At 57.2% G+C, this 88,157-nt stretch carries 82 protein-coding genes, 1 tRNA gene and 4 pseudogenes (1 of these 87 cut by a window edge); 47 read left to right on the top strand and 40 right to left on the bottom strand.

What is annotated here, in order from left to right:
• The first annotated feature begins 77 nt into the window (after positions 1-77).
• From NL64_RS16650 to NL64_RS16635, 4 genes are all read left to right on the top strand, one after another.
• Positions 78-1,454, top strand: a complete 1,377-nt coding sequence (locus NL64_RS16650; RefSeq protein WP_034149154.1) for an L-serine ammonia-lyase — start codon at positions 78-80, stop codon at positions 1,452-1,454.
• Between the two features lie 39 nt (positions 1,455-1,493).
• Positions 1,494-2,618, top strand: coding sequence for a glycine cleavage system aminomethyltransferase GcvT (gene gcvT / locus NL64_RS16645; RefSeq protein ID WP_034149153.1), 1,125 nt, complete (start codon positions 1,494-1,496; stop codon positions 2,616-2,618).
• A 403-nt stretch (positions 2,619-3,021) separates the two neighbouring features.
• Positions 3,022-3,234, top strand: coding sequence for a cold-shock protein (locus NL64_RS16640; RefSeq protein WP_003175786.1), 213 nt, complete (start codon positions 3,022-3,024; stop codon positions 3,232-3,234).
• A gap of 94 nt (positions 3,235-3,328) precedes the next feature.
• Positions 3,329-3,817: an RDD family protein gene (locus tag NL64_RS16635; protein WP_034149152.1), complete on the top strand. Its 489-nt coding sequence runs from the start codon at positions 3,329-3,331 to the stop codon at positions 3,815-3,817.
• A gap of 75 nt (positions 3,818-3,892) precedes the next feature.
• On the opposite strand, the gene nadA is transcribed toward NL64_RS16635, so the two are convergent.
• Complete coding sequence (nadA, locus tag NL64_RS16630) at positions 3,893-4,951, bottom strand: quinolinate synthase NadA (protein WP_034149151.1); 1,059 nt, start codon at positions 4,949-4,951, stop codon at positions 3,893-3,895.
• A gap of 80 nt (positions 4,952-5,031) precedes the next feature.
• Between nadA and NL64_RS30485 the strand changes: the two genes are divergently transcribed.
• Positions 5,032-5,205: a hypothetical protein gene (locus tag NL64_RS30485; RefSeq protein WP_216594575.1), complete on the top strand. Its 174-nt coding sequence runs from the start codon at positions 5,032-5,034 to the stop codon at positions 5,203-5,205.
• A 13-nt stretch (positions 5,206-5,218) separates the two neighbouring features.
• Here the strand turns inward: NL64_RS30485 and NL64_RS16625 are convergent.
• From NL64_RS16625 to NL64_RS16540, 18 genes are all read right to left on the bottom strand, one after another.
• Positions 5,219-5,294 (bottom strand) — tRNA-Lys (locus tag NL64_RS16625).
• Between the two features lie 63 nt (positions 5,295-5,357).
• Positions 5,358-6,050, bottom strand: a complete 693-nt coding sequence (queC, locus tag NL64_RS16620; protein ID WP_034149150.1) for a 7-cyano-7-deazaguanine synthase QueC — start codon at positions 6,048-6,050, stop codon at positions 5,358-5,360.
• A gap of 1 nt (position 6,051) precedes the next feature.
• Positions 6,052-6,699, bottom strand: a complete 648-nt coding sequence (gene queE / locus NL64_RS16615; RefSeq protein WP_034149149.1) for a 7-carboxy-7-deazaguanine synthase QueE — start codon at positions 6,697-6,699, stop codon at positions 6,052-6,054.
• Between the two features lie 167 nt (positions 6,700-6,866).
• Entirely contained in the window at positions 6,867-7,703 is an 837-nt protein-coding gene (gene ybgF, locus NL64_RS16610; RefSeq protein WP_034149148.1) for a tol-pal system protein YbgF, read from the bottom strand.
• A 6-nt stretch (positions 7,704-7,709) separates the two neighbouring features.
• Positions 7,710-8,207, bottom strand: a complete 498-nt coding sequence (gene pal / locus NL64_RS16605) for a peptidoglycan-associated lipoprotein Pal (RefSeq protein ID WP_003178634.1) — start codon at positions 8,205-8,207, stop codon at positions 7,710-7,712.
• 52 nt (positions 8,208-8,259) lie between these two features.
• Positions 8,260-9,540: a Tol-Pal system beta propeller repeat protein TolB gene (gene tolB, locus NL64_RS16600; protein WP_172668681.1), complete on the bottom strand. Its 1,281-nt coding sequence runs from the start codon at positions 9,538-9,540 to the stop codon at positions 8,260-8,262.
• A 17-nt stretch (positions 9,541-9,557) separates the two neighbouring features.
• Positions 9,558-10,637: a cell envelope integrity protein TolA gene (tolA, locus tag NL64_RS16595; protein ID WP_034149146.1), complete on the bottom strand. Its 1,080-nt coding sequence runs from the start codon at positions 10,635-10,637 to the stop codon at positions 9,558-9,560.
• Positions 10,637-11,089 carry a protein TolR gene (gene tolR / locus NL64_RS16590; RefSeq protein WP_162279067.1) on the bottom strand — a complete coding sequence of 151 codons (453 nt, stop codon included), beginning with the start codon at positions 11,087-11,089 and terminating at the stop codon, positions 10,637-10,639. Before tolR ends, tolA begins: the two co-directional genes overlap by 1 nt.
• A 24-nt stretch (positions 11,090-11,113) precedes the next feature.
• On the bottom strand, positions 11,114-11,809 hold the full coding sequence (gene tolQ, locus NL64_RS16585) for a protein TolQ (protein ID WP_034149144.1): 696 nt from the start codon (positions 11,807-11,809) through the stop codon (positions 11,114-11,116).
• Positions 11,799-12,266, bottom strand: a complete 468-nt coding sequence (ybgC, locus tag NL64_RS16580; RefSeq protein ID WP_034149143.1) for a tol-pal system-associated acyl-CoA thioesterase — start codon at positions 12,264-12,266, stop codon at positions 11,799-11,801. Before ybgC ends, tolQ begins: the two co-directional genes overlap by 11 nt.
• Before the next feature lie 127 nt (positions 12,267-12,393).
• A complete protein-coding gene (ruvB, locus tag NL64_RS16575) occupies positions 12,394-13,455 on the bottom strand; it encodes a Holliday junction branch migration DNA helicase RuvB (protein WP_034149142.1) in 1,062 nt (353 codons plus the stop codon).
• Positions 13,456-14,064 (bottom strand): Holliday junction branch migration protein RuvA, encoded by a 609-nt coding sequence (gene ruvA / locus NL64_RS16570; RefSeq protein ID WP_034149141.1) that lies wholly within the window; start codon positions 14,062-14,064, stop codon positions 13,456-13,458.
• A gap of 114 nt (positions 14,065-14,178) precedes the next feature.
• Entirely contained in the window at positions 14,179-14,703 is a 525-nt protein-coding gene (gene ruvC, locus NL64_RS16565; protein WP_034149140.1) for a crossover junction endodeoxyribonuclease RuvC, read from the bottom strand.
• A gap of 156 nt (positions 14,704-14,859) precedes the next feature.
• Entirely contained in the window at positions 14,860-15,606 is a 747-nt protein-coding gene (locus NL64_RS16560; protein ID WP_034149139.1) for a YebC/PmpR family DNA-binding transcriptional regulator, read from the bottom strand.
• A 128-nt stretch (positions 15,607-15,734) separates the two neighbouring features.
• Positions 15,735-17,510 (bottom strand): aspartate--tRNA ligase, encoded by a 1,776-nt coding sequence (aspS, locus tag NL64_RS16555; RefSeq protein ID WP_034149138.1) that lies wholly within the window; start codon positions 17,508-17,510, stop codon positions 15,735-15,737.
• Positions 17,511-17,621: 111 nt separating this feature from the next.
• Entirely contained in the window at positions 17,622-17,843 is a 222-nt protein-coding gene (locus NL64_RS16550; RefSeq protein WP_007977333.1) for an FmdB family zinc ribbon protein, read from the bottom strand.
• A 135-nt stretch (positions 17,844-17,978) separates the two neighbouring features.
• Positions 17,979-18,317 carry a ribbon-helix-helix domain-containing protein gene (locus tag NL64_RS16545; RefSeq protein WP_034149137.1) on the bottom strand — a complete coding sequence of 113 codons (339 nt, stop codon included), beginning with the start codon at positions 18,315-18,317 and terminating at the stop codon, positions 17,979-17,981.
• 265 nt (positions 18,318-18,582) lie between these two features.
• Complete coding sequence (locus NL64_RS16540; RefSeq protein WP_034149136.1) at positions 18,583-19,053, bottom strand: Dps family protein; 471 nt, start codon at positions 19,051-19,053, stop codon at positions 18,583-18,585.
• Positions 19,054-19,364: 311 nt separating this feature from the next.
• Here NL64_RS16540 and NL64_RS30895 point away from each other — a divergent pair, with 311 nt between their 5' ends.
• Entirely contained in the window at positions 19,365-19,967 is a 603-nt protein-coding gene (locus NL64_RS30895; protein WP_034149135.1) for a cold-shock protein, read from the top strand.
• A gap of 60 nt (positions 19,968-20,027) precedes the next feature.
• Here NL64_RS30895 and NL64_RS16530 read toward each other — a convergent pair whose 3' ends face one another.
• Positions 20,028-20,234 carry a SlyX family protein gene (locus NL64_RS16530; RefSeq protein WP_034149134.1) on the bottom strand — a complete coding sequence of 69 codons (207 nt, stop codon included), beginning with the start codon at positions 20,232-20,234 and terminating at the stop codon, positions 20,028-20,030.
• A gap of 3 nt (positions 20,235-20,237) precedes the next feature.
• Positions 20,238-20,663, bottom strand: a complete 426-nt coding sequence (locus tag NL64_RS16525; RefSeq protein ID WP_034149133.1) for an HIT domain-containing protein — start codon at positions 20,661-20,663, stop codon at positions 20,238-20,240.
• A 916-nt stretch (positions 20,664-21,579) separates the two neighbouring features.
• Between NL64_RS16525 and NL64_RS16520 the strand changes: the two genes are divergently transcribed.
• Positions 21,580-22,920, top strand: coding sequence for an OprD family porin (locus NL64_RS16520; protein ID WP_034149132.1), 1,341 nt, complete (start codon positions 21,580-21,582; stop codon positions 22,918-22,920).
• Between the two features lie 219 nt (positions 22,921-23,139).
• Here the strand turns inward: NL64_RS16520 and NL64_RS16515 are convergent, their stop codons facing one another.
• The gene (locus tag NL64_RS16515) at positions 23,140-23,982 is read right to left on the bottom strand and encodes a mechanosensitive ion channel family protein (protein WP_034149131.1); all 843 of its coding nucleotides are present in this window, start codon (positions 23,980-23,982) and stop codon (positions 23,140-23,142) included.
• A gap of 134 nt (positions 23,983-24,116) precedes the next feature.
• Entirely contained in the window at positions 24,117-24,602 is a 486-nt protein-coding gene (locus NL64_RS16510) for a YajQ family cyclic di-GMP-binding protein (protein ID WP_018926510.1), read from the bottom strand.
• Between the two features lie 134 nt (positions 24,603-24,736).
• On the opposite strand from NL64_RS16510, the gene NL64_RS16505 reads away from it, so the two are divergent.
• From NL64_RS16505 to NL64_RS16495, 3 genes are read left to right on the top strand one after another with little or no spacing between them, the layout of a single operon-like run.
• Positions 24,737-25,654, top strand: a complete 918-nt coding sequence (locus NL64_RS16505; protein WP_034149130.1) for a putative 2-dehydropantoate 2-reductase — start codon at positions 24,737-24,739, stop codon at positions 25,652-25,654.
• A gap of 45 nt (positions 25,655-25,699) precedes the next feature.
• Entirely contained in the window at positions 25,700-27,736 is a 2,037-nt protein-coding gene (locus NL64_RS16500; protein ID WP_034149129.1) for a sensor histidine kinase, read from the top strand.
• Between the two features lie 2 nt (positions 27,737-27,738).
• Positions 27,739-28,320: a cob(I)yrinic acid a,c-diamide adenosyltransferase gene (locus NL64_RS16495; protein WP_034149128.1), complete on the top strand. Its 582-nt coding sequence runs from the start codon at positions 27,739-27,741 to the stop codon at positions 28,318-28,320.
• 115 nt (positions 28,321-28,435) lie between these two features.
• Here the strand turns inward: NL64_RS16495 and NL64_RS16490 are convergent, their stop codons facing one another.
• From NL64_RS16490 to secA, 4 genes are all read right to left on the bottom strand, one after another.
• Positions 28,436-29,386 carry a Nudix family hydrolase gene (locus tag NL64_RS16490; RefSeq protein ID WP_034149127.1) on the bottom strand — a complete coding sequence of 317 codons (951 nt, stop codon included), beginning with the start codon at positions 29,384-29,386 and terminating at the stop codon, positions 28,436-28,438.
• Positions 29,383-30,015 (bottom strand): glutathione S-transferase family protein, encoded by a 633-nt coding sequence (locus tag NL64_RS16485; RefSeq protein WP_034149126.1) that lies wholly within the window; start codon positions 30,013-30,015, stop codon positions 29,383-29,385. Before NL64_RS16485 ends, NL64_RS16490 begins: the two co-directional genes overlap by 4 nt.
• Before the next feature lie 160 nt (positions 30,016-30,175).
• Positions 30,176-31,393 (bottom strand): bifunctional glutamate N-acetyltransferase/amino-acid acetyltransferase ArgJ, encoded by a 1,218-nt coding sequence (argJ, locus tag NL64_RS16480; RefSeq protein ID WP_034149125.1) that lies wholly within the window; start codon positions 31,391-31,393, stop codon positions 30,176-30,178.
• 121 nt (positions 31,394-31,514) lie between these two features.
• Positions 31,515-34,250, bottom strand: a complete 2,736-nt coding sequence (secA, locus tag NL64_RS16475; RefSeq protein WP_034149124.1) for a preprotein translocase subunit SecA — start codon at positions 34,248-34,250, stop codon at positions 31,515-31,517.
• Between the two features lie 308 nt (positions 34,251-34,558).
• Between secA and NL64_RS16470 the strand changes: the two genes are divergently transcribed.
• A complete protein-coding gene (locus NL64_RS16470) occupies positions 34,559-35,014 on the top strand; it encodes a DUF721 domain-containing protein (protein ID WP_034149123.1) in 456 nt (151 codons plus the stop codon).
• Positions 35,015-35,087: 73 nt separating this feature from the next.
• Here the strand turns inward: NL64_RS16470 and NL64_RS16465 are convergent, their stop codons facing one another.
• Positions 35,088-36,569, bottom strand: a complete 1,482-nt coding sequence (locus NL64_RS16465; protein ID WP_034149239.1) for a helicase HerA-like domain-containing protein — start codon at positions 36,567-36,569, stop codon at positions 35,088-35,090.
• Between the two features lie 169 nt (positions 36,570-36,738).
• Between NL64_RS16465 and NL64_RS31140 the strand changes: the two are divergent.
• The 5 genes and pseudogenes from NL64_RS31140 to NL64_RS16445 form a co-directional block, all read left to right on the top strand.
• Positions 36,739-37,770, top strand: a pseudogene (locus NL64_RS31140) (HAMP domain-containing protein); the annotation flags it as partial.
• 93 nt (positions 37,771-37,863) lie between these two features.
• A complete protein-coding gene (locus NL64_RS31135) occupies positions 37,864-38,628 on the top strand; it encodes a methyl-accepting chemotaxis protein (protein WP_437176923.1) in 765 nt (254 codons plus the stop codon).
• Between the two features lie 242 nt (positions 38,629-38,870).
• On the top strand, positions 38,871-39,992 hold the full coding sequence (locus NL64_RS16455; RefSeq protein ID WP_034149121.1) for a glycosyltransferase family 4 protein: 1,122 nt from the start codon (positions 38,871-38,873) through the stop codon (positions 39,990-39,992).
• On the top strand, positions 39,985-40,761 hold the full coding sequence (locus tag NL64_RS16450; protein ID WP_034149120.1) for a DUF2334 domain-containing protein: 777 nt from the start codon (positions 39,985-39,987) through the stop codon (positions 40,759-40,761). The genes NL64_RS16455 and NL64_RS16450 overlap by 8 nt, the downstream gene beginning before the upstream one ends.
• Complete coding sequence (locus NL64_RS16445) at positions 40,758-41,753, top strand: lysylphosphatidylglycerol synthase transmembrane domain-containing protein (RefSeq protein ID WP_034149119.1); 996 nt, start codon at positions 40,758-40,760, stop codon at positions 41,751-41,753. Before NL64_RS16450 ends, NL64_RS16445 begins: the two co-directional genes overlap by 4 nt.
• Before the next feature lie 86 nt (positions 41,754-41,839).
• Here NL64_RS16445 and NL64_RS16440 read toward each other — a convergent pair whose 3' ends face one another.
• Together NL64_RS16440 and purU are read right to left on the bottom strand one after the other, a co-directional pair.
• On the bottom strand, positions 41,840-42,022 hold the full coding sequence (locus tag NL64_RS16440) for a hypothetical protein (RefSeq protein ID WP_034149118.1): 183 nt from the start codon (positions 42,020-42,022) through the stop codon (positions 41,840-41,842).
• A gap of 88 nt (positions 42,023-42,110) precedes the next feature.
• Positions 42,111-42,959 carry a formyltetrahydrofolate deformylase gene (gene purU, locus NL64_RS16435; protein ID WP_034149117.1) on the bottom strand — a complete coding sequence of 283 codons (849 nt, stop codon included), beginning with the start codon at positions 42,957-42,959 and terminating at the stop codon, positions 42,111-42,113.
• A gap of 337 nt (positions 42,960-43,296) precedes the next feature.
• Between purU and mvaT the strand changes: the two genes are divergently transcribed.
• Positions 43,297-43,674, top strand: a complete 378-nt coding sequence (gene mvaT / locus NL64_RS16430; protein WP_034149116.1) for a histone-like nucleoid-structuring protein MvaT — start codon at positions 43,297-43,299, stop codon at positions 43,672-43,674.
• 98 nt (positions 43,675-43,772) lie between these two features.
• Here mvaT and sbcB read toward each other — a convergent pair whose 3' ends face one another.
• On the bottom strand, positions 43,773-45,203 hold the full coding sequence (gene sbcB / locus NL64_RS16425; RefSeq protein WP_034149115.1) for an exodeoxyribonuclease I: 1,431 nt from the start codon (positions 45,201-45,203) through the stop codon (positions 43,773-43,775).
• A gap of 184 nt (positions 45,204-45,387) precedes the next feature.
• On the opposite strand from sbcB, the gene NL64_RS16420 reads away from it, so the two are divergent.
• From NL64_RS16420 to NL64_RS16380, 8 genes are all read left to right on the top strand, one after another.
• A complete protein-coding gene (locus NL64_RS16420) occupies positions 45,388-46,113 on the top strand; it encodes an RDD family protein (protein ID WP_034149114.1) in 726 nt (241 codons plus the stop codon).
• On the top strand, positions 46,110-47,087 hold the full coding sequence (locus tag NL64_RS16415) for a stage II sporulation protein M (protein ID WP_034149113.1): 978 nt from the start codon (positions 46,110-46,112) through the stop codon (positions 47,085-47,087). The genes NL64_RS16420 and NL64_RS16415 overlap by 4 nt, the downstream gene beginning before the upstream one ends.
• Positions 47,074-48,618 carry a DUF4129 domain-containing protein gene (locus NL64_RS16410; RefSeq protein WP_034149112.1) on the top strand — a complete coding sequence of 515 codons (1,545 nt, stop codon included), beginning with the start codon at positions 47,074-47,076 and terminating at the stop codon, positions 48,616-48,618. Before NL64_RS16415 ends, NL64_RS16410 begins: the two co-directional genes overlap by 14 nt.
• Positions 48,615-49,781 (top strand): DUF4350 domain-containing protein, encoded by a 1,167-nt coding sequence (locus NL64_RS16405; protein WP_034149111.1) that lies wholly within the window; start codon positions 48,615-48,617, stop codon positions 49,779-49,781. The genes NL64_RS16410 and NL64_RS16405 overlap by 4 nt, the downstream gene beginning before the upstream one ends.
• An 855-nt stretch (positions 49,782-50,636) precedes the next feature.
• Positions 50,637-51,785, top strand: coding sequence for a tyrosine-type recombinase/integrase (locus tag NL64_RS16395; RefSeq protein ID WP_034149109.1), 1,149 nt, complete (start codon positions 50,637-50,639; stop codon positions 51,783-51,785).
• The gene (locus NL64_RS16390) at positions 51,785-53,464 is read left to right on the top strand and encodes a hypothetical protein (RefSeq protein WP_034149108.1); all 1,680 of its coding nucleotides are present in this window, start codon (positions 51,785-51,787) and stop codon (positions 53,462-53,464) included. The genes NL64_RS16395 and NL64_RS16390 overlap by 1 nt, the downstream gene beginning before the upstream one ends.
• The gene (locus NL64_RS16385; RefSeq protein ID WP_034149107.1) at positions 53,461-55,356 is read left to right on the top strand and encodes an integrase; all 1,896 of its coding nucleotides are present in this window, start codon (positions 53,461-53,463) and stop codon (positions 55,354-55,356) included. Before NL64_RS16390 ends, NL64_RS16385 begins: the two co-directional genes overlap by 4 nt.
• The gene (locus tag NL64_RS16380; protein ID WP_034149106.1) at positions 55,353-55,781 is read left to right on the top strand and encodes a hypothetical protein; all 429 of its coding nucleotides are present in this window, start codon (positions 55,353-55,355) and stop codon (positions 55,779-55,781) included. Before NL64_RS16385 ends, NL64_RS16380 begins: the two co-directional genes overlap by 4 nt.
• A gap of 486 nt (positions 55,782-56,267) precedes the next feature.
• Here NL64_RS16380 and NL64_RS16375 read toward each other — a convergent pair whose 3' ends face one another.
• The gene (locus NL64_RS16375; RefSeq protein ID WP_034149105.1) at positions 56,268-56,726 is read right to left on the bottom strand and encodes a hypothetical protein; all 459 of its coding nucleotides are present in this window, start codon (positions 56,724-56,726) and stop codon (positions 56,268-56,270) included.
• 88 nt (positions 56,727-56,814) lie between these two features.
• Between NL64_RS16375 and NL64_RS16370 the strand changes: the two genes are divergently transcribed.
• Positions 56,815-57,087 carry a helix-turn-helix domain-containing protein gene (locus tag NL64_RS16370; RefSeq protein WP_034149104.1) on the top strand — a complete coding sequence of 91 codons (273 nt, stop codon included), beginning with the start codon at positions 56,815-56,817 and terminating at the stop codon, positions 57,085-57,087.
• 783 nt (positions 57,088-57,870) lie between these two features.
• A complete protein-coding gene (locus NL64_RS16365) occupies positions 57,871-59,295 on the top strand; it encodes a DUF6161 domain-containing protein (protein ID WP_034149103.1) in 1,425 nt (474 codons plus the stop codon).
• 110 nt (positions 59,296-59,405) lie between these two features.
• Here NL64_RS16365 and NL64_RS29670 read toward each other — a convergent pair.
• A pseudogene (locus tag NL64_RS29670) lies at positions 59,406-59,626 on the bottom strand (IS30 family transposase); the annotation flags it as partial.
• Positions 59,627-59,798: 172 nt separating this feature from the next.
• The gene (locus NL64_RS16360; RefSeq protein WP_034149102.1) at positions 59,799-60,194 is read right to left on the bottom strand and encodes a cupin domain-containing protein; all 396 of its coding nucleotides are present in this window, start codon (positions 60,192-60,194) and stop codon (positions 59,799-59,801) included.
• A gap of 128 nt (positions 60,195-60,322) precedes the next feature.
• On the opposite strand from NL64_RS16360, the gene NL64_RS16355 reads away from it, so the two are divergent.
• Complete coding sequence (locus NL64_RS16355) at positions 60,323-60,910, top strand: TetR/AcrR family transcriptional regulator (RefSeq protein WP_052321258.1); 588 nt, start codon at positions 60,323-60,325, stop codon at positions 60,908-60,910.
• Here the strand turns inward: NL64_RS16355 and NL64_RS16350 are convergent.
• Positions 60,907-61,482 carry a TetR/AcrR family transcriptional regulator gene (locus NL64_RS16350; protein WP_034149100.1) on the bottom strand — a complete coding sequence of 192 codons (576 nt, stop codon included), beginning with the start codon at positions 61,480-61,482 and terminating at the stop codon, positions 60,907-60,909. The genes NL64_RS16355 and NL64_RS16350 overlap by 4 nt on opposite strands.
• 172 nt (positions 61,483-61,654) lie before the next feature.
• Between NL64_RS16350 and NL64_RS16345 the strand changes: the two genes are divergently transcribed.
• From NL64_RS16345 to NL64_RS16315, 7 genes are read left to right on the top strand one after another with little or no spacing between them, the layout of a single operon-like run.
• On the top strand, positions 61,655-62,452 hold the full coding sequence (locus NL64_RS16345) for a crotonase/enoyl-CoA hydratase family protein (protein WP_034149099.1): 798 nt from the start codon (positions 61,655-61,657) through the stop codon (positions 62,450-62,452).
• Between the two features lie 21 nt (positions 62,453-62,473).
• Entirely contained in the window at positions 62,474-64,249 is a 1,776-nt protein-coding gene (locus NL64_RS16340) for an acyl-CoA dehydrogenase family protein (RefSeq protein ID WP_052321257.1), read from the top strand.
• Positions 64,250-64,261: 12 nt separating this feature from the next.
• The gene (locus NL64_RS16335; protein WP_034149098.1) at positions 64,262-65,941 is read left to right on the top strand and encodes an AMP-binding protein; all 1,680 of its coding nucleotides are present in this window, start codon (positions 64,262-64,264) and stop codon (positions 65,939-65,941) included.
• Complete coding sequence (locus NL64_RS16330; protein ID WP_052321256.1) at positions 65,938-66,852, top strand: alpha/beta hydrolase family protein; 915 nt, start codon at positions 65,938-65,940, stop codon at positions 66,850-66,852. Before NL64_RS16335 ends, NL64_RS16330 begins: the two co-directional genes overlap by 4 nt.
• Before the next feature lie 4 nt (positions 66,853-66,856).
• Positions 66,857-67,591 carry a nitroreductase family protein gene (locus NL64_RS16325; RefSeq protein ID WP_034149097.1) on the top strand — a complete coding sequence of 245 codons (735 nt, stop codon included), beginning with the start codon at positions 66,857-66,859 and terminating at the stop codon, positions 67,589-67,591.
• A gap of 35 nt (positions 67,592-67,626) precedes the next feature.
• Positions 67,627-68,460 (top strand): enoyl-CoA hydratase/isomerase family protein, encoded by an 834-nt coding sequence (locus tag NL64_RS16320; RefSeq protein ID WP_034149096.1) that lies wholly within the window; start codon positions 67,627-67,629, stop codon positions 68,458-68,460.
• Positions 68,393-68,908 carry a hypothetical protein gene (locus NL64_RS16315; protein ID WP_155292763.1) on the top strand — a complete coding sequence of 172 codons (516 nt, stop codon included), beginning with the start codon at positions 68,393-68,395 and terminating at the stop codon, positions 68,906-68,908. The genes NL64_RS16320 and NL64_RS16315 overlap by 68 nt, the downstream gene beginning before the upstream one ends.
• 46 nt (positions 68,909-68,954) lie before the next feature.
• Here NL64_RS16315 and NL64_RS16310 read toward each other — a convergent pair whose 3' ends face one another.
• Positions 68,955-69,851, bottom strand: coding sequence for a LysR family transcriptional regulator (locus tag NL64_RS16310; RefSeq protein ID WP_034149094.1), 897 nt, complete (start codon positions 69,849-69,851; stop codon positions 68,955-68,957).
• A gap of 98 nt (positions 69,852-69,949) precedes the next feature.
• Between NL64_RS16310 and NL64_RS16305 the strand changes: the two genes are divergently transcribed.
• Together NL64_RS16305 and NL64_RS31130 are read left to right on the top strand one after the other, a co-directional pair.
• Complete coding sequence (locus tag NL64_RS16305; RefSeq protein WP_034149093.1) at positions 69,950-70,819, top strand: aldo/keto reductase family oxidoreductase; 870 nt, start codon at positions 69,950-69,952, stop codon at positions 70,817-70,819.
• 47 nt (positions 70,820-70,866) lie between these two features.
• Positions 70,867-70,944 (top strand): annotated as a pseudogene (locus tag NL64_RS31130) (hypothetical protein); the annotation flags it as partial.
• Positions 70,945-71,331: 387 nt separating this feature from the next.
• Here the strand turns inward: NL64_RS31130 and NL64_RS16295 are convergent.
• Positions 71,332-73,032, bottom strand: a complete 1,701-nt coding sequence (locus NL64_RS16295; protein ID WP_034149091.1) for an aspartate:alanine exchanger family transporter — start codon at positions 73,030-73,032, stop codon at positions 71,332-71,334.
• 300 nt (positions 73,033-73,332) lie between these two features.
• Here NL64_RS16295 and speF point away from each other — a divergent pair, with 300 nt between their 5' ends.
• The 5 genes from speF (at position 73,333) to cax (ending at position 81,672) form a co-directional block, all read left to right on the top strand.
• Positions 73,333-75,516 (top strand): ornithine decarboxylase SpeF, encoded by a 2,184-nt coding sequence (gene speF, locus NL64_RS16290; protein WP_034149090.1) that lies wholly within the window; start codon positions 73,333-73,335, stop codon positions 75,514-75,516.
• Positions 75,517-75,550: 34 nt separating this feature from the next.
• Positions 75,551-77,851, top strand: coding sequence for an Orn/Lys/Arg decarboxylase N-terminal domain-containing protein (locus tag NL64_RS16285; protein ID WP_052321255.1), 2,301 nt, complete (start codon positions 75,551-75,553; stop codon positions 77,849-77,851).
• Positions 77,852-77,928: 77 nt separating this feature from the next.
• Complete coding sequence (gene potE, locus NL64_RS16280; RefSeq protein ID WP_034149089.1) at positions 77,929-79,269, top strand: putrescine-ornithine antiporter; 1,341 nt, start codon at positions 77,929-77,931, stop codon at positions 79,267-79,269.
• Positions 79,270-79,317: 48 nt separating this feature from the next.
• Complete coding sequence (locus NL64_RS16275; protein ID WP_034149088.1) at positions 79,318-80,223, top strand: amino acid ABC transporter substrate-binding protein; 906 nt, start codon at positions 79,318-79,320, stop codon at positions 80,221-80,223.
• Positions 80,224-80,598: 375 nt separating this feature from the next.
• Positions 80,599-81,672, top strand: a complete 1,074-nt coding sequence (cax, locus tag NL64_RS16270) for a calcium/proton exchanger (RefSeq protein ID WP_034149087.1) — start codon at positions 80,599-80,601, stop codon at positions 81,670-81,672.
• A 185-nt stretch (positions 81,673-81,857) separates the two neighbouring features.
• Here cax and NL64_RS16265 read toward each other — a convergent pair whose 3' ends face one another.
• Positions 81,858-82,067, bottom strand: coding sequence for a hypothetical protein (locus tag NL64_RS16265; protein WP_034149086.1), 210 nt, complete (start codon positions 82,065-82,067; stop codon positions 81,858-81,860).
• A gap of 457 nt (positions 82,068-82,524) precedes the next feature.
• On the opposite strand from NL64_RS16265, the gene NL64_RS16260 reads away from it, so the two are divergent.
• Positions 82,525-82,854, top strand: coding sequence for an antibiotic biosynthesis monooxygenase family protein (locus tag NL64_RS16260; protein ID WP_034149085.1), 330 nt, complete (start codon positions 82,525-82,527; stop codon positions 82,852-82,854).
• Positions 82,855-82,981: 127 nt separating this feature from the next.
• Complete coding sequence (locus NL64_RS16255; protein ID WP_034149084.1) at positions 82,982-83,602, top strand: tyrosine-type recombinase/integrase; 621 nt, start codon at positions 82,982-82,984, stop codon at positions 83,600-83,602.
• Positions 83,603-83,720: 118 nt separating this feature from the next.
• Here the strand turns inward: NL64_RS16255 and NL64_RS30590 are convergent, their stop codons facing one another.
• Positions 83,721-83,939: a hypothetical protein gene (locus tag NL64_RS30590; protein ID WP_034149083.1), complete on the bottom strand. Its 219-nt coding sequence runs from the start codon at positions 83,937-83,939 to the stop codon at positions 83,721-83,723.
• Between the two features lie 182 nt (positions 83,940-84,121).
• Positions 84,122-84,937, bottom strand: a complete 816-nt coding sequence (gene dapF, locus NL64_RS29665; protein ID WP_080757999.1) for a diaminopimelate epimerase — start codon at positions 84,935-84,937, stop codon at positions 84,122-84,124.
• 235 nt (positions 84,938-85,172) lie between these two features.
• On the opposite strand from dapF, the pseudogene NL64_RS16245 reads away from it, so the two are divergent.
• The 3 genes and pseudogenes from NL64_RS16245 to NL64_RS16235 all read left to right on the top strand — a co-directional run.
• Positions 85,173-85,391: pseudogene (locus NL64_RS16245) on the top strand (hypothetical protein); the annotation flags it as partial.
• A gap of 559 nt (positions 85,392-85,950) precedes the next feature.
• Positions 85,951-86,952 carry an AAA family ATPase gene (locus tag NL64_RS16240; RefSeq protein ID WP_034149234.1) on the top strand — a complete coding sequence of 334 codons (1,002 nt, stop codon included), beginning with the start codon at positions 85,951-85,953 and terminating at the stop codon, positions 86,950-86,952.
• Between the two features lie 172 nt (positions 86,953-87,124).
• On the top strand, positions 87,125-88,157 hold the 5' portion of the coding sequence (locus NL64_RS16235) for a DUF58 domain-containing protein (protein ID WP_034149082.1). Its footprint extends 299 nt past the window's final position; only the first 1,033 of its 1,332 coding nucleotides appear in the window; it begins with the start codon at positions 87,125-87,127; its stop codon lies beyond the right edge, outside the window.

Here is an 88,157-nt window from a genome sequence, read left to right as displayed (position 1 = left end):
GCAAGCCAGCTCCTACAGGACCGCATTCAGTCAAAAGATTCTCGCCAATTCCTATAACAAGAAACCGGAGAACAACCATGTCGTTAAGCGTGTTCGACCTGTTCAAGATTGGCATCGGCCCCTCCAGCTCTCACACCGTCGGCCCGATGCGCGCCGCCGCGCGTTTCGCCGAAGGTTTGCGCCGTGAAGGACTGCTGACCGCCACTACCTGCGTCAAAGTCGAGCTCTACGGCTCGCTCGGCGCCACCGGCAAGGGCCACGGCAGCGACAAGGCTGTGCTGCTCGGCCTCGAAGGCGAACACCCGGACACCGTGGACACCGAAACCGTCGCCGCCCGTCTGCAAGAGATTCGCGGTAACGGACGTTTGAACCTGCTCGGCGAACACAGCATTGCGTTCAACGAGAAAGAACACCTGGCGATGATTCGCAAACCGTTGGCCTATCACCCCAACGGTATGATCTTCCGCGCGTTCGACGCGGCAGGCCTGCAAATTCGCAGCCGCGAGTATTACTCGGTCGGCGGCGGGTTTGTCGTCGATGAAGACGCTGCCGGCGCCGACCGCATCGTCGAAGACGCCACGCCCCTGACCTTTCCGTTCAAAAGCGCCAAGGACCTGCTCGCTCACTGCACCACCTATGGCCTGTCCATCAGCCAGGTGATGCTGACCAACGAAAGTGCCTGGCGCCCGGAAGCGGAAACCCGCGCCGGCCTGTTGAAAATCTGGCAAGTCATGCAGGACTGCGTCGCCGCCGGCTGCCGCAACGAAGGCATTCTGCCGGGTGGTTTGAAGGTCAAACGCCGCGCTGCCGCGTTGCATCGCCAGTTGTGCAGCAACCCGGAATCGTCCTTGCGCGACCCGCTGTCGGTGCTCGACTGGGTGAACCTGTACGCCCTGGCCGTCAACGAAGAAAACGCCAACGGTGGACGCGTGGTGACTGCACCCACCAACGGTGCGGCCGGGATCATTCCAGCGGTGATGCATTACTACATGCGCTTTATCCCCGGCGCGAACGATGACGGCGTGGTGCGCTTTCTGCTGACCGCTGCAGCCATCGGGATTTTGTACAAGGAAAACGCCTCGATTTCCGGCGCCGAAGTCGGCTGTCAGGGTGAAGTTGGCGTGGCCTGCTCCATGGCCGCCGGCGCCTTGTGCGAAGTGCTTGGCGGCACTGTGCAGCAAGTGGAAAACGCTGCGGAAATCGGCATGGAACACAACCTCGGTCTGACCTGCGACCCGATAGGCGGGCTGGTGCAAGTCCCTTGCATCGAGCGCAACGCCATGGGCTCGGTCAAGGCCATCAACGCGGTACGCATGGCCATGCGGGGCGACGGGCACCATTTCGTCTCGCTCGACAAGGTCATCCGCACCATGCGCCAGACCGGCGCCGACATGAAAAGCAAATACAAGGAAACCGCCCGTGGCGGTTTGGCGGTCAACATTATCGAGTGCTGATGCGCTCACCTGCATCTGCATCATTTTCAGGAGCTGAATATGTCCACCGAACAACTGTTGAAAACCCCGTTGCACGCCCTGCACATCGAACTTGGCGCGCGCATGGTGCCGTTCGCCGGCTACGACATGCCGGTGCAATACCCATTGGGCGTGATGAAAGAACACCAGCACACCCGTGACCAGGCCGGACTGTTCGATGTCTCGCACATGGGCCAGATCCGCCTGACCGGCGCCAATGCCGCTAAGGCCCTGGAAACGCTGGTACCGGTAGACATCATCGATCTGCCGGTGGGCATGCAGCGCTATGCGATGTTCACCAACGAAACCGGCGGCATCCTCGACGACCTGATGGTCGCCAACCTGGGTAACGACGAACTGTTCCTGGTGGTCAACGCCGCCTGCAAGGACCAGGATCTGGCACACCTGCGCAAATACATTGGCGACCAGTGCACCATTGAGCCGCTGTTCGAAGAGCGCGCATTGCTCGCCCTGCAAGGCCCGGCGGCGGTCACGGTACTGGCCCGTCTGGCGCCAGAAGTGGCGAAGATGACCTTCATGCAGTTCGCTCGAGTGAAGTTGCTGGGTGTGGACTGTTTTGTCAGCCGCTCGGGCTACACCGGTGAAGACGGTTACGAAATTTCCGTACCGGCCGCCAGCGCCGAAGCCCTGGCCCGTGCCCTGCTGGCCGAACCGGAAGTGGAAGCCATCGGCCTTGGCGCACGCGACTCCCTGCGCCTGGAAGCCGGCCTCTGCCTGTACGGCCACGACATGAACACCGACACCACACCCATCGAAGCCAGCCTGTTGTGGGCCATCTCCAAGCCACGTCGTGCCGACGGCGCGCGTGCCGGTGGCTTCCCTGGCGCAGAAACCGTATTCGCTCACCAACAGGGTGGCGTCAGCCGCAAACGTGTCGGCCTGTTGCCGCAGGAACGCACCCCGGTGCGCGAAGGCGCAGAGATCGTCAACGACGCTGGCGAGATCATCGGCACCGTCTGCAGCGGCGGTTTCGGCCCGACCTTGGGCGGACCTCTGGCCATGGGTTACCTCGACAGCGCTTATATCGCTATCGATACACCGGTTTGGGCAATTGTTCGTGGGAAAAAGGTGCCTTTGCTTGTAAGCAAAATGCCATTTGTTCCACAACGCTACTATCGTGGCTGATTGACTGTTCCTATAAGTAACGCGGTTGCGTTAACAGTGCACTAATGTGTAACGCAACCGCCATAAAATAGTGCATCGTTTGGCTCTAAGCTTCGATTATGAACTTTGCTTATAACGTTCGAAAACATTTGAACAAGTCTATCGAATAAGCTGCTACCCAAGCCTGAAAAACTGCCACCAACCTAAGCAAATCCGGGCCTGCGCAGGGGCTTGTTTTTTCTCCCGTAGTTGGCGTAGAGTTTGTTCACTGTGTTTGCATGGGTCGCTTGGAATCGTGACCTGGGCAGTAGCCTACAAGTTAGCTACATCCCGTTCGACGTCTTCTTACTCTCCTGCAACCAGCCCCAGTACTCTTTCATGAGAAAGAGACTGTCATTAATTTTAGCGTCAAAGGAAATAAGAAATGTCCCAACGTCAGAGCGGTACCGTCAAGTGGTTTAACGACGAGAAAGGTTTTGGTTTTATCACTCCAGAAAGCGGTCCGGATCTGTTCGTGCATTTCCGCGCTATTCAGGGCAACGGTTTCAAGAGCCTGAAAGAAGGCCAGAAAGTGACTTTCGTTGCTGTGCAAGGCCAGAAAGGCATGCAGGCTGACGAAGTACAAGCAGAAGCCTAATCTTCTGTAACGAAAAAGCCCCTGATGCTGACATCAGGGGCTTTTTTGTGCGCGTAAATCCGTAAAATGGCTTCTTTTTCGCCCAGAGGCTGCCATGTCGAAACACCTGCTCAAACCCCAGGGCGACTTCCCCGCCGTTGGCCTGGCTCGTCGCCTGGCAGCGATGTTTTATGATTTCTTGCTGTGCACCGCCCTGCTGATCGTCACCAGCGGCATCTACAAGATGATCCAGATGGCGATCATCGGCGAAGACAAAATGCGCGCCCTCACTGAAGCTGGCGCACTCGACGGTGATCCGCTGCTCTCGACGGTTTTGCTGTTCGTGCTCTTCGGCTTCTTCGCCAAGTTCTGGACCCACACGGGTCAGACGTTGGGCATGCAGGTCTGGGGCGTTCGCGTGCAGAACGCCGATGGTTCATCCATCAGCCTGTGGCAAGCGTTGCTGCGCTTTGTGGTATCGATCGCATCGCTGCTGTGCGTTGGCCTCGGGTTCGCCTGGGCACTGCTCGACAAGCAGAAGCGCAGCTGGCATGACATGTATTCCAATACCCAGCTAGTACGCATTCCAAAGAAACAAAAATAACGCCCATAAAAAAGATCGCAGCCTTCACCAGCTCCTGTAGGAGCTGCCGAAGGCTGCGATCTTTCGATCTTGCCCTTAAGCGTTGCCAGCCAACTTCATCCGCGCAGCCTGAGTAAAGTCCAGCATCCGCTTCAGCGGCCGAATGGCCTGCGGAATCAACGCCGGATCAACAAAGATCTCGTTCGTCCCCTCCTTCAAGCTCTTCAGCGTGCGCTCAAGGGTGTTCATCGCCATCCACGGGCAATGCGCGCAACTGCGGCATGCCGCGCCGTTACCGGCCGTTGGCGCTTCAATAAACACCTTGTCCGGACACAACTGCTGCATCTTGTAGAAGATGCCACGATCAGTGGCGACGATCAGGGTTTTGTTCGGCAGGCTCTGTGCCGCCGCGATCAATTGACTGGTAGAACCAACGGCGTCCGCCAACTCGATCACCGATGTCGGCGACTCCGGGTGCACCAGAATCGCCGCATCCGGATACAGCGCCTTCATGTCCTCAAGCTGCTTGGACTTGAACTCTTCGTGAACGATGCAGGCACCGTCCCACAGCAACATGTCGGCACCGGTCTGGCGCTGAATGTAGGTGCCCAAATGCTTGTCCGGGCCCCAGATGATGGTCTCGCCGTTATCCATCAGGCTTTCGACAATCTCCAGCGCACAGCTGGAAGTCACGACCCAGTCGGCCCGGGCTTTGACCGCCGCGGAGGTGTTGGCGTAAACCACCACCGTTCGCTCCGGGTGCTGATCGCAGAACGCGGAGAACTCATCAACCGGGCAACCCAGGTCCAGCGAGCAGGTCGCTTCCAGGGTCGGCATCAGGATGCGTTTTTCGGGGTTGAGGATTTTGGCCGTCTCGCCCATGAATTTCACCCCGGCGACCACCACGGTCTTGGCCGGATGAGCGTTGCCGAAACGGGCCATCTCCAGCGAATCGGAAACACAGCCACCGGTTTCTTCGGCCAGAGCCTGAATGATCGGATCGCAATAGAAGTGGGCAACCAGCACCGCGTCCTGAGCCTTGAGCTCCGCAGCGATAGCAGCACGGTAATAGGCCTCTTCGTCGGCGGTCAGCGGCTTGGGCTGCTTGGCGTCGAGGTGGGCTTGAACCAGAAGGCGTTCGGAAATTTGCGTCATGTTCGCAAGACCTGCAAGCGCATTCGCGCGAAAGTCGAGTATACACCCGGCTCCGGACCCTACAGGGTACCGCCGGGAAAGTGAGTATTCATCAGGCACGGACAGCGTTGAAGCTGGGCAAGGCTACAGAATATCCAGTGGATGCAAAAGATGATTCTGACCTGCGTTACGCGGTGCAGCTTCGGGACAGCACTAAATCGCAGGCAAAAAAAAATCCGGAAATCCTCACTTTCGTGGGCCTTCCAGACTTTTAAAACTGCTTGAAAATGGTGGGTCGTGTGGGATTCGAACCTACGACCAATTGGTTAAAAGCCAACTGCTCTACCAACTGAGCTAACGACCCGCTGTGTGGTGGCGCGTATAATACTGATTTTTAAGGACTATTCAACACCTATTTTGAAATAAATCAAAAATAAGGTGTTGGGTCGCTGATTCCGGCTGCCGCGAAGCCTTCCGCACGCAGTCGGCAGCTGTCGCATTTGCCGCACGCACGGCCGTTGTCGTCGGCCTGATAGCAGGAAACGGTGAGGCCGTAGTCCACGCCAAGCTTCACGCCGGCCTGAACGATTTGCGCCTTGCTGAGGTTTTGCAGTGGCGCCTGAATCCGGAAACCATTCCCTTCCACACCAGCCTTGGTCGCCAGATTGGCCATGCGTTCAAAGGACTCAATGAACTCGGGTCGGCAGTCCGGGTAACCGGAGTAATCCACCGCATTGACGCCGATAAAGATGTCACGCGCGCCAAGCACTTCAGCCCAGCCCAATGCCAGGGACAGAAACACCGTATTACGCGCAGGCACGTAAGTCACCGGAATGCCCTCACCCAACTCTTCCGGAATATCGATGCTGCTGTCGGTTAATGCCGAGCCGCCCATGCCGTTCAGGTTGAGACCGATCACCTTGTGCTCAACCACTCCCAAATCGCGGGCAACACGTTCGGCGGCGTACAGCTCAGCGTGCGAACGCTGACCGTAGTCGAAACTCATGGTGTAGCAGCTGTAGCCTTCGGCCCGAGCCATGGCCACGACGGTTGCCGAGTCCAGACCGCCGGACAGCAGGATGACCGCACGTTTTTCCGCAGTGTTCAGTTGTTCCGTCATTTCAGCGCCCCGGCTCGTCATTCCAAAGATATTTATGCAGCTGCAGTTGCAGACGCACTGGCAGATTGTCCGCCACCACCCAGTCAGCCAGGTCTCGAGCATTGAGATCATGGTGACTTGGCGAGAACAGGACTTCGCCGGCACGCTGGTCCAGACCGTACTGGATCAGCTTGGACACGGACCAGTCATAGTCTTCCCGCGAGCAGATGACAAACTTCACCTGATCGTTCGGCGTGAGCAGCTCAATGTTCTCGTAGCGGTTACGGTGCGCTTCCTTCGAACCCGGAGTTTTCAGGTCGACAACGCGACTGACCCGGGAATCTACCGCCGAGATGTCGATAGAGCCACTGGTTTCCAGTGACACTTCGTAACCGGCATCGCACAACTGCTTGAGCAATGAAATGGCGTTGGGTTGCGCCAGGGGCTCGCCGCCCGTGACACAGACATAACGCGGGCGAAAACCGGCGACTTGCTCAAGGATGTCGTCGAGCGTGCGAATGGTCCCGCCAGTGAATGCATAGGCGCTGTCGCAGTATTGGCAACGCAGCGGGCAACCGGTCAGGCGCACAAAAACAGTGGGCAGGCCGGCGGTCCGAGTTTCACCCTGCAACGAGTAGAAAACTTCGGTGATTCTCAATGTGTCTTGCATAGTCGCCACGGGCGTAACAGCTAAACAGGCTGTCCGCCTCCGTCAGGCACTTGAAGGAACCCCGGCAATGCGCAGGTCCCAAAAAGCGTGTTTCAGAAAAAGGGGGTGAATTCTAACGAAAAAACCCGCGACAAGCGCGGGTTTCTTCGAAACGGGTCAAGCAGCCCTTACATTTTTTGCAGATCGCGCTGGGCCAGCTGAGCGGCGGATGTGCCCGGATATTGGGCAACCACCTGTTGCAGAATGCCTTTCACCTTGTCGGTATGACCGAGGCGACGCTCTACGTCAGCGAGCTTGTACAGCGAATCAGGCACTTTGGCGTGCTTTGGATACAGCTGCGAAACCTTGGCAAAAGCCTGACCTGCGCCTTGCAGATCGCCCTTGGCCAGGTTCACTTCGCCCAACCAGTACTGGGCATTGCCCGCATATTGGCTGTTCGGATATTTGCGCAGGAATGCGGCGAAAGCCTGACTGGCCTTGTCGAAATCCTTGGCCTTGATCAGGTCGAAGGCTGCATCGTAATAGAGCTTTTCCTTCGCCGGATCCGCCGGTTCGCTACCTGCGGCGGGTGCTTGAGCGGCTGCCGCCCCTGCACTCGCGCCGGCTGCTGCGGCAGGGGCATTCAAATCGCCACCGCCGGAAGAATTCTCAGGAGTCGCGGCTGGTGCAACGCCGGTTCCTATGCGCCGATCAAGATCCTGGTATCGCTCCAGGCTTTCTTGCTTCATGCGCGCTACATCATTTTGCAGAACTTCGATTGCGCCTTGCTGGCGCTCGATTTGTTGCTGCATTTGTTGCAGTTGGTTGAACAGCTCGCCCTGTGCCGAGACAGGGGCCGAAACCCCTCCCCCGGCATAGGCGCCGTTCGTACCGTAACCTGCAGGCGGATAACTGCTCCCGCTGTTGGAACCGGAGTTGTTATCGACCACAGGAACCGCAGCCCACACCGCAAGCGGCGCGAGGCTGAGAGCCAGAACAGTTACAGCACGACGGCACGTTCGCATGACGAATTACTTACGCAGTTCGACGCGACGGTTTTGAGCCCAGGACTGCTCGTCGTTACCGGTAGCTACTGGACGCTCTTCGCCGTAGGAAACCAGTTCCAGCTGAGCTGGGGAAACGCCTTGCAGTACCAGGTAGCGCTGAACGGCTTTCGCACGACGCTCGCCCAGTGCCATGTTGTACTCACGAGTACCACGTTCGTCGGTGTTGCCTTCCAGAACAACGCGAGCGCCGTTTGCTTTCAGGTCTTTGGCGTGAACGTCCAGAGCGCGCATGGCTTCTGGCTTCAGGTCCGAACTGTCGTATTCGAAGTAGAAAGTAGTGATAGCGCGCAGTGCAGCTTCTTCGCTCAGGGAGCCGTCAACTGCACCAGTGTTTGCGCCGTAACCAGCGTTTGGATCTACTGCGCCTTCACCGGCATTGTCGCCGCCTTTGGACGAGCAACCTACAGCTACAGCCATGGCCAGAGCCAGCGCAGCAAATTTACCAAACTTCAGCATTTCCATCGTGAAACTCCTAATGAACCCCAGTGTGTTAAGTAAAACGTATAGCGCCGCGTCAGTTCAGGTAAGGGGACCAGGAAGGTTCTCTGACTTCGCCTTGTGCGGTAGGAAGCGGGAGCCTTACGCGTCCATTGATGGACACGAGCATCAAGACTCCCCGGCCCTGCTGGCGGGTGGCGTAGATTACCATGGTGCCGTTGGGCGCAACAGTAGGCGACTCGTCCAGAGTGCTATCAGTGAGGATTTTTACACTACCGCGCTGCAAATCCTGGGCTGCCACTTTGAAATTGGTGAAACCGTCCTGGCGGTGAATCATTACCAGGGTCTTTTCGTCCGCCGACAGCTTAGGGTTGGCGTTGTAGTTACCCACGAAAGTCACACGCTCCGCACCGCCGCCACTAACGCTGGTTTTGTAGATTTGCGGTTTGCCGCCACGGTCGGAAGTGAAGTAGATGGTCGAGCCATCCTTGCCCCAGAACGGTTCGGTGTTGATGCCAGGACCGTTGGTGACGCGAGTGATCTGACGCGAACCCAGGTTCATCACATAGATGTCCGGGTTGCCGTCTTTCGACAATACGAACGCCAGGCGATTGCCATCCGGTGACCAGGCTGGTGCACCGTTCAGGCCTTCGAAGTTGGTGATCTGCTCACGGCGACCAGTGTCGATGTTCTGCATGAAGATACGCGGACGCTTCTGCTCGAACGAAACGTAAGCGATGCGCTTGCCATCCGGTGCGAAACGCGGCGACAGGATCGGCTCGCGCGATTGCAGCAGGGTCACGGCGCGTGCACCGTCATAGTCCGAACGTTGCAGCGTGTAGCGAGTGTTCTTCTCGGAGAAACGCTCGGCCGTCACGTACAGCAGACGAGTCGAGAACGCACCTTTGATACCGGTGAGTTTCTCGAACGACTGGTCGGCGATGTAGTGCGACATGTCACGCAGTTGATCGACGCCGCCCGACACACTGCCGGTCAGCACTTGCTGTTCGGTGGCGACGTTGAACAGCGCGTATTGCACCTGCAGGCGACCGCCCGCCGGAACAATGCTGCCGACCATGACGTACTGGGCGCCAAGCGCCTTGAAGTCACGGAAGATGATTTCGCTGGCCTGGCTTGGCTGGCTGATCATGTTCTGCTTTGGAATCGGCGAGTAGTAACCCGAGTTGCGCAGGTCGTTACCGATGATTTCCGCCATGTCGTCCGGCAGTACGCTGCCGCCCTGGTTGCCGAACGGCACAACGGCGATCGGAGTAGCCCGATCGCTGCCGCTGGTGACCAGAATGTTTTTCTCATCTGCCATCGCGATCCCTGCCATGCAGCAGATCACGACGAGCATTCCTCGAAGGAGGTTTCTCACGGGGCTAGATCCTCAGGTGTGAATGTCATCTTGAATGAACGATACGGAGCAAAATCGCTCGGCTTCATTCCCTGCATTTCTGTCAAACGTCCAATATTCTTCACTGCCGCTACGGCTGAAGCGTCAAACGGACCGTCGCCACTGGACTTGAGCACCTTGACCGAAGTCACCGTACCGTCCGGCAACATGCCGATTTGCAGCTGAACCGTCATGCCTTTGCGGGCCGAAGGTGGACGAGCCCAGCCTTCCGCTGCACGCACTCGAATCAGGTCGTCGAAACTGCCGGCGACTTCGTCACCCTGCTCATCGGCCAAGGCCTGCTGACGCTGCGGCGTGTCGGAAAGCAAATCAGCCAAGGCCTGAGCCTTTTTGTCTTCGGCGGATTTACGTGCCGCATCCTGCGATTTCTTCTTCGCAGCATCGGCAGCAGCTTTCTTCTTCGCGTCTTCGGCGACTTTCTTCTTCGCCTCTTCAGCTTCAGCTTTCTTCTTGGCGTCTTCCGCGGCTTTCTTCTTCGCGTCTTCGACGATCTTTTTCTTCGCTTCTTCAGCGGCCGCTTTCTTGGCCTCTTCTTCAGCAGCCTTCTTGGCTTCTTCTTCCGCTTTCTTCTTGGCTATATCAGCCAATTGTTTCTCTTCTGCCTTCTTGGCTTCGGCGGTCTTCTTCGCTTCATCGGCTTTCTTGGCTTCATCAGCCTTTTTCGCCTCTTCCGCTTTCTTCGACTCGTCGGCCTTCTTGGCTTCCTCGGCCTTTTGAGCCGCTTCTTCTTTCTTTTGTTCCGCAGCCTTCACCGCTTCCTGCTCGACCTTCTTCTGCTCCATCTGTTCTTCTTCGGTCTGGCGCGCGGCGGATTTCTTCGCCTCACCCGCAATCTTCTGATTGGTCTGGGTGGTTGCCTGACTTTTCGATTTCAACTGGTACAGGGTCGCCTGGACAATCGGCTTGGCCGGCGGCAGCTCCGGGGTGAAGGCAAAACTGACAAACAGCATGCCGAACACCAGCACGTGCAAGCCAATCGCCCAAACACTAGGCCAGAAGTAGCTTTCCGAGGCGGACGGCTCTCGCATTTGCTGCATCAGGGTGCCTCGGTAATCAAGCCGACATTACCGACGCCGGCTTTCTGCAACCCGCCCATGGCGCCCATGACGGAGCCGTAGTCGACAGTCTTGTCGCCGCGAATGAAGACCTGGGTGCGTTTGCCGTTATCGTTACCGGCGGCAATGATCTTGGTCACTGCACTGGTCATTTGCGGCAGGGTCATGGCCCTGTCCTGTTGCTTCTCGGTGTCGACTTCGCTGCCAAGGTTCCAGTAATAGGTCTTGTCAGCCTTGATCGAAATGGTCAGGACCTGGGTGTTGTTGTCCTGCGGCAAGGCTTCGCTGGAAACCTTGGGCAGATCAACCTTCACGCCCTGATTGAGCATCGGCGCGGTCACCATGAAGATGACCAGCAGTACCAGCATCACGTCGATGTAAGGCACTACGTTCATCTCGGCAACCGGCTTGCGCTTTTTGCGAGCTCGAGCGATTAAAGCCATCTGGAAATTACCTGCTTATTCTTCGCTGGTGTGCACTTTGCGGTGCAGGATCGCCTGGAATTCATCGGCGAAGGTGTAGTAGCGGCTGATCAGCGTTTCGCTGCGAGCGGCAAAACGGTTGTAGGCGATAACGGCAGGGATTGCGGCGAACAGGCCGATCGCGGTGGCGATCAGTGCTTCAGCAATACCCGGTGCAACAGTCGCCAGCGTCGCTTGCTGGGCAGTCGCAAGGCCGCGGAAGGAGTTCATGATGCCCCAGACCGTACCGAACAGGCCGATGTAAGGGCTCACGGAACCGACGGTGGCCAGGAATGGCAGGCTTTGTTCGAGCTTTTCTTCTTCGCGGGAAATCGCAACGCGCATGGCACGGGCCACGCCTTCCATGACCGCTTCAGGATCAACGCCTGGCTGCTGGCGCAGACGGGAGAATTCCTTGAAACCGGCGCGGAAGATCTGCTCGACACCCGAATCCGGATCCGGGTTGCTGCCGGCCTGGCGGTAGAGTTTGGACAGGTCGATACCCGACCAGAAGCGCTCTTCAAAGCTCTCCAGGGCACGTCGACCGGCGCGCAGCAGATTGCTGCGCTGAAAGATCATGATCCATGAGGTCACCGATGCGGCTACCAGGGTCAGCATTACCAGTTGCACCACGATACTGGCATTGCTGACCAGGCTCCACATGGAGGAATGGTCGACGACGTTAGCTTCCACGCTTTATCTCCTGCTTTGAGTGTTTACCCGCGCCGCTCACGTCGGCAAAGGCCGCTCGTAGAGCTTCGGGAATGGCCCGGGGTTTTAAACTTTCAGTGCGCACACAGGCCACCAGAAACTGCCCTTCACAGAGCAGCACATCATCCGTAGCCCGCCTGACCTGCTGTTTGAATCTCAGGCTGGCACGGTTCAATTCGATTACTTCAGCGCTTACCAGAAGTTCGTCGTCCAGTCGCGCCGGCGCGTGGTAGCGCGCTTCGCTGGAATGCACGACGAACAACAGGTCCTCACCTGCCAGCTGCGATTGGGCAAAGCCCAGTTCTCGTAGCCGCTCGGTTCGAGCCCGTTCCATAAACTTGAGGTAATTAACGTAATACACGATGCCGCCCGCATCGGTGTCCTCGTAATAAACGCGACAACGATGTGCGAAAGGCTCAAGCCCGTTTTGCGCGCGCATACTCTAGTGCTTACTCCTCAGGTTGCCAATCCGGCCAGGCAACTGTTTTTCGATGTTCTGCGGCTTTCGCGCAAAAGTACGGTCCTGGGACCACACATTGCCCGAAAAAATCAGCACGCAAAGTTAATTAATCGTCCACGGCATCAAGGAACTCGTCTACCACGGGCATCTCGCCCAATCGTGACGGAATGTTTAAGCCGAAGTGCAAGTACGCATGCCGGGTAACGACCCGCCCCCGCGGGGTGCGCATGATGTAACCCTGCTGGATCAGATACGGCTCCAGCACATCTTCAATGGTGTGGCGCTCTTCACTGATGGCTGCGGCGAGGCTGTCGACCCCGACCGGTCCGCCATCGAACTTCTCGATCATGGTCAGCAACAGACGCCGGTCCTGGTGATCGAAGCCACGCTCGTCGACATCGAGCAAATTCAAAGCCAGGTCGGCAATCGGCTTGGTGATGTGACCCTTGGCGCGAACCTCGGCGAAATCCCGCACCCGACGCAGCAGACGGTTGGCGATCCGCGGAGTGCCGCGGGCACGGCGAGCGATTTCGAAGGCGCCTTCCGGGTCCAGCGGCAAGCCGAGGATGTTCGCCGAACGACTGACGATCGTCGCCAGGTCGGCGGTGCTGTAGAACTCCAGGCGCTGGACGATGCCGAAACGGTCGCGCAGCGGGTTGGTCAGCATGCCCGCGCGAGTGGTCGCGCCGACCAGGGTGAACGGCGGCAGATCAAGCTTGATCGAACGCGCGGCCGGCCCTTCGCCGATCATGATGTCGAGCTGGAAATCCTCCATCGCCGGGTACAGCACTTCTTCGACAATCGGCGACAGCCGATGGATCTCGTCGATGAACAGCACGTCGTGGGGTTCGAGGTTGGTCAGCAGCGCCGCCAGGTCACCCGGGCGCTCAAGGACCGGCCCCGAGGTGCTCTTGATCGAAACGCCCATTTCCTGGGCGATGATGTTGGCCAGGGTGGTTTTACCGAGGCCCGGCGGACCGAAAATCAGCGTGTGGTCAAGGGATTCGTTACGCCCACGGGCGGCCTGGATGAACAGTTCCATCTGCTCGCGTACGGTCGGCTGGCCGATGTATTCGGCCAGGCTGACAGGACGTATCGCCCGGTCCTGGACTTCCTCGCGATCACGGGGGCCACCCGTGGCGGCGATCAGACGATCAGCTTCAATCACTTAAATCATTCCCTTCAGGGCGCGACGAATCAGGTCTTCGCTACTCAAACCTTTCTCCTTGATCGCGGAAATCGCCTTGCTGGCTTCCTGCGGTTTGTAACCCAGGGAAATCAGCGCGCTGACCGCGTCATTTTCGGCGGTGTTCACTGGCGCGGGTCCATCGGGCTGATTCGGCACCAGGGCAAACATGGCCGGCACGGTTTCCCAGGCCTTGAAGCGATCCTTGAGTTCAACCAACAGGCGCTCGGCGGTTTTCTTGCCTACGCCCGGCACCTTGGTCAGCGCCGACGTATCCTGGGATTGCACACAACGGACCAACTCGTCGACTTCCAGGCTCGACATCAAGGCCAGGGCCAATTTCGGTCCCACACCATTGAGACGGATCAACTCGCGAAAAAAGTCTCGCTCACGTTTGCCGACGAAGCCATAGAGTAACTGCGCGTCTTCGCGTACGACCAAATGGGTGTGCAGCGTCAGTGGCTCACCGACCGACGGCAAGCGATACAGCGTGGTCATGGGCACTTCCAGTTCATACCCCAGACCATTTACATCCAGTATCAGATGCGGCGGCTGTTTCTCAGCCAGTGTGCCGCGCAAGCGTCCAATCACGTTTCAGATCCTTGAGCGTTGGCCAGATCAGTGCTGGCGTCTGACAGAACAAGGGTTTTGCGCCGACACCCCAGGCGCAAAAGCCTCATTCCCTAAAATTGACTGCTGATGCTATCAGAGACGCAGGCGCCCGCCACGACTGCGTGCCGTACCCAAGCCATGAGGCAACAGGCTGGAACGGGTGTGCGCATGGCAAATGGCAATGGCCAGGGCGTCCGAGGCGTCGATTTGCGGCTTGCTGGTCAGCTTGAGCATATGCATGACCATCATTTGTACCTGTTCTTTGTTCGCCCCACCGGTGCCGGTCACTGCTTGCTTGACCTGGGTTGCGGTGTATTCGGCGATTTCCAGGTTTTCTTCGGCTCCGGCGACGATCGCCGCGCCGCGAGCCTGGCCGAGTTTCAAGGCCGAGTCGGCATTGCGCGCCATGAAGACCTTTTCGATGCCCATCGTCACCGGGCCATAGGTCTGGATGACCTCGCGAACGCCGCGATAGACGATCTGCAAGCGTTCATGCAACTCGCCGGAACCCGTGCGGATGCAGCCTGATGCCACGTAGACACAGCCACGACCGGTATCGCGTACCACGCCATAACCGGTAATGCGCGAACCGGGGTCGATACCAAGAATTAAAGTCATAACGCCTGCGGGTTCGAAAAACACAAAATTCAATACATCGCATAACGAATGTGGGAGCTGGCTTGCCAGCGATGACGGAGTGTCAGACGACATCATTGTCTGATGTGCCGACGCCATCGCTGGCAAGCCAGCTCCCACATTGCAGCCTAGTCGCTCTTAACCGAGCTGAGCGGCCACGTCTTCCGGAATATCCGCGTTGGAGTAGACGTTCTGCACGTCATCCAGGTCTTCGAGCATGTCGATCAGCTTGAGGACTTTCTCTGCACCTTCCAGATCCAGTTCGGCACTGGTGGTCGGCAGCATGACGATTTCCGCATCATCCCCCTTGAAACCCGCCGCTTCCAGCGCGTTACGCACGGAATAGAAACCGGCAAACGAAGTGAACACGTCAATGGAGCCATCTTCGTTGGTCACTACGTCGTCAGCGTCAGCTTCCATGGCCGCTTCCATCAACGCGTCTTCATCGACACCGGACGCGAAGGAAATCTGCCCCTTGCGCTCGAACAGGTAGGCCACCGAACCGTCGGTGCCGAGGTTGCCGCCGCACTTGCTGAACGCGTGACGAACGGCCGCAGCAGTACGGTTGCGGTTGTCGGTCATGCACTCGACCATCACCGCGACGCCGCCAGGGCCATAACCTTCGTAGGTCAGTTCGACCATGTCATCGGTGTCGGCTGCACCGGCACCGCGGGCCACCGCGCGATCGATGATATCGCGACTCATGTTCGCACCCAGGGCCTTGTCCAGGGCCAGACGCAGACGTGGGTTGGAGCCCGGATCGCCGCCGCCCTGACGGGCAGCAACGGTCAGTTCACGAATCCACTTGGTGAAAATCTTGCCCTTTTTGGCATCCTGACGTTCTTTGCGGTGCTTGATGTTCGCCCACTTGGAATGACCTGCCATATCTCGCTCCGAATTCTCTTTGAAACATTGCCCGCCACGCGGTATCGCGCCAGCCAGCAAACAAAAATATCGACCTGTTCCATCTATAAAGAAAGGGCGCATCCACAGATGCGCCCTTCAGGTCAGCCTTACTCGGCCTTAGGCGTTTCGCGCAAACGAATGTGCAGCTCGCGCAGCGCCTTGGCATCCACCACACCCGGCGCTTGCGTCATGACGTCCGCGGCACTCTGGGTTTTCGGGAAGGCGATCACTTCACGGATCGACTGGGCACCGGTCATCAGCATCACCAGACGGTCCAGACCGAAGGCCAGACCACCGTGTGGCGGCGCGCCGTACTTCAGGGCATCGAGCAGGAAGCCGAATTTCTCTTCCTGTTCCGCTTCATTGATACCCAGCAGGCGGAACACCGACTGTTGCATCTCTTTACGGTGGATACGGATCGAACCGCCACCCAACTCGGTGCCGTTCAACACCATGTCGTAGGCACGGGACAGTGCGCCAGCCGGGTTGGCTTCCAGCTCTTGCGGCGTGCACTTCGGCGCGGTGAACGGGTGGTGCAAGGCGCTGAAGCTGCCGTCGTCGTTCTCTTCGAACATCGGGAAGTCGACGACCCACATTGGCGCCCACTTGCAGGTCAACAGGTCCAGGTCGTGGCCGAGCTTGATACGCAGCGCGCCCAGGGCTTCGCTGACGATCTTGGCTTTGTCGGCACCGAAGAACACGATATCGCCATCGACTGCGCCCACGCGATCGAGGATCACGTTGAGGTTGGCTTCAGGGATGTTCTTCACGATTGGCGACTGCAGGCCTTCGACGCCTTTGGCGCGCTCGTTGACCTTGATGTACGCCAGGCCCTTGGCACCGTAGATGCCGACGAACTTGGTGTAATCGTCGATCTGCTTGCGCGGCATGCTCGCCCCGCCTGGAACGCGCAGTGCGGCGATGCGGCATTTAGGGTCGTTGGCCGGGCCGCTGAACACCTTGAAATCGACTTCTTTGAGTTGATCGGCAACGTCGACCAGTTCCAGCGGGTTTCGCAGGTCTGGTTTGTCGGAACCGTAACGACGCATGGCCTCTTCGAAGGTCATGTGCGGGAACTCACCGAATTCCAGATCCAGCACTTCCTTGAACAGGTTGCGGATCATGCCTTCGGTCAGGCCCATGATGTCTTTTTCATCGAGGAAGCTGGTCTCGATGTCGATCTGGGTGAATTCCGGCTGGCGGTCAGCACGCAGGTCTTCGTCGCGGAAGCACTTGGCGATCTGGTAGTAACGATCGAAACCGGCCACCATCAACAGTTGCTTGAACAGCTGCGGCGATTGCGGCAAGGCGAAGAACGAACCGGCGTGAGTACGGCTCGGCACCAGGTAGTCACGTGCGCCTTCCGGAGTAGCACGGGTCAGGATCGGCGTCTCGACGTCGAGGAAGCCGTTCTCGTCCAGATAGCGACGGATGCTGGTGGTCATGCGCGAACGCAGACGCAGTTTTTCGGCCATTTCCGGACGACGCAGGTCCAGGAAGCGATAGCGCAGGCGGGTTTCTTCGCCGACGTCAGAGAACTCGTTCAGCGGGAACGGCGGGGTTTCCGACTCGTTCAGCACTTCCAGCTCGTAGCCCAGGACTTCGATCATGCCCGACGCCATGTTGGCGTTGGTGGCACCAGCCGGACGCAGGCGAACCTTGCCGGTGATCTTGACCACGTACTCGCTGCGCACGCGATCAGCGGCGGCGAAGGATTCAGCGCGATCCGGATCGAACACCACCTGGGCCAGACCGTCACGATCACGGATATCGAGGAAAATCACCCCACCGTGGTCACGGCGACGATGGACCCATCCGCAAAGGGTAATTTCCTGGCCTTCCAGGCTTTCGTTCAGTTGGCCGCAATAATGGCTGCGCATCATGGTAGTGGTTTCACTTCTCGTAATTCGAAATTCGGTTGGAGGGCTTGCGCACGAACCAGATGGCCGATGACGCAAGAACTCGCACGTGTCGTTCAGTTCAGACTTTCGACCCTAGTCAGCTTTGTCGCCGCCGGCCAGGTTCTTCTTCGAACCGGTCTTGAAATCGGTCTCGTACCAGCCAGTGCCGCTGAGGCGGAAGCCTGGCATGGACAGCATCTTCTTAAGCTCTGGCGCCTGGCATGCAGGGCAGTCGACCAGCGGTGCATCGCTGATCTTTTGAATGGCTTCCAACTGATGACCACAGGAAGCACATTGATAATCGTACATCGGCATGGGGGTTGTCTCGGCGATCAGATTGCTACCGCGCACGCTGGGTTTTGCGGCAAAGAGCGGGATTATATCCATTAAATGCAGCCTGTGCAGCCGTAAGACTGCACAGACTGACACTCTGCTCTTTCACTGCCCTGGCTAGGCCATGACGACGCCCCCTCCTTCCTTCAGGCTGTGCACGACACAGACGACCCGCACCAGCCCGCTGAAATTTTTCACCCCGCCATGACGCAAATGCACTTCGCGATCGACGTGGGACAACAGCGCGCTGACCGAACAGCAATTGACCTTGGCCATTTCGCCCAAAATATCCCAGTACACCTGCTCAAGCCGCAAACAGGTGGCGAAGCCATTCAAACGCACCGATCTGGAAAATGGCTGAGCCAGCCCCATATCGAACTCACTGACAAACGGATCAATCCTGATGTCCTTGTGTGAACCGACCCTCCCCTCGCATTGCCTGCTTTCATAAACCATACCGTTGACACTCCTTTGCCATCCCTGGTTTTGCATAAGCATCTGTTGGCTTATAAAACCGTGCGGGCAAAGTTATATCCAGATGACTTTTTGACCATCCGCGTAGGATAAGCCAACAACTGACGGCGGATCATGGAGCGCGTCCTAGTCCGGACCTTTTCCCACGCTGGCTGGCGAAAGATCGTTCCGCGGATAGGGTTTTATCGACGAGAGAGTGACAGAGCGCGAACAACGCCTGAAAGGCGCTACCCGCGCACCAAGGGACTTACTCTGCCAGCAGCGATCGCAGCATCCAGGCAGTTTTCTCGTGAACTTGCATGCGCTGGGTCAGCAGGTCAGCCGTTGGCTCGTCACTGACTTTGTCGAGTAGCGGAAAGATCCCGCGAGCCGTACGCGTCACCGCTTCCTGGCCCTCGACCAATTGCTTGATCATGTCTTCAGCGGCTGGCACCCCCTCCTCCTCTTTAATAGAGGAAAGACGCGAATAAACGGAATAGGCGCCAGGCGCAGGAAAACCGAGGGCGCGAATTCGCTCGGCGATGGAGTCTACCGCCAGGGCCAACTCGTTATATTGCTCTTCGAACATCAAATGCAGGGTCCGAAACATGGGACCGGTGACGTTCCAATGGAAATTATGGGTTTTCAAATAAAGTACATAAGTGTCCGACAGCAGACGTGAAAGCCCGTCAACGATGGATTTGCGGTCTTCTTCACTGATACCGATATCGATTGCCATGCTTTTCCCCTAAAGGTGATTGGTTTCATCCGACAGGTGCAGAACCACTCTAGCAAGCTTGCTGGCACGCCGCAGCCCTGAATCCCCCGCGAAGTTGCGACAAATCGCCCCGAATGCACCGCTGGACTCCTTGATTTGAGTAGCCACAAGCTTTGCTGTTAAATAGACAACGTGTCGCTGGCGTCCTTATTTTCCGGGCACTGCGCATAGGCTGATACCGGATACGTGCTCTACGCCTCTTTTATTGTTCTGAAGCGAACCGTGCCCCGTCAGCTCTTCCTTGTGATCCGTCTTAACGTGAGTTAATCAAAATGTTGAAAATCGTCCACCTGCTAATGGGCGCAGCAGCCTTGCTGCTGTCCTTCATCCCTAGCCTGCGAACCGAAGCGGTACCTTACCTGCAACAACCCGATGCGCTGTACCTGGCCTTGTTCGGCCTGCTCAACCTCACCCTTGCACCTGTCATCCCCAACTGGAACAAAGGCACGCGCCATCAACTGCAAAACCTGGTCAGCGCCCTGCTGATTCTCGCCGTTGTCTTGCAAACGCTGACGCTGATCGCGCCAATGCCGGTCATTGCCGGTCAACCTGCGGTTCTGTTCAGCCTGGTCGCCGCCCTGATCGCCGTTGTCCTGCACCTGGCCATCAGCTTCTACAAATCGTCACCGGCCGCCGCCTCGCCAAGCTATGACATGAGCAACCGCGATACCGGCACCGTCAAGTGGTTCAATACCTCCAAAGGCTTCGGCTTTATTTCCCGCGACTCCGGCGACGATATTTTCGTGCATTTCCGGGCCATTCGTGGCGAAGGTCACCGCGTCCTGGTCGAAGGCCAGCGTGTGGAGTTCTCCGTGATGAATCGCGACAAAGGCCTGCAAGCCGAAGATGTGATCGCCGCTCTGCCGCGACGCTGATTCAAGGCATAAAAAAACCGCGAACAGCCTGACTGTTCGCGGTTTTTTATTGCCCGCATTTTAGTAATGCGGTGGTGGCGCTTCTTCTTCGAATGATTCGAACTGGCCGACCATTTCTTCCTGACGCTTGAGCAGCGCGGCCATTTGCAGTTGCAGACGCTCAACCACGCGCTGTTGTGCCGCCAGCACATCATTCAACGCCTGGATGGTGTCATCCTGAAACGCCAATTGACTCTCCAGATCGGTAACGCGGTCTTCCAGGCTCATGTTTCAACCCTCCAGAAACGTGAAATCTTCGGTCAACACCAGACGCAACCGCTCGCGAATCACCGCGATTTGCTCCGCATTGTAGGGGTTGGCCGGGTGCTTGCCCCAGACCGGAGCCGGCCAGGCAGCGTCCTCTCGCTTGCGCACGATGACGTGCATGTGCAACTGGCTGACCACATTACCCAGGGCCGCGACATTCAGCTTGTCCGCGTCGAACGAGTCCTTGAGCGTTTCTGCCAGCGCAGTCGTTTCCTGCCAAAGTTGCAGCTGATCTGCGACATCCAACTGAAATATCTCACTGATATCTTCGCGGCGTGGTACCAGGATGAACCAGGGATAGTTCGAATCATTGGACAACAACAACCGACAAAGCGGGAAATCACCGATCGGTAACGTGTCTTGTTGAAGTCGTGGATCTAAAGCGAACACTGCGCGCACTCCTGCCTGGTCATCATTTTTCAGCTTAGCGCCCATCCCGAGGGATCGCGCATCAAGCGACTGGACGGCAGCATACCTGCGAACGTCGCCGGCTTCACGACGAACCACAGTCGAAGCCCGCCTGCGATCGTCAAATGGCCCATCGCCCGCCCCGAGATGAGACATTTATTGCCCGGACGCACCATTACCGAACCAGCACTCCGGATAAACCCACTGGGATGACTGATAACCAACGTCCCATTCAACCCTGGAGAAACGTCGAACTGTATGAATTCAGTACAGCGATTGAAATTTTTTGCACCAAAACCGCACAGCACGTCTACGCTGAGTGCTTCGACATCCGCCGATTACTCACTGGCGGGGTGAACCGGTAACGTTTTTGATTGTCACCGGGCGGTAACAAGGTGATCAACACGATAGAAACCATGGCGTCAACCCCGAACGATAGAAGCATCAGACCCCCGGTTTTATGAGGTTTTTACGGCGCCAGGCAGCTCTTCAGAAAAAAATGCCAGCGAAATTCTGATTTGTGCACGCTTGTTGCATTCACACCCACATCGTCTATAAGGCACCGCGGGAAGCGGGAACCTCCTAGACAAAAAAAACAGTGGCAGGGTAGCCCAATGGAGATTCAAACGTTTCACCAGGGACTCTTTTTAATCGATGCGCCAGCCCAGAAAAACAGCATTAAAGTTGTCGAGTCCGGTTGCATCGGGGCTGTAAATTTGCGACATCCAGCTAGCCGTTTACGACAGGGTCGTAAAGAAGCTGAAAGGTTAGATGCGCAAGTATCGCCAACATTGTCGGCGTGATATAAGTTTGCGCCGACACAAAAAGAAAGAGCCGCCCAGATAATAAAACAGGTGGAGCGGCAGTACTCTTCTAAAAACCAAAGGAGCAAATCACGATGCGCGTGATGAAGTGGAGCATGATCGCACTGGCTGTTGCAGCTGGTACCTCGCAGTTCGCTGTAGCGTCTTCCCAAGACGAATCCAAGGGTTTCTTCGGCGACCAAAGCCTGAAACTCAAAACCCGTTTTGAGTACATGAACCGCGATTACAAAAACGGTGCAAGCAACAACGCAGACTCCGGCTATCGTCAAGACTCCGGTATCAGCCAACTGCTGACTTACGAGTCGGGCTTCACTCAAGGTATTGTTGGTTTCGGTCTCGACGCCATGGCAATGGGCTCGGTCAAACTCGACGGCGGCTCGGGCCACCGCGGTAACGGCCTGTTCGCAATCGACAGCGATAACAACGAAGAAAAATCCCAGGGCAAGATCGGCGGTGCAGCCAAACTGCGCTTCTCCGACACCGTCCTGAAATACGGCCAGCAATTCGTTGCCAGCCCTGTATTCGCAACCGACGACAGCCGTATGCTGCCAGAAGTCGCTACCGGTACCCTGATCACTTCCAAAGAGATCAAAGGCCTGGAACTGAGCGCTGGTCGCTTCACCTCCCTGAGCGCCCAAACCGGCATGGGTCGTGACACCGTCGGCGGTCTGCCAGATGCAAATGGCAACCACGGCGAAGGCATCAGCAAAGGCATCAACATCTTCGGTGCCAGCTACGCCTTCACTGACAACTTCACCGGTGCCGTAGCTGCGTCGGACGCTGAAGAGTACTTCAAGAAGTACTACGTCAACCTGAACTGGACCCTGCCAATCAACGACGACCAGTCGCTGAACTTCGACCTGAACGGTTACAAAACCAAGGGCGATGATCGTGGTGACCAGGTTATGGCCCTCGGTTCTGTTGCAGATGGCGGTGACGGCGTCGCTGGCGTAGACAACAACCTGTGGTCCCTGGCAGCTGCTTACAGCATCGGCGCCCACAAGTTCACCCTGGCTTACCAGCAGTCGAGCGGCGACAACGCTTACTACTACGGCGTTGACGGTAACAGCACCATCTTCGTTTCCAACTCCATTCAGATCTCCGACTTCGTGGGCCGCGAGGAGAAATCCTACCAAGCTCGCTATGACCTGAACATGGCTACCTACGGCGTACCTGGTCTGAGCTTCATGACCCGATACGTAATGGGTAACAACATCAAGGTTGACAACGCCGGCGAAGGTAAAGAAAACGAGTGGAACATCGAGTCCAAGTACGTTGTGCAGGAAGGCCCGGCCAAAGACCTGTCGTTCCGTGCCCGTTTCGCCAACTACCGTGCGAACGGCGCGTACCAGAACTACTCGCGTGACAACTACGACACCCGTCTGATCATCGAGTACCCGCTGAACATCCTATAATCAGGGTGTAACACCGGCAGTACTGATAAGACAAAAACCGCCCACCCTTCCAGGTGGGCGGTTTTTTTATGCCTGCCACATACCGAATCCGTCAGCAAACAACTTCGCCTCATAACATTAGAACTTTTTTCAATGAACTGACTGAAACGCAGAAAAAAGCCCAAGAGACTATTAATCTCTTGGGCTCATTACTGTCAGTACCAACTAATAAAATAAGGCTTACTGCGCTGTTGCTTCCTGAACCACACGAACTACACGCTGAGGAAATGGAATGTCAATACCCGCCGTTTTCAATCGATCACGGGACTGTTCGTTAAACATGAACATCACATCCCAATAATCCGCAGTCTTTACCCACACACGCAAGGAAACAGTGATCGAACTGTCACCCAGCGTCGAGATGACTGCCTGAGGCTCCGGATCAGTCAACACACGCGGATCCTTGGCCAGTTCCAGCAATACTTGACGGGCCTTTTGCAGGTCCGCTTCGTAATCAACGCCGACATCAAACACCACCTTGCGGGTTGGTTGACGGTTGGTGTTGGTAATAATGCCGTTCGACAGGTTGCCGTTAGGCACGATGATGGTTTTGTTGTCGCCGGTGCGTAGCACGGTGTGGAAGATCTGGATGCTGTCGACAGTGCCGGCAACGCCCTGAGCTTCGATCCAGTCACCAATACGGAACGGACGGAACAGCAAAATCAATACGCCGCCAGCGAAGTTCGCCAGGCTGCCTTGCAAGGCCAGGCCGATGGCCAGACCCGCCGCACCAATCGCCGCTACGAACGAGGTGGTTTCCACACCAATCATCGAGGCCACGCTGACGATCAGCAGGACTTTGAGAATGATGTTCGCCAGACTGCTGATGAACCCTTGCAGGGCCAGGTCTGCGTTACGCAGGGCCAGAAGACCGCCGAGCTTTTGCGTGACCTTGTTGATCAACCACCAGCCGATGGCCAGGGTGAGGACTGCCAGCAGCACGCGGCTGCCGTATTCCATGATCATCGGAATCCAGGTTTGGGATTCCCTGACCAGGTTATCTACTTCAGCATTCAAATCCATGTACGTTCTCCTGATTTGCGGCTATCTGACACTCGAAAAAATTCGGCAGAAAAGACCGAACCTGCCCGGATCGATCGTTTCTGCCGTTGCTTGGGCCTCGGACGCCGAAAACGCCGAGAGGTTCCCGCCGCAGGTCAGTCGCGGAAGTTGTTGAACTGCAGTGGCATGTCGAACGTCTTGGCACGCAGCGCTGCGATGGCTTCCTGCAAGTCGTCGCGCTTCTTGCCGGTAATGCGCACTTGCTCGCCCTGAATGGCCGCCTGGACCTTGAGCTTGGCATCCTTGACGTGAGCGACGATTTTCTTCGCCAGTTCTTTGTCGATGCCTTCTTTAAGGACCGCTTCCTGCTTCATCAGCTTGCCCGATGCATAGGCATCCTTGACTTCAAGGCACTGCACGTCGATCTTGCGCTTGACCAGCGCCAGCTTGAGGATCTCAATCATCGCCTCAAGCTGGAAATCCGCTTCGGCGGTCAGGTTGACGGTCAGGTCCTTTTCCTTGAACTCGAAGCTGCCTTTGCCTTTCAGGTCATAACGACGATCGAGTTCCTTGACGGCGTTCTCGACCGCGTTGGTGACTTCGTGTTTGTCCAGTTCGGATACCACGTCGAACGACGGCATGTAATCTCTCCAAATAAAAGGCGCACCAATGGAGCACGCCTGGCTTGCGGTAAAAATCCGCGCTGATTATAACGGGTCTTTCCCATCATTCACTGCGAGCCTTCCATGCGCGCGTTAAACAGAGCAAAAAGCTGATGTCCACCACCTGGCATGTTCTGGGCGCTGGCAGTCTCGGTACGTTGTGGGCGACTCGTCTGGCGCGGGCCGGAGTGCCGGTGCGGCTGATCGTGCGCAATGCTGCCCGATTGCAGGCTTATGAGGCGACAGACGGACTGACGCTGGTCGAGCATGGGGAAGCCAGGTGCTACCCGGTGCCTGCCGAAACGCCCGACGGCGCAGAGCCGATCAATCGACTATTGGTCGCCTGCAAGGCCTATGACGCCGAAAAAGCCGTGGCTCAACTGGCACCGCGCCTGGCTCCGGGCGCTGAGCTGATCCTGTTGCAGAACGGTTTGGGCAGCCAGGACGCCGTGGCGGCGCAAGTACCGCAGGCGCGCTGCATCTACGCATCGAGCACCGAAGGAGCATTCCGCGACGGCGACTGGCGTGTGGTGTTCGCCGGTCACGGCTTCACCTGGCTCGGCGATGCCGGCCATCCCGTGGCGCCGATCTGGCTGGATGACTTGAACGCAGCGGGAATCCCCCACGAGTGGAGCACCGAGATTCTGACCCGGTTGTGGCGCAAATTGGCGCTCAACTGCGCGATCAATCCGCTGACCGTCCTGCACGATTGCCGCAATGGCGGATTGCAAGACCATCACTGCGAAGTCGCCACCCTGTGCGGCGAACTAAGCGAGTTGCTTGAACGTTGCGGCCAACCCGCGGCGGCGGAAAACCTGCAACAAGAAGTCGAACGGGTAATCCACGCCACCGCTGCCAACTACTCATCGATGTACCAGGACGTCAGCAACCAGCGCCGAACCGAAATCAGTTACCTGCTGGGCCATGCCTGTAAAGTCGCCTCGCGGCATCAACTTAACCTGCCGCACCTCAATCAATTGCAGCAACGACTGATCACCCGCCTGCAAAGCCTTGGATTGCCCAGCGACTGAGCAGCGGCTACGCTGCCCACTTGTTCCTTCGCAGCGAATTACCCGATGCCATTGCGCCAGCGCCTTGAAAACCTTCCTGTCGGCCAGAAACTCCTGGCCGCCCTGTTGGTGCTGTTGACCACGGTTTTGCTGGTCGCCAACCTGACCTTTATCAGCGCCGCGTATTACATCTCCCAGGAAAGCATGGCGCCCCAGGCACTCCAGACCATTGGCCGACTGGTATCCAATCCGAGCCTGGTGGACCAGGCGCTGGAGTCACCGCAAAGCGCGCAACGCTTGCTTGATGAACTCAACAGCTATTCCCCCCTGCGCGCAGCCGCGCTGTATGACGGCAAGGGCGAGCGCCTGGCGCAGTTGCAACACGGTGATCATCTGAACCTGCCGTCGCGTTATCGGCATATCGAATCCTGGCAAGCCACCGAATTTCGCAGCAATCAAGTGATCACCCTGCCCCGCCCCGGCACCGCGCCGGGCCATCTACTCCTGGTGGCCAGCAGCGAACTGCCAATGGCGTTCTATACCGGGACATTGACCGCCAGCCTCGGCATCCTGATATTCAGTGTGCTGCTGTGGCTGATCATCGCCCGGCAGATCAAACGCCTGATCACCCGGCCGATCCATCAACTCGAAGAGTTGTCCCGGCAGGTGACCCGCGAAGAGAACTACGCCCTGCGCGCCTCCCGGGGCAACCACGACGAAATCGGCAGCCTCGCCGAAGCGTTCAACACCATGCTTTCGCGCATCGAAGCGCGGGAGCAGCAACTGAAACGGGCACGGGACGACTCCCAGGCTGCGTATGACCAGGCCCAAGGCCTGGCCGAAGAAACCCGGCACACCAATCGCAAACTGGAACTCGAAGTCCAGGTGCGCAGCAAGATCGAGAAGAAGCTCACCGGGTTTCAGAATTATCTCAACAGCATCATCGACTCCATGCCCTCGGCGCTGATTGCCCTCGACGAGCAGCTCTACGTGACGCAGTGGAATCAGGAAGCCAGCGCCCTCTCCGGAACACGCCTGGACGAAGCCCTCAACCAGCCGATCTTCCTCGCCTTCGAACCGCTCAAGCCGTTTCTGCCGCAACTCAAGCAGACCGTTGAACAACATACAGTGGCCAAGATCGAGCGCGTGACCTGGATCAAGGACGATGAACCCAAACACTACGCCCTGACTTTCTACCCGCTGATGGGCGGCGCCGGACGCGGCGTGGTGATCCGGATCGACGACATCACCCAGCGCCTGTCCCTGGAAGAAATGATGGTGCAGTCGGAGAAAATGCTGTCCGTCGGCGGCCTCGCCGCCGGCATGGCCCACGAGATCAACAACCCGCTGGGCGCGATCCTGCACAACGTGCAGAACATTCGCCGACGCCTGTCTCCGGAACTGCCGAAGAACCTTGAGCAAGCCGAGCAAATCGGCATCGAGCTGGCGACGGTCAATAATTATTTGCAAGCACGGGAAGTCCCGCAGTTACTCGACGGCATCCAGCAGGCCGGTGCGCGGGCGGCGAAAATTGTGACCCACATGCTCAGCTTCAGCCGCCGCAGCACCCGGCAAATGGCCCCTTGCGACCTGCCGGCGCTGATCGATCAAGCGGTGGAAATCGCCGGCAACGACTTCGACCTGGCCATCGGTTTCGACTTCAAGGGGCAGGCGATCATCCGTCAGTTCGATCCTGCGCTCGGCCCGGTGCCCGGCACCGCCAACGAATTGGAACAAGTGCTGCTCAATCTGTTGAAAAACGCTGCGCAAGCCATTCACCAGCGTGAAGACGACAGCGAACCGGGGCGGATCATCCTGCGCACCCGACTCAATCCACCATGGGCGGAAATCCAGGTCGAAGACAACGGCATCGGCATGAGCGAAAGCGTGCGCAAACGCACGTTCGAACCGTTTTTCACCACCAAGGAAATTGGCCAGGGCACCGGTCTGGGCTTGTCAGTCTCGTACTTCATCATCACCAATAACCACAAGGGCCAGATGGAAGTGCAATCGACCCTGGGCCAAGGCACTTGCTTCACCTTGCGCCTGCCCTTGGCGGGCACTCAGCTCGTCTCTCAAGAATTCAATCAGCTATCGAGGTAACCATGGGCTTTCGCTTGTCGAAAATTTACACCCGCACCGGCGACAAAGGCGAAACCGGCTTAGGCGACGGCCGTCGTGTGCCCAAGGACCACCCGCGGATCGAAGCCATTGGTGAAGTCGATACGCTCAACAGCCAAGTAGGCGTGTTGTTGGCCGGGCTGACGGCGGGGAGCGCCGAATATCCGGAGTTGCAGGAAGTAATCGAGGTGCTGGCACCCTGTCAGCATCGCTTGTTCGACCTCGGTGGTGAACTGGCGATGCCGGAGTATCAGGCGTTGAACGTGGCGGAAATCGAACGCCTGGAAGCGGCGATTGATGTATGGAATGAGGAGCTGGGGCCGCTAGAGAACTTCATTCTGCCGGGTGGTTCGATGTTGATTGCCCAGGCACACGTCTGCCGCAGCCTGGCCCGCAGTGCCGAGCGCCGGTCTCAGCATTTGAATGCCGTCGAGCCCTTGGCCGGGGTGGGTTTGGCGTACATCAATCGCTTGTCGGATTTGCTGTTTGTAGTGGCGCGGGTGATTGCCAGGCGCCAGGGGATCGCAGAGATTCTTTGGCAGGCGGCGGCGAAGCCTGAGGTTTAGCCGGCGCCCGTCAGGCCGCCTTCGCGAGCAGGCTCGCTCCTACAGTTGATTGCGTTTTTTACTGAAACGACTCGGTCAACTGTAGGAGTGAGCCTGCTCGCGATGAGGCCAATGGCTACACCAACGGATCAGGCCAAAACGCCCGAATCCCTGCGACACCCTGGGCACCCGCTTCCCAGGCCTTCTGAACTTCCGCCGGCCCCACACCACCGAGCAGGAATACAGGTCTGCTAAATCCCTCGATCAAGCTCGAAGCCTGCTCCCAACCCAGCGGTTGCGCCCCTGGATGAGTCAACGTCGGCTGCACCGGCGACAAGGTCACGAAGTCGACACCCATCTCTTCAGCCAATGCCAGCTCTTCAGCGTTATGGCATGACGCCGCCAACCAGCGCGATGCCGGCAACGGCCGACCGGCAGCGGCGTACTTGCGCAACTGCGCAGAGGTGATGTGCCAACCGGCGGACGGGAAATCCCCCAACCACTCGAAAGGCCCCTTGATCATCAACTGCGCCTTGCCGGCACACAGCCCCACGGCATCCACCGCCAGATCACGGTACTTCGGATCGTAACCATTGGGTGCGCGCAGCTGGATCAGTTTGATCCCGCCCGCGATGGCTTTCTGAATGCCCCGCAGCAACGCCGGGGTTTCCAGGTCTTCCGGGGTGATCAGGTACTGCTCGGGTAGCCGCGCGGCAGCGACGATCGGCCGGTTGGCCTCGGGAAATTCGTAGCTCGACAACTCACGCGCCGTCACCCACGCCAGTGGTTGACCTTCGGCGCCGTGCGGCTCGCCAGTAAACGCCGAGACTTCCCAGACATCCAGCAACACCTGCTTGTCCGGGTAATCGTGGCGGACCTTGATCAATGGGCGCGCCGCGCTGACCACGATGCCAAGCTCTTCGTGCAACTCGCGGGAGAGTGCGGCCTCGACCGACTCATCGGCCTCGACCTTGCCACCGGGAAATTCCCAAAGACCGCCCTGGTGCTGAGTGTCGGCACGCCGTGCGATGAGGATCTTGCCGCTGTTATCACGGATAACGGCGGCGGCTACGTGAACTCGTTTCACCGCTCGATTTCCTCCAGTCCGGCCTTCTGCCAGGCCTTGAACGCCGGCCATTGGTAGACGGTTTCAACATAGGCTTCGTCAGCCGCGGGCAGTTTCACCTGATAGGTGCGCAAGCGCACGGCAATCGGGGCAAAGAACGCATCGGCCAGGGATATACGGCCAAACAGGTACGGGCCACTTTCGGTCGCGGCGGCGCGACACTCGGCCCACAAAGCCAGCATGCGCTCAACGTCCGCTTGTACATCAGCGGGAACCGGTGACAGCGGTGCATCGCGGCTCAGGTCGAACGGCATATTGCCGCGCATGGCGAAGAATCCGCTGTGCATCTGCGCGCACGCCGAACGGGCCTGGGCACGGGCGCTAACGTCTTTGGGCCAGAGGGCTGCGTCCGGGAACTGTTCTGCCAGGTACTCGGCAATTGCCAGAGAATCGGCGATGGTGCCGTGCTCGGTTTTCAGCAGCGGGACTTTGGCGGTCGGCGAGTGCTTGAGCAGACGTTCGCGGGTGTCTGGCTGGTTGAGCTTGATCAGCTCTTCGGTGTAGGAAGCACCGGCCAGATCAAGGGCCAGGGCGCCACGCAGGGACCAGGAGGAATGCAGTTTGTCGCCGATGATCAGATGAAGGCTCATGTTCGGGACCTTTTGATGAGGTGGACAGGCCAAATTTTTGCGTCTGGGTATCCGTCATCGCGGGCAAGCCCGCTCCCACAGTGACAATGTTGAACACAATATTTGTGTGCGCCACCGAACCTGTGGGAGCGGGCTTGCCCGCGATGGGGTCGACTCGATCTTAAGTACGGTACTCAGCGTTGATCTTCACGTACTCGTGGGACAAATCGGTGGTCCAGATGGTTTCGCTGCAATCGCCGCGACCCAGTTCGATACGGATGGTGATCTCTTCCTGCTGCATCACCGCCGCGCCCTGGGCTTCGGTGTAGGTCGCGGCACGGGCGCCACGGCTGGCGATGCACACTTCGCCGAGGAACACGTCGATCTTGCTAACGTCCAGGTTTGGAACGCCGGCACGGCCCACGGCGGCCAGGATGCGGCCCCAGTTCGGGTCGGAAGCGAACAGCGCAGTCTTGATCAGTGGCGAGTGGGCCACGGTGTAACCGACGTCCAGGCATTCCTGATGATTGCCACCACCGTTGACTTCAACAGTGACGAACTTGGTCGCGCCTTCGCCGTCGCGAACGATGGCCTGGGCCACCTCCATGCAAACTTCGAACACCGCTTGCTTCAACTTGCCGAACAGCTCGCCGCTCGCTTCGGTGATTTCCGGCAGTGCGGCCTGACCGGTGGCGATCAGCATGCAGCAGTCGTTGGTCGAGGTGTCGCCGTCGATGGTGATGCGGTTGAACGACTTGTTGGCGCCATCCAGCATCAGGTTTTGCAGGACGTCGCGGGAGACTTTGGCGTCGGTGGCGATGTAGCCGAGCATGGTGGCCATGTTCGGGCGGATCATGCCCGCGCCTTTGCTGATGCCGGTCACGGTGATGGTCACGCCGTCATGCTGGAACTGGCGGCTGGCGCCTTTCGGCATAGTGTCGGTGGTCATGATGCCGGTGGCGGCCGCTTCCCAGTTATTCACCGACAGGTCATCAAGGGCGGCTTGCAGTGCGCCTTCGATTTTCTCGACCGGCAGTGGCTCGCCGATCACGCCGGTGGAGTACGGCAGCACCAGGCTGGCGTCGACACCGGTCAGCTCGGCCAGTTTGGCGCAGGTGCGCTCGGCGGCGGCCAGGCCTGGCTCGCCGGTACCGGCGTTGGCGTTGCCGGTGTTGGTCAGCAGGTAACGCACCGGGCCTTGCACACGTTGCTTGGCCAGGATCACCGGAGCGGCGCAAAAGGCGTTCAGGGTGAACACACCCGCCACCGTCGAGCCTTCGGCACAACGCATAACCACAACATCCTTGCGCCCCGGGCGCTTGATACCGGCCGAGGCAATACCGAGTTCAAAACCGGCAACCGGGTGCAACGTTGGCAAAGGACCAAGACCAACAGCCATGAATGCGCTCCTTACTCAATGATGTCTGCACCGCGTCAGTAAGAGCGGTGGTTTAAATGGCAAAACGCCGCGACGGCATAGGCCGGTCGCGGCGCGGGTATTTCAGCGTATGAAACGGGTTTTACTGGATCTGCCCGTGGCAATGCTTGAATTTCTTGCCCGAACCGCAGTAGCACAGCTCGTTGCGACCCAGCTTCTGATCGTTGCGAACCGGTGCTGTGGCGAGGGCCACATCGACCTCTTCACCCAACACTTCCGGCTGCTCCAGACCTGGGGCTTCTTCATGCAGGAACTGCATGCGCGCCGCCAGTGCCTCGGCTTCCTGACGCAGACGCGCCTCTTCTTCGGCCGGATCTTCGCGGCGAACCTGAACGTGCGACAGCACACGGATCGAGTCGCGCTTGATCGAATCCAGCAGCTCGGAGAACAGCGTGAACGACTCGCGCTTGTATTCCTGCTTCGGGTTCTTCTGGGCGTAGCCACGCAAGTGGATGCCGTGACGCAGGTGATCCATGGTCGACAGATGGTCTTTCCACAGGTCGTCCAGCACACGCAGAACGATTTGTTTCTCGAAGGTGCGCAGCGCTTCGGCGCCCGCCTGGTCTTCTTTCTCGTTGTACGCCGCGATGAGCTCCTGCATCAGCTTCTCGCGCAGGGTTTCCTCGTACAGGTGATCGTCTTCGTCGAGCCATTGCTGGATCGGCAATGCTACACCGAAGTCGCTCTGCAACGCGGCTTCCAGACCGGCCACGTCCCACTGCTCAGGCAGCGATTGCGGTGGAATGTGCGCACTGACGGTAGCGTTGAGCACGTCCTGACGGAAATCGGCGATGGTTTCACCGATGTTGTCGGCAGCCAGCAACGTGTTACGCATGTGATAGATCACTTTACGCTGTTCGTTGTTGACGTCGTCGAACTCGAGCAGTTGCTTACGAATATCGAAGTTACGACCTTCAACCTTGCGCTGAGCCTTTTCGATGGCGTTGGTCACCATGCGGTGCTCGATCGCTTCGCCAGGCTGCATGCCCAGGGCTTTCATGAAGTTCTTCACCCGGTCAGAGGCGAAGATACGCATCAGGCTGTCTTCCAGCGACAGGTAGAAACGGCTGGAACCGGCGTCACCCTGACGACCCGCACGACCACGCAACTGGTTGTCGATACGGCGCGATTCGTGACGTTCGGAAGCGATCACCTGCAAACCGCCCGACTCGAGCACTTGCTGGTGACGTTTCTGCCAGTCGGCCTTGATCTGGGCAATCTGCTCAGGGGTCGGGTTTTCCAGCGAAGCCACTTCCACTTCCCAGTTGCCGCCCAACAGGATGTCGGTACCACGACCGGCCATGTTGGTAGCGATGGTCAGTGCGCCTGGGCGACCCGCCTGGGCGATGATTTCAGCTTCTTTTTCGTGGAACTTGGCGTTAAGAACCTTGTGTTCGATGCCTTCCTTCACGAGCAAGCTGGACATGTGTTCGGAGGTTTCAATGGTTGCAGTACCCACCAGCACCGGACGGCCCGCGGCCATGCTTTCCTTGATGTCGGCGACGATTGCCGCGTACTTCTCTTCGGCAGTCAGGAACACCAGGTCGTTGTAGTCCTTACGGGCCAACGGCTTGTTCGGTGGTATGACCATGACCTGCAGGCCATAGATCTGATGGAACTCGAACGCTTCGGTGTCGGCCGTACCGGTCATGCCGGACAGTTTGTTGTACAGACGGAAGTAGTTCTGGAACGTTGTCGATGCCAGGGTCTGGCTTTCGGCCTGGATGTTGAGGTTTTCCTTGGCTTCGATGGCCTGGTGCAGGCCTTCGGACAAACGACGGCCCGGCATGGTACGACCGGTGTGTTCGTCGACCAGGACAACCTGACCGTCCTGCACGATGTATTCAATGTTGCGGTTGAACAGCTTGTGCGCACGCAGACCGGCATAAACGTGAGTCAGCAGGCTCAGGTTATGCGCCGAGTACAGGCTCTCGCCTTCAGCCAGCAGGCCGATGCGGGTAAGGGTTTCTTCGACATACTGGTGACCGGCTTCGTTGAGTTCGACCTGACGGGTCTTCTCGTCAACGGTGTAGTGGCCAGCCTTGGTGACTTCGCCTTCGACTTCTTCGACGTGCAATTCCAGCTGCGGGATCAGTTTGTTGATCTCGATGTACAGCTTGGAGCTGTCCTCGGCCTGACCGGAAATGATCAGTGGGGTACGGGCTTCGTCGATGAGGATGGAGTCCACTTCGTCGATCACGGCAAAATTGAGTTCACGCTGGAATTTTTCTTCCACGCTGAACGCCATGTTGTCGCGCAGGTAATCGAAACCGAATTCGTTGTTGGTGCCGTAGGTGATGTCGGCGGCGTAGGCAGCGCGCTTCTCTTCCGGCGGCTGGAACGGCGTGACCACACCGACCGTCAGGCCGAGGAATTCATAGAGCGGACGCATCCAGTTAGCATCACGACGGGCCAGGTAGTCGTTCACCGTCACAACGTGCACGCCCTTGCCGGACAATGCGTTGAGGTAAACGCCCAGTGTTGCCACCAGGGTCTTGCCTTCACCGGTACGCATTTCAGCGATCTTGCCTTCATGCAAGGTCATGCCGCCGATCAGCTGGACATCGAAGTGGCGCATACCCATGACGCGCTTGCCGGCTTCGCGGGCGACCGCAAAGGCTTCTGGCAGCAGCTTGTCGAGGGTTTCCCCTTTGGCGATGCGGGCCTTGAACTCATCTGTCTTGGCACGCAATTGATCGTCCGAAAGGGCTACCATTTGCTCTTCGAAGGCATTGACGAATTGCACCGTCTTGAGCATGCGTTTGACTTCACGCTCGTTCTTGCTTCCAAAAAGTTTCTTTAACAAAGGCGCAAACATATCGGCAGGATCTTCCACACTAAAGGGATGGAGGGCGGCCCCGTGAGTCGCCCGTGCAGCCCTCATGGCCGCATGCGAACGAGCATTCTACCCGGAAACGGTGGTGAGGAAAGTGGCGATATTCCACGATGCTGGCACTGCGCTTTGTCGGGGCTCACTTAAAATAAGGGCGTTTTGCTCAACTTCAACCCGTTCAAGGAAGAAGTTAGTTGTTGATTTAATGGGTAAAGCATCCACAAAAGCAATGGCGCGAGTTCATCCGGTGCTTTCTGCTACCATGGCGGCTCTGTTACTTCAGGTGTCTGATCATGGCATTTCGCCCACTTACGGCCAAAGTTCCGGCCGTTCTACTACGCGAAGCCAAGCCGCTTAAAGCCATTCTTGGCCACGCTCAACGCCTGGGTCATCTGCAACGTTTGCTCGAAAGCCAATTGCAACCCGCCGCTCGCGAACACTGTCATGTGGCGTCGTGGCGCGAAGGCAGTTTGTTGCTGATTGTCACCGATGGCCATTGGGCCACCCGTCTGCGCTACCAGCAAAAGCGCCTGCAACGGCAATTGCAGATGTTCGACGAGTTCACCAGTCTCACGCGGATTCTGTTCAAGGTTCAGCCGCCTACCGTTCAGCAAGGTGCGGCCGGGCATACGATGGATTTGTCCAATGATGCGGCTGCGACCATTCAGGCGACGGCGGATGGCATCAGTGATCCGAATTTGCGGGCGGCGCTGGAGCGTTTGGCTGCGCACGCCAAGCCCAGGAATTAGAAGCAAGATCAGAACATCGCAGCCTGCTGCAGCTCCTACAGGGGAACACTGCCGCAGGTTGCGATCTTTGCTTTTAACGGCGTTTTTTGCCGCCTAATAACGAGCCCATCAACCCTCGTACCAACTGTCGGCCTAATTGATTCGCCGCCTGCTGCATCGCCGACTTCAGCGCCTTCCCGGCCGCCGTGCCGAGAAACTCTCCGGCCTGTTCGGTGAAACTCGGTTCAGCCGGTTTGCCCGGTACCACTTCAGGTTCCGGCGCCAACCCCTTGCGCCCCATCAGCACTTCATACGCCGACTCGCGATCAATCGGCTTGTCATAACGACCCTGCAACGACGAACCGGCGATCAGCCCCCGACGCTCGGCATCACTCAGCGGCCCGATCCGCGATTGCGGCGGTGCCACCAAGACTCGCTGGACCATTTCCGGCGTGCCCTTGTCCTGCAAAGTGCCCACCAGCGCCTCGCCGATCCCGAGTTCAGTCAACACCGATAAAGCATCGAACGCCGGATTCGGCCGGAAGCCCTCGGCCACCGCACGCAAGGATTTCTGCTCTTTGGCAGTGAACGCACGCAAGCCGTGCTGAATGCGCAGACCCAGTTGCGCCAGCACGTCATCCGGCAAGTCGCCCGGCGACTGGGTGACGAAATACACGCCCACGCCTTTCGAGCGAATCAGCCGCACCACTTGCTCCAGCCGATCCTGCAAGGCCTTGGGCGTACCGGCGAACAACAAGTGCGCTTCGTCGAAAAACAGCGCCAGCAACGGTTTGTCACCATCGCCGCGTTCCGGCAGTTGCTCGAACAATTCGGCCAACAGCCACAACAGGAAGGTCGCGTAGACCTTCGGCGCTTCATGCACCAGACGGCTGGCATCGAGCAAATGAATGCGTCCACGGCCCTCGGCGGTCGGTTGCAGGATGTCTTCGAGTTGCAGCGCCGGCTCGCCGAACAGCGCTTCAGCACCCTGCTGCTCCAGGGTCGCCAGACGCCTTAATAAAGCCTGACTGGAACCGGTGGTCATCAACGCCGCGTCGTCGCCCAGCAACGCCGGATTGTCCTTGAGGTGGTTAAGCAGCGCCTTCAGGTCTTTCAAATCCAGGAGCAACAGGCCTTCGCGGTCCGCAACCTTGAACGCGGCGTACAGCGCCGACTGCTGACTGTCAGTCAGCTCCAGCAAGCTTCCTAACAGTAGCGGTCCCATTTCACTCAAGGTTGTACGTAATGGATGACCGGACTGACCGTGAATGTCCCACAGGGTGACCGGATAAGCCTGAGGCTTGTGATTCAACCACGACATCCCGGCGATCCGTTCGGCGATCTTGCCCTGGGGATTGCCAGCGGCGCCCAGGCCGCACAGGTCACCTTTGATATCGGCGGCGAATACCGCCACGCCAGCATCGCTGAAAGCTTCGGCCATACGCTGCAAGGTAACGGTTTTGCCGGTGCCCGTGGCCCCCGCAATCAAACCGTGACGGTTGGCCAGGCGCATGGCCTGGGCGATCGGCTGCCCCGCGAGATCGGCGCCAATAACGAGTTGCAATGAGTCAGGCATTTGGTCACCCATGGTTAAACTTTGATCGTTCATTGCCGATAACAGGACTGCGTTGATAATCCGCTAGGGCGAGGACGGAAATATCAACTTGATTTTACCGTCGCCCATGATGCGTTCCTTTTTATAAAAGCACGCCGTGGGAGTTAAGACCTTATCGGAGCTCCAAGCCATGAATAAAAACATGCTCTTCAGCCATAAGATCCTGCTAGCCGCCGCCCTCATCGTCACTGCCGCCTTTGCTTCATTTACGCTGTACAACGACTACAAGCAACGTAATGCGATCCGCAATGATCTGGACAACTACCTGCAAGAAATGGGCAGAGTGACTGCCAACAACATCCAGACCTGGCTGAACGGAGGCAGCCTGTTGATTGAAAACCTCTCACAAAACGTCGCGCTGAATCCTGACCCGAGCAACATTACCAAACTCCTTGAACAGAAGGCGCTGGCCGCGGCCTTCATGGGCGTCTTTCTGGGTAGCGTCGACGGCACCTTCATCATCCGCCCGGACGCCAAGATGCCAGAGGGCTTCGACCCCCGCATCCGGGATTGGTACAAGAGCGCCCAGCGCACCAGCGGCTCGGTATTGACCGAACCCTACATCGACATGGCCACAGGCCAACAGGTCATTTCCATCGTTCACAGTGTATTCAAAGACGGTCAATACATCGGCGCAGTCGGCGGTGACCTGAGTATGAAAATGATCATAGACAGCCTGAACGCGCTGGACTTTGGCGGCATGGGTCATGCGTTCCTGGTCAGTGCCGATGGCAAGATCCTGGTGCACCAAGACAAAACGCGGGTAATGAAAGCCCTATCCGAGGCTTACCCGAACAACACCCCTCGCATCAGCAGCGAGTTCAGTGAAATCGAGGTCGATGGCAAAACCCGTATTGTCACGTTCACCCCCATCAAAGGCCTGTCTTCGGTCAACTGGTACATCGGTCTGTCGGTGGATAAAGAAAAAGCCTTCTCGAAGCTCAGCGAATTCCGCACCTCTGCGATCATTGCGACCATCATCGCGGTAGCAATAGTCATCGCCCTGCTGGGCATGCTGATCCGCTTCCTGATCCAGCCGTTACACGTCATGACCCGCGCCATGGCCGACATTGCCGACGGCGAAGGCGACCTGACCAAACGCCTGACCATTGTGAACAACGATGAATTCGGCATCCTCGGCACCGCGTTCAACCGTTTCGTGGAACGCATTCACGGTTCGATCCGCGAAGTGTGCTCGGCCACCGGCCAAGTCAACGAAGTGGCGTTGCGTGTGGTAGCGGCTTCGAACTCGTCGATGTACAACTCCGACCAACAGGCTTCGCGCACCAACAGCGTGGCAGCGGCGATCAATCAGCTCGGCGCCGCCGCCCAGGAAATCGCCCGCAACGCCGCGCAAGCGTCGAACCAGGCCAGCGATGCCCGCAGCCTGGCGGAAGACGGCCAGCAGGTGGTGGATCGCAGCATTGTCGCGATGAATCAACTGTCGAGCATGCTCAGCGCCTCCAGCAGCAACATCGAGTCGCTCAACAGTAAAACCGTGAACATCGGGCAGATTCTTGAAGTGATCACCAGCATCTCCCAGCAAACCAACCTGCTGGCGCTCAACGCCGCCATCGAAGCGGCACGGGCGGGTGAAGCCGGACGCGGGTTTGCCGTGGTGGCCGATGAAGTGCGCAACCTGGCGCACCGCACTCAGGAATCAGCACAACAGGTGCAGACCATGATTGAGGAACTGCAAGTTGGCGCCCGGGAATCCGTCAGCACCATGAGCGACAGCCAGCGCCACAGTCAGGACAGCGTGGAAATCGCCAACCTGGCCGGCGAGCGCCTGAGCAGCGTGACCCAGCGCATCGGCGAGATCGACGGCATGAACCAGTCGGTGGCCACGGCGACCGAGGAACAGACGGCCGTGGTCGAGTCGATCAACGTCGACATCACCGAGATCAACACCCTCAACCAGGAAGGCGTGGAAAACCTGCAATCGACATTGCGCGCCTGCTCGGATCTTGAGCAACAGGCTGCGCGGTTGCAGCAATTGGTAGGCAGTTTCCGCATCTAGCGTCGGATCACCAACCAATGTGGCGAGGGAGCTTGCTCCCGCCGGGTTGCGAAGCGACCCCAAAATCAGTGTCGGAGGTGTTTCAGGATGAACACTTCGGCTGATTTACGACTGCTTCGCAGCCGAGCGGGAGCAAGCTCCCTCGCCACAACAAGTGCCTGACTCAGTCACCACCCGCAAAACCCCAACCGAACATCTATTCTTCAGTAAGGTCAACCAAGGGAGATCAACGGACCGGAGGGATGTTCATCGTGCATATCGCGGACATAACCATGTTCTACGCCCCCGCCAGCGGTGGCGTGCGCACTTATCTGGATGCCAAGCATCGTCGCCTGTACACACGACCTGGCATTCGCCACAGTTTGCTGATCCCCGGGGCTTCCTTCAGTGAACAGGATGGCATCTACACCGTCCCCGCTCCTGCCCTGCCCTTCGGCAAGGGCTACCGTTTCCCTCTCCGCCTCGCGCCCTGGCGCAATGTCCTGCACGATTTGCAACCCGAACTGATCGAAGTCGGTGATCCCTACCTCACGGCATGGGCTGCCCTGGACGCCCGACGGCAACTGGATGTGCCGGTGATCGGCTTCTATCATTCGGACCTGCCATTGCTGGTCAGTAACCGGATGGGCAACTGGGTTACACCCAACGTCGAGGCCTATGTCAGCAAGCTCTATGGCAACTTCGACCGGGTACTGGCGCCAAGTCAGGTGATGGCCGACAAACTGATCGGTCTGGGGGTGAAGAACGTTTTCGTCCAGCCTTTGGGCGTCGATTTGCAAACCTTCCATCCCGAGGCCCGCGATCCTGACTTGCGAGCCGAACTGGGTATTGATGAAAACACTCACCTGCTGATCTTTGCCGGACGCGGTTCCAAGGAAAAAAACCTGCCGGTCCTGCTCGACTGCATGAAGCGTCTTGGCCGGCGCTATCACTTGCTGCTGGTGGGCTCATCGATGCCGAGCGTCGTGCCCGCCAATGTCACTGTCATCGACGAGTTCTGTCCCGCCGCCCAAGTCGCGCGCCTGATGGCCAGTGCCGATGCGTTGCTGCACGCCGGCGACCAGGAAACCTTTGGCCTGGTGATACTGGAAGCCATGGCCAGCGGCATTCCGGTGGTGGCCGTGGCGGCCGGAGCGTTTGAAGAAATCGTCACCGAACAATGCGGCTTGCTGTGCCGACCGAACGATCCCCTGGCGATGGCCAATGCCGTGCACGAGTTATTCAACGGGGGCAGCGCGGTCCTTGGCCGACAAGCCAGACGCCACGTCGAGCAGCATTACGCCTGGGACACCGTAGTCAATAGCTTGCTCGGCCACTATCACGCCGTGCTCGGCACCCAATGGCCGCGAGTGGCCAATGGTTGAATCCATGAATAAGCCCAGCCTGCTATTGGTGTTGCACGACGTCGCGCCGCAAACCTGGGCCGATTACCAACCTTTCGTCGAAGCCGTCGACGCCCTCGGCGATGTGCCGATGACATGGTTGGTGGTGCCGGATTTTCACAAACACAACGATCTGCAAGCGCACCCGGCATTTCGCCGCCTGCTCAGCGAAAGGTCGGCCCGGGGTGATGAACTGGCGCTGCACGGCTATTTTCATTGCGACGACGGGCCGATCGCGAGCAATCCCCGAGACTGGTTCATGCGCCGCATTTATACCCACGAGGGCGAGTTCTACAGCCTTTCGCGGCAAGAGGCGCTCGCCCGCCTGCATGCCGGCATCGATGTGTTCGAACGTAACCACTGGCCGCTGCACGGCTTCGTCGCGCCGGCCTGGTTGATGAGCGAAGGCACCCGTCAGGCGTTACGCCAACTGCCCCTGAGTTACACCAGTGATCCGCAACACCTCTATCGTCTGCCGGACTTCACGCCGGTCGATGCGCCGGGCCTGGTCTGGAGTGCGCGCAGTGCCTGGCGCCGAGGTTTGTCGAAACTCGTCAGCGATCAGCGTGAGCAGCAGTGGCGGCAAGCACCGGTGATTCGGCTGGGCTTGCATCCGGTGGACATGCGACATGAGTTTTCGCGTAACTATTGGCTGCAAACACTCAAGCGACTGCTCGCCGAAGGCCGTGTGCCGATGACCAAGGCGAATTGGCTCGCACTGCAAAGTGACAGCGTGGGTCGCGCCGCATGAGTCGCGGGATTCTGCTGTTGATCGGCCTGCTCGCGGCGGTGCTGATTCCCTGGCTTTTGGGCGGGAGCGAGACCTGGTCGCGGCTGCAGAGTTTTCCGCTAAGCGAGTTGCTGATCATGTTCGGCATGATCCTGCTGTGCTGGGTCGTCAACACGATCCGCCTGCGCCTTTTACTGGGGGATCAGCGCGACAAGGTGAATCCGGTCAAAAGCCTCGGGGTGGTGATGGCCGCCGAATTCGCCTATTGCGCCACCCCCGGCGGCAGTGGTGGACCGCTGACGATCATGGCGCTGCTGGCACGCAACGGCGTCCGGCCGGCGCGGAGCAGCGCCGTGTTCGCCATGGATCAACTGAGCGATTTATTGTTTTTCCTCTGTGCGCTGAGCGGGATTCTGATTTACGCGCTGTTCCAGCATCTGAGCCAGCGAATGGAGTGGCTGCTGATCGTCAGCGCTGTCTCCATGTTCGGCGGGTTGCTCAGCTGTATGGTGGTGGCTCGCTATCACCGTTTGCTGATTCGCCTGAGCGGTCGATTGCTGGCGCGTCTCAACGTCCAATCGACGACCCGCGTGCGCTGGGCGCGAAAACTCCTGCATTTTCTGGCGGCATTTACTGACACGCTCAAGTTACCGTTTCAGACGCTGATCACGGTTTTTGCCTTGACCTGCCTGCATTGGATCTTGCGCTATAGCGTGCTTTATCTGGCGCTGCGTGGGCTCGGCGCGGATTTGCAGTGGGCCTGGTGTTTTCTGATCCAGATGCTGTCTTTGAGCGCTGGGCAGTTCAGCCTGTTGCCGGGTGGTGCCGGGGCGGCGGAACTGACGTCGGTGGCACTGTTAGCGCCAATGGTGGGGAAATCCACGGCGGCAGCGGCGATTCTGATCTGGCGGGCGGTGACCTACTACTTGTATTTGTTGGTGGGTGGGCCGGTGTTTTTGCTGATGCTTGGGCGACCGCTGCTCAAGAAGTTGATGAAATTCAGGCAAGCTTGATCGCGAATCCGTAGGAGCTGGCTTGCCGGCGATAGCGGGTTGAAGGTCAATGCAGGGCTCAAAATCCATCGCCAGCAAGCCGGCTCCTACAGGTCGGGGTCTTCGTTTTTATCGTCAGACTCATCCTGCAACTGTTCCCACAATTCGGCAGCGCCAGGAAACTCCGTGCCGTCTTCAGGGCTCATGTCATCCGGGTCGTAACGGCTCAAACATCCCTCGCCCAATGTGGCGGGTGCCTTGGAAGTGGCTTTGTCCAGTGGATCGGCCATGGTCATGTCCTCAGTGCAGAAACGGCGAAGGGCCTGGGCGATTGAACGCCCAGGCCCTTCTAATTTCAACCCTGTGATGTTGCTGTGATCAGAACACCACGGTTTTGTTGCCGTGCACCAGCACGCGATCTTCCAGGTGATAACGCAGGCCGCGGGCCAACACCATCTTCTCGACGTCCCGGCCGAAACGCACCATGTCTTCGATGCTGTCGCTGTGGCTGACACGCACTACGTCCTGCTCGATGATCGGGCCGGCGTCCAGCTCTTCGGTCACGTAATGGCAAGTCGCACCGATCAACTTCACGCCACGCAGGGAAGCCTGGTGATACGGCTTGGCACCGACGAACGACGGCAGGAAGCTGTGGTGAATGTTGATGACTTTATGGGCGTATTCGCTGCACAGCTCCGGCGGCAGGATCTGCATGTAGCGGGCCAGTACCACCACTTCAGCGTCGTGGTGTTTCACCAAACGTGAGACTTCGGCGAACGCCGGCTCTTTGTCCTGCGGGTTGACCGGCACGTGGTAGTACGGAATGCCGTGCCATTCGACCATGCTGCGCAGGTCGTCGTGGTTGGAAATCACGCAGGCGATTTCGCAATCCAGTTCATCGCTGTGCCAGCGGTGCAGCAAGTCGGCGAGGCAGTGGGACTCGCGGCTGGCCATCAACACCACGCGTTTCTTCTGCGCGGTATCAGTAATGCGCCAGTCCATCGAGAACTCTTCGGCAATCGGCGCAAACGCTTCGCGCAAAGCTTCGATACCGAAAGGCAGCGAGTCGGCACGAATTTCGTGACGCATGAAGAACCAGCCACTGAGATTGTCCGAGTGATGGCTCGCTTCGGTGATCCAGCCGTTATGAGACGCCAGAAAGTTACTGACTTTAGCAACGATGCCGACGCGGTCCGGGCAAGAAATCACCAGACGAAAAGTGCGCATGAGGGGGAAACTCCAGAACTTCGCAAAGGCGGCCATTCTAGCGATTGCGCAGCAAAACTGCAGTATTGATGACGGATGCCGCGCGCCGATGGTCAGCCACACCGGCTTTGGCGACGCTACGGGCTGCGCAGTCCCAGTGATGTAAACCCTCTTCAAGCACTCAATTGTGAATATCTGTACCGGGCACATCGAACTATTTAATCGCCCATTCAATGTGTGGTGAATTCACCGTAACTAATTTAAATAAACCCGGGTTTAATGTTTACTTGATGAAACACCCTGACTATTATTGCCGCACTGTTCCCTGCCCTCCTATGATCTGCATAAGGTAGTCATCATGTCCTTGATCAACGAATATCGCGCCACCGAAGAAGCTATCAAAGAGCTGCAAGCCCGTTTGAAGAACCTGTCCGAAGACGACAAACTGCAAACCGAGCTGGAATTCGAAGGCAAACTGCGCACCCTGATGGGCGAATACTCCAAATCCCTGCGTGACATCATCGCGCTGCTGGATCCAGAGTCCAAAACCAAGGCACCACGTGGTAGCGCAGTAAAAACTACCGGCACCAAACGTGCCCGCAAAGTTAAACAATACAAAAACCCGCACAACGGCGAAGTCATCGAAACCAAAGGTGGCAACCACAAAACTCTGAAAGAGTGGAAAGCCAAGTGGGGCGGTGACGTGGTTGAAGGCTGGGCTACCCTGCTGGGCTAAGCCAGAGCCTGTCACAGACAGACCTGCGATAAAAAATAACGCCAGCATTGCGCTGGCGTTTTTTATGCCTTGAGTTCAAGCCCCAGGAATTTTCGATTTCAAAGATTCAAACGTTTGCGTAATCCCTGGACATATTTTTGCCATTCATTCAGCACTTCTTGCTGAAGCGACGTCGCAGTAAGGTTCATTTTGGCTGCGGCGTCGGTGAAACTTCCCAAGGTATTCGGCGCTCCCCATTCAGGCTCCGATAAACGTTTCTGACAGAATATTCGCCAGCGTTCTTGCTCTTCGAAATTCAACGTATCTGGGAAGTTACGAGCGCGATATCGAAACAATAATTCAGGCAAACGTTCATCATCGAAAGGCCATTGCTCTTGCGATAATTGCGCCGGGTCGACGGTTCTGACTTGCTCGCATAGACGCCGATCACGGTCACCGATAAAACCGTCGTACAACTGTTGTTCAGGGTCCTGGCTGGAGGAAAAATCCTCGCGGGCGTAAATTGCCAGAACTTTATCCTGCCAAACTTTCTGCGCGTCATTTAGCCGCAGCGCACGCTCCTGATACAGGGCCATGTCCAGCCCCAGGCGTTGCTGGTCTTCAGCGCGAAGTACCGACAACGGCGCCACCACCGGGCACTTATTGATATGGATAAGCTTGAGCGGCACCGGCAACTCACCTTCGGCCAGTTCATCGCGACGGGTGTACAGCCGCTGACGCAAGGTTTCAGCGTCCAGATCCAGCAAGCCCAGAGGATCGAGGTGCAGGTCGCAGACGATCAAGGCGTTCTTGTTGCGCGGGTGCCAGGCCAGGGGCAGCACCACGCCAACATAGCTGCGCGCCGCAGAAAAGCGCCCGGAAATGTGCACCATCGGTTGCAACAGACGAATCTGATCCAGCACCTTTTGTTTGCTGCGTAATTGAAATAGCCAGTCATACAGCTTCGGCTGCTTTTCCCGGATCAGGCGCGCCAGCGCGATAGTTGCGCGCACGTCCGACAGCGCTTCGTGAGCACTGCCGTGATCAATGTTGTTGGCAGCGGTCAGACGTTCGAGTTTAAGGGTTACCCGCCCCTCCTCGTCCGTCGGCCAAACGACGCCATCCGGGCGCAAGGCATACGCCGCACGCACCACATCAATCAAGTCCCAGCGACTGTTACCGCCCTGCCATTCCCGCGCATAAGGGTCGAAAAAGTTTCGGTACAAACTGTAACGGGTCATCTCGTCGTCGAAACGCAAGGTGTTATAGCCCGCGCCGCAGGTTCCCGGGGCCGCCAATTGGGCGTGCACGCGGGTCATGAAGTCGGCTTCGTTCAGCCCTTGTTCGGCCAACCGCCCAGGGGTAATGCCAGTGATCGCACATGCCGCCGGATGCGGCAGGATGTCGTCACTGGGTTGGCAATAGAGGTTGACCGGCTCGTCTATTTCATTGAGATCGAAGTCAGTACGCAGCCCCGCCATTTGCAGTGGGCGATCGCAACGGGGGTTGATGCCCGTCGTTTCATAGTCGTACCAGAAGATAGAGGTCACGGGCTAATCCTGAACTGAAGATCGGCGAAGTCTAGGCGTTCACATCCCGCCTCGGCCAGTAATCTTGTCATTCCATCACGCCTGGCGACTCACTGTGCAATACATAGTTATGTCGTTTTCTCCGGTGAGGCTGCTAGCATCCGATGGAGAAACTTCCCGATCAGGTCACATCATCAGGTTGCCCATGCTCGAGACCACAGCACTGCCAAGGAAAGCACCGCTGTCACCGCCACTGGATACGCAGTACCAGGTCGAAACGCCGGAAGGCATCGATTTGCCCCTGCGTCCGGCCGGGCTGATGGTTCGTGCACTGGCGTTTTCCATCGATCTGGCACTTCGCGGGTTGATCCTCGGCCTGCTGTTCATTGGTCTGTCGATGCTCGGCAAACTCGGCGCCGGATTGGGCTCGCTGCTGATCTTCGGCGTGAGCTGGTGGTATATGGTGCTGTTCGAGGTGCTCAACCAAGGCCGCTCACCGGGCAAACTTTGGATGGGCCTGCGCGTGGTGCAGGACGACGGCACGCCCATTGGCTGGTCGGCATCGCTGTTGCGCAACCTGCTGCGATTTGTCGACCTGTTGCCGTTCGGCTACTTTCTCGGCGCCCTCAGTTGCCTGCAACACCCCACCTTCAAACGCCTCGGCGACATCGCCGCCGGTACCTTGGTGATTTATCGCGACCAGCCGCTCACCCGACCGCAACTCCCACCCGCCGAACCCCGTCGCCCGGCGTTCGCCCTGACGCTAAACGAACAACGCGCCATCCTTGGCTTCGCCGAACGCCAGGGTCAACTCTCCACTGCCAGGGTCAATGAACTGGCATCGATCCTCGCCCAACCCTTGCAGGTACCGCCGTCACAGTCGGTGATCGAGCTCAACGGCATCGCCCGTGGCTTGTTGGGGCCGGCATGAAGCAAAGTCTTTTCGAACATCGACACATGGCCGAGTGGGAGCAGTTTTCCCTGATGCTGGACAGGCTGGAACGGGACAAACATGCCGTGGGAGTCGACAGTTTCCCCAGCGATTATCGCCGCCTCTGCCAGCATCTGGCCCTGGCTCGGGAACGCGGTTACAGCAGCTTCCTCATCGACTCGTTGCAACAACAAGCCCTGCGCGGTCATCAGCAACTTTATCGTCATCGCAGCCGATTGAGCGCCCATGTGCTGGCGTTCATCCTCGCGGACTTCCCGCGACTGGTGCGCCAGCAATGGCGCTTCGTACTTGCGGCCAGCCTGATGTTTTTTGGCAGTCTTATTGGCATTGCGCTGCTGGTGTACCTGTTCCCGGACCTGATCTACAACCTGATTCCGGCTGAGCAGGTCAGCGAAATGCAGAGCATGTACGACCCCGACGCCGGTCATCTCGGGCGCTCGGCGGAACGCGCGGCCAGTGAAGACTGGGTGATGTTCGGCTACTACGTCATGCACAACATCGGGATCGCCTTTCAGACCTTCGCCAGCGGTTTGCTATTTGGTTTGGGCAGCGCGTTTTTCCTCGTCTTCAACGGCTTGATGATCGGCGCGGTGGCCGGGCATCTGACGCAAATCGGCTTTGGGCAAACCTTCTGGTCTTTCGTGATTGGCCACGGCGCCTTCGAACTGACCGCCATTGCCTTGTCAGGAGCCGCTGGCCTGCAACTGGGCTGGGCGTTGATCGCACCAGGACGCCTGCCCCGTGCCGAAGCCTTGCGATTGGCTGCGCGGAAAAGTGTGTTGTTGATCTGCGGGGTCATGCTGTTTCTGCTGATTGCGGCGTTTATCGAGGCCTACTGGTCATCGATGACGGCACCGTCGCCCCTGATCAAATACCTGGTGGGTGCGGCGCTCTGGGTGCTGGTGACGGTTTATCTGCTGTTCGCTGGACGGACTCGCCATGCGCCTGAGTGATGCCAGTGTGGTGATCCGCCCGCGTCCGACCTGGGAAGCCATGGATCTGGGCGTGCTGTTGAGTCAGCGCCACCGACGCCTGCTGATGACCAGTTGGGCCATCGTCACCCTGCCGGTTTTCGCGCTGTTGACCTGGGTGTTCTGGGACTCGCCGACCCTCGCGGTGTTTATTTTCTGGTGGTTGAAACCGGCCTTCGAACGCCTGCCGCTGTACATCCTGTCCAAAGCCATGTTCGGTGAAACGCCGACGCTGAAACAGGCGTTGCGCCAATGGCCGCGCTTGCTGAAGCCACAACTGCTGGCCAGTCTGACCTGGCGGCGATTGAGCCTGAGCCGCAGCTTTTTGCTGCCGGTATTACAACTCGAAGGCTTGAGTGGAGAGGCGCGACAACAGCGTTTGCAAGTGCTGTTACAACGTGACGCCGGCGCGGCACGATGGCTGACGATCATTGGCGCGAATCTGGAAACTGCACTGTGGATCGGTTTGATGGTGCTGTTTTATCTGCTGCTGCCACAACAGGTCGCGCTCGACTGGAGCTGGCAGTCGCTGATTTCCGCAATGACTCAGGACTGGCATTGGCTGGAACACCTGACCAACGCGTTTTACGTCCTCGTGTTAGTGGCGTGGGGGCCGATTTATGTGGCCTGCGGCTTCAGCCTATATCTGAACCGACGCACCGTGATGGAAGCCTGGGATATCGAACTGGTGTTTCGTCGCATGCGCCAACGCTTGAGCGGTGCGACCCTCACGGTTTTACTGGCGGCTATCCTGATGATGCCGACTGCTCAAAACGTCTGGGCCGCCGAGCCAGTCATCTCCCCCGACAGCCCACGCTTACTGAAACAGCCTCTGACCAGCCAGGCCTCCCGGGACAGCATCAAGGCAATCCTTGACCAGCCGCCGTTCAAGAACAAGGAAACAGTGACCCGCTATCGTTTCGGCGAAGACAAAGCCGCCATCGAGCCGCGGGATAACGACAACATGCCGCAATGGCTGAAGGCGTTGATGAAGCTATTTGATGCCCAGCGTTTCGGTGCATTGGCTGACCTGATAGAGGCCCTGCTATGGGGCACTGTGATTGCTGTCATCGGCGTATTGATCTGGCGGTACCGCGACTGGTTACAGACCTTCGTCAGCCGTCGACCGAAGCTCAGGAAAAATACCGCGAGGACATTACCGCAACAGGCCTTCGGTCTGGACCTCAACCGCGAAACCCTGCCCACCGACATTGCCGCCAGCGCCGAAGCACTTTGGCAGACTCACCCTCGGGAGGCGCTTGGACTGCTCTATCGCGCCCTGCTCAGTCACTTACTGCACGACTTCAACATCGCACTGAAAGCCGCCGACACCGAAGGCCAGGTCCTTGAGCGCGTCCAACAACTGCAACAACCGGCCTTGTTGGCCTTCAGTAAAAACCTGACGGGCCACTGGCAGAACATGGCCTATGGTCACCGACTGCCACCCGCGCACTTGCAGCAGGAACTGTGTGACGGTTGGCGCGCCCTGTTCGGCCCCGGAGCCTCCCGTTGAACCGGCGCAACTGGCCATTGGCGCTCGGTGTGCTAATCGCCGTATTGCTGGGCGCGCTGAGCATTTATCTGTACATCAAAGCCACGCCCTATCCGGAAGTAATCGATCACGGCCCCTCACCGCAAGCCCAGGCCAACCCTTATCTGGCCGCCGAACATTTCCTGCGCAAACAGGCCCTGACCGTCAGCCATGCCAATCGCCTCGACGTCCTGCCTACCCTCGAACCGCGACGACACAGCCTGTTGTTGCTCGGCGATCGCCGCAACATGACCCCACACCAGATTGATCAGCTGATGAACTGGGTTCGGGCTGGCGGGCGCTTGCTGTTCGTCGCCCAGTCGCTGTGGGATGAGAAGACCGGGCAAAGCAACGACTTGCTGCTCGACCGGGTCCAGGTGCAGCAATTTTTGAGCAAGGACCTCAAGTCGTCGCCACCCAACACCACTGACGAACCGTATCCGAAACTCACCAAACTCTATCTGCCAAACGAAGACGCACCGGCCTACGCCAGCTTCGACACCGCGTTCCATCTCGAAGACCCGAAACACCTGGCGCAGTCTCGGGCCAGCAGTGGCAAGGCCACTCACCTGTTGCAGCTCAATCAAGGGCTCGGCTCTATCATTGTCGTCACCGACGCTGACCTGTGGAAAAACCAGACCATCGAACAATACGACAACGCCTGGCTGCTCTGGCACCTGACCGTAGGCACCGACGTGACTCTGCTGTTCAACACCGATCACGACAGTGTGTGGACCTTGTTGCTGCGCTACTTTCCGCAGGCGCTGGTGGCCCTGATCGCCCTGATCGGCCTTGGCTTCTGGCATGCCGGCGTGCGTCATGGCCCGCTGCTGGAACCGGAACCCAAAGCTCGTCGCCAACTGTTGGAACACTTGCGCGCCAGCGCTGATTTCATGCTGCGCCGCAACGGTCAGGACAGCCTTTTGCAGGCCTTGCAGCACGATATCTTGCGTCGCGTACGGCGCCGCCATCCCGGTTTTGAACAACTGGCTGTCGACGAACAATGGCAAGTGCTCGCACACCTGACTGGCCAACCCACCGGCATCATCAGCCAAGCCATGAGCCCGCGACCGAAACTACGACTTTCCAGCGTTGAATTCAGCCGTCTGGTCGCTCACCTGCAATCCTTGAGGAACGCCTTATGATCTGACACCTAACAAGCGTTAGTTCTCCTCAATAGCTAGAAACGCCCCCTTACAGGCTCGTAGTGCTTAAGCTCGATGCAATAGTTCTAAAGCTGCCTGAGCGAACCAAGGGATTGGGGGTCATCTGTGCGCGACATGGCAGCTGGTGTTTGTAGGAGCTAGCGGGACTTGGTGATCGCGGGGTAACCCTATCCTGGGTTCCCCATCCCGCTTTGGGGTTGATGAAGAGTTGCTCCACCCGTCAATGGATTCTTTTGTCACTACCTGCTCTGTGGCTCCATTGGCTCCAAGCGAACCTGGCTGATTGATCGCGACATGAACCAGGCGAGTTCGAATGTGAAGCTACTGACTAGCTTAACTATCCACTGATCCACTTTCCCCTCCCATAAGCAGCCAGCCAGAAACTGACCCGTAAGGGCCCTCTTGCCGCAGCTCAGCATGTGGGGGGAAAAGCATTTTGCGACTCTCGGTCTTTCGCGAAGTAACCAAGCGCTTTTTCAATGATGTAGTGGCCCATATTCAGTCGCGCATTCTCGCTGCGTAACCGGCCTACTTTCTATTTTTTCTCGCGAGATTACCCCAAAGTCAGGTCAATTCCTGCCTAAATTTGGTGGTCTACAGTGCTGAGATATCGAATTTCCCGCTATCAAGGTACTAATTAATAGCAATGCGCTGATCAGCGGGCCAACTGGCTCTACACTCGGCGCACGCTTCGTTAATTCCACTTTTTTATCTGAAAAACAGTCACTTGCAGATAATCAACATAGCCCTGAAAAAGTGCTTGAGGGCGACCGAATGGCCCTACCTGATAACGCAGATTGAAAGGATGGGGTTCTGGTCAATACGGAGGTGGCGATGGAGCTCTTGTGGGCTACTGAGGATTTAGTGATCGATGGGCAACCCTATCCTGAGTTCCCCATCCTGCTTTGGGACTCAATGGAGTGTTGCGTTCCAGCCAGTCAGTTCTTTCGCTACTACCTACTTCGCGGGATCATTGGCTCTAAGCGATCCTGGCCCAGTACCGGACGCGCTCTGTACGATTTCTTCAGCTTCCTCCAGGCCCATGAACTGGATTGGCGCGACGTGGATCGGGGCGAGGCCAAGAGCCTTGTGGCGGCCTATCGGGACTATTGCCTGATGGCGTGCGAGTTGGCACCAAACACCACCCGCCAGCGCCTGGTTTACGTCTGCGAATTCTACAAGTACGTGCTGAAGGAGGGTTGGGTGAAACGCCTGCCCTTCGCGTTTGAAGAACGAAACGTCAGACGTGAAACAGGCTTTCTTGCGCACCTCGATACCAGTGGCGGCAAGACTATGGCAAACGATGTGCTGCCACGTCCCCACAAGGTCCTTCCCAAGTTCCTGAGCATGGCCGAAATCAAGTCACTACTAGCCGTAGCTGAGAACCCCCATCACCGGATGATAATACGCCTGGCCCTGCATACAGGTCTGCGCCGCGAGGAAATTGCCACCTTCCCGCTGGCTTATGTTCTCGACCCGGACAAGGCGGCACGAACCAAGCGCAACCTCCACATTCGGCTCGACCCGCTCGACGGCAGCGGTATGGTGACCAAAGGCAGCAAGCAGCGAGATATTCACGTTAGTCACCAATTCATGGCCGATCTCTATCGCTATGTAACGAAGGTGCGCGGCGAGCGTGCCTCGCTGAGCAAGACCCCGCAAAAGGCGTTGTTCCTCAATAAGTCCGGCGAACCTTATGGGGACAACGGCAAGAGTCTCAACCGGATCATCAGCGAGACTGGCAAGCAGGCTGGAATCAAGGTCCATGCGCACATGCTACGGCATACTTACGCCACCCAAACCCTGGTCAGCCTTCAACGTAACCCTGCGAGCGGACTTGAGCCCTTAGTGTTTGTTCAGCGGCAACTCGGCCACAGTTCGATTCAGACAACCATGGTGTACCTGCACTTGGTCAACGAAATGGCCGACGAGGCGGTGCTCACCTATCAAGACGAGTTGAACACACTGGCGGGGGCAGCTTGATGGGCAAGCGTAAGGTGTTTGCCAAGACTGACCTCAGCGTTCCGCAAGTCGACCACAGTCGCGACATTGTGGGCAATGTGGTCATTCTGTCCGAGTCCATCCCGCCAACTAATACCATGGTCAAGTTTAGGCGGAACGCCTGCGACAATCGTAGCTTCGACTTTGCCCGCCGTTACGGCGCGGGCATCGATCCCCTAACGTACGCCTGTCAGCGCCAAATTGAACGCTTCCTCGCCGGCCAGGACGGTGCCGTCGCGGTCAGCACCGTGGCTTGCTATTGCGTAAACGGGCTGCGCCATTTTCTCGACTACTGCATGCTGAGGGCGACGGCTTTTGGCCGCGAACTGGTCTTAGCCGATATGAATCGGGACCTGATCGACGGTTTTCTCGGCCATATAGCCGGAATGGGCTGGTCAACTAACAGTCAGAAGTGCGTCTACTCGACAGCCAAACCGGTGCTGCTCGCCTTGGGGCGGCGTGGATTATTCCCCTTGGTCATCTCCGGCGATGGGGCCACCTTCCCGCGCAATCCCTTCCCCAACAGCAACCGCACGGCTAAGGGCGAGACGGCGCTGTCCAAGCGCGAGCGGCAAGCGTTTACGGTGGCCCTGCGGCAGGCAATCGTACCCATCTGGTCCGACGACACACGCCTGACCAGTGAACTGCTGGTCTTCGCCTTGCTGGTCGTGGCACTGCACACCGGACGTAATACCACGCCACTGTTAGAAATGACCCGCCACTGCCTGCGTCCTCATCCTAAGGACAATACTGTGTTCCTAGTGCTGTGGAAGCGACGCGGCTATCACACCAGCAAGGTGGCGCTGCGCGCCGAGTCAGAAGCCGACCGGCTTCTGGAGTCCACTCCCAGCGTGAGAACCAATGTGGAACGCCTGATCCGCCGCGTGATGACCCTGACCGCCCCCTTGGATGCAGACGCTCCAGATGATCTTAAGGGCCGCGTGTGGCTGTACCCTCTACGCGCCCGCAAGGATCTCGGTCTTGTAACGGCGTTGAATACGAGTGCGCTGGCTTATGCCATAGATCGCCTCGTAACCAAGTATGGTCTTACCGATAGCAACGGTGAGCCGTTGCGCATCAACATCTCACGCCTGCGCAAAACCTTCGCCAACCGCATCTTCGAGCTGACCGATGGCGATTTGGCGGCCACCGCCGTAGCTCTCGGTAATACCCCTCAGGTGGCCGACCGAAACTACCTGGCGCCCGACGAAAAAGCCCGCCGCAACTGGAAGTTCATGGGCGAGGTACTGGTGCAGGAGTTACAGACCCAAACGATCGGTGCAACCTACAAGGATACTCCCGTGGGCCGATGTGCCGACCCGGTGAACGGCCAGTACGCCCCGAAGCGCGAGGGAGCGACTTGTATGAGTTTCATGAACTGCCTGCGCTGCAAGCACTATGCAGTAACCGCCGAGGATCTGTACAAGCTCTTCAGTTTCTACTTCCGCGTTCTCGCCGAGCGCTCGCGAATGGACAAGGGGCGCTGGACACGGGAATACGCCCACATTCCCCGATTGATCGACCATTACATCGTCGCCGAGGGACTACGGCGCGGCACCTTTAAACACGCAAGCGTGGACGCCGCTCGTGAGCGTGCCCGCATCCTTCCGCACCCTTACTGGTCGGTCGATCTGATCGAGAGCCTGGAGGTCTTTGCATGAGCAACAACACTCTGACGGCGCTACCCTGCCTCTCCCTTGATACCCAGCCGGGAGACGTGCGTGCACTGCCCGAATCCGAGCGTGACGCCTTGATCATCAGCGCTGTTCAGGTCGAAGAGCAGTGGGTGATCCTCAGTCGCTACGGTGAAAATATCTGGCACATCGACGGTTTCCCCAGCAACGTGCCGACCAACAAAAGACGGCTGGATTTCGGCACCGTGCCGCCGGCGTTTCGGGCGGTGATGAAAGCGGTGATGTACCGTTACATACGGCGCGGGCGTCCTGGGTCGGTTCGACCTAAAGGCAGCATTGTGCGGCAATATTTCTCTAATGCAATGCCATTTTTGCGCCGACTGGAGGCGCTCAAACTCGACTGCCTGGGTGCGGTGACACCCGTGGTCTGCACGACTTATGAGGCAGCCTGCAAGGCATATCGGCAGCCCATTCGATCGAAGGGCAAGCCTCTGTCGCAGGAGGGACTTCGTACCCGTTTGAGTGCAGTCGAAGCGCTCTATGAACTGAGCCAATACACCGACGACCCAATGCCAGAGCATCCTTGGCCTGAGACTTCTTCGATGGCAATGGCGGGGCTTACCGGCAGTGGCTCCCGCCAGAAGCAGGGCGGAAAGACGCCACTGATAACCGATGACGTGTTCTGCACCCTTTTCCAGCAGGCCTGCCAGCAGGTTGAAAGAGGTCAGCAGCTTCTTGACGAGCGCGACGCGCTGGACGCCATCGCAGCGCAGCGAAAGGGGCAGAGCCGCGGGGCTGTGATTTCAGCCAAGCATCGCCATTTGGGCAGTCGAAAGGGTGGGCTGAAAAAATTCAACAGGGCGCTGAACGACCTGCGCACAGCCTGCTATATCGTTCTGGCTAGCACCTCAGGCTGTCGTCACCATGAGTTGGCCAACGTGCAATTGGGCTCGCACCACCGCACACAAGACGATGAGGGCACCGTCTACCACTGGATGCGCTCACGGTCGGACAAGACCAATGTCGGAATTCATAACTGGATGATACCCGAGGCCGCCGTACGTGCCTTGCGCATCATGGAACGCTGGTGCGTCCCCTATCAAGCTATGATCGCCACTGAGATGTTGCAGCGGCGCCGCGCCAACCCCCATGATCCGCAGATCACTGAGGCGTACAAGCACCGCCATGCGCTCTTTCTCGGCGTATATCCGAAAAAGGGCAACCAAGTGCGCACGCTAACCAATATGTCCTTAGGTTTGCATCTCAAAGCATTCGCCAAGGACTGCGGGCTGAACTGGGATCTCGCCAGCCACCAGTTCCGCCGCAAGTTCGCCAACTACGCCGCGCACAGCCGCTTCGGTGACCTGCGCTACCTCAAGGAGCATTTCGCACACTGGTCGATGGATATGACATTGGGCTACGCCATGGACGACAGCTGGGGACAGCATCTGGACCTTGAGCTGTACGCTGATATTCAGGGGGAGTTGGAAGATATAAAGCTCGGTGTCGTCGATAACTGGCTAAGTGACGAGCCCTTGGCCGGAGGCTATGGCCGAGCGCTCAAGCAGTGGCAGCGAGAGCCGCAGAACCTGCTGATCTTCAAAGATCACGCCACAATGCTGAAGTCAATTGCCGAGAGCACATCTATTCGCAGTAACGGCCATGCCTGGTGCACGGCGGACAATGACGGTTGCGTCGGCAATAATCTTGAGCGTACCCGCTGCGGCAATAATTGCAGCAATGCCGTGATCGGGCGCGGCCACGCAGGTATTTACCAAGGACTCTACGACGATTTGAAAGAGTTGGTGCATTGCCCGGACATTGGCGAAGGCGGACGCCAGCGCGTTCTGCGCGACCTGAATCGCTGCCGAGACGTACTGGCCCAGTTGGGAATGGACCCAGAGGCTTTAGTCGCATGAAGTCCAAGGAAAAGGTAGCTAACTACAAGTCGGCTGAGGATCGCGAAAAAGATCTGAAGCTCGCCCTTTACCGCATCCAGAAAGGCCGTACCCGCATCGGGGAAACCAAAGTTACTATCGCCGCCGTAGCACGAGAAGCGGGAGTATCGACGGCGCTAATCCATAACCACTACCCAAAAATTGCCGAGACTATCCGCGAGGCTCAAGGGCGCTCCAGTCGCGCCATGCGTGATATGAAACAACAGGACTTGATTGCAGAACGCAAGAAGTCCGCCGCCCACCGTCAGGAGATCGAGGAATTGCGTGCCAAGGTCGCCAAGCTTGCATCCGTCAATGAAGTGCTATTGAACGAGAACCGTGTGCTCAAGGCTAAGATAAGCGACCGTAAGGTAGTCGACCTGTCCGCAAGGAAACCGCAGGGATAGGTCGATTTCGCAAGTTGCCTCACTGCATCCACTCTGCCCAGCCATCCATCATTGATCGCCGGCGATTTTATCCGGCTCGCGCGGAAGGCGGGCGCAACGCGACTGCCGGAGAGGCGGACACTGCGGCCACATAAAAATGATCGTTGGCAGGCAAAGCGATTTTTGAGTTTGGCACATAAGGTTGGAGGACGCTCCCTAGAGAATCCTATGAGCTGTTTACTGTTGCTGAAGCTTGAAAGTGAAAAGGGCTTTCGGCAAAGAGTCTGCGTCCGCGAAGTGGGTTCGTCTCGATGGACTATCAGGCAATGGGTTCATATCCACACTATTTTCCCTATGCCCGGCATACCTGTCCTTTCGTCGCCCTCCGACATGCTTCGAGACAAATTATGAATTTTTGCATAATTGCGCATAAAACCACTTTTGTAGATTTTTTTGCCAACTACGACGCCTTAATCGGCACCTGAGTCTAAATTTTTTGTTTTTACACTATTTTGATGAACCAAGCTGAGCGCCTAGGCACATCGATGAATCAAAAATCAGGTCACGCGCATCCGACCGAGACGGATCAAGAGTTGGATCACCCACCAAGTAGCACTGACCACTCTCGACCTCGTAAAGGATACCCTTCTTTCTTTTTTGGAAAAGAAGTTCAGCTTTGACTAGTGGTTCCATCATTAGCCGTCCGCTGTTGTTAACCTCACTAGCGCTAACTAGCTGTACGTTGACTACTGCCAAGTGCTCAGACTGTCGGGCAATCAAAGACCGCAATGCGAATTCACCGCTAATCATGAGATTGAAACGACGCCTTTTTGTGCGTTCACGTTCCTCGATCTGGACGTGAAACCAAACCCCGCCAACGTCGTACTCGACATATGTCCAAACGCGAAAATCATTTTCGAAAAAAGGTACTGAAATGGCTTCAGCCCAGTCATAAGTGCGAAACACGGTGCACCTCCGTCGCCACAGTATCGCTATCGAGTATAGCCCTTTCCATGCTTGACCGGCTTCATCGTTCCTTTTGTGAGTTGTGCAAATGGAACGGAAGATCGCGTTTGGCTTAGCGTTAAGGAAAAGTCGACTGCACATGGGGTTGCCGCAGGAGACGCTCGCCCCCAGCCAAGCGTATGTAAGCGAGGTTGAGAATGGAAAGAAAAGCCCCTCAATCGAAAAGGTGGAAGATCTCGCGAAGGCCTTAGGTATCCACCCAATTACCCTTTTGGCAAAAAGTTACTTGTTGGAGGGCGAGGATGTATCCGTACTTTTGAAGCGTGTTGAGCTAGAGCTCAATGACCTCGCTTCTAGCTGACCTAGGGTTCTGGAATCACCACCGGCAGCAATAGAACGATTCTTTTGAAAAATAGGTCTGTCCAAACTGCCCGATCATTGACTGGTGAAAACGCCGTTTTCGCGCGCCATTACGTGAAATCCGAGTCCGGAGTCTCTGCCAAATCTTTACGACATCAAGTAGAAGCGGCCGTCACTGCAGGATGACACTGGCCGTATTTGACCATCGTCACCGGCAGCAATGGGGCGCTGGCCATCGGGCGCGACTGGCCCCTTTGGCCTACCTTCAATCTCGTGCTAGGACTCGGCTCAAGAATAGCCCCCACGCCTGTGGCGGGACCTGCCCCTTACTGCGCACCAGGGGGGTTAGTTTTATATATTCGATCGCCAGCAAGGCGCTTGCCACACTTCTGCTTTCACAGTTTCCTTTCCCAAGTCCTCTTTCGGCGTGTTGCCATCGACCACAGCCCCGTGCATGACGCGCTCGGTTTGATCGCCATTCACAACGAGGGAGGCGACACAGAGCAGACGTCCCACACAGGCAACAATCGGCCAATAGCGGACTGTCGTAACCGGCTGAAATCGACCCACTGCAGGCCTTCGCCAACGGACGAAGCGGGCCAAAAGCTGCCTTGAATGTGTCCGTGGAACAAGGGTAATTTGGCCTGACTCAGGTATACCTCAAGGCTCGCGCTGATTCGTTTATATCAAGTAATATCATTCAGAGCGTCGCTTGCATGGTGAACGTCAGCTAATCTGCGGTTCCTGCTACAAATTTACCAAACCTATGGCCAAGGAAGACTGTATGCCAGAAGTACACGAAGTAGTTTTGCGCCTGAACAGCGAGAAAATAAAATTTGAAAGCTATGAAGAATTACAGTCGTACTTGGAATTACAGATTAAACATTGGAAATGGTTAACCAAATTGCCGAGCGCTTACAAGGATGCAGGTCAGGCAATATTTGAAACTTATTTCTTGAAGCCGATCCAGGAAGCAAAGCAATACGTCAATAATATTGGGGCGGCAGAATTTAGATTAGGGAATGAAAAGATGCCATTCATCCTCTACGATAGTGATGAGGGTTTCCTTATCAGAAGGACTAGGGATGAATATGATGATGTAACTGCCGCGCTGACCCTTGTTTATTTGAATAAACATACCAGAAGTGCGGTTCATCGTGATGGGCAGATAAGCACCCTTACACAGAGTGATCGACTATCGTTTGAAAAATCTATCGCAATACAAATTGCTATTTCACTCCAAGGTTTTTCTTCCATAGGCTCAGAAGCTCGCTCATCCGTGATGAGGGAAACCTTAGAGCGTTTTGTCTCCCATGCAGAATTAGCGACCGATGCAGTCAATGAGTACGTGACGGATATTATTGACTCAACATCAACAGCAAAATCGGATATAGACGGCCTTGCCAACTCGCTGACCGCCGCTTACCTGAGACGTCGGAAAAGATATACAGCTTACATGATAAAAGTACGTAATTCTGCACGGGCAGCCGTTAGCGAAGCAACGCATACTTTAGCTTCTGCGAAAGCGGCTTACCACGACCAAGTAGACTTAGATGCTTCTGTTCAATACTGGAGTGTTCGTAGGCGTAATCATTCAATATTTAAGGTTGTGTGGTTTTTTGCTGTCTTGCTAAGCATGGTAGTAATGTTCGGTTCTGTACTGGGATACTTCGCAGCTGGGGGCGCTGTGGGTCTGTCTAGTTTAATTCACCAGCAGCGCACGGAAGAGTCAGTCCTTATCAATCCGCCTTCCATGCGATTAGAGTCCCCACTATCGTCAACTCAATCGACAAACCTTGTAGTCACACCGTCTAGGCTCGCACCTATCACGTCAGAATCCCTAGCGTCTTCTTTGACTCCGTTGTCTACAATAGCCGTAGCAGCACCCACTCGCTCTGAACTCACTCTTGCAATGGCGGATCTAGCGGGAGCGGCACTTTTGATAACATTGCTAGGGATTCTTATCAAAATTACTCTTCGTCAGTTCAATACCCATTCTTACTTGGCTTTGGAGGCAGAAGAAAGAATTACGTTCACAAAGACATACTTGGCTTTGTTGAATGAAGGTAAGCTTAAATCTGAGGACGACCGCAAGTTGGTTTTAGAAAGTTTGTTTAGATCCACGAAGTCTGGAGCAGTAGAAGAAATTCCATTCTCGAGTCCTTTAGAATTAATTTTCAAAACCATCGGTGATAAAAAACCAGGATGATGTAGTTTGAAAGCTCTTTCATGGCCGCTCTCTTCCGACCACAATGGGCGGAAGTCGGCCAGAAGCGGTCTGTCGTGATTGAGAATATTTGCCCGCTTTATGCTGTAGATTCAACCGGTCGATGCAACAGATTGGCTAAAGCGCTCAGCGGGCGTTTCGTAGTTTAGTGTTTTCCTAGGACGGCTATTTAGTTGCCTTGCCACTTCATTCAGCGTGGCTTGCGAGTGATCCGCAAGGTCAGTTCCTTTCGGAAAATACTGCCTTACAGCCCGTTGGTGTTCTCATTCGTTCCCCGTTGCCAGGGACGATGAGGATCGCAGAAGTAGACCTTTTGACGAGCGAGACATTTCTCTTCGGTTAGCGCCGCCGACTCCAAGCTGCCAATCAACGTTCAAATCGAGTTGGGTGATTTCCCGTATGAGCGGGGCGAACAACGATTCAGGCCATAACCCAAAACGGATGCTTATGGCCTGAACGCGCGATGCGGAAAAATCCGTGCGGGATTAATCGGCACTCCCACTGGTAACCACGGTAAATTTCCGGCTGAACTCTAAGACTTCGCAGACACCGGTGTGTCCTGCTGGAATCGAGACACCATCGCCTGCCGTCATCTCAAATCGCTCGCCGGTGTCCATGGTGATTGCGATACGACCTTCGAGCAGTACGAAGGCCTCATCGTTTTCGAAACGCCAGTCGAACTTCGAAGGCTGCGAAGTGAAGAATGCGACGGCTTTGTATGGGGTCTTCACGCCGACGGTGCGTAGTAGTTTCATCCGGGTGTCGGGATTGCCTTCGATCACATCATCGCCCAGCGGATATTCAAGCCAGCCTTCGGGGGTGTTCAGCGATGCCAGGGCTACGGAGTCGATCGGGTTCGGAAGCTTAGGACGAGCGGTCATTTTTTCGATGCCTCGTATCGGAAGAAGTAGATAGCAACTATGACAAGTGGCATAGTCGGACTCGAGACTACATCAAACTATGACGGATGGCATAATTTTTTAAGATGAACACTTCTACTCGAGACCGAATGATTGTCGGTGCAGCTGATCTTCTACGCCGCAAGGGCATGACAGCGACTAGCATGCGCGAGGTCGTGCGCCACTCGAACACACCGCGCGGATCCATCTCTCACCATTTCCCTGGCGGTAAACGCCAACTGCTCGAAGCTGCCGTTGAGTACGCCGGACATGAAGTCTCGGAGCCGCTGAAGCTGTTGCTGAGCAAACACGGTCCAGTGAAGGGTATGGAGCGATTCGTCGGTTTGTGGCGCAAAATGCTTGAAGACACAGCCTTCCAGGCTGGTTGTGCGGTTTTGGCTGTTTCGGTTGAGCAGTACACATCCGATCAACGTGGCGAGGCTGAGCCCGAACTCGAAGCACAAATCCAGATGCAGCTGTTGGATCAAGCCAACGCTATCTTTGTGCAATGGCAGGAAATCGTCGATCTGTCACTGCGGGAGGCTGGAGTGACTAAGGATCGGTCACACGGTCTGGCACTACTGGCAATCGCCGCTATCGAGGGGTCTGTAGCTCTTTGCAGGGCAGCCCGTAGCGTAGAACCGCTCGACTTTATCTGGCAGGAAGTGAAGCGGAGTTTTGAACGAGAGCTGACCTAGGCGTAGATTGCTGCGCAGTCCAACTGCCGCAGGCCGCGCTCGATCACCGCGTCTATGTAGCTCGGATCTCCGTAGATACGAGCCAACAAAATTGCCCCCTCGAAATCGGCTACCAACTGCCTCCCCAAACGATGTGACTCCTCCCGGCTGTAGCGGGCGCTATAGAGCTCGGCAAATGCCAGGGTCCAGTCATCCAGGAAGCGCCGAATCGGTGCCATGAGCTCTACCTTGCCATAGGTGGCATCGACCGCAACAACGCCCATCAGACAGCCAATCGAGTCGTCCTGAAAGAGCTTGCCAGCCTTGCGCCCCATGCGTGTGAGTCGCTCCTGTGGCGCCAGACTTTCATCGAAAGCGATAGAGAACAGCGACTGTTTCAGCCGTTCATGCGTCCAGTCCAATACGTCCCGCAGGAGCGATTCCTTGTTGGGGTAGTGATGATAGAACGAGGCCTTCGTCAGCCCACAGGCGGACGATAACGCATCCATGGTAGTGCCATGGTAGCCAAAACGCTTGAAGGTGTTGGCGCAGCGCTGTAGGAGCTCATCGCGTGGGATTTTCAGTGGCCGCATGGGCTTCTCCTGTTCTAAATCATGCAAATTGATTCTATGTCATAAGCCTTGGCGTCTCAATTTGACGGTTACCGAATGTTTGTTTAGTTTCTACAAACCGAACGTTCGGTAAGTAACTACGGTTCGCCTGAAAATACAGGCCCTCATCTCATAACGCCAGGATAAATCTCCCATGAGCGAAGCAAACAGCGGTCCGGGTCGAGTCACCCGGGAGCAGCGTGGTCATCTGTTCCTTATCGGCCTGGATCGGGCCGGCAAACGTAATGCTTTCGATAGTGCCATGCTGACCGATCTGGCCTTGGCCTTGGGCGAGTACGAGCGCAATGAAGAAATGCGTTGCGCAGTCGTGTTTGCCCACGGCGAACATTTCACCGCAGGTCTCGACCTGATGGAATTGACGCCGAAGCTGGCTTCGGGTGGTTTCAAGTACCCGGATGAAGGCATTGACCCGTGGGGCGTCTCGAAGCCGCGCCGCACCAAACCGGTAGTCCTTGCCGTACAAGGTACCTGCTTCACAGCAGGCATCGAGTTGGTGCTCAACGCCGATATCGCAATCGCCGCCAGCAACACCCGCTTCGCTCACCTGGAAGTATTGCGTGGTATTCCACCGTCCGGTGGCTCCACCGTGCGCTTCACTCAAGCGGCGGGATGGACCAATGCCATGCGCTACATGCTGACCGGCGAAGAGTTCGGTGCTGATGATGCGCTAGGTATGCGCCTGCTGACCGAGGTCGTTGAACCCGGTCAAGAGTTGTCTCGTGCCATCGAATACGCCGAACGCATCGCCAAAGCTGCCCCTCTGGCGATCAAGGCCACCTTGCAGTCCGCCTTCCAGGCTCGCGATGAAGGCGATGATGCTGCGCTTTCCAAGCTCAATGAGCTGTTGTTCACGCTCATCAAGAGTGAAGACGTGCGTGAAGGCGTTATGGCAATGATGCAGAAACGCGAACCGTTGTTCAAAGGCCGTTAATTCACCAGCAGGGGCAACGAGATGCTGCAGTACCAAGCACCACTGGAGGAGTTCAATTTCCTCGCTCGCAAGGTTCTTCGACTTCCAGAGCTGTTGCCTCTGCTGCCAGAGCACTGCCATATCGACATCGACCTGTTCAGGGCTACTCTGGAGGTAGGTGCCGAACTCACCCAAGAGCAGCTGTTGCCTTTGAACGGCAGCGGTGATGCCGAGGGCTGCAGGTTTGAAAATGGTGAAGTCAAAACCCCGCAGGGTTTTCAATCGGCTTACCGCCTGTTCCAGGAGAACGGCTGGCCTGCCCTGACAGTTCCACTGGCAATCGGGGGCCAAGGCTTCCCAGGAGCAGCAGGTGTTTTCTTTGATGAAATGCTCGCTTCCTCCAATTTGTCTTTCAGCATTTTCGCCAATGTGCGCGAAGGTGTTCTACGTTGCATTGACCGATTTGGCGATGAGCAGGTTCGATTCCTGTTTTCCGACAAGCTAGCCAGTGGTGAATGGCTTGGCACCATGTGCCTTACCGAGCCTCAGGCTGGCAGTGATCTTGGTTTGATTCGCACGATTGCAGTCACCCAGCCGGACGATTCCTACTTGCTGAGTGGAACCAAGTTATTCATCTCGAATGGCGATCACGATCTGAGCGAAAACATCGTTCACCTGGTTCTCGCCAGGACGGAAAGTGCACCGGCAGGTACTGGCGGTCTCAGTCTATTCGTCGTGCCAAAATACCAATTGGATGGCCGTAACTCAGGGAACGGGGTGTCGGTCATCGGGCTTGAGCACAAGCATGGTATTCGGGCCAACGCTACATGCGCACTATCGTTCGAGGATGCCAAGGGCTATCGCGTCGGCGAATTGAACCGAGGCCTTGCCTGCATGTTTGTGCTGATGAACAGTGCGCGACTGGCTGTCGGTGTGCAAACCGTCGGCCTGGCCGAGATCGCTTACCAGAATGCATTGCGCTACACCCAGGAACGCTTTCAAGGTCGTGCGTTGAATGGGGCTACGCACCCAGATCAATCCGCTGACCCTTTGCGCAGCCATATTGGCGTCAAGTCGAACCTCGTTCAGCAGAGACTGTTCATCGAACCAGCTCGCTTGCTTTGCGCCTGGGTCGGTACGCTGCTCGATGAGGCTCGCTGCCACCCGGATGATCTGCGGCGCAATCAGGCCTTCCACCTGGCAGAACTGCTGACCCCCATCGTCAAGGGCTATCTCTCCCATCATGCAGGTACGCACATCGCTTCGGCGCTCCAGCTATTCGGCGGGAACGGCTACATAGTCGAAACCGGCATGGAGCAATTGCTACGTGATGCGGCTATCTGTCCGATCTACGAAGGCACGAACTATATCCAGTCGTTGGACTTGTTGGGGCGCAAGACCCTAGGTGATCAGGGACAGCGCTTGGGGATCTTCCTCAACCACATTCCCGCGCTTGCCAAGCGCCTGCGCGAACGCCCAGACCTAGAGGGTGTTGCCGCGATTCTGAGTGCATGGCTGGTCGAGTTCGAACCATTGATTCAGCAGCTATCGGTCGACACAGTTTTCAATCGGGATGTTGTGGGGTTGGTTGCACCAGACTTCCTTGAACTGCTGGGTACCGTTGTTTTTGGCTATTTGTGGGCATGGATCGCGGATGCCGCCGCGCCATCAACTTCTGACGAAGCGTTTCTCAGAAGCAAAGCTGCTCTGGCCCGTCTGTATTTTTCCGAAGCCGAAGTACGAGTTCCTTCACTTATCGAAAAGCTGAAGCGCAATGCATCGCGTCTTGGGCAGCTCGAACAGATCCAACTCTGCTAGGGCGGACCACAGATGAATCGTTCAAATAAAAAAGTGAAGTTAGTCAGTACCCGGCAGAGTGGCAGCGAGCTTGTTGACCTCGGGGTTTGCACCATCGAAGAGCTGCTGCAGCGTAGCGCGATGAAAACGCCTGAAGCCCCGGCCCTGTCAGCAATGGGTGCCAACATAAGTTATGAGCAATTACAGAATTTGAGTGCTGCTGTAGCGACCTGGTTGATCAACCAGGGGCTGCAACCGGGAGCTCGGGTTGCAGTCGCTTTGCCGAACATGCTCGCCCATCCTGTGGCGTGCCTGGGAATAATCCGCGCGGGTTTGATCGCCGTCTGCGTGAACCCGTTGTATACGCCGCAGGAGCTGGCGCAGGTTTTCAAGGACAGTGAAGTCAAAGCTGTGTTTCTCTTCGAACCCATGGGGCAGGGTGTCCAGCAGGCCATGCTCAAAGCCGGTGTAGGTATTGCGGTGCAAGTCGCCCCAGGTGATCAACTAGGCTGGCGACGGCCATTGGTTAATTGGGTAGCTCAGCGACGCTTGGGTAGTAAGTTCACCCGCATAGAAGGCGCCGTCGACTGGCGCAAGGTCGTAGCGACTCGAGCGACCAAACTAAGTCAACGCGCGCCCATCACAGCCGAGCAGACGGCCTTCATAATCTATAGCGGTGGCACTACAGGGCAGCCCAAAGGCGTGCCCATCAGTCATCGGGCTTTGCTGTTCAACGTTGCCCAACAGCATTCGGCTCTGCGTCCGCATCTTTCGGGCAGAGCCGAGCAGGATTACGTGTTGCTGCTCGCGGTGCCGCTCTACCACATTCTCGGCCTGGGCAATCTGCTCTTCACCCTGGCCAAAGGTGGCAAAGCGGTGTTGGTGATGAATCCACGCGATACCACGGCGTTTGTCAAAGAATGGTCCCGGCACCGCGTAAGCAGTTTCCCCGGCGTCAATACCCTCTACAACTCGCTCCTGGAGAATGAAGAATTCCACTCGCAGGACTTCACGGACCTCGCCCTCTGTCTCGGTGCGGGCATGCCGGTTAGCGAGTCCACGGCCAAGTTCTGGCATCGAATCACCGGCTGCCATATCACCGAAGCCTACGGTATGACCGAAACCGGGCTGATTTCCTGCAACCCCGCCGGACGCTCACGCCCCGGCTCGGTAGGTTTACCAGTAGCGGGAATTGAAATTTCCCTACGCAGTGAGAATGACGACAAGGTCACCGTCGGCACCGGCGAGATATGTGTGCGCAGCCCCGCCATCATGGCCGGTTATTGGCGGCGGCCCGAAGAAAACGCTGCAGCCTTCACCCACGATGGCTTCTTCCGCACAGGAGACATCGGCCTCTTCGACCTGGATGGCTATCTGAGCCTGGTCGACCGAAAAAAGGAAATGATCATCTCCTCGGGGTTCAAGGTATTCCCCTCGGAAATCGAGCGGATCTTGAACGCTCACCCCGGAGTACTGGAATCGGCAGTTGTGCCGGCTCCAGACGAAAAGGCGGGGGAAGTGCCCATCGCCTATGTCGTACCTCGTCAACCTTACTTGGATAAAGCACTCGTGATCGCACACTGCGAAAAACACCTGGTCAGCTACAAACGCCCTCGCCGCATCATATTTAGGGAAGAGTTACCCAAGAGCAATGTGGGCAAGATTCTGCGCAAAGAGCTGGTGGGTATCGAGCAGCAGGAGCACTCCCGATGACGCTGCTCGCTTACGCACCCGATTTCCCGATGGTCGATCAACTAACACTGGTGGCTGACGATGGCTATCGCCTGGCCGCTATCCGTTATTCCGCACAGGGGCCATTGAAGGGCAACCTCATCATGGCGGGTGCGACGGGTGTGCAACAGCGTTTCTACCGCCGCTTCGCCGAGCATGCCAGTAAACAAGGCTTCAACGTCCTGACAATGGATTACCGGGGTATAGGAGCATCCAAGCCCAAATCACTGAAAGGTTTTGAGATGTCCTACCTGGACTGGGCGTGGCTCGACCTGGCAGCGGCAGTCGAGCATATGGATGACGGCAGTACGCCGCTCTACTGGGTCGGTCACTCCTTTGGCGGACATGCACTGGGGTTGCTGCCCAATCATCACCGAATCACGGCCGCCTACTGCTTCGGTACAGGAGCCGGATGGGCAGGCTGGATGCCGAGGCTGGAGGCCTTCAAGGTTCGCCTACTGTGGTCATGCATCCTGCCTTTGATCGTCGCTCACAAGGGCTACATGGCATGGAGCCTGCTGGGCATGGGCGACGACTTGCCGAAGGGCGTCTACAAGGCCTGGCGCCGCTGGTGCGCCTACCCCCATTACTTCTTCGACGACCCCGCGATGGCTGCTGTGGCTGATCGCTACGCGAAAGTTCGCACCCCCTGCATGTTTGCCAACGCAGTGGATGATCCGTGGGCACCGCCGATATCGCGGGATGCCTTCATCAAGGGCTATCGCAATGCCCCGTTGCGGGTACGCGACCTTCATCCCGAAACAAAAAAACAGCCCATTGGCCACATGGGGTATTTCCGACCATCTGCCGCGCCAATCTGGAACGAACTGCTCGAATGGCTCGTTGCCCAAAAGGCCGAGGCTACGAAACTGCGCCGTCTGACCGAGGCTTAGAACAATGAATTCCTTGGCACCCCATTCGAAGTTTTCAGAATCCGCGACAAGGTTTCGTTCCTTGGTTGAGAGTCGGCGAGCTGCTCGCCAGTTCGCTGTCGAAGCCGTTCCTGAAGCGATCATCCGAGACTGCCTGGAGCTCGCGGCTTTGGCACCCAGTTCGTGCAACCTGCAACCTTGGTCTTTCCAGGTCGTGCGCGATCCAGCCTGTCTTCAACAGTTGGAACAGGTATGCCTTGGACAAAGTGCCGCGAGGGCACCATTGATCATCGCGGTGTTGGCACGACCGGACACCTGGAGAGCGGCCTGTGCGGATGTGCTCAAGTTATGGCCTGAAGCCGCGGTGCCCAGGGTGATTGATCTGTTCTACAAGAAAACGGCTCCTTTCCAGTACAACCAAGGCTGGATGGGCTGGCGGGGGTTTATCAAACGCCAGATGGTGAGGCTGCTCGGTTACAAACGCCCCATCATGCGCAACCCCAACAGTCTGATGCAAATGCGGCTCTGGGCGGTGAAATCGACAGCGCTGGCGGCACAAAACCTGATGCTCGCATTTCAGAGCCACGGCTATAGCACCTGTCCCATGGAGGGCTTCGATGAGAAGCGCTTGAAGAAGATACTGCCTCTGCCCAAAGAGGCCATTCCCATCATGCTACTAGCCGTGGGGTTGCCAGGGGCGCATGCGATCAGAAATCCCCGATTACGTTTTCCACTCGAGCAAAACGTGACGTGGCTTTGATCAGCGGCTGAAAAACAATAAGAGGATTACCCGTTATGGCCTTTACGGAAATTGAATACGAAGCACACGGCCCGATAAGGATCATTCGCTTCAACCGCCCGGAAAAGCGCAACTGCATCGGGCCTACTACCCACTTGGAGCTGGTGGAAGCCTGGACGTACTTTCGGGATGATCCAAGCGCTCTGGTCGCCATCATTACCGGCACCGGCGACAAGGCATTCTGTGCCGGTGGTGACCTTGAAGCAGGCTTCGATCTGGTGCCCACCAGCCCCAGCGAGATTGCTGCCCATAACCGCGGCGAACGCCCCGGCATTCTCGGGCCCAGCCGCTGGACCGATATTTACAAACCGGTCATCGCCGCGGTAAACGGTGCAGCCTACGCGGGTGGGCTGGAATGGGCATGCTTCGCCGACATGCGCATTGCCGAAGAACATGCCTCCTTTGGCGTCACGTGTCGACGGTGGAACATTGGGCTCGCCGATGGCGGAAGCCAACGTTTACCACGCATCGTGGGTATGGGCCGGGCGATGGAGATGATCCTTACGGGTAAAGTCATCACCGCAGCAGAGGCACTGGGCATCGGCTTGGCCAATGAGGTAGTGCCTACAGGGCAATCGCTGGCACGAGCAATGGAGCTGGCCCAATTCCTCTGCACGTTGCCGCAACCGGCCATGCGTGCCGACAAAGAAGCCGCAGTTCGGGGCTACGGCCAGCCTTTGGCTGAGGGCCTGCGTATCGAGGCCCAGTGTTTCAATCACTCTATTCATCAACCAGAAACCCGTGAAGGGTTACGCCGCTTCCTTGAACGTGATCACCCTGACAGACGAAGCGATGCGCCAGTCAAAACTCCCGGATTGGTCAGAGACTGAGGGCTGGACTATGCGTTTCGAACTTTTGTTGCAACTGCACCTTTTCGCCGTAGCCTTCTGGCTGGGCGTCGTAGCGGTCGAGTACCTGCTTGAGCGCACCCGAGCGCAGAGTCGGAATCAGGGTTTCACAGTTGCCCGGTTGCACCGGCAGATTGATCTGTTTTTCGAAATGCCGGCCTTCGCCGCGGTACTCGTCACTGGCCTGTTGCTGATCGAACCAACACGCTTCGACGGCATTTACGCTTTGAAGATCGTTACCGGAGGCATCGCCGTCCTCGGCAATGTGCTGTGCCTGATACCCGTATTGAAGCGATGCACAGCGGCCGAAAAGGACAACTTGCCCGATGTCATTCGCCAATCCCGTCAGATCGACATCATTTCCCTGTCAGCCATTCCCGCAGGGCTGGTGGCACTAGCCTGTGGTGTCTATCTGATGATGCTTCGTTGACTTGCCTTGCTTAAAGGTCCGCTTTTGCCGAATCCTAATGAGCCGTTCAGCGGGCTTTGATGAAGTCTACGAATGCTCTTAGTGGAGAAGGTACATAGCGATGCCCTGGGTAGTAAAGAAAGGGGCCGGTGAAGTCTTGCCACCAAGGCTCCAATACCGCTTCAAGTGCACCGCTCTCCAAATGGGGTCGTAGCCAGTCTTCGAACAGGTGGACAATGCCCAGGCCATCGAGCGCGGCTTGCACGGCAAGGTCCACGGCGCCACCTATTCTGACGACTAAAGGCCCGGTCGGATTAACGCTGATTATTTCGTCGCCCCGCTCGTACTCCCAGAGCGGCATGGCTCCGCTGGGAAACTTGCCACGCAAGCAGGCGTGCTCAAGCAGATCACGTGGGTGTTCGGGTCGGCCCCTGGCGTCCAGATAGGCCGGCGACGCCGCAGTTGCATGGCGTTGGAAGCGAGGGCCGATGGGCACTGCAATCATGTCCTGCTCAAGACGCTCGTCATAGCGGATGCCGGCATCACAACCGGCCGCGAGCATGTCGACGAAGCTTTCCTCGACAATGATCTCCAGGCGGATATCGGGGTAGGTTTGCAGGAAAGGCGTAATGATCGACGGCAGTACCAGCCGAGCAGCGCTAAGAGGCACGTTCAGTTTGAGGGTGCCCGAGGGTCGGTCACGGAATTCGTTAACGACATCCAGAGCTGATTCGACTTCGCCCAATGCCGGCACGATGCGCTCCATCAACCGCGCACCGGCTTCGGTGGGTACCACGCTGCGGGTGGTACGGTTGAGTAAGCGCACGCCTAGCCGAGTTTCCAAGCGGCGTACCGCATCACTCAAGTTTGAAGCTGATTTCCCGCTGACCCTTGCCCCCTCGCGAAAGCCGCCACCGTTTACCACCGCCACAAATGCCAGCAAATCCTGAATATCGCTTGCCATTGTTCTGCCCTCCGTACAGGTCGTGCTGATTACACCTCATTATCAATGCAATGACCTAGGCCTATAGTGGCGACACACCCCACAACGAGGCACACCTAATGAGCATTGCCACCAAAGCAGGCACCTTTCTACTGGGCGACCGCACAGTGAACCGTATGGGCTACGGTGCCATGCAGCTGGCGGGGCCACACGTATTCGGCCCGCCAAAAGATGCCGATGCAGCGATCGCCGTGTTGCGCGCAGCGCTGGAAGCCGGGGTGAACCACATTGATACCGCCGATTTCTATGGGCCTCATGTCACCAACCAACTGATCCGTGAAGCCTTGCATCCCTATGCAAATGACTTGGTTATCGTGACGAAAGTCGGCGCGCAACGGGGGTGTGATGCTTCATGGAATCCTGCGCAAAGTCCGGCCGAGTTGACTCGTGCGGTGCATGACAACCTGCGCAATCTTGGCGTAGATAGACTGGACGTGGTTAATTTCCGGGCTTGGGGAATTTCCTCGCCCACCGAAGCGTCCATCGAAGAATCATTCACCGCGCTGGCCGAAATGCAGCGCCAAGGCTTGATTCGGCACTTGGGACTCAGCAATGTCACCGCTGCGCAGGTAAAACAGGCGCAAGCTATTGCAGACATCGTCTGCGTACAGAATCACTACAACCTTACCCACCGTGTCGATGAGTCGCTTATCAGCGAGTTGGCCGAGCAGGGCATCGCCTACGTACCATTCTTTCCGTTGGGTGGCTTCACTCCGCTGCAATCCGAAGCACTCTCGAACGTCGCTTCGCGCCTGGAGGCCTCGTCCCTGTGCGTGGCACTGGCATGGCTGCTGCAACGCGCTCCCAACATTCTGCTCATTCCGGGTACGTCCTCTGTCGCGCATTTAAAGGAAAACCTGACAGCGAGTGAACTGATAATTCCGCCACACATGCTCGAGGAATTGGAAAGCTTGGTAGAGGGCGTCTGACTGGCAAGAAGGACAGTTGTGCTTGCCGCAGGCAGGAAATGGATGGGGTCGTCTTGCTGAAGATCTATATCTACTATCTCAAACGGACTCAGTCCAGCCGCAGGCTTGAACGTGAGGCCGAGCGACGCAGCTCCCAGAGCATGTCCCGCTCAATATTCCATTTCAGTTCTTGCGCAAGTAGCGATCTGATGCGGCTGGGTCAGGTCGGCGACCGGGCTGGCAAAGGATTCGCCACTATGTGGCCCGATTAACCTCTGAGGGACACCCTTATTGGACGCAACGCGCGCGTCCATCTACTAACGCCATCGTCCATTGTGTCGCTCGAAAACCGACCTGTGCGTGTCGGTGACAAACAGGTTGTCGTTTCCAGGCATCCTTCCCACAACTGATACCGGCCATTGACAGCATCCTTGAAGGGCGGCTTTGGGTCGGTTTCTGCCTCTGACTAGATGTAGAGGACGGCCACAAGTGGACGGTTGTATGAATGCGTAACCCTTGCTTACTGGTTAGCGTCAATCTGCTAGGACCATGGCGAAGTAACCGAAGATCGTCAGAAGAATTCCCGAGACTGCAAACGCCACCGGAAAACCGACCCACGGAACGTTGCTGCCAATTTCCGTCGCGGCCTCAAGGCACGGACCGGAATGACTGCGGGCGCCGGCCATGCCCCCCATCAGCACCGCCGGATTGATTTTCATCAAGTGATAACCAATCACCCAGACGGCGAAAGGCGGCAGCATGCAGGCGAGGAAGCCCACCAGAAATATCTGTATGGCGAGCGTACCCGTCAGCTGGGCCAAAAGGGTGGCCCCGGCATTGATCCCGACAATCGCAACGAACACCAGCAGACCCATATCTTCCAGGATGTTGCGCGCCGCGTTCGGTGTATTGCCAAAGAAGCGCAGGCGCGAGGAAAGCGACGAGACGATGATCCCCGACACCATCAAGCCGCCAGCACTGCCCAGGCCGACTGACGCGCCGAACGCGGGGAACTGGATCAAGCCGATCAGCAGCCCCAAGGTCATTCCGGCAAACAGCGTTAATAGATCGGTCATGCTGCTCGGCCGGGCGATTACGCCAAACAGCTCGCCTGCACGCTGCACGGCGCTGGACAGCCCGGTGACGAACAACACGTCGCGTCGTTGCAAAGTAGTCTCCGGCCCAGCAGGTAGTGGTACGCCGCCGCGCTGGATGCGCGTCAATTGCAGCTGCCCGGCCAAGTCCAATCCGCGAAATTCCTTGAGCTTCTTGCCGATGACGGCTTTCTCGGTCACCAGGATCTCCGCGTGGTCGAGTGCTACGGCGAGCGCCTTTGCGTGATCGACTTCCGGACCGATCAGACCGATGTTGGTGGTCAGACCCGTACGTGTACCGCCAAGGGTAATTACATCCCCCGCCAGTAGCTGGATTGCAGGATCAGCCCCAATCGATTCATCGTTGCGATGTACGTCAACGATTCGATATTCCGGGAATCGAGCGATGAATTCGCGGACGCTAAGGCCTACGGTTGCACTGTTTTCCAGACGATAAGCACGCAACCCGAAAACCTTGTTAGCCGTGAGTCCATCGCCCTCGACATCATGAACGCCATGCTGCTCCTCGTAGCAGCGGGCGGCGGCCTTCGCATCGACACCCCACCAGCGCGGCATGTATTTACACATCAGGACGATGCCGATCGTTCCCCAGATGTAAGTAATGCCATAGGACAGGGTAATCATCGCTGACACCCCTTTGACAGTGTCGCCCGGTGCAAGATTGACGGCACCTGAGGCGACAGCCTGTTCGGCCGAGCCGATGGCAGACGACATGGTCGTGGCGCCAGCAAGGATTCCGCCCGCCGCGCCTGTTGGCAAATTCAGAAGGCGAACCCCCAATACCACCACGGCCAGACTGAGCAGGCTGCAAATGACGGCAAGGAAGGTGAACTTGAGCCCATCATCCTTAAGGCTATTTAGAAAAGAGGGACCGACCCGCAGCCCAACCCCGTACATGAACAAGTAGTAGAAGAAGTTCATGGTAAACGCGTCGAGCTTGAGCGTGATGCCATAGAGGGATGCGGCAATGGCAACTCCACAGCCCACCACTATGGCGCCGCCAACGGTGCCCAACCCATAGCCCTTGATGGTGAAGCGGCCGATCAGCACCGCCAGGCTGACTACCAGGAACAGCAACATGTAGGGATTGGCATTGAGAAACGTGAAGAGTGCCTGCACGGGTGATTCCCCTCTCGCTACGTTGACGCCTGGATATCAGGAAAAGCCTCAGGCAGTAGCGTAGCGTGTGAATCTGTTCCGGTTGCTTAGCGATGAAAGTTCTAAAAACCACAATAGTCCGACTGCTTTTGCTAGAGCCCCTCAAGACTCCGTAGGCCCGGAAAAAAGCTCCCCAAAAAATATCAAACTAAAAAAATGAACTATACCCAATGAGGAAAAACGTTCCCGACCCCGGACAGTAGTGCCTCTGAAGAGACTTGCCCAGGAACTTCGACGTCATGAAATCGAGAGAGTCTGGTTATGAATGCTTTGAAAATCGCTGCCAGCGAAGCGACGCGAGATTGTTTCCGTACCGCTCGTGAAGTCGTTCCCCTCGAACAGACCGACTTTACCGATGTCGCCGTCGCCGTTCTTTCAGTGGATGATTTGGCAGCAGGGGCGTTGGATTCCATCAAGCGAACCGGCTTCGACATCCCGATTTTTCTAGTTGCATCGCAAGGCCGCGGCAATCGCTCCTTAGAAGTCTACAAGCAGCTACAAGATGTCATTCTGCAGGTCAACGGTGTGTTTGACCTCTCCAGCTACAATGCCGAGTACTACGGTAACCAAATAGAAACGGCCGCCAAGGCTTACGAAGAAAACTTGTTGCCGCCCTTCTTCGATGCCCTCAAGCACTACACCGAGGCCGCCAATGCGACCTTCGCCTGCCCCGGTCACCAGGGCGGTCAATTCTTTCGCAAGCACCCCGCCGGCCGCCAATTCTTCGATTTTTTTGGCGAAACTCTGTTCCGCGCCGACATGTGCAACGCCGACGTCAAACTGGGTGACTTATTGATCCACGAAGGCCCGGCGCTGCTTGCGCAAAAGCATGCCGCCAAGGTGTTCAACGCCGACAAGACTTACTTCGTGCTCAACGGCACATCGGCCTCGAACAAGGTGGTCACCAACGCTCTACTGACGCCTGGCGACCTGGTGTTGTTCGACCGCAACAACCATAAATCCAATCACCAGGGTGCATTGCTCCAGGCCGGCGCCACGCCGGTGTACCTGGAAACCGCGCGCAACCCCTACGGCTTCATCGGCGGCATCGACGCCCATTGCTTTGAAGAAGACTACCTGCGTGAGCTGATCAAGGAAGTCGCCCCGGACAAGGCTGAGTTACCACGCCCATTTCGCCTGGCAATCATCCAGTTGGGCACTTATGACGGCACCATCTACAACGCTCGCCAGGTGGTCGACCGCATCGGCAAACTGTGCGACTACATCCTGTTCGACTCAGCGTGGGTGGGCTACGAACAGTTCATCCCGATGATGAAGGATTGCTCGCCGATGCTGCTGGACCTGGGCGAAGACGCCCCGGGAATCTTCGTCACGCAATCGGTGCACAAACAGCAGGCCGGCTTCTCCCAGGCCTCGCAGATCCACAAGAAGGACCGCCACATCAAGGGCCAGCCGCGCTACTGCAATCACGCGCGGTTGAACAACGCCTTCATGGCCCAGGCCTCCACCAGCCCGTTCTACCCGCTGTTCGCCTCGCTGGATGTGAATGCGCGCATCCACGCCGGTCGCAGTGGCTTGCGCCTGTGGGAAGACTGCGTGAAGTTCGGCATCAACGCACGCAAGCTGATCTTGGAGGCCTGCACCCTGGTCCGCCCATTCGTGCCGGAAACCATCGACGGGCGCCCATGGCAGGACCACCCCACCGACGCCATCGCCAGCGACCTGCGTTTCTTCGAATTCCACCCCAAGGATCGCTGGCACGCCTTTCCCGGCTATGCCGACAAGCAATACTTCATCGACCCCTGCAAGCTGCTGTTCACCACCCCAGGCATCGACCCGATTGACGGCAGCTACACCGACTTCGGCATCCACGCCGGCATCCTGGCCAACTTCCTGCGCCAGAACGGCATCGTGCCGGAAAAGTGTGACCTCAACTCGATCCTGTTCCTGCTCACGCCCGCAGAAGACTGGGCGAAGATGGCTCATCTTGCCGCGCAACTGGCGCGCTTCGAGCAGTTCATCAGCGATGACGCGCCCATGAGCCGGGTGCTGCCGGCAATCTACACGCGGTACGAAGACCGCTACCGCAACTACAGCATCCGCCAGCTCTGCCAGGAAATGCACGACCTGTACCGCAGCCATAACGTGCAGCAACTGCAGAAGGACATGTTTCGCAAGGAACACTTCCCGAGAAAAGCCATGAACCCCCAGCAAGCGCAGATCGAATACATCCGCGGCAATGTCGAGTTGGTCGCGCTGGCCGATGCCGACGGTCGTATTGCTGCCGAAGGCGCTCTGCCCTATCCACCCGGTGTGTTGTGCGTGGTGCCGGGGGAAATCTGGGGTGGCGCGGTGCTGAAATATTTCCTGGCACTGGAAGAAGGCATCAATGCGTTGCCCGGGTTCACGCCGGAACTTCAAGGTGTGTACCTGAAAGAAGAAGGTGGCCGTATTCGCGCTTATGGATACGTACTCAAGGCCTGATGCTGCACCCAAATCATTGCTCAAGGATATCCGCATGAGTCACTCGCAAACTCGATTACCAACGGATTTGGCGCAGCGTTTCCCAGTGCTAATCGTGGCCAACACCCAGGAACATACTGACAGCATCATTCTGCGCAGCGTCGAGGCAATAGCTGCTGCTCTGCATGAACATGATTTGGAAGTGGAGCTAGCCGGGTCGCTGGAAGAAGCTGAAATCGCCGTCAGCGCCAACTCGGCCTACTGTTGCGCGATCATCGGCTGGGGCCTTTGCGAAACCAACCAGGACTTGGCGCTGCAGTTGATCCAGCTGATCCGTCGGCGCACGGCACAGCTGCCAATCATGCTCGGCATGAGCCGGGCGCATCAGAGCCAGGTACCGCTGGCCTTCGTGGAGAACATCGACGGTTTCATCTGGCAGCCTGAAGATAGCCCGGAGTTTATCGCCGGGCGCATCGAAGCCGCCTCCCGCCGTTATCTGAACAGTATCTTGCCGCCGTTTTTCGGCGCGCTGGTAAACTTCGCCGGTACCCATGAGTATTCTTGGCACACCCCGGGCCACACCGGCGGAACTGCTTTCATGAAGACTGCTGTAGGTCGTGCATTTATCGACTTTTATGGCGAGCAGATGCTGCGCTCGGATCTGAGCGTTTCGGTCGGCGAGCTGGGTTCGCTCAACGACCATTCCGGCCCGATCGATGAAGCGGAAAAATATGCCGCACGGGTGTTTGGCGCCGACTTCACCTTCTTTTCCGTGGGCGGCAGCTCAGCAAGCAACGAGATCGTCCTGCACTCGGCGGTGACCGATGGTGATGCCGTGCTGGTGGACCGTAACTGCCACAAATCGTTGAACTATGCCTTGAACATGTCCGGCGCGGTGCCGCTGTACTTGCGTCCACGGCGCAACGCACGCGGCCTGATCGGGCCGGTACCACGCACCGAGCTGACCCCCGCCGCCATTGCGCAGAAACTCACCGAAAGCCCGTTGGCGACCAACAAGTCTGCCAAACCAGTGTTGGCAGTGCTGACCAACTCGACCTATGACGGCCTGTGCTACAACGTGCAGACGACTACCCGCGAACTGAGCCAAAGCGTCGATCGTATCCACTACGATGAAGCTTGGTACGCCTATGCCCGTTTCAACCCATTGTATGAGGGGCGCTACGGCATGCACCGCGGTGAGCGGCATGACGACGACGCCACCGTCACCGTTACCCACTCCACACATAAACTGTTGGCTGCGCTATCCCAGGCCTCGATGATCCATATTCGTTCGGGCAAGGTGCCGGTCAAACCGGCCTTGTTCAACGAAGCCTTCATGATGCACACCTCGACTTCGCCACAGTACAGCATCATCGCCTCGACCGACGTCTCGGCGAAAATGATGAACGATGCCGGTGGTTACCTCACTGATGAATCCATCGGCGAAGCCATCGCCTTTCGCCAGGCTATGGTGCGCCTGAACAAGGAAATACTGCAGCGCAACGCCAATGATTGGTGGTTCGGCGTCTGGCAACCGGACGTAGTAAACGGTGTTCCCTTTGTCGACGTCGATCCCGAAATCCTTCGCCAAGGCGACGCCTGGGTGCTCAAACCTGAGGCCACCTGGCACGGCTTCGGCGACCTGGGCAGCGACTACTGCATGCTCGACCCGATAAAGGTCACCGTGCTAACTCCGGGGCAAACCCTAGAAGGCCAGATGGAGAACAGCGGCATTCCAGCGCCGCTGGTTTCGTCCTTCCTCTCCAGTCGCGGCATTGTGGTGGAAAAGACCGAGCCCTACTCGATCCTGCTGTTGTTCAGTCTGGGCGTGACCAAAGGAAAATGGGGCTCGCTGGTGGCCGGTCTGATGGAGTTCAAAAAACACTACGACGGAAACTCGCCCCTCGAACAGGTGATGCCCGACTTGGTCGATAGCCACAGCGACCGGTACAGCGGGATGGGCCTCAAAGACCTGGCGCAAGAGATGCACCAGGAAATGCTTGCCACGAAAATGCTGCACAACATGGATGCTGCCTACACCGTATTGCCCGACCCGGTGTCTTCGCCAAGGGATACCTACGCCAAGTTGGTCAGGGGCGAAATCGAGCAAATAGCCGTAAACGATATGCAGGGGCGTACCGTTGCCGTGCAGGTCGTCCCGTATCCACCAGGCATTCCTCTGATGATGCCTGGCGAGAAAGCCGGTGCCGACAAAAAAGCCATTGTTGACTACCTACTGGCGATGGAAGCTTTCGATGGCCGCTTTCCCGGCTTCGAACACGATAACCATGGTGTCGAGATCGAACGCGATAGCCAAGGGCGCCCCATCTACAAAGTCTATGTAGTCAAACAGTAAGGATTTCCCTCTTAGCCGGTAGCTGGCTACACATCACCGGGACAGGGTCAAACTTTGAATAGGGCAAGGAGTAGGCGATGGCTGATTCAAGCAAAAAAATGGGCCTGATGGGGCTCACCACGCTGGTCACGGTCAACATGATGGGGTCAGGCATCATTATGCTGCCCACCAACATGGCCCAACTGGGTGCAGTCTCGTTGTTATCATGGATTTTTACAGCGATCGGCTCGATGGCCATTGCCTATTGTTTCGCCCAGTGCGGGGTGTTCTGCTCGCGCTCCGGCGGCTTGTCCGCGTACACCGAAGAAGCCCATGCGAAGTCGGGCTTCTTCCTCTGCTCGTACCTGTACTTTCTGTCCCTAGCGATCGCCAACGTCGCGGTCGCGATCTCGGCGGTCGGCTACCTCAGTGCTTTTGTGCCCTGGCTGAGCACGGGTGCTATTCCGTTATTCGTCGGCACGGTCGGGCTGATCTGGATCACCATCATTGCCAACTTCGGTGGCCCGAGCATCACTGGCAAGATCGGCGCGTTTACTGTGTGGGGTGTGATCATTCCGGTGGCGGGCCTGAGCATCATCGGCTGGTTCTGGTTCGACTCCAAAGTGCTGGAAGCCGCGTGGAACCCCAACAATCTGGCCATCTCCGAAGCCATTGGTAAGGCCATCCCCCTTACCCTGTGGGCCTTCCTCGGTATGGAGTCGGCGGCTCAGGCCACCGATGCAGTGGAAAACCCCAAGCGCAACGTCCCGCTTGCCTGCTTGTTCGGCACCTTGGGCGCAGCCGCGGTTTATGTGCTGTCGACCACGGTTATCCAAGGCATCATTCCCAACGCTGAGCTGGCCAATTCCTCGGCACCTTTCGCGCTGGTCTACGCCAAAATATTCAACCCTATGGTAGGTAACATCGTCATGGCCCTGGCGGTCATGGCCTGCGTCGGCTCGCTGCTGGGCTGGCAGTTCACCCTGGCCCAAACCGCCAAGATGACTGCTGACCAGAACCTGTTCCTCAAACTGTTCAGCAAGGTCAACGCCAGCAATGCGCCCGTCATCGGCATGATCGTCTGCGGTGTGTTGCAGACCGTCATGGCCGTGTCGACTATCTCGCCCGATGCCGCTGCGCAGTTCAGCAAACTGGTGAGCCTGGCGGCAGTGACCAACCTGATCCCTTACATCACAGCGCTGACCGGCTTGCTGGTGATCATGCACAAGGCCCAGGTGAGTCCTGGCGTGTACACACGCAACCTGGTGGTTTTACTGATTGCGGTGGCTTACTCGTTGTATGCCCTGTTTGCCTGCGGCAAGGATGCGGTGATGGGCGGCACACTGGTGCTTGCCTTTGGTTACCTGCTCTACGGCTTCCTCGCCAAGCGTTTCGTCGACGTACCGCCCGCCGCTCAAGCCAGGACCGGCAATGTTTAGGCATGGCAATCACGACTGCACAGACCTCTGTACACGGGGAAACCGGACATGAACGTACCATTCGAAAAAACCACTCGCCTGCTGCTCGCCCTGGTGTTCACCGCGCTGCCGATCGTGGCGAGTGCCAACACCCTGGAGCGCGTACGCACCAGCAATACTTTCACTCTGGGTTATGTCCCGGACCTGTCGCCCTTCAGCGTGCAGCAAGGCGATAAAGCCAGCGGCTATGGCATCGACCTGTGCCTGAAGATCGCCGACAAACTCAAGACTGAACTCAACCTGCCCAACCTGCAGGTGCGTTACCAGCCCGTGACGGTTTCCGAAGAAACCAGCGCGGTGAAACTGGGCACGGTCGACATCCTGTGCACGCCGACCCCGCCCACCCTCGAACGGCGCAAGACCATCAGCTACTCGATTCCGGTGTATACCGCCGGCCTCTCCGTACTGGTACGCAAGGATGCCGCCGAACCTTTGCTCAACGCACTCAACGGCAGGGAGGCCAACCCCGGCCCGACCTGGCGCGCTACGATCAACCGAGGCCTGTCCAACCAGACCTACGCCACCATCGAGGGCGGCGTGACCGAGGACTGGATTCGCGAACGGATGCGCATGCTCGGCGTGATCGCTTCCCTGGTGACCGTCGCCAACACCGACGAAGGCGCCAAACTGGTGGCAGCACGCAAGGCTGATGCTTTCTTCGCCGAGCGCATGCTGCTGAAAAACCAGGTCGCCAAAGGCGATGCCAACAACGACCTGATGGTCCTGGACCGCATCTTCGAGTACACCCCGGTGGCGATGATCGTCGAGCGTGGAGACGAAGATTTCCGCCTCCTGGTCGACATGGCCCTGAGCGAGGCATATCGCTCAGGCGCCATCGAGCAGGGTTACGACAAGTACCTAGGCGGGATCAACGAGACGATGAAAAAACTGTTCCGGGCCTACGCATTACCCTAACGTCATCGTTAATTGCAGACCGACTACAACCAACCCAACTAGACCCGGCTACCTTGGAAAGAGGCTTGGAAGAATCCACAAACTGGTCTTTTCTCCAATGGGTACTATTGGATCACAGCTACCTAACCCTTCCATCTACCTGACATACCCCGGCAAGCCGGGGTATGTCGGTTACGACAGTCATCCTCCGCAATGAGTTGTGGATTCAACCGGTCGACGCCACAGATCGGCTGAATGGTGGGTGGTTGCTCCATTTTTAAGTCAACTCCTGTTTTCTTGGCCGCCTGGTTTTTAGACGAGACAAGGAGTGCAGACCATTCTTGCGAGACCTACGATTCCCTTAGGTGGCTGCGTATCAACGCGAGGAAGACACAAATGCTCAACTGGATGCTTGTCTTCGTTCCCATTGCAATTGTCTTGGAATATGTCACTGCGGACCTCCACTTGGCGGTCTTCCTGATGGCAGCATTAGCCATCGTACCGCTTGCGGGCTGGCTGGGACGTGCTACCGAACAATTGGCGGAACGCTCCGGAGAGGGCGTGGGCGGGTTGCTCAATGCAACTTTCGGCAACGCCACAGAGCTGATCATTGGCCTGAGCGCATTGCGCGCGGGTCTCCACGACGTGGTGAAGGCATCCATCGTCGGATCTATCGTCGGCAACATCCTGCTGGTGCTGGGCCTCGCCATGCTGGCTGGCGGGCTCCGTCACCGCGAACAGCAGTACAACATTTCGGGCGCTCGCTCCCAGGCTACCCTGCTGACCCTGGCCACCATCGCCCTCATTCTGCCGGCCGCCTACAACGCCGTCATCACGCCCCGAAACCCGCAAGGCCTACAGTCATTGAGCCTGTACATCTCGCTGATTTTGCTGTTGGTATACGGTCTGTTCCTGGTGTATTCGCTGATTACTCACAAAAGCCTGTTTTCCGGTACCGCCAGCAGCGAGCAGAGCCCGGATCAGCCGCCGCCCTGGTCAACGGGGAAGGCTGTGTCGGTGCTTGGAGTGGCCACCATGCTAATCGCCTGGATCAGCGAGATCCTGGTGGGCGCCATCGAGCCAAGTGCACACCAGCTCGGCCTCAGCAACCTCTTTGTCGGTGTGTTCGTTGTGGCAATCCTTGGCAATGCGGCCGAGCATGCCTCGGCCGTCACGGCCGCCATGAAGAACCGCATGGACCTGGCACTGTCGATCGCCATCGGCTCAAGCGTCCAGGTGGCCCTGTTGGTCGCTCCAATTCTGGTACTAGCCAGCCTTTTCATTGGGCCCTTGCCCATGGGCCTGGCTTTTTCCGGCGGTTTGGTATTGAGCGTCCTATTAGCGGTGCTGATCACCGGCCAGATAGCGGGCGATGGTCGTTCGGACTGGCTCAAGGGCGTGCAGCTGCTCGCCGTGTACCTGATCCTTGGCCTGGCCTTCTTCTTCACTCCTGACGCGCCCACCCAGTAGAGCAGCCAATGAGGAAAGCACTTTTCCGCCGCAACTAACTATAGAAACCCTGTAATGCCGCGGGGTTGTGTCTTATCAACACGGCGTTGCAAATCATCTGACCAATCAGGCCGAAGCAGTTATTGGTGGCGTGAGCAGTCTCGGTATTAATAGGTGTTTTGTGCGATGGCATCTGGCTGATCGAGTCATTCTGGGGTCATCAACACGGCAAGCGTCAGCTTGATGAACTCTTCGTTTTTATCAATGGTGTCCAAGGCGCCGCGAACATTCTCAGCGACCTCCGCCCCGCCCCGCTGCTCGACCCAATTCGATAACTCCATGATGGCGGCTTCCAGGGCCAGCTGGTTTTCGTTGATCTTGAAAAGTAGGGAAGGAAGTAGGTCAGAATTGGGCATCGTGAATTATCCAAAGAGATTTCATCGTAGCAGCGAAGGAGCGATGGTGATCGGTCGCGGGTGCCTGGGAGCGTGGTTCAACTGACTCAGACAGTATTCTGGTCATGGATGCACTATAAGAACCTTAACAGCGATCCACGTCATTCCAGCGATGAAAAGCAGTGCCAATACAAGCGGGTAATCTAGTATTTCGATTTCCATTTCAACAGTTCCTTCTGTGGATGACCTGTATTGCTCAGCGTAGCACTGACAGAAAAAGCGAAGCCCCGAAGGTTCGCGACTTCAGGGCTTCTATTTTCGCCTCCATCCCTTAATGATTGGCGAACGTGGTGGCGAGATTACCAGCGATGTGCCAGCAATTCACTACTGCGAATTAGCCAACCCAGCTAGCATAGGTTTGAGGCATACCCTGGCACGGTCAGTGCAATAAGTAAACGCCGCGAAAGGAGCAAAGCCTATGTACTCTTCAACGTTCATCTTTGCCAAAAAACAGTTTGATGAAGCCTTTCACCGACTGGACCAGGAAATTGCTGCTATCGCAAAGTCGATCCCCGGTTACCTTGGCGAAGAGGCTTGGGAGAATTCACAGACTGGTCTCTTCTCCAATGTGTACTACTGGAGCTCTCTCGAAGCCCTTCAGAAATTGGTTGAGCATCCCCGTCACCTTGAGGCAAAGGCGGCTCAGGAAAATTGGCTTGCCGGTTATCAAGTCATCATTTCTGAGGTCATCAAAATCTATGGCGACTCCAAGCTTGGCGAGAAATGGCCAATTGCAACAGCTACCTAACCCTTCCATCGAGCGGCTGCAATGGGTCGATTTATGCCTTTGCTGACAGGCAGCTATGGGTCTGATAGCCACCACCAGCCATTGTGACTGATCCACCCTTGTCTTCCCTGAACGTGGAGGACGAGCCATGAACACTGTTGCTAGATACCGCCATCAGCCTTGGAACAAGGGAAAGCTTGTCGGTCAGAAAGCCCCGCTCCGAGTCAGAGATATCTGGGCTATCCGCGTAAGACTTCAGCTGGCTGAGAAGACGCGTGATTTGGCGCTGTTCAACTTGGCCATCGATAGCAAGCTGCGTGCCTGTGACTTAACCAAATTGCGAGTCCGAGACATTGCCCATGGGGAGCATGTATCGTCACGGGCCATCGTGATGCAGCAGAAAACTCAACACCCAGTGCAATTTGAAATTACTGAACAGACCCGAACGGTTCTGGAAGCGTGGATGCGCCAGGCGCGTCTCCGGAGTGAGGATTTCTTGTTCCCGAGCCGGTTGCACGCTTCAGAGCATTTATCCACCAGGCAATACGCTCGAATAGTCAAAGCGTGGGTGACAACCATTGGCCTTGACCCAACCATGTATGGTACTCACACGCTACGGAGAACCAAGGCTTCGTTGATCTATCGTAGGACGAAGAACCTGAGAGCGGTTCAACTCCTGCTTGGTCATACGAAGCTTGAAAGCACTGTTAGGTACTTGGGAATCGAAGTCGATGATGCTTTGGAAATGGCGGAGCAGACGGAGGTCTGACCATTCACTGCGACGGTCGTGCCAGACCGTCGCTATCCGTCCCTCTACCAGTCAATTGTGTCTACAAAGTCAGGTGGCCATTCAAATCAGAGGGCAGTCCTGGACCTCACTGAGTGATCTAAGATTGGCGTACCCTCATAATGGAATCTGTGATGGCTTGAGCATTTGTGTCCAGCGTTTCCATTGCGGATATCGCATTAGCGGCGACACTGCCTACCCCATTTTCTGACAGCCACTTGGTTATTTCTTCTATCGCTGCACATAGGGCGTGCTGGTTGTGGAGGAGCAATGTCAGAGCGTCCGCTGTGGCGATCTTGCAATCTGAGTTATCGGGCATGACGGTCGTCCTTGAGTAATGGTGCCGGAAGCCTAGCTCATCGCGCCGTTGCCTTTCCCAGATCTACCCACCTATTTGGATTCGACTTGACAGTCCTTTGGACCGAATTTGACCTGTACGTCCCTAGGCTATGACCGGCAGAGGTCGACCCATTGCAGCCCTTAATGCTGGCCTGTCTAAAATCAAACTTTCAACACAGTATCCATGATTGTTCCGGAATAAATCGTCTCCACCGGCCCGGTGAGAAAGACCGGTCCCACGCCATCCCATTGAACCGTCACAGCTCCGCCGTCACATTCAACCTCAACGCAACTGTCTAACAAGCCACGACGAATTCCATTAACGGCGGCGCCACAAGAGCAGGAGCCTGAACCCAACGGAATACCCCCACCGCGCTCCCAAATACGCAACCGAATGCGCGCTCGGTCAATGATCCGGACGAAATGCACGTTCGTCCTCAGGGGAAACAAGGGGTTGGTTTCAATTGCTGGTCCAATCGTCGCTATTTCAACGGCTGTCAGGTCATCCACAAAGTAGGTGCAGTGCGGATTTCCCATGCTGCATGCTGTTGGTGCACCGGCAAGTGGCAACACTGATGTATCCATTTCAAGAGCCAGAGGAATATCCGACCAGTTGAAAAGCGGCTTTCCCATATTGACGGAAATAGCGCCGGTTGAAGTACGTTCGCAAGTCAGTAGGCGACGGTTGGTTCGCAGTGCTACCGAAGTCATATTGGATTCGCGCATCAGCATATCTGCCGCCCCACGCGTTGCGCTGCCGCAAGCGTCCAGCGGTGAGCCATCCGCATTCCAGAACACCAAACGCGCATCTGCATCATCGCAATCGAGCATCACAGCGAGTTGATTGAAGCCGATTCCTCGGTTGCGATCTCCCATTCTCCGAGCCAAATTGCTTGTGATTGGATTGGGTGAGTTTCGCGAGTCCACGATAACGAAATCATCGCCATTGGCGTGCATTTTATGAAAGCTCAGCGGCATAAATAGACCTGGCGACTAGACATGATGAGTTGAGGTTTTGAAGCGATCTATCCCGACTCGCGTGACATTAGCAAGCTGTGTGGAAGCTAATGAGGCAAATAAGTCTGGCAGACTGGACCATTGTTGTGTTTGATTCGCAAGCGGCAGCTAATGGCCGCTATCTGCCCGTCATGGTGTCCAACCTCATTTCAAGGCATGGAAGTGTCTACGAAATCGTGGGCGATTCAGCGTGCATCAGTTGCGCACCCTACAAGCACACTGGGGCTATGGCACTGATCATGATGGGGAGCGCTATGAAGTTCACCTGTGTGAGGACTGCTTCTTCCAAACGCTGGCTTACCTCAAGCAGGAGCGGCGAACTCAAAATTTGTTCAACAAGGATTACTGGGACCTCACCGAAAATCTCGGTCTGGTCGCGAAGGGTATTTACTTTGGTGACGCTGGAATTCGATAGATAGTTTCCGTAAATCGCAAACGGTCGGACGCAATGTAGCATTTACCCAGAGCGCTTGGAGTGTTACGGCGCAGTGGAGATAGTGCTCGATAGCTCGGAGATGCGTGTTACCTGAGGCGAGAGGCAAATAAAGCGCAGCAGCAAGGTAAAGAATTCTTTCCTTTAAGTGCAAAAAACGACCATAAAGACAACATTTCTTTACTTACGGATAATGTCGGATTGCAGCCCGTCGTGAAGGGCTGTATCCGTTGCGACAGGATCAACTCGTTCAAACCCCAGCGCCCCATGTCGAATTCATGGACGAAAGCTCGACCACTCAGACCTGATTTTCTTCGGTGACGTAATCGATTCTGAGTTCGCATCTCCTCTGACCGTCATGGACTAACCTCCACCTCTGACGAACGACCAAATGATGGGATGCCAAGGGTTCGCAATGATGCAAATTGGCAGTCTCTCCCTCGTCCCACTCGTTCAAAAAACGTGAAAAAAATTAGATTAGGTAAGTGACTGATTTATGGAAGATAAATCCAATGTAACTGTTAGCAAGGCTCCGGAAGTCGTGATCGAACCGACCGAGCCCGGTACACAGGAACACGACGCCCGGCAACGCGAGCGAGCCAGCCAATTGGCCCAAGCGATTCGTGCCGAGTTGCAAAAAGCCGTGATCGGTCAGCACGGCGTGATCGACGACGTTTTGACAGCCCTGATTGCCGGTGGCCACGTGTTACTCGAGGGCGTACCGGGACTGGGTAAAACCTTGCTGGTGAGGGCATTGGCGCGCTGCTTCGGTGGCGACTTTGCCCGCATCCAGTTCACCCCGGACCTGATGCCCAGCGACGTCACGGGGCATGCCGTTTACGACTTGCAGACCGAACAATTCAACCTGCGAAAAGGTCCGCTGTTCACCAATCTGTTGCTGGCCGACGAGATCAACCGCGCCCCGGCGAAAACCCAGGCGGCGCTGCTCGAAGCCATGCAGGAGCGACAAGTCACCCTCGAAGGTCGCGCCCTGCCCATCGCGCAGCCTTTCATGGTGCTCGCCACGCAAAACCCCATCGAACAGGAAGGCACTTATCCGCTGCCGGAAGCCGAACTGGATCGCTTCATGCTCAAGGTGCGCATGGACTACCCCGACGCCGAGCAAGAGCTGGACATGGTGCGTCAGGTCAGCCGCTCGACCCGCGCCGACATGCTCGACGTGCAGCCGCTGCGCACCGTGTTGCAGGCCAAGGACGTGCTGGCCTTGCAGCGCATTGCCAGTGATTTGCCGCTGGATGACCAGGTGCTCGATTACGCCGTGCGCCTCGCGCGCACCACCCGCAGCTGGCCGGGCCTGATTCTCGGCGCCGGCCCACGGGCGTCCATCGCGCTGGTGCGATGTGCCCGGGCCCGTGCGCTGCTGCGCGGTGGAGAGTTCGTGATCCCGGATGACATCAAGGGCTGCGCGCTGGCGGTGCTGCGACATCGCGTGCGCATCGCGCCGGAGCTGGATATCGAAGGGCTGGAGGTGGATCAAGTACTGCGGCAACTACTCGATCAAGTGCCGGCGCCGCGGTTGTGAACCCATTCATGTCGAGTACAAACCCTGTGGCGAGGGAGCTTGCTCCCGCTCGGCTGCGCAGCAGTCGTGAACCCGGTGGTTGCGTTCTACCGGACAAACCGCGTCGTCTAATTTTGGGGCTGCTGCGCACCCCAGCGGGAGCAAGCTCCCTCGCCATAACAGGTGCGCACCGATGAAACCGACGCGCCTGCTGCTGATCTGGCTTGCGGTGCTGCTGGGTATCGGCATCGCTCTGGGCACGCTGCGCGCGTTGGAGTTGGCGGTTCCGTCAAGCCTGTCATCGATCAATTGGGGACTGTTAATGGCCCTCCTGGCGCTGATGCTGCTTGATGCGATCCGCGTCAAACGCCTGCCATCTCCCCATGTACGAAGACATCTGCCCGGCAGCCTGGCACTGGGTCGCTGGAGTGAAGTTCGACTGGAGCTCGAACACGATTTCCACCAGCCGCTCCACATCAAACTTTTCGATCATGTACCGAACGGCCTGAGCTTCGAAAACCTGCCGCTGTCAGTGCAATTGCAACCCGGCCAGCGCAGCCTGGTCGGCTATCGCCTGCGCCCGCTCATACGCGGTCACTTCAGCTTCGAATGTTGTGAACTCAACCTGCCAGGCCCCATGGGTTTGTGGACCGACAAGCGCCTGCTCAACGTAACGGACAACACCCGCGTCTATCCGGACTTCGCCCACCTCTACGGCGGCCAGCTATTGGCTGTGGATAACTGGCTCAGCCAACTCGGAGTGCGCCAACGCCAGCGGCGTGGGCAAGGGCTGGAGTTTCATCAATTGCGTGAGTTTCGCGAAGGCGACAGCTTGCGCCAAATCGACTGGAAGGCTACCGCACGCCAGCGCACGCCGATTGCTCGGGAGTATCAGGACGAGCGCGATCAGCAGATCATCTTCATGCTCGACTGCGGCAGACGCATGCGCAGTCAGGACGGAGAACTGGCGCATTTCGATCACGCGTTGAACGCTTGCCTCTTACTCAGTTATGTCGCCCTGCGCCAAGGTGATGCGGTGGGCTTCAGCACCTTTGCCAGCGATCAACCGCGCTACCTCGCCCCGGTCAAAGGCACCGGGCAGATCAACGTGCTGCTCAACACTGTCTATGACTTGAACAGCAGCCAACGCAGCGCCGACTATCAAGCCGCTATCACCCAATTGCTGTCCCGGCAAAAACGTCGGGCGCTGGTGGTGCTGGTGACCA

This window comes from Pseudomonas fluorescens, assembly GCF_000802965.1.
In the GTDB taxonomy this organism is placed as follows: Bacteria; Pseudomonadota; Gammaproteobacteria; order Pseudomonadales; family Pseudomonadaceae; genus Aquipseudomonas; species Aquipseudomonas fluorescens_A.
Note: the sequence above shows the minus strand (reverse complement) of the source record. Positions and strands in the feature narration are given on the sequence as shown.

What these genes read in the sequence shown, in the direction of transcription:
- NL64_RS16360 (WP_034149102.1), bottom strand. Translation starts at nt 60,194, where the DNA reads ATGACCGCTCGTCCTAAGCTTCCGAACCCGATCGACTCCGTAGCCCTG.
- argJ (WP_034149125.1), bottom strand. Translation starts at nt 31,393, where the DNA reads ATGGCTGTTGGTCTTGGTCCTTTGCCAACGTTGCACCCGGTTGCCGGT.
- NL64_RS16255 (WP_034149084.1), top strand. Translation starts at nt 82,982, where the DNA reads ATGAACACTGTTGCTAGATACCGCCATCAGCCTTGGAACAAGGGAAAG.
- NL64_RS16515 (WP_034149131.1), bottom strand. Translation starts at nt 23,982, where the DNA reads ATGGATTTGAATGCTGAAGTAGATAACCTGGTCAGGGAATCCCAAACC.
- queC (WP_034149150.1), bottom strand. Translation starts at nt 6,050, where the DNA reads ATGACGGAACAACTGAACACTGCGGAAAAACGTGCGGTCATCCTGCTG.
- NL64_RS16305 (WP_034149093.1), top strand. Translation starts at nt 69,950, where the DNA reads ATGAGCATTGCCACCAAAGCAGGCACCTTTCTACTGGGCGACCGCACA.
- cax (WP_034149087.1), top strand. Translation starts at nt 80,599, where the DNA reads ATGCTCAACTGGATGCTTGTCTTCGTTCCCATTGCAATTGTCTTGGAA.
- secA (WP_034149124.1), bottom strand. Translation starts at nt 34,250, where the DNA reads ATGTTTGCGCCTTTGTTAAAGAAACTTTTTGGAAGCAAGAACGAGCGT.
- NL64_RS16530 (WP_034149134.1), bottom strand. Translation starts at nt 20,234, where the DNA reads ATGAGCCTGGAAGACCGCGTTACCGATCTGGAGAGTCAATTGGCGTTT.
- NL64_RS16380 (WP_034149106.1), top strand. Translation starts at nt 55,353, where the DNA reads ATGAAGTCCAAGGAAAAGGTAGCTAACTACAAGTCGGCTGAGGATCGC.
- NL64_RS16540 (WP_034149136.1), bottom strand. Translation starts at nt 19,053, where the DNA reads ATGGCAATCGATATCGGTATCAGTGAAGAAGACCGCAAATCCATCGTT.
- ybgF (WP_034149148.1), bottom strand. Translation starts at nt 7,703, where the DNA reads ATGCGAACGTGCCGTCGTGCTGTAACTGTTCTGGCTCTCAGCCTCGCG.
- gcvT (WP_034149153.1), top strand. Translation starts at nt 1,494, where the DNA reads ATGTCCACCGAACAACTGTTGAAAACCCCGTTGCACGCCCTGCACATC.
- tolB (WP_172668681.1), bottom strand. Translation starts at nt 9,540, where the DNA reads ATGCTCGTCGTGATCTGCTGCATGGCAGGGATCGCGATGGCAGATGAG.
- NL64_RS16350 (WP_034149100.1), bottom strand. Translation starts at nt 61,482, where the DNA reads ATGCGGCCACTGAAAATCCCACGCGATGAGCTCCTACAGCGCTGCGCC.
- NL64_RS16505 (WP_034149130.1), top strand. Translation starts at nt 24,737, where the DNA reads ATGTCCACCACCTGGCATGTTCTGGGCGCTGGCAGTCTCGGTACGTTG.
- NL64_RS16640 (WP_003175786.1), top strand. Translation starts at nt 3,022, where the DNA reads ATGTCCCAACGTCAGAGCGGTACCGTCAAGTGGTTTAACGACGAGAAA.
- NL64_RS16470 (WP_034149123.1), top strand. Translation starts at nt 34,559, where the DNA reads ATGGCATTTCGCCCACTTACGGCCAAAGTTCCGGCCGTTCTACTACGC.
- NL64_RS16365 (WP_034149103.1), top strand. Translation starts at nt 57,871, where the DNA reads ATGCCAGAAGTACACGAAGTAGTTTTGCGCCTGAACAGCGAGAAAATA.
- nadA (WP_034149151.1), bottom strand. Translation starts at nt 4,951, where the DNA reads ATGACGCAAATTTCCGAACGCCTTCTGGTTCAAGCCCACCTCGACGCC.
- NL64_RS16355 (WP_052321258.1), top strand. Translation starts at nt 60,323, where the DNA reads ATGATTGTCGGTGCAGCTGATCTTCTACGCCGCAAGGGCATGACAGCG.
- NL64_RS16495 (WP_034149128.1), top strand. Translation starts at nt 27,739, where the DNA reads ATGGGCTTTCGCTTGTCGAAAATTTACACCCGCACCGGCGACAAAGGC.
- NL64_RS16320 (WP_034149096.1), top strand. Translation starts at nt 67,627, where the DNA reads ATGGCCTTTACGGAAATTGAATACGAAGCACACGGCCCGATAAGGATC.
- NL64_RS16410 (WP_034149112.1), top strand. Translation starts at nt 47,074, where the DNA reads ATGCGCCTGAGTGATGCCAGTGTGGTGATCCGCCCGCGTCCGACCTGG.
- NL64_RS16465 (WP_034149239.1), bottom strand. Translation starts at nt 36,569, where the DNA reads ATGCCTGACTCATTGCAACTCGTTATTGGCGCCGATCTCGCGGGGCAG.
- purU (WP_034149117.1), bottom strand. Translation starts at nt 42,959, where the DNA reads ATGCGCACTTTTCGTCTGGTGATTTCTTGCCCGGACCGCGTCGGCATC.
- pal (WP_003178634.1), bottom strand. Translation starts at nt 8,207, where the DNA reads ATGGAAATGCTGAAGTTTGGTAAATTTGCTGCGCTGGCTCTGGCCATG.
- NL64_RS16415 (WP_034149113.1), top strand. Translation starts at nt 46,110, where the DNA reads ATGAAGCAAAGTCTTTTCGAACATCGACACATGGCCGAGTGGGAGCAG.
- NL64_RS16445 (WP_034149119.1), top strand. Translation starts at nt 40,758, where the DNA reads ATGAGTCGCGGGATTCTGCTGTTGATCGGCCTGCTCGCGGCGGTGCTG.
- NL64_RS16650 (WP_034149154.1), top strand. Translation starts at nt 78, where the DNA reads ATGTCGTTAAGCGTGTTCGACCTGTTCAAGATTGGCATCGGCCCCTCC.
- NL64_RS16370 (WP_034149104.1), top strand. Translation starts at nt 56,815, where the DNA reads ATGGAACGGAAGATCGCGTTTGGCTTAGCGTTAAGGAAAAGTCGACTG.
- NL64_RS16510 (WP_018926510.1), bottom strand. Translation starts at nt 24,602, where the DNA reads ATGCCGTCGTTCGACGTGGTATCCGAACTGGACAAACACGAAGTCACC.
- NL64_RS16310 (WP_034149094.1), bottom strand. Translation starts at nt 69,851, where the DNA reads ATGGCAAGCGATATTCAGGATTTGCTGGCATTTGTGGCGGTGGTAAAC.
- NL64_RS16635 (WP_034149152.1), top strand. Translation starts at nt 3,329, where the DNA reads ATGTCGAAACACCTGCTCAAACCCCAGGGCGACTTCCCCGCCGTTGGC.
- dapF (WP_080757999.1), bottom strand. Translation starts at nt 84,937, where the DNA reads ATGCCGCTGAGCTTTCATAAAATGCACGCCAATGGCGATGATTTCGTT.
- NL64_RS16560 (WP_034149139.1), bottom strand. Translation starts at nt 15,606, where the DNA reads ATGGCAGGTCATTCCAAGTGGGCGAACATCAAGCACCGCAAAGAACGT.
- NL64_RS16340 (WP_052321257.1), top strand. Translation starts at nt 62,474, where the DNA reads ATGCTGCAGTACCAAGCACCACTGGAGGAGTTCAATTTCCTCGCTCGC.
- NL64_RS30590 (WP_034149083.1), bottom strand. Translation starts at nt 83,939, where the DNA reads ATGCCCGATAACTCAGATTGCAAGATCGCCACAGCGGACGCTCTGACA.
- NL64_RS16485 (WP_034149126.1), bottom strand. Translation starts at nt 30,015, where the DNA reads ATGAGCCTTCATCTGATCATCGGCGACAAACTGCATTCCTCCTGGTCC.
- NL64_RS16325 (WP_034149097.1), top strand. Translation starts at nt 66,857, where the DNA reads ATGAATTCCTTGGCACCCCATTCGAAGTTTTCAGAATCCGCGACAAGG.
- NL64_RS31135 (WP_437176923.1), top strand. Translation starts at nt 37,864, where the DNA reads ATGTACAACTCCGACCAACAGGCTTCGCGCACCAACAGCGTGGCAGCG.
- NL64_RS16265 (WP_034149086.1), bottom strand. Translation starts at nt 82,067, where the DNA reads ATGCCCAATTCTGACCTACTTCCTTCCCTACTTTTCAAGATCAACGAA.
- NL64_RS16395 (WP_034149109.1), top strand. Translation starts at nt 50,637, where the DNA reads ATGGAGCTCTTGTGGGCTACTGAGGATTTAGTGATCGATGGGCAACCC.
- queE (WP_034149149.1), bottom strand. Translation starts at nt 6,699, where the DNA reads ATGCAAGACACATTGAGAATCACCGAAGTTTTCTACTCGTTGCAGGGT.
- NL64_RS16440 (WP_034149118.1), bottom strand. Translation starts at nt 42,022, where the DNA reads ATGGCCGATCCACTGGACAAAGCCACTTCCAAGGCACCCGCCACATTG.
- NL64_RS16545 (WP_034149137.1), bottom strand. Translation starts at nt 18,317, where the DNA reads ATGGTTTATGAAAGCAGGCAATGCGAGGGGAGGGTCGGTTCACACAAG.
- NL64_RS16455 (WP_034149121.1), top strand. Translation starts at nt 38,871, where the DNA reads ATGTTCATCGTGCATATCGCGGACATAACCATGTTCTACGCCCCCGCC.
- NL64_RS16450 (WP_034149120.1), top strand. Translation starts at nt 39,985, where the DNA reads ATGGTTGAATCCATGAATAAGCCCAGCCTGCTATTGGTGTTGCACGAC.
- NL64_RS16500 (WP_034149129.1), top strand. Translation starts at nt 25,700, where the DNA reads ATGCCATTGCGCCAGCGCCTTGAAAACCTTCCTGTCGGCCAGAAACTC.
- NL64_RS30895 (WP_034149135.1), top strand. Translation starts at nt 19,365, where the DNA reads ATGTTGAAAATCGTCCACCTGCTAATGGGCGCAGCAGCCTTGCTGCTG.
- aspS (WP_034149138.1), bottom strand. Translation starts at nt 17,510, where the DNA reads ATGATGCGCAGCCATTATTGCGGCCAACTGAACGAAAGCCTGGAAGGC.
- NL64_RS16285 (WP_052321255.1), top strand. Translation starts at nt 75,551, where the DNA reads ATGAGTCACTCGCAAACTCGATTACCAACGGATTTGGCGCAGCGTTTC.
- NL64_RS16335 (WP_034149098.1), top strand. Translation starts at nt 64,262, where the DNA reads ATGAATCGTTCAAATAAAAAAGTGAAGTTAGTCAGTACCCGGCAGAGT.
- NL64_RS16260 (WP_034149085.1), top strand. Translation starts at nt 82,525, where the DNA reads ATGTACTCTTCAACGTTCATCTTTGCCAAAAAACAGTTTGATGAAGCC.
- NL64_RS16345 (WP_034149099.1), top strand. Translation starts at nt 61,655, where the DNA reads ATGAGCGAAGCAAACAGCGGTCCGGGTCGAGTCACCCGGGAGCAGCGT.
- potE (WP_034149089.1), top strand. Translation starts at nt 77,929, where the DNA reads ATGGCTGATTCAAGCAAAAAAATGGGCCTGATGGGGCTCACCACGCTG.
- speF (WP_034149090.1), top strand. Translation starts at nt 73,333, where the DNA reads ATGAATGCTTTGAAAATCGCTGCCAGCGAAGCGACGCGAGATTGTTTC.
- NL64_RS16420 (WP_034149114.1), top strand. Translation starts at nt 45,388, where the DNA reads ATGCTCGAGACCACAGCACTGCCAAGGAAAGCACCGCTGTCACCGCCA.
- tolA (WP_034149146.1), bottom strand. Translation starts at nt 10,637, where the DNA reads ATGCAGCAAATGCGAGAGCCGTCCGCCTCGGAAAGCTACTTCTGGCCT.
- mvaT (WP_034149116.1), top strand. Translation starts at nt 43,297, where the DNA reads ATGTCCTTGATCAACGAATATCGCGCCACCGAAGAAGCTATCAAAGAG.
- ybgC (WP_034149143.1), bottom strand. Translation starts at nt 12,266, where the DNA reads ATGCGCGCGCAAAACGGGCTTGAGCCTTTCGCACATCGTTGTCGCGTT.
- NL64_RS16390 (WP_034149108.1), top strand. Translation starts at nt 51,785, where the DNA reads ATGGGCAAGCGTAAGGTGTTTGCCAAGACTGACCTCAGCGTTCCGCAA.
- NL64_RS16550 (WP_007977333.1), bottom strand. Translation starts at nt 17,843, where the DNA reads ATGCCGATGTACGATTATCAATGTGCTTCCTGTGGTCATCAGTTGGAA.
- NL64_RS16275 (WP_034149088.1), top strand. Translation starts at nt 79,318, where the DNA reads ATGAACGTACCATTCGAAAAAACCACTCGCCTGCTGCTCGCCCTGGTG.
- ruvC (WP_034149140.1), bottom strand. Translation starts at nt 14,703, where the DNA reads ATGACTTTAATTCTTGGTATCGACCCCGGTTCGCGCATTACCGGTTAT.
- NL64_RS16385 (WP_034149107.1), top strand. Translation starts at nt 53,461, where the DNA reads ATGAGCAACAACACTCTGACGGCGCTACCCTGCCTCTCCCTTGATACC.
- NL64_RS16520 (WP_034149132.1), top strand. Translation starts at nt 21,580, where the DNA reads ATGCGCGTGATGAAGTGGAGCATGATCGCACTGGCTGTTGCAGCTGGT.
- NL64_RS16330 (WP_052321256.1), top strand. Translation starts at nt 65,938, where the DNA reads ATGACGCTGCTCGCTTACGCACCCGATTTCCCGATGGTCGATCAACTA.